The following is a 95100-nucleotide window of genomic DNA, read 5'->3' as shown; positions in this document are numbered from 1 at the left end:
ATGCCTTCACGAAGCCTTTAGATCCCAAAGTTACTCTATCTACCCGTTAGCTTAAATTCAGTGGTTTTGAAATCCTGTGAATAAGCGAGTATTCGCAAGAAAATCGTATTAAACTGAGGGAGTTGAAGGGGAGGCAGATGTAATGAGAATTTTAGCCATTTGCGGTTCAGGTTTAGGAAGCAGCTTTATTCTGGAAATGAACGTTCAGGAAATCATTAACGAGCTCGGTGTGACAGGCGTGGAGGTAAGCCATTCTGATTTAAGTTCGGCTACCCCTGATATGGCAGATCTATTTATAGCTGCCAGGGATATTGCGGAAAGTGCCACCCACTTAGGAGAGGTTGTTGTTATTGACAGCATTATTGATATGGATGGAATCCGGGAGAAATTAAGAGAAGAGTTTACCAAAAAAGGAATGCTCTAGAGAGCATAAAGGGGGAACTGGAAATGGGTGAAAGATTTCTTAAATTGATGATGGACATTCTGAGTCAGCCTGCTGTTCTTGTTGCGTTAATTTCTTTTATAGGTCTGCTTCTTCAGAAAAAACCAGCGAGTGAAGTTGTAAAAGGAACAACAAAGTCTTTCCTTGGCTTTCTTGTTATTGCTGCAGGGGCAAATATCCTGGTTGGGGCACTGGATCCATTCGGAAAAATGTTTCAGGAAGCCTTTCATGTAAATGGGGTTGTCCCTAATAATGAAGCCATTGTAGCGATGGCACTGACAAAGTACGGATCGGCAACGGCTTTAATCATGTTTTTTGGAATGATTGCCAACATTCTGGTGGCCAGATTTACTCCATTAAAATATATCTTTCTGACAGGACATCACACATTATACATGGCCTGTATGATTGCCATCATCTTAGTTGTTTCAGGATTAAAAGGAATAGGTCTGATTATTGTAGGTTCAATTGCCCTTGGTTTAACGATGGCAGTATTTCCGGCTATGACCCAGCCCTTTATGCGGAAAATAGTAGGGAACGATAATGTAGGCTTTGGGCACTTTTCATCTCTTGGCTATATTCTTTCAGGATTAGTAGGAAAAGTAGTTGGAAAGGGATCTCGTTCTACTGAAAAAATCAACTTCCCTAAAGGCCTTGCTTTTCTGCGTGACAGTTCAGTTACTATTGCTCTCACTATGACGATTCTCTACTTGGTTATTGCGCTGTTTGCGGGCCCTTCATATGTTGAAAAAGAATTAAGTAATGGAACACATTACCTTGTCTTCGCTGTTATCCAGGCGGTAACCTTTGCTGCTGGGGTATTCGTCATCCTTTCTGGGGTTCGACTGGTACTGGCTGAAATTGTACCGGCATTTAAAGGGATTTCTACTAAACTGGTACCCAATTCCAAACCTGCGCTTGATTGTCCAATTGTATTCCCCTATGCACCTAATGCGGTATTGATTGGTTTCTTCTGCAGCTTTTTAGGCGGAATTGTAGGCATGGCGATATTGGGCTGGGCTGGTGCGGTGATCATATTACCAGGAGTTGTACCTCATTTCTTCACAGGGGCTACAGCAGGTGTATTCGGTAATGCAACTGGCGGCATACGCGGTGCAACAATCGGCTCGTTTGCTAACGGCTTGCTAATTACATTTCTTCCTGTTTTCTTGCTTCCAGTCCTGGGAGATCTCGGTTTTGCCAATACCACCTTCTCAGACAGCGATTTTGGCGGAACAGGAATCATTCTAGGAAACGTGGCCGATTCATTTGGTGCGACAGGCGTTACGATCTTTGTGGCAGCAGTGTTAGTTATTGCAGTTCTCTTCGGTTTACGAAAAAAACCACAAAGTGAAAAGGAAGAGGTTTCTGCTTGAGGCTAGTACCAATATAGGAGGTTTTCAATGAGCAATACAATTTCCGAAATTGAACAGTTTAGAGACCAAATTCGGCTGAAAACGTTAAAGGAACTCTATCATCTGGGCTTTGGCCATTATGGAGGAAGCTTGTCGATAGTCGAAACCCTGGCTGTGTTGTATGGCGGCGTCTTGAAGATTGACCCTGCCAACCCCAGATGGGAGGAACGGGATTATTTTATCCTATCTAAAGGCCACGGAGGTCCAGCTTATTATGCGGCATTAGCATTAAAGGGATTTTTCCGGGAAGAGCTGCTATACACACTAAATCAGAACGGGACATCGCTGCCTTCTCATCCTGACCGAAACCTTACACCAGGAGTGGATATGACAACAGGCTCACTCGGCCAGGGAATTTCTGCAGCGGTTGGTGTGGCACTTTCCCATAAGCTGTCAGGGAATTCTAATAGCACGTATTGCATTGTGGGTGACGGTGAATTAAATGAGGGGCAGTGCTGGGAGGCGTTTCAGTTTGCTGCCCATCACAAATTGAACCATCTTTCTGTTTTTGTAGATGATAATAAAAAGCAGCTCGATGGATTAACAAAGGACATTATCGATCCTATCGATTTTGCTGAAAAGTTCAAGGCCTTTGGCTTCTATACTCTACAAGTAGACGGAAGCTCCATTCAGGAAATTTATGATGCTATTAAGCTTGGAAAGATACAAAATGAAAAACCGGTTGCCATTATATTAGATACGATAAAAGGTCAGGGTGTCCCATATCTTGAAACAAAGGCAGACAATCACCACATCCGTCCGAATCCTGAGGATGAAGCGGCCATACTTGAAGCTATAGCAGACCTTGAGAGAAGGATGGAAAGGACGGTAACAGGATGATTGAATCAGCAGCTGCATCCTATGAAGTGGAAGAAGTTGAAATGAGGCAGGCATATGCCAGCACTCTGCTTGAACTGGCAAAACAAAATCCAAACATCATTGCACTGGAAGCTGACCTCATGAGTTCCATTTCTACCAATAAAATTCAAGGGCAAATACCAAATCAGCTGATTAACTGTGGCATCATGGAAGCAAATATGATGGGGATAGCTGCCGGGCTGGCATTGACTGGGAAAATTCCTTTTCTTCATACATTTGCTCAGTTTGCTACCCGCCGTGCTTTTGATCAGTTGTTTGTATCAGGGGGATATGCCAGGTTAAATTTAAAAATTTTAGGATCGGATTCAGGAGTAACAGCGGAACATAATGGTGGAACACATATGGCTTTCGAAGATCTTGGTCTTCTTCGTCTCATACCGAATGCAGTTGTGTACGAAGCAAGCGACTCAACCATGCTGTCCTATTTACTCCGTAAAGTTTCCGGTGAATATGGTGTTCACTATATACGGACAATGCGGAAAGCAGCCGTGAAAATTTACACTTCTGGTGAAACATTTGAAGAGGGAAAAGGGAAGCTTCTTCGTGAAGGAGGAGATGTCACTATCATCGCTAGTGGAATTATGGTGGCTGAGGCTTTAAAGGCTGCTGATATCCTCCATAATAATGGAGTCCAGGCAACGGTTATCGATATGTATTCCATTAAGCCGATTGATAAAGAGTTAATTATAAAGTATGCAAAGAAAACAGGTGCAATCGTAACAGCAGAAAACCATAATGTAATAGGAGGGCTGGGGAGTGCCGTTGCTGAAGTATTAAGCGAGCATTGTCCTGTGCCTTTGAGAAGGATTGGCGTCAAGGAACAGTTTGGCCAGGTAGGTAAAACGGAATATTTGAAGGAAGTATACAACCTGACGGCCAGGAATATTGTAGAATGTGTAAATGAGGTTAAATCGTATTGAAAGCAAACCGAACAGGTTTGCTTTTTTTTCTGTTTGTTCATGTTGTTGTTTTGGTAGGGTGTGTATCACCCCTTATTTTTGGAGAAAAGACTTTAGGGCTTCTTTTAAGCATCAGTATGGGATGCCCAATAGGATTGGAAATCGATTTAAGGAATTCTTACCATGTATAATGAATAAAAAGAGTTAATATATCCCATTCAAACAAAAGGAATTTATGGAATAATATGACTTGTGTTTATTAACAAAGGGGGGAGAATTCTATGAAACTAGTTAAGTCAATTTTGGTTTCAGCTTTATTATTTTCAATGTTTCTTGCTTATGGACCGAGTTCGGCAGAAGCTGCAAAAGTTAAAGGTTTTGATTACAAGCCTGGCGATGTACTGATCACAAAATCGTATAGTTCCTACAAACTGGTAGGACATGCTGGAATTGTGCTGCCTGACGGAAAGAATGTACTTTTTACAAGTACTAGCAACAACAAAAAGCCTTACGTTTGGAGTATCAGCAAATGGCTGGATCACTATGATACAACCAAAGTAGTCCGGCATAAAAGTACTACTGTAGCAGGAAAAGCAGCGAAGAACGCTTATGATAATTACTGGAAAACAGGTGCCAAGTATAAAAACAGTACATACAAGGTTTCTACTGATCCTACAAATAGAAAATATCTTTATTGTTCTGAAATAGTTTGGCAGGCTTACTACTATGGAGCAGGTGTTGATTACCAAATGAAAATGTGGAATCAAGGGACTTCAAGGTACATTTATGTTAGGCCATCCATAGTAAAACCGTATTTTTATGTGGACACAGAATTACAAAAGCACAATGGATTTTCTACGGTGAAAAAAATCAACTGGAATTAAGAAAATAAGAAAAAGCAGACAACAAGTCTGCTTTTTCTTATTTTTATTTGCTGATTGTATTATAAGCAGGAATATCCAATATAAGTTTATAGGATGAAAGCAGCTTGTAAAGATTGTACATCTGGGTCGTCTGTTTAGAGGCCCACCCGATATCGCTTGCATATTGATGAGTGGCTTTGCCTGTTAGTGACGCAGCTAACGGATTCCATCTCATTTTATAGAGCGTATCCTGTCCAGCCTGGATATAGCCATTGGATATAAATTGTGCTCCGCCAATAATGGCAGCATTGGGGGTAAACCATCCCTTATCATAAGCGTATTTTGCCCCCATGTTAATAGGATCGCTGTCAACCGCTCCAATTCCATACATATTGTAAACCATCTGGCCATTATAGAGGATTCCGTTTGCCAGCTTGGATGTACCGTTGCCAGTTTCAAGAAGTGCATGGGAGATCAGGTAGATTTCATTTACTCCATATGCTTTTCCTGCCTCAATGAACGCATCTGCCTTTCCTGCAAGAATACCTTTGCCTGCAAGGATCCGATCATTGACTTCACTGTTAAGAACACTTGCACTTTGAGAGAGCTTTAAAAATTGTAAGGACTTTACCGCATCGCCCTTAAAATTGTTAACGTCCAAATAATATTTTACGTCATCAGGGCTCGCATTGACCCACTTGTTATTGTAGATCACTTGATACCAGTTGTAGCCGTCAGCGCCTTTCACGGTGTTAACGATCTGAAGGATGTCCCCGTTGCTGACATTGCCTACTGCCCAGTACTGGTCCCCGGCACCGCCTCTGACGCGCCAGCCGGTTCCATCAACAATTCCGGATGTACTGCTTGTCAGATCAAGTGCATCTTCGCGGATAAACGTATTGTACTTTTTATCGGTCTGAGGGTTTACCTTCATCTGAATGGCTACCATCTCATCCAATGTCTTTCCGTAGGCAGTATTTGTGATACCAGGTGTTGCTTCTACCTGATCCACCAGGTAAGAGGAGCTGACATAGCCGGTTTTTCCGCTTGCGGATACTTTGGCCCAGCCTTTGGTCTCCGATTGTACGGTAACAGGTGTGTTGTGTTTAAGTACGGCCAGGACGGAATAGGTAGTGGCCGGACCGGAACGCATGTTGAGGTTGGAGTTTATTCCGACCTTCACAAACTTAATCACTGTCTTTGCCGGTTCTGCTGGCTTGCTGGCCACTGGCTTAGCAGCAGAGAGGTAGCTTGTATTGACATACCCATCTTTGTTATTGGCCTTGATCTTGGCCCATCCTTTTGATTCGGAGTAGACGGTAACTTCCAGGCCATTTACTAGTTTGGTGATGATGGCTGCATTTGCAGAAGGGCTTTTCCTAAGATTAAGTGTATCGGATGTTACCTTTACATATTTGGTTGTCGTCTTAGGGGCAGCAGGCTTGGGTGCACTAACCACCGGCTTTTTGGCAGAAAGGTACACGGAGCTGACATACCCGTTTTTGCCATTGGCTTTGATTTTGGCCCACCCTTTCGACTCGGTATATACCGTAACAGCCAAACCATTCTTTAGTTTTGTTACGGCCGTTGAACTTGCGGAGGCACTTTTTCTCAGAGTGAGAGTGTCTCCTGCTTTCACCATAACATATTTCGTAACGGTTTTCGGTTTAGGTGCTGCAGTGGCGGCTGCTGGTTTAGAAGTGGACAAATAAGCCGAGCTGACGTAGCCGATTTTTCCGCTTGCTGCAATTTTAGACCAGCCTTTTGATTGGGAATAAAACGTAACCTTTGTTCCTTTTGCTAATTTGACGATGACCGTTGCACTGGATGAAGCGCTTTTGCGCATATTCAACGTGCCCTGGGTCACTTTTACATACTTAATGGCAGTTGTAGGTTTGGCGGCACTTATCGTGGTTTTGGTGGTTGAAGGCTTGGAAACCAGATATTTTGAACTGACATAGCCATACTTCCCGTTATATTTGAGCCTAGCCCATCCTTTGCTTTCAGAATAGACGATTACTTTGTTGCCTTTTACGAGCTTGCCGATGACGGCTGACTTTGTCGTTGAGCTTTTACGCAAGTTCAGGCTTGAGCTTGCACTGACATTCACATACTTTGTTTTTAACTCCTGAGCGGACACGGGATTGGCATGTATACCCTGGTATAAAGCGGCTGTGGTTAGTACGGCAAAACAAAACCCCGGAATTGCTAGCTTTTTCATCTCAATCTCCTCTGCACATCATTCTAAAATCAAAACGTTTCACAATTGTTTGATTCATAGATGTGTATCGGCAAATGGTCTGAATTGTTTTATTACATTTAGTTAACAATTCGATAAAATAGTTCTATTTTAGTAGTTAAATAACAAGGGATTCTAATAGTTCTGGGGAAATAGTACCTAACAGGAAATAGGGGCTCTTACAACTTTTGTGATGGCATTGCTCGATTCTACTCTAAAAATAATGGGAGGAAGAATGAATGTATCCGACGATTGGAAGGTTATTTGAGCAGACGGTAAGAAAGTATCCAGGTAAAGAGGCGCTGGTCGATCTATCCCGGAGCCAAAGGTGGACGTACGGAGAATGGGATCAGTATGTCAACCGCACGGCACAGGCGTTTCTGGCAGCCGGGGTAAGGAAGGGGGATGTTGTTTCTGTTTTTATGTACAACTCAAGTGAATTTGCGACGGTTTACTTCGCTTGTGCAAAAATAGGCGCGGTCATCAATCCCATCAACTTTCGGTTAAAGTCAGGTGAAGTCTTGTACATACTCAACGATTCCAAGCCTGTTCTTTTTATTTATGAAAAAGATCTGGAGCAGCAGGTGAAGGTTCTGTTTGATGAATTTCCGCTTGTCTCCTTCTGGTCTGTCAGCGAGAAGGTTCCGGATCAGGCAGTCCGTTTTCACGATCGGGTTCAAGAAGCTCAAGCCCAGGCGCCGAATGTTGAGTTGGATGAAAACGACTTGTACGCCATCATGTATACGAGCGGGACGACCGGACAGCCGAAGGGCGTGATGCACCGCCACAGAGACATGATCGAGCAAAGTTTGACCTGCATGCAGGCGCTGCAGCTGAGACCATCTGACAGAGGGCTGACAGCAGCCCCGATGTTCCACTGTGCTGAACTGCACTGCGCTTTTTTGCCGCGTGTTCATAATGGATGTACGACAGTGATCATGCACCATTTTGATGCAAAAGAAGTTCTCCAAACGATTCAGGACGAGAAAATTTCCGTCATGTTTGCAGCGCCTACCATGTGGAATATGATGCTGCAGGAAGATCTGTCGCAATACGAGACCTCTTCCATGAGATTTGGGCTTTATGGCGGGGCATCGATGGCACCGGTTCTCGTGCGGGAACTTGGTGAAAAGTTGGGCATTAAGCTTGTACAAGCGTATGGCATGACGGAGATGGGACCGGCTATCGCCTTTTTGTTTGAAGACGAACAGGAGGCTAAAGCAGGTTCGGCGGGTAAAGCCTGCTTTAACCATGAAATTCGTGTCGTGCGTCCGGGAACTCAAGGGCCGTCTGATCCGGAAGACATTCTTCCGCCGGGAGAGGCTGGAGAGATCATCGTCAAGGGGCCGAGTATGATGAAAGGGTACTACAACCGGGAAGAGGCGACAGATCAAGCTGTACATAAAGGCTGGTACCATAGCGGGGATATCGGCTATATGGATGAGGAAGGATACCTTTTCGTTTCTGACCGGATGGACGATATGATCATCAGTGGTGGAGAAAACATCTACCCGCGTGAGGTGGAAGACCTTTTATACGAGCATGAAGGGGTTCTTGATGTCGCTGTGCTGGGAGAGCCGGATGAAAAGTGGGGAGAGCGGGTGACGGCCGTCATCGTGAAAAAAGCAGGAGAGCTGACCGAAGATGCGCTTGATGAATTCTGCAGAAACAGCCATAAGCTGGCAGACTACAAGCGGCCGAGGAAATTTATCTTTGTCGATGAAATGCCAAGAAACGCGAGCGGCAAGATCCAAAAATTCCTGCTGCGTGAAAAGTATACGAACATCTCTGCAAAATAAAAAGAAGCCGTTAGAGCTGCGGTAGAAGGGCCTGCTGGATTTTTTGGCTGACATCACCGCGGCTTATGACACCGATTTGCCGTTTTTCTTTGTCTACAGCGGGAAGTTTTTTAAAATAGTGCTTTGCGAGCAGACGCAGTACTTCAAATTTGGCTTGACCACGTATACGGAAGGAAAGAAGAAAAAAGTAAAACCTGTATCGCCTTATGGCGGCACAGGTTTTCTATTTTTGTATGGTGAAATGAGGCAGTGGGCTGACTTTTTTATGAAAATGAGGTGTTTTGCAAGTATATGGTAGATTCTCGCAAGTAAAGTCGGCCTTCTCGCAAGTAAATGGTGGATTATTGCAAGTAAAGTCAGTATTTTTGCAAGTAACTCTTGTCGAACTGCAAGTAAAATTCTTTTCTTAAAGTTTACGTTCAAACTCTTCCTGCTTTTTCACCCGTTAATAGCCAGTATCTTTTAAAACTGATGCGCTCCGTTGCCTGAGCGCAGGCAGCGGATCAGCTGGCAGGCGCGCTCCCTCGCCCACGTTTCATATCGTATCATGATCCATCTCATCGTGAGGAGAAACAATATTAGATGAACACTTACACTTTCATAAAAAGTACCTCTTATCGTATAAACTATAAAAATGGATTAAAGAAAAGCCATAGAAGTCATCATTCTATGGCTTTTACCTTGTTAGTTATCGCGTTTTTTATTCATTGATTTTAAAGCATTGCGGTAATCGTTATCTTTCATTGAATGTTTTTCTGTTGTTTCAGCCGGAGGAGCGGCAGGCTTAGCAGGTGTTTTTAACCGCCGCAGAGCATGACGGTACTCCGTGTCACTCATAGCATTCGGGTCTTTCTCTGGTACGTTCTCTTCTATTGCTGGCGATGGTGGAGCCATATTCTCGTGATTTTCCTGGGCAGCGGCAGCTGTTTCTTCTTGTACAGGCTTCTGTATCGGTTCTTCCGCAACCGGAGACTTGTTTTCATCTGCTGTATTCGCCTTGCCTTTAGCGGCAAAAGCCCTCGTATTAATAACAATTAAGACTGCAATTAAAATCACGGCGACTACAATAAGTAATATGCCGATCATTTTTCCATCACCTACCGTTCTGTAAATTGCTGTGCAACAAGAGCTACACGCTCTCCCAATGCGCGTCCAAGAGCCTGGTCGTCCTCGGTAATGAGTTCATTCCCTTCAATCGGACAAGTTATTCCCACTCCGTAGTAAGATCCATACAGGGCGTTTTCCGGGACATTACCTGGAAGTCCTGCGATGATCATACCTTGGTGAAGCATTGGAGTAATGAGGTTAAGAAGAGTCGCTTCTAAACCGCCGTGAGTTGTAGCTGTTGTACAGAACACAGCCCCCACTTTGTTGATTAGTTTTCCTTCTGCCCATAGATAGCCAAGCTTGTCGATCCAGCTTTTTAGCCCTGAGCTGATGGTGCCGAAATGTCCTGGGCATCCCCAGATGATCGCATCCATCTTAGGAAGGGAGTAAACATCTGCTTCATCTACATGCTGCAGATAGACATTTGCGCCGTTCACTTGCTGTGCTCCAGCTGCGATGGATTCGGCAAGTGCCTTTGTATGGCCGCCTTCACTATCGTAGACAATACATATATTCATGAAACATTCCTCCAGATTTTAATAGAGTAGGGTGTTAAGATACATTCTTTGGCGCTGGCAACAGCAGTACTTCCTCTTTCTGAGGTACTGGTGCAGCCGCTTCTCTAACCTTGTCTTTTCGGACATCACGGAGAAATAAGCTCAATACGAGACCAATGGCGGAAATAACGGTTGCTATGATGAAGGCATCGTTAATGCCGTTGATGCTGGACTGCTGGCTCGCTTTACCGAAAAGGATTTGAACTGCTTGCTGCTGGGCCTGTGATACAGGAAGATGAAGACTGACCGCTACCTTTTGAACAAAGTCATGGAATGAAGTCATAAAGAATGGATCGGCCGTATTCATGGCTCCTTCCATCTCATTCATATGGAACGTTGTTCGGTTCGTAAAGATGGTCGTGATCAAGCTGATACCGATCGAGCCTGATACTTGGCGAAGCGTGTTGGACATGGACGTGCCATGGCTGCTCAAGTGCTTCGGCAGCTGGTTAAGGCCGGCTGTCATGATCGGCATCATCAAGAAGGACATCCCAAACATACGGAACATATAGAGAACCACGATGAATGTGTAGGGGGTATCCATTGTCAGCCTTGTAAAGAAATACGTCGTTATCGTTGTGAGCGCCATACCGAAAATGGCAAGTGGACGAGGCCCCAATTTATCAAACAGTGTACCTGAAACAGGTGACATGACCAGCATGATCAAAGCTCCTGGCAGCAACAGCAGTCCGGAATCAAGCGGTGAATATCCCCGGATCGTCTGCAGATAGATCGGAAGCAAGAACATCCCGGAAAACAGACTGATCGTCAAAACGACGTTAATAACACTTGCTAATGAAAAGATTCCATAGTTGAAAATCCGCATGTCGAGCAGCGGCTTTTCAATACGAAGCTGTCTGATGGTAAAAATCATGAGCAGGACAGCACCTGCAATCATGGTTGAAAGAACAACCGCATCATCCCAGCCGTCATTTCCTGCTTCACTGAACCCATATAGAAGCAGCGACATACCGGCAAGAGACGTAAAGACGGAAAGGCCATCAACCTTAACCTTTTTCGGCGGCTGAATGTCTTTCAGGCTGAAAAAGGCAAAGATTAATACGATGACGCCCAGCGGCACCATTCCGGTAAAGAGAAGATGCCAGTCATAGTTTTGCACGACAAAGCCAGAAAGCGTAGGACCGACCGCCGGAGCAAACATCATGGCGAGACCAAAGATCCCCATCCCCTTACCCCGGATTTCCGGAGGGAATATAAAGATGATGATGGTCATGACAAGAGGTGCTAATACACCGCCGCCAACGGCCTGGATCAAACGCCCGACTAGCATGACAGGAAATCCCGTTGAAAGCCCGCAGATCAATGAACCTAACGTAAAGCAGAACATGGCAAACAAAAAGAGGCGGCGGACCGCGAACCGTTCAATCAGAAAAGGCGATAGCGGAATGAGCGCACCATTGACCAGCATGTAGCCTGTCAATAACCATTGAGCTGTATTGGCAGAAACTCCGAATTCTGTGATCAAGTGGGGAATAGCCACGTTCAGCAGTGTCTGGTTTAGGATGGCAAGGAATAATCCGATCATGAGTATGACTAATAAAGGAATGTATCTTTTGATATCGTGTGAGCCTTGAGGCTGTTGAAATTCGCTTGACATTTTTTCTTCCTCCTTTCTTAGGAAGTGCAGTTCTAATGATGGATTAGTTTTTAGAAATTTTTACTTCTGCGTTCATACCTGGCAATACTTTATCAGATGAGTTCGTGATTGAAATTTTAACAGGTACAGTTTGCGTTACTTTTGTGTAGTTGCCGTCATCGTTGGATTTAGGCATTAAAGAGAATAAAGAGTTAGTAGCAAAACCGATTTTTTCTACGTTTCCATCAAGAGTGGTTTCATCGTCACCATCTACAGTAACGTCAACTTGGTCACCCTCTTCGATATCTTTCAATTCATCTTCTTTAATGTTGGCGATCACGTATAGTTCATCCATGTTGACTTCACTTGCCAGTGTTTGGCCAGCTTGCACCATTTGGTCATTGTTGGCTTGTTTTTTAATGATGGTTCCATCGGCAGGAGTTGTGATTGACATGGATTTTTCAGCACCGGAAATTTTTCCGATTTTATCATCCTTTGTTACCTTCTTGCCTTCTTCCAAGTTCCAATCTGAAAGTTTTCCATCCGTTGGAGCAGTGATGTTGTGAAGTTCACCTGTTACCTTTGCATTGTCCGTCGAAACGTAGTTGTTGTTTTGGAAATAGTAATACGCTCCTCCTGCAATTAAAACGATTACTACTAGAAATGCGATGATGTTGGTCATGAGTAGACGACCTCTAGACATTTAGTTGCCCTCCTTAATTATTAATATTATTAACTTTAGGCCATAGCTAACTGTTAATGTTTGATACCTTTGTGAAAGATTTACTTTTTAGAAAAGATACTTTATGATAAAGGTATTGTATAAATAAACACTTTACCACAAAAAGGTTGAAAGGCACAATAAAAATGAATTTTAAATTTTATTGGGTTAATGATACTATCATGATGCAATGCAATAACCCAGAGGGGATCAGTCATGGACCGACAATTACAAGCTCAGATCGAGCAGCTGGATCACATTAAGGATACGTTCTTTCAATTGCGAAGAGCGTTTATTGAAAATCAAATAAAGGAATTTCCGTATAGTTTAACGGCTACCAAGTATGCGGTATTAAAGATGCTGTTTCAGAAACGCAGATGCATGGTTGTGGATATTTCGAACACGATGGGAATGACTTCCGGAGCCACAACAACACTCTTAAACCAGCTGGAGGAAGAACAGCTGATCTCTCGTACGCGGGATGAGAAGGATCGGAGAGTGGTCTGGATCGTATTATCGGAAACGGGTGAATCGCTGATTTCTGCTATTGTAGAAAAGCGAAATCACTTCTGGGCAGAGATGCTTGCAACACTGTCAAAGGAAGAGCAAGATGAATACATTCGATTGTTAAAAAAAATAGAAGCTGGAATTAAAGCCAAAGTTTGATGTGTGCCAATCTATTGCATCATCATTTCCTGCGCTGCAAGCAAGGAGAATCGTTATGAAAAATAGAGAAACTCTCGTTAAGGATCTCGTGACAAACTATAGAAACCAAACAAAGAAAATCCGGGCATGTTTTCATCCTTTGCTAAAGGATTTTATTCCGCTGAACGAATATGCGGCACTAAAGGTTCTTCGCTGCCAAGGTGACCAGATGGTATCGGAAATCGCTGATCAGCTGCAAGTGACGAACAGCCATATTTCCGTAACGAGCGATAAGTTGATCAATCGCGGTCTGGTCACACGTAAGCATAGTGAACAGGACCGCAGAATCGTTTATTTGTCGATCACGCCAAAAGGAGAGCAGCTGGCGGATAAAATGGATGATGTGCTGCAGGATTTCTATGAAGAAACGTTCAGTGAACTTTCAGAAGAAGAAATAGAAATGTTTATCAAGTTATTGAATAAAATAAAAATGTGAAGAAACACTGGGAAAAAACCCCTATAAATAGGGAAAGCAATTGTAAATTTCCTAAAATGCATTAGTATTAAAGTGTATAGTTTACATACAAAGGACGTGCTCAATGAAAAAGCATATACCCAATCTGCTTACACTTGGAAATTTATATTGCGGCTTTTTTTCCATCGGCTATATTATAGATGGCGACAGCAAGAACGCCACGATCCTGATCTTTATTGCAATCATGCTTGATGCGGTTGACGGCAGGGTGGCAAGAATTCTTGGCGTAACCAATGAGATGGGGAAGGAACTGGATTCCCTTGCCGATGTCGTTTCTTTCGGTGTCGCACCTGCCTTTTTGGCCGCTCACACTTTCTTTGCAGACTTTCATTATATATACGGTGTGGCGATGTCCGGCATTTTTCCTGTGTTCGGTGCCTACCGTTTGGCCCGTTTCAACGTGACCGCTCAGGAAGAGTCGCTGAAACACTTTACAGGGATCCCAATCACACTGGCTGGAGCGATCGTTACCTTTCTTGTGCTGTTTGTAAAAGTAATTCCGTTGGGGGTCTTCATCATCGCCTTTTACGGGCTGGCCGTTCTCATGGTCAGCACGATTAAAATACCAAGCTTCAAAAACATCAAACTGCCTAAAAACGGTGTGATCGTCACTCTGTTTTTGTTCTACATGTTCTACCTCTTAGCAAAAGCAAGGTTTGAAAAAGTGCCGGTGTTCTTCTACGTTGCACTGGCCATCTATATCCTGTTCATCATCATCCGGTTCATCCGTGTCAAAGAACCGAAGCTTCCGAGGTGGAAACGCGGGAGATGATGTTGAGAGCGCCCATCCTTTTTAGTGAAGGATGGGTGTTTTTTGTTGTGTGCTGCGTGCTTGCTGGCTGGTGTGCGTGCTGTGTGTATCGGCTTTGGTGGGTGGTGGGAAATGAATGTGTCAAAACATGTCGAACAGAGTCGTGTATAAACGGTTCGATAATAAAAACTCGGATTTCGATAATAAAATCAGTTTTTCGATAATAAATTGAGCTTTTCGATAATAAATCAGGATTATCGATAATAAGAAAGTTGACTGGGCTTTCATGCTCCATAATATCTCAGGATTTTAGCCCCAGATCTGTAAATAAACCAAAATTACTCCGATCAAACCCCTCAGACAAGCCAGAAAACCATTATTTACTCAACATCATTTATTTTCTGCCAAAAAAGAACCCCAAAACAGGCAAAACTCATACCAATCCTTAAAAACACTTCACCGCTTGCTAACCATAAGGTTCAAACAGCTAAATTTTGTCGAAAAGTTGTGGTTGACCACACAGGTCAATGCGCATATACTGTGATTGACCGAATTGGTCAACGCGACTATATAACGTTATAAATTACGAAAGAAGTGCTGCCTGTGTTTTCGAAATTTTACAATCTTGAAGATGAGAAACAAATTAAAATTTTAAATGCTGCCATCAAGGTTTACGTGCAAAAGGGCTATGACAATGCATCCACCAATGAAATTGTGAAGGAGGCCGGCATATCCAAAGGACTGCTGTTTCACTATTTCAAGAACAAAAAGACCTTGTATCTTTTCTTATTTGATCACTGTATCGAGGTGGTCATGGAAGACTTTTATAAAAAGGTAGTCATGGAGGAAACGGATTTTTTCAAAAGGCTTCACGACATGACGCTTATTAAGATGGAGCTGCTTCATACCTATCCTGACATCTTTCGTTTCTTTGAGAAAGCGATGCTGGAAGAGTCAGACCAAATTCGAAGCGAATTTCAAAGCAGGATTAAAACCTTTACGGCCAGCAGTTCCACTTGGCTTTTTGATGGAATTGACACCTCGAAGTTCCGTGATGACTTGGATCTCTCAAGGGTCATAAAAAGTATGCTGTGGGCATTTGAAGGGCTCAGTGAAGAAATTCTGGCCAAAGCGAAACTCCAAGATCTTGAGGTTGATTATGACGAGGTGTTTGCTGAAGCAACTGCTTACATTGAAATGTTTAAGAAAGCTTTTTATAAATGAACAGGAGGCTGCAGCCATGAATGTGATTGAGATCAAAAATTTAACGAAAAGATATGGCAATGCCAGGGGAATCGAAGACATCAGCTTTCATGTGGAAGAAGGGGAGATCTTTGGCTTCATCGGTCCGAACGGTGCCGGTAAATCCACAACGCTCCGCACGCTGCTGTCCATCATTTATCCAACGAGTGGAAGCGCTGCGATTTTCGGAAAAGACGTCATTAAGTACGGGCCGGAGATCAAAAAGCAGATCGGGTATCTGCCTTCAGAGGTGTTCTACTACGACAAAATGAAAGTGAAGGACCTGCTGAACTATTCAGCCAGCTTCTATAAAAAAGACTGCAAGAAACGGATTCGTGAACTCGCAGAAATCATGGATTTGGATCTTAATAAACGAATCGATGACTTGTCCTACGGAAACCGGAAAAAGGTTGGTATTGTTCAAGGCTTACTTCATGAACCGAAGCTGATCATTCTGGACGAACCGACCGGGGGACTGGATCCATTAATGCAGCAAAAGTTCTTTGATCTCTTGAAAGAGGAGAACAAAAAGGGAGCGACCATTCTGTTTTCCTCGCACATCCTGAGCGAAGTGCAGAAGATGTGTGACCGGGTTGCCATCATTAAAGAAGGAAAGCTCATTACGGTTGAGAAGATCAGTACCCTTCAAGAAAACAACCATAAGAAGATTAGAATTGAGACAAAACACCCGGTGGATGCTGGATGGTTTGCAGTGGATGGTGTGACGAACATGCAAAGTGAGGACAATAAGATCAGCTTCTTATACAGTGGCAACATTAACTTGATCATGAAAAAGCTTGCGGAAATTGAACTTTCGAACGTTTGGGTGGATGAGCCAGACCTTGAGGAAATCTTTCTTCATTATTATGAGAAGGAGGATGGTTCCAAGTGAATATCTTCTTGCATGAGCTTAAGGTGAACCGTAAGTCCATGCTGATCTGGGCATTTGCTCTAGCGGCAGTCACGGTACTGTTTTTCTCGATCTACCCATCGGTTGAAAAAGATGGAGATCAGTTTATTAAGGTCCTTCAAAATTATCCGGAAGGTGTGTTGAAGGCATTAGGCGTTCAGATCAACACGGTCACGTCACTCCTTGGATTTTACTCGTATTTCTTTTTATATGTGATGCTGTGCGGTGCCATTCAGGCGATGAATCTTGGAACCGGGATTTTATCCAAGGAAGTCAGCGGGAAGACAGCAGAGTTTATTCTCGCGAAGCCAGTGACGAGAGCGCAGATCATCACCGCTAAGCTGCTGGCTGTACTTTGTACGTTAATTTTCACGAATGTCATTTTTATTGCCGTTTCATACGGTATGGCGTTTGCAGTGGCAACAGCAGATTTTAACGAAGAAGCTTTCTTCTTCATGTCAGCGACAAACTTTTTTGTACAGCTCGTGTTTGCGTCGCTTGGTTTCCTTGTATCAGCAGCTTTTTCAAGGATCAGATCGGTACTGCCGCTCTCGCTAGGTACGGTCTTTGCTTTCTTTATCCTCAGCATGTTCGGCTCTGTCATAGGGGATAAAGCGATTCGCTATATTACACCGTTTAAATATTTTGATCTGTCATATATTATGAAGCATTCCTCTTATGAGCCGGTTTATATCAGTATTGAAGCTGCCGTCGTCATAGTGGCGATCGCGGCCAGTTATGTGCTGTTTACGAAAAAAGACATCCATGCGGCCTAGCAGGATAAGGAAGAGGTGATAAACGATGAACATCTTTTGGAGAGAGTTGAAATACAGCCGTAAATCCATGATTTGGTGGTGCGTCGGCATTCTCTTTATGGTGGTTTCAGGAATGAGCAAGTATGGGACCATGAAAAGTTCCGGTCAGTCTGTGAACGAGATCTTTGCTGCGATGCCTAAATCGCTTCAGGCCATATTTGGGTTAAGCTCACTGGATTTATCAACCGCCATGGGATTTTACGGCATGCTGTTTTCATATCTTGTCTTGATGGCAACTATCCATGCCGTCATGCTCGGCGCCAATATGATCGCAAAAGAAGAGCGTGACAAGACGTCAGAGTTTCTGATGGTCAAACCAGTATCCCGAACAAAAATTATTTCATCGAAGCTTGCAGCATCCATTGTACTGCTTGTGATCTTCAATCTCGTAACCTATGCTTTTTCGATTGCGATGGTGATGCACTATGACGCCGCAGCAGATACAAGTGAGATTGGGAAATTGATGGCTGGATTGTTTTTGCTGCAGCTCTTATTCCTGGCGATCGGAATGGCCATCGTATCGGTCAGCAAACGGCCGAAGTTGGCTACGTCCATTGCTACAGGCATCCTTCTCGTCACGTATATTCTGTCCATCGTCATTGAACTGAACGACAAGCTGGAAGCTCTTAAATACATTACGCCGTTTAAATACTTTGAGGCGAACCTGATAGAGAATAACGGATTTGATGGTGTGTTTGTCGTACTGTCGGCTGTGATTATTGTGACAGGAATTATGCTCACGTATGTTTCTTATCGAAAGAGAGATTTAAGGATTTAAATAAAATGCGTATTAAGAGACTCCTGAAAATGGGGCCTCTTTTTTGGTGGTAAAAAATCTTTTATTCTAGCAAACGCTTGTTCATTCCAAACAACTCTAGCAATCATATACTATTATACTTCGCCTCATGGTCAGCTCGAGCCTTTCGTTTGCGATCAACTTACCGGTACAATCAGGAAATCTGCTGGAAGTATTAGAAAAGATTTTGGACAAAGGGGTTGTCATCGCTGGTGATATTAAAATATCGGTGGCAGATGTAGATCTGTTGACCATAAAAATCCGTCTGCTCGTCGCCTCTGTCGATAAAGCCAAAGAGATATTGGCATGGATTGGTGGGAGAAGGACCCTTACTATTCCTCCAAAGGACTGATGGCAGAACAGAAGAAAGTTTTATTAGAGGAGAGAATTAACCGCCTGGAGAAGCTGATTGAGGAGAAGCCGCTGTTTCGCTGCCAGTGGATAGCGGGAAAAATGATAAGGATCTGGATCAGGGATGAATCTGTTCCCGAAACATAGACCAAATCTATGTTTCAGTTTTTTTATTTGGCTGTTTTTGTAACCTTTGTTGCTCTTGGGAGTGGTTGATTTCCGTTTCAGGATGCTCGCTTTCCGCGGGGCGTGCTCTGAACCCCTCGGCGCTTGCGCCTGCGGGTTTCACCTGTCCCGCTCGTCCCGCAGGACAAGGAAGGCTTCGGCAGCGTTATATCGCACGAAGAAAATGTGAAATTCATTTTCGAGGAGTCTCGCACCTTGCACTCCAATCAACTATAATGAAGGGTTCTTTACAAAATGTTCCCAAAGCAACAATCTTTTAGATTTTTATGAAAAAACGCTAACAGTAAAATAAAGAATAACTCCCAGTTAGCATCGTTCTTTCTTGGTTTGAACAAAAAGCGGTTGCATTCTACTCGGATTGTTCAGTCTTGGCATCGAAGACATTCGTATCGGACCCAAACCTCCTGAGTTTATCTCACAGGGAGTAATGCAAGTATTACAAGACATCTTTAATCTAAAGCTCATTGGGGATGTCGAGGAAGATACGAATGCCATGCTTTCTTAATGTCAGTGTATAGGAATCCTAAACATTTGTTTAGAAGGAGTCAGGCTCCAAGAAATCACAATTTAACAAACCTAAGCCCGAGGAGATCCCTCGGGCTTAGGTTTGTGCAAAAACTCAATATATTTACGCTTCCTTTTTTTAGATGTGATGAACTTCACAGTAATCACAATTGCTGGATATTACAATATGAAATTAGCAAGAGAGAAGCACCATGTAGATTCAACCACGTACTTATATGCAGTTGGTTCCAGCCCTTCCTGTCACTTTTGGTTCTTACGGCGGCAGTTTTGGAGATTACCCATGGGGCGTTTATTTTACTGGATACTTTACCGCGTTCTTCTCCATCTTGTTACGTACAATCTCGTTTACATCCACATCAAGCCTGTCCGCCAGCTGAAGGGAGTAGATGATTACGTCAGCCAATTCATCTTTAATGTCTTCCAGGTTCTCATCAACCGCTTCCTGGCTTTCTTTCCACTGAAAGTTTTCCAGCAGTTCAGCCGCCTCCAGTGAAATGGAAAGGGAAAGGTCTTTTGGATTATGATGAGGGCCCCAATTTCGTTCGTCCCGGAATTTTCGGATTTCATCTATTAAATGCTGCATGATATCGTTGGCTCCTTTATAGGTATTAATGATTTCTTTTACGATAAGTATTATAATGACAGAACGTGAAGAAGAAATATAATGATTTGATAAAATTTGATCAATGAATTGGGTGGAATGATGAGTACAGCTCGTGTAAAAATAAAATCTTCCGATAAGAGCATCAAAGGGGGATCGCCTCTGATCGTAAGCGATGCCGTCTCTTACGTGGACAAAGGTCTGGCAGAAGGGACAATCATTGAGGTTATTGATGAAAGCGGCAAATTTATCGGCAAAGGCTATTATGGCAAGCAGAATAAAGGACTGGGATGGATTTTAACCCGCAAGCCGCAGGAAAACATCGACCAGGATTTTTTCGAAAAGAAAATAAAGGCGGCCATCGAAAGCCGGCAGAGGTTGTTTGATAATCCGCTGACCACAGCATTCAGGGTGTTTAACGGTGAAGGTGACGGCATCGGCGGTGTGACGATGGATTATTTTGACGGCTACTACGTCATCAACTGGTACAGCGAGGGCATTTATCAATTTAAAGAATTTGTTCTGCAGTCGCTTAGAAATCTGACTGATTTTAAAGGAATCTATGAGAAGAAGCGGTTTGCTGAAAAAGGAACGTACATTGAGGACGATGACTTCATCGAAGGAAAACGGGCTCAGTTTCCGCTCATCGTTCAGGAAAACGGCATTCATTTTGCTACATACTTAAATGAAAGTGCGATGGTCGGTGTTTTCCTGGATCAACGAGAAGTCCGGAAAGCCATCCGGGACAAGTATTCAGAAGGCAAAAGAGTATTGAACACATTTTCGTATACCGGTGCTTTTTCTGTGGCAGCCGCATTAGGAGGAGCCGTGAAAACGACGAGCGTGGATCTGGCCAACCGAAGCCGAAGCAAGACGCAGGAACAGTTCAGCATCAACGGAATCGATTACGAGTCACAAGACATCATCGTCGAGGACGTATTTAACTATTTCAAATATGCGGTTAGAAAAAAGCTGCTGTTTGATCTGGTGATCCTTGATCCGCCGAGCTTTGCGCGATCCAAGAAACATACGTTCAGCGCAGGGAAAGATTATCCGGCTCTGCTAGAACAGGCCATTGCCATCACCGAAAAGAATGGTGTGATCGTCGCTTCGTCCAATTGCAGCACGTTTGGCATGAGCAAGTTCAAAGGCTTTATTGAAAAAGCGTTCCGCCAGACCGGAGGCAAGTATAAAATCCTTGAAGAACACAGTCTGCCTGAAGACTTTAAGACGATTAAAGAGTTTAAAGAAGGAGATTATCTTAAAGTCGTTATTCTAAAAAAACTGGCATAATATAAAAGGGGCTGTCCTGAAAGTCAAAAATTGACCTTCAGGCAGCTCCTTTTTCGCGCAAACCAATGAAAAGTTGATTATAGTGGAAGGTGCGAGACTCCTGCGGGACTAGCGTGACAGGTGAGACTCCCGCAGGCGCTTGCGCCAAGAGGCTCACCGCACGCCCCGCGGAAAGCGAGCGGACTGAAACGGAAATCAACGGCTTCCAGACTTCTTGGACAGCTCCTTTTTTAGATTACGGTGTTTTTTCAGGGTAAACGGAACAGCCAAAGTTCTGTTTTCCTATTCGAATCTTCCATTCCAAAGTCGTTGTCATTAATGACAGCCAATTTTTTGCCCTGAACTAACGAAATACCCTCAGCTTTTTCATAAGGATAATCGTAATTTAAAAGATTCAATACTTCCTCCTTAGCAACAGTTTTAATTCCCACAGCTTTTATACCTTTTGCGTTCATTTGTTCGAGCGTTTTTCCTTTATCGTTGTCCTTTCCTAAGATATTTGTTGCACCTTGAAAATTTATTTTATATATTTTCTTCAATTTCGCTTTTTTTCCTTTTTCTGAATCTCTTTCGTCGACAAGCAGATTATGTTCATTAATAGCATAAAGATCAGAGACTCCAATATCTTTTTGCTCAAATCCCAACCTTTGTCCATTAGCAGTAATGTATGCATATCCTGCTATTACCTTTGAATTTTTTAAATTTATTTTTAGAATCCGAACTACTCTCGAATTTTCACCAGGGTTTGACAGTGCACTTTGTGTCATCGTGAAAAGATAACGTCCATCTGGAGTAATCGTCACGCTTTCGAATCCTTTATTTTCCATGCGCTTTGTTAGAACACTTGGCAAACTCGCTTTTATAGGAATCAGAGGTGCGTTTTTAAATTTAGACTCCATCCCAGACGGTATTAACCGTTTTACAAGGGTACCATCTTTTTTTATCTGGACCAGACTTGGCCGGTATTCATCACTTAACCAAAACGTTTTATCTGTAGGATTGTAAGCAAGCCCTTCAGTATCTAAACCATAGGGATCATATGACAAAACACTTTTTCCTTTCGCATCATATGGTGCTTCATCAGATTTTTTGAAATTAGGCAAACCTGTAATAAAGGAGTTTCCCGTTACTGGATCTGATCCTTTTGGTAACTTTAATTTAATTTGTTCTAATATTTTCATTTTCCCTTTAGAAATTTCAATTTTATACACTGCAGGAGTATACATTGGTATTGGGAAGGTTCTCCGTTCTTCACTATTTACGGTCAATTTTCCATTGGGGCCCCGGTCGGACGAAGAATAAAAAATGTTATCAGGATCACCTGGCAAATGCAGGAGAGAAGATCCCATAGCCGCATGGATACCTTTAGATAACTTTGGCGGATTTTCTAAAGGATATTTTCCAATAAGTTTAACAGAAGGGGTCGAAGTACTCTTCTTTTCTTTATTGCCCTCTTGCTGCTTATTGGTAGATGGTCTGGAGCATGCGAATATTGCTATGCATATGATCGAGATTACAACAACTTTAAGAAACATAAATTTTTTCATCCTGGACACCTTTTTCTTTTGTTAATTTTCTTTCTTATAATGGGCAATTAAAACTGTATTATAAGTTGATTTGATAAATTTTTTTCACTTGAGATTGACTTCCGGTTATAGATGAAGCACCGTCTGGATATAAGGACTTGACAAAGGGGCAGCAAAAAAAGTTTGTCATTGATCCTCAGGGCGTGGTAAAAAACTGACATAATTTTTATATGGACACTTGACTGACCCATTTAATTCCATTACTATTAAGATTGAAAAATTTGAATATTCCGCTAACGTAAAGTTAGGGAATCATTTGGCAAGGAACAGCGAACCTGTCTCCTGTTAAAAGGATTCTTCTGTAAGCGCTTTGAAAAACCGGATAGGTTATACCACAGCGAACCTGTGATTTGCTGCCGCCGCAATCTTTTTTCTTATAGTTGCTATGTAACTATGGGTTGAGTTTGTGGCGGTTTTTTATTTACATAAAAGAGGAGAGGGTTATGATGAGCAAGGTCAAAAATCGATGGTTGATCGCACTGTCGGGAGTGGGAATTCATATTTCCATCGGCTCGGTTTATGCGTGGAGCAATTTTACGACTCCATTAAGTGAGAAGTTTAAGTGGACGGCAAGTGAGGTGCAGTTGACGTTCAGTCTGGCAATCTTGTTTTTGGGGCTGTCTGCGGCCTTTTTGGGCCATTTTGTTGAAAAGCACGGGCCAAGAAAGGCTGGTATACTGGCTGCTGTCTTTTTTGGAGTCGGTGTGGCTGGCTCTGGCCTCGCCGTACAGCTGGGATCATTGCCGCTATTGTATGTTTTTTATGGAGCACTTGGCGGAATCGGCCTAGGAGTCGGTTACATTGCACCTGTCTCCACTTTAGTAAAATGGTTTCCTGACCGCAGGGGGCTGGCAACGGGGCTTGCCATCATGGGGTTTGGCTTCGCGGCTGCGATCAGCTCTCCGATCATGGACAGTCTGATTAAATCAGTTGGGATCGCCAACACGTTTTATATTCTCGGGATCTCTTATTTTATCGTGATGCTGGTCTCGTCCCTTTACCTGGAAAAACCGAAGGAAGGCTGGACTCCAGAAGGCTATCAGGAGAAGGTGGACAGCGGGAAAGCTACTGTAGCACATGACTTATCACAGCTGACGGCCAATGAGGCGATTAAAACAAAACGTTTCTACTATCTCTGGCTAATGCTGTTCATTAACGTGACCTGCGGCATCGCCATTCTGTCAGCAGCTAAACCGCTCGCTCAGGAAAGTATAGGGATGACCACCGCAGAAGCGGCAGCGCTGGTTGGTGTTTTAGGCTTATTTAACGGATTTGGCCGAATTGGCTGGGCATCTGTTTCTGACTATATCGGCAGGACCAATACATACACCACGTTCTTCGTGCTGCAGATCGTCCTGTTCTTTTTGCTTCCGAACGTTACAACCACAATCGTCTTTGAAATCATGCTTGCTATCGTATATACCTGCTATGGAGGAGGCTTTGCTTCCATTCCAGCGTATATCGGTGATTTATTTGGAACGAAACAGCTCGGTGCCATCCATGGCTACATTCTAACAGCATGGGCAGCCGCGGGATTGGCGGGTCCGCTGTTTGCCGCCTGGGTGAAGGATACGACAGGCAGTTACGCAGAAAGCCTTACCTTCTTCGCTGCCCTGTTTATTGTGGCGCTTATCGTTTCTTTCCTTGCACGGCTGGATATTCGCAGGCTTAAAAGGGAGAAGGGAACGGACGAACAGTTGCGCGTTGAGCATTTCTGATTTATAATTTTATAAGCAAAATGCAAAAATAAAGGTTGTCGTTTATGAATAATTATGAAGCAGAATTCAGTAACCTGGTAAGAGCTTTTCGTAAGCGCCATATGGGGAAAGGTCCCCGGCAGATCAAAACGACCTTTTGTAAAAACTGGGCCATTTGTGAAATGGAAGGCAATCTATCACCGGTCGAGAAGTTTATCTCAGGCTCTAATGAGGGCAAGCAGATGCTTCGTTCGGCCCGCACCGAGATGGTGAAGGACATGTACAAAAAGAACCATCCGGTGGAAATGGAAGAATTGCTGGGCGCAACGTTTCTGGAGCTTTTCGTAGATATTGATATCGAAAAAGACTTCGGGATGTCCATCTTTGTTTTTGACGAAAATATTCAAGAGAAATTTAAAAAATAAGAACCATCTGTGTTGGCACTTGGCAGCGTTCCTGTTAAAGACTACCACCGCGGTTCCCGGTTTCGCGTAATCGGGTCCCCGGTGGTTTTTGTTTTTTTCAGGGTTGTGAGGGTATTTCGATCATGCAGACGATTGAGGGGAAATGGTTGCGTCTAATCTTGTCGATGAGTGTCGAGTGCGAACTGTTCGATAATAAAATTGGCCATTTCGATAAAAAATTGGTTTTTTCAATAATAAAATTTCATTTTCGATAATAAAGGCTGCGTTTTCGATAATAAAAAATTTGGCAGGGAGATTTGCAGGCGAAATCCCTTTTTTCAGAAAATATATCCCTGCAGAAGGGCTGTTATAAGCTCAGTTCAACGGGCGCCGAGCAAATTTACTCAAAATCATTGGTTTTTTGTAAGAAATAACACTGGAAAACCATAAAAATCAACTCAAAATTCCATAAAGAGGAAAAGGAGTGCATGAGCATGGGAAAAACAAAGCATCAAGGACCGATTAAACTCCCTAAGAGCCCTGCTCCCAAACATTGGGTCAGCCCGGTTCCTTTCGGGCTGGGAAAAATTAAACCGGGACATATCCGCGATACGATGAAGGTAGCATGGGAAAACCGCGATAATCTTTCTTATGCCGGACGCATTCTGACACAGGGTGTGTGTGACGGCTGTGCGCTTGGCGTTTCAGGGCTGTACGACCAAACCCTTGCCGGACCGCATGTTTGTACAACACGGCTGAACGTTCTCCGCTTAAATACGATGCCGGCTATGAAAGAGGAGCTCGTCCATGCTGACATTGATGAGCTGCGCAAATACTCAAGCGCCGAACTGAGAAAGCTCGGCCGAATTCCTTATCCGCTCATCCGCCGAAAAGGTGAGCGGAAATTTTCCCGTATCACATGGGATAATGCCATGAATTTAATTGCGGACAAGATGAAGAAACTGAATCCAAAACAGGTGTCGTTCTTCCTCACCTCAAGGGGAATCACAAACGAATCGTATTATGTAGCGGCAAAGGTTGCTCGCTATTTAGGCGTGAATAACATTGATAACGCTTCCCGCATCTGCCACTCCCCTTCCAAAACGGCGCTGAAGCGTTCTGTCGGAATCGGGGCTTCCAGCTGCAATTACCAGGACTGGATCGGCTCGGATGTTATCGTCTTTTGGGGCTCGGTCGCAGCAAACAACCAGCCCGTCTCTACAAAGTACATGTATGCAGCAAAGCGCAAAGGAACCAAGATCATCTGCATCAATCCGTACCGTGAACCGTCGATGGAGAAATACTGGATTCCGTCGATTGGAGAGTCGGCTTTGTTCGGCACAAAGCTTGCCGATGATTTTTATCAGGTAAACATTGGCGGAGATATTGCCTTCATGCACGGTATCATGAAGCATTGGTTTGAGATGGAGGAGAAAGAACACGGTTCTGCCATCGACCATCGGTTTGTAAAAGAACATGTAAATGGCTACGAGGAATTAAAGGCAAAGGTTCAGGAGCAAAGCTGGGAAGCCATTGAGGAATCATCAGGCGTCAGCAAGGATCGTATTTATGAACTCGCAGAGCTTCTCGCCAAAAGCAAATCCGGTGTTTTTGTCTGGTCACTTGGCTTAACGATGCATACATTCGCTTCTGACAACATCTCGCAGGTTGCTAATCTTGCGCTGTTAAGAGGGTTTCTGGGGCGTAAACATTGCGGACTCATGCCGATCCGAGGACACTCAAGTGTTCAAGGTTCTGGGGAGATGGGAGCTGATCCATTCGTTCTTCCCGGCGGTGATTTTGAACCAAAAAATATCGAGCGTATCCAAAAGCTGTGGGGCTTTGACATTCCGAAATGGCAAGGAGACGTTCTAGGTGTTTCTCTTGAGAATATCCTTCTGCCTGAAGATCATGAACGGAAAATTAAAATGTATTACCTGTCAGGCGGCAATTTCCTTGAAACGATGCCGGATCCCGATTTTGTAGAGCGGGCCCTGTCATCGCTTGAACTTCGTGTGCATCAGGATATCATCTTTAACACGTCTACAATGGTGGATGCAGAAGAAGCGGTCATCGTACTTCCTGCAAAAACACGCTACGAGCAGGAGGATGGAGGCACATCGACCTCAACAGAACGCATGGTGTATTTTTCGCCTGAAATTCAAGGAAACAGCCAGCAGGTGGAGGAAGCCCGTACGGAGTGGAAAATCTATATCGACCTCGCCAAGCGTGTAAAACCTGAGAATGCCCATTTGGTAAATTTTAAGAATGGCCAGGAGATCCGCAGCGAGATTGCCATCGCCAACCCGAATTATGAAGGCATACAGCATTTAAAAGAACGAGGTGATGTTTTCCAATGGGGAGGGGCATGGCTCTGCGAAGACGGCATCTGCCCGACACCGGATGGAAGAGGGAATTTAATCCCGATTGATATTCCAGACCTGCAGAAGGGTAAAGGTATGTATTATGTGACGACGAGAAGAGGGAAGCAGTTCAACTCGATGGTCTACAACGAATCCGATCCGTTTAACGGCGCAGAGCGTTATGATGTGCTGATAAACGGGGAGGATGCGAAGGAACTATCCATTGAAGAGGGAGAAACCATCGTCGTTTACAACCAGCACGGTGTTTTCCAGGGCCGGGCAAAATTTATCGACATTACCAAAGGAAACCTTGAAGTGCATTTCCCAGAAGGAAACTTCCTTTTGCCCAAAGGCGTTTACGAGGAATTCTCTAAGATCCCGAGCTATAATGTAGCGGTTAAAGTGGAAAAAGCGGATCGGTTCAACGCCCGCAAGGATATAAAGTATCTGGAGAAGCAGATTCCTGATCTGGAAACAGAGATCAGCTAAAAAGGAGCAGTTATGAAACACAAGGTCATGAAAAGTATCAGCATTGTTAAATATGATGGCGAATCATTTCAGGAAATACAGGATCATGTCGCGACGGAATACGCCTTAACCATCTTTGTAAACGATGATGAGTTCGCCACCATGGTCTGCACCCCGACCTATATGGAGGATCTGGTCACAGGCTTCCTGGCGTCAGAAGGAGTGATCCGCCTGCCGCGTGAAATCGAATCGCTATCGATTGATGAAGACCGGGGCTTTGCGTATGTACAGCTACTGGATAAGAAGCCTGTCACGAATCAGCTTCAATCCAAACGGTTTATCGGTTCCTGCTGCGGAAAAAGCAGACAGTTCTATTTTCAGAGCGATGTAAAAAACGCCAAAACGATCATGTCCAAAGCAACCATCCAGGCGGAGCAATGCATCTCGCTCATGAAGGCCATGCAGGACAGCTCGGATGACTTTCACTCTACTGGCGGCCTTCACAATGCTGCACTTTGCACAAATGATGAGTTATTAATTTCGCGTTCTGATATCGGGCGCCATAATGCACTTGATAAAATATACGGACATTGTTTGAAGAATAACATCGCACTGGGGGATAAAGTGATTGCCTTCAGCGGAAGGATTTCATCGGAAGTGCTGCTGAAGGTGTCCAAGATTGGCGCGGGGATCATTTTATCCAAGTCAGCTCCAACCACGCTGGCGCTTGAACTCGCGAATGACCTAGGCATTACTGCAGTTGGATTCATCCGCGGCAGCCGGTTGAACGTGTACACGCACCCCGAGAGGATTATTTTGTAATGCAGGAAGCCGATTCATTTATAGAATCGGCTTTTTTGCTAAAGGGGAGAGTAAACAGCAAAGTATGCCCTCATGGGGTATAGGGCCGTTTTATGTTCAAAAACCCCAGATTTATTTTCAAATTGTCGAATTGGGACGGAATTCAACCCGAGAAACGCACTCAAGAGCACTCCAAATCCAAATTTTTTCTTTTGGACAAGCGTTTTGCTACGATAGAACCAACAAAAGATAAGGAGTTGAGCAGCACATGGCGAAACAAACAAGACTCGGAAAGACAGATCTATTCGTAAACCCGATTGGACTTGGTACGAATGCGGTAGGGGGACATAATCTGTATCCCAATCTGGATGAGGAAGCTGGAAAAGAATTGGTGCGACGGGCGTTGGATATCGGCATTAACTTTTTGGATACAGCTTATATTTATGGACCTGAGCGCTCAGAGGAACTGATCGGACAGGTGTTAAAAGAAACGGGAAGCCGTGATAAAGCGGTACTGGCCACAAAAGGAGCTCATAAATTTGTCGGAAAGGAAGTCGTTTTCGATAACTCGCCTGCATTCTTAAAAGAAACGGTAGAAGGAAGCTTGAAGCGCCTGCAGACCGACTTTATCGACTTGTTTTATATACATTTTCCGGATGAAGACACTCCGAAGGAAGAAGCGGTGGGAGCCTTAAAGGAGCTGAAGGATCAAGGAAAGATTAAGGCGATTGGTGTTTCTAATTTTTCCATCGAACAATTGAAGCAAGCAAACGTTGACGGCTATGTGGATGTTTTTCAGGGAGAGTATAACCTGTTGCAGCGTGACGCTGAAAATGAACTGCTTCCTTATACAGCGGATAAAGGTATTTCGTTCGTTCCTTATTTCCCGCTTGCCTCCGGTTTGTTGGCTGGCAAGTATGACAAGGATACAAAGTTTGATGATCTTCGTGCGAAAATGCCTCACTTCCAAGGTGAAAATTTTGTTAGCAATTTAAAGAAGGTCGACCAAATCCGTAAAATAGCGGATGCAAAGAATGCGGAGGTTGCTCATGTTGTCTTGGCATGGTATTTAACGCAGCCTTCAATCGACACCATCATTCCGGGAGCCAAACGTGCCGATCAAGTAAGCAACAACTTAAAGACGCTCGATGTGCAGCTTTCAGAAGAGGAAATTCAAGAGATCGGAAGGATTTTCTCTTAATAACAGCCCTTGAAGAAAAACCGCAATGGGTGGATAATAGGGGAGATATGGTGCTGTAAGGCTTGTGAAAATGGCAGCACGGAAAAGGTGAACCCATGTATCTCTCGCTAAAAGAAACGGCAGAATTTCTTGATCTGCCGGAATCCTATATTGAAAGTTTGATTCAGCAAAAAAAGATTCGTGCCTTTTATGACGGCAGCGAGTATCTGATTAATAAAGAGCAGTTTAACTCCCACCTCGAACAGATGGAAAAATACAAGAAACTGGTGGAAGAGTATATGAACGAGCCGATCCCTGAAGACTGGGATGCGAAAGACGAAGACTGATGAAAAACCTTGAACGCATCCATGGATGCGTTCAAGGTTTTTTGTTATAAACTAGTGCAAAGTTCCTAGAAAAAACCGATATAACTAGTAATAAATGTAAACCGGTTCAATAAAAATGAGAGGAACTAAGATCATGAGTTTGATGCACTATATTTTTCGTACTTTGATTATTGTTCTGCCTGCAACCTGCCTGGCCGGGGCTGCTGTCAGCTACGGAAACGGTCTTCAGGGACAGGCTTTCTTTTACACTACCCTGTTCACATCCTTAATGGGACTGGCTGTAGGGATTCTATCCGCGTGTTTGAACCATAAGCGGTTTCTTGCACCAATGAATCCGATCAACAACTACCTTCATGACTTGGCAAAGGGCAGTATGGGAAGCCGATTGAAGGAGGAGGAACTGGGTCAGCTGAAGTCCATTGCAGTGAGCATTAATCATACGGTGGATTCCTGGGCACATGTGTTAACAGTCATTCAGAAGGCATCTAAATCGATCAATGAGTACTCCAATCATCTATCACATGGTGTCAGGCAAACAACGGGGGCAGCTGAACAGATCTCCGGAACGATGGAAGAGGCGGCCAAGGGAGCAGAGCATCAGGTGTACAGCGTTTCAGAAGCAGCTGGCCTCATCCAGCAGATGACAGAGAGCCTTCAGCATGTTGACCAAAGTGCGCAGCGTGTTTCCAGCAGCATTCATGACACACTTGATAAAGCGAATATGGGAACTCAGTCCATCGGATCGGCAGAACAGCAGATGAACGCGATCTTCACGAATGTAAGTGACTTGTCCAACACGGTAAAAGGGCTCGGAGACCGCTCCAGTGAGATCGGAAATATCGTGGAAGTGATCAAAGGAATTGCTGAACAGACAAACCTGCTGGCATTAAATGCGGCTATTGAAGCGGCAAGGGCAGGAGAGCACGGAAAAGGCTTCGCCGTCGTAGCAAGCGAAGTAAGAAAGCTTGCCGAACAGTCCGGAGAAGCAACTCAGCAGATCAGTGACATCATTTTTCATATTCAAAATGAAACCGCTCAGGTGGTACAGACGATGGATCTTGTCAATGCTGAGGTCAGCGAAGGAATTGGTGTTATGAATGACGCAGGATCCTCCTTCAAACAGATTCAGAACTCCATTCAGTCTGTAACTGAACATATCAGCCAAGTATCAGGTGCAGTACACGGAGTTTCTGCCGGAAATGAACAGGCGGTTTCGTCTATGGACACGATTTCAGCCATTGCTGCTGAAACAGCCAAGTCTTCTCAGCAAGTGCTGGCTGCTACACAAGAACAGTTAGCTTCGATTGAAGAGATGTCAGCCTATACGGCTTCACTCGATGAACTTGCGAAAGAAATGGAAGAACTCACTCATACCTTTACTATGTAGTGAAAAAAGAAGCAGAGAGTCTGCTTCTTTTTTATGATTAGCTGATGATCGCGGATGTCCCTACTAATGATTCCGGAGTTCTTCCGAGTGCCAGAAGGCTGATCTTGGCATAGCCGGCATTGGGGCAGCTGGAGATGGTTTTTCGCAGTGCCTCGATGTCTTTATCTGATAAAAGTTTTTCAATCTCACTTTTATAGAGGCGGATGACGGACCCTTGAACAAACTCAGGGGAATAGCGTCTGCAATCTTCATTCATAATAAGACAGCCCATGTATTGATATTTAAACTGAAGTGCACGAGTCAGATTGATGATGTGCACCCATTTTTCATAAAGAGAAGGGTACGTGCGTTCAAGGTTTTCTAAGGACTCTTTTGCTTCTTTCAATTCGCTGTGGCTGCATAACGTAATCATACTAATGCTCCTTCCTGCTGCCAAGGTTTTCTTAGTGTAATAACCTCAGCCAACTCCTTGCTTCGTGCTCTGCGGATCTTGCGCATTTCTGCACGGTCTTTCGCAGTATCAAAAAGGAATTTTTCTTCTTCTGTTTCAGGGATGACTGCCGGTACTTCAACCGGACGTTTGTCTTCACCTAAAGCAACGAAGGTTAAAAAGGCTGTAGCTGCGATTCTTCGTTCCCCAGTGATAATATCTTCAGCGATAACTTTACAGAAAATCTCCATAGAGCTTTTTCCTGTATAGGATACGAAAGACTCAATGCATACTGAATCGGTCTGGTGAATCGGATGCAAGAAATCAATCGAATCGGTTGATGCGGTTACACATGTTTTTACACGTGCATGACGTCGCGCCGATAATGAGGCGGCACTGTCGAGTTTTTTCATCAAAACTCCGCCAAACAATGTGTTGTAGTTATTCAAGTCACAAGATAAGACCTGATCTGTATTTATAATGCGGCTTTCGCTCGTTTTTTTAGCTTCCAAAACAATCTCCCTTTCTCATCGTTACATCTTTTTATATTGGGACGCATTATCGTTTTTGCGTTTCCCTCTTACAGTTTCCTAGTGTACGCCTCCAAGAAAAGGAAGTAAAATTGTTATTTTTCATCATTTACATAGACGAAATCTATGTAAATGCTTTCAGATATACAGAAAAGGCATAGATGATTAAATGCAAAAGGCGGCTCTCCAAAGAGAACCGCCCCGTTATTTACTCTTCTGATAATTGTTCTTTTGCGTAGCTGAGCCACTCTTTCGCGGCAAAAGATAAATACTGATCTTTGTTCCAAATCAGGGCGAGATGCCAGCTGATGGAAGGATTGACGACTTTAATCGCACGCACTTCATCCGTCAGATGCCGGCAGATGCTCTCGGGCAGCAGGGAGACCCCTAATTTACACACGACCATCTCCTCGATAAAGGACCATTGTGAGCTTTCTGACGTAATGTGCGGACTGAAGCCAGCCTGATTGCAGGAGGAGATGATGCGGTCATGGAGGACGAAATCTTTGTTAAAAAGGATAAATGATTCCTCTCTTAGCTCAGCTAAATTTATTTCGTCCCGGACAGCAAGCGGATGGTCAGGATGGATGATGAGCCGCAAGTCCTCTTCCATAAAAGCAAAATACTGAAACATATCGGTGTTTGTCGGGAGCACGACAACCCCGATATCCAGTTGAAGGCTGGCCACTTCTTCTTCGATTTTTTTTGATCCGTCTTCCATAAGCTCGAAGGTAATGTGGGGATATCTGTCATGAAAACTGCCGATCAATTTTGGAAAAAGACGGGGATCAAAAATCGGAGGAAGCCCAATCCGAATATGCCCTTTTTTTAATCCGAGCAGGTTGTCCAGCTCCATCTCCAGGTTGTTGAATGCTTTATCGACCAGCTTGGCCTGGTCAAATATGGTCTGTCCGGCATCCGTAAGTGTCAGTCCCTTTCGTGAGCGGTCAAAAAGGACAACCCCAAGCTCATCCTCCAGATTCTTGATCATTTTGCTGATGGTTGGCTGGGTGATGAAAAGGGCATCAGCCGCCCGTGTAAAGCTGTTATATTTTGCCACTTCAATAAAATACTGTAATTGTTTAATATCCACGAATGCACCTGCTTGTCCGGTCTTTTTTTGTAGTGTATCACGAGATCTGAATAAAAACCAAAACAGGGCTTAGGTGCATATACTGTTTTATTGAAACTGGGGAAGGCAGGGATGCGACATGTACAGACAGCGGCAGGTAGTCGATATGAAAAGAGGGAATGTCATCGGAGACGGTTCGCTGGATACGGTGTATCTTACTGCTGAAAAAACAGCGGATAGTCCATACTGGGTGAACATTGCGGCCGTCGTTCAGGACGGCAGGACCAACCAGTACACGCAGATCCCTATTAAAGAAAATTCAGGATACAATCCAACCCTTTTTCTCGGTGATTTTACAGGTGACAAGGTAGAAGACATCATGGTGGTCATGGATACAGGAGGCAGCGGAGGCATGATCACCGCCTATGTATTTTCCTACAGAGGAGGGCAGTTCGGGCCGCTTTTTGACTCTGGTGTATTCAGTGACCAATGGAAGTACAGGGTTTTTTATCTGGACCAATATAAAGCACAGGTGAACAGCTACAACCTGAAGCAAAAATTTATCATCGATTTGAGTACGAAGGACAAGGAATACTTGTCTGAGATTTACTACCCGAATGGAAAATTAAAGGCTCCCATACAAGGATTTGTCTCATCTTTAAGCGGTCTTTACCCGGTGGACTTTGACCGAAATGGCGTGTATGAACTGCTGGCTTACCAAAACATCGCCGGCCGATATAACGCTGACCGCCTTGGCTATGTCCAGACTACCCTGAAGTGGAATGGCCGGGAGTTTGGTGCGGAGGTGCAGAACGTTGTGATCTTTGGCGGGGATATCCGAGGATAAGCCTGGTGGATTAACCTCTCGTTGTGGAGAGGTTTTTTATATGATAAAAAAACCATTGACTTTCTCCCTTTCGCAGATTAAAGTAATAACTATATTTTCTAAAAATTAAATATTCATTCTCTTATCAAGAGTGGCAGAGGGACTGGCCCTATGACGCCCAGCAACCGTTCCGTAATGGAATTGGTGCTAATTCCAGCAAAACAGCATGTCTGTTTTGAGAGATAAGAGAGGACGAATCCGTTATACATATGCGATGAAACCTCTCTTTTTCCAGAGAGGTTTTTTTACGTGGTGGGGCTTATTTCGCTGGTTCCGTGCCCCCTTGAGAAGAGAGATATACAAAAAAGGGAGTTGGGGAAATGAAACGATTCATTAAAAGCGCGGCAATCTCCGCGGTGGCTTTATCACTTTTATTAACGGGCTGTTCATCCGAAAGCAATACCGCTTCATCAGCTGGCAAACATGAAAAGGTTTCGTTCGATAACGTACCGAAGCGGTTTGCCAAAGGGCAGGGAGCCCGAATCAAGGTTATCCGTAAAATCGGCGGTGATGATCATACAGCCCAATTTTTAGCAGGTGCTAAAGCGGAAGGAGAGGCACTTGGTTTTACCGTTGATACCTACACAGCAAACGGTGATACCGCCAAGTTCCATGATGCGATTGCCCAGGCGGCTGATGAGAATTACGACGGTTTTATCATCTCTCACGGTGATGATGCGGCTACCATAAACGATATTAAGAAGCTTCGGGAAAAAGGAAAGAACGTGGTGACGTTTGATTCCAATCCGAACCTCGCGAAAGTAGGCGGTGTCACACTTACGTCTCAGGACGATGAAGCCCTTGCCAAGCTGGCTCTCGATCAGCTCGTTAAAGAGAACAAAGGGAAGGCCAACATCGTTTATCTTTGGGTAGACGGGTTCCCGCCGATGGTGCGACGCAACGCCGTCTATAAAGAAACATTGAAGAATAACCCGGGAATCAAGGAAGTAGAACGCTTTGGCGTTGCTTCTGCAGATACGTCGGTCCAGACGCAAAATGCGGTGACGGCCATGCTGAACAAACATAAAAAAGGCGAGATTGATGCCATTTTTGCCACATGGGATGCCTTTGCGATCGGGGCTGCACGTGCGATTAAAGAAGCGGGACGCAACGAAATCAAAATTTACGGAATTGACGTCTCCAATGCAGACCTTCAAGAAATCCAGCAAAAAGAAAGTCCTTGGAAGTACACGGCTGCTGTTGATCCTAAGCTAATTGGGGCAGTGGATATGAGAATTCTTGCTAAAAAGCTTGCGGGTGAAAAAACACCACAAAAATATGATTTGAAAGCTTCTCTCGTTTCACAAAAGGATCTTCAAAAATCAAACGAGGGTGTGAACATGGTCAACCTGTCCAAGGAAATTAAAGGCTGGGGCCAGTCTGATGCGTTTGAGGAAGATTGGATGAAGACACTTAAGGATCATTACCAAAAATAACTGAAACTCTCAGGAAGAAGAATGGGACTTGAATAGCCTAATAAATTGAACCGCACAAGAAAAAGTGAGCTCTTTCTTGAGTTCAATTTTCGGCTATTCAATTTTACAATTGCTGGCTCATACTACACCAGCAGTCCCATTCCATGAATGTAAAGTAAAAGATTTGAGGGTCTCTTGCACACATCAGTATGTGATGTATGTAAGAAAGCTAATCAAAATGCAGTTTTATTTATGCAAAATGAAAACGCACACTCTCTTTTTAAAGTTAGGCTCTTTTCTAAAAGATTGTTGCTTTGTGATGGTTTTTGTATTGATTCTTCATCGACAGGTTGATTGGAGTGTAAGGTGCGAGACTCCTGTGGGACTAGCGTGACAGGTGAAACCCGAAGGTGCTTGAGCCGAGGGGTTCAGCGCACGCCCCACGGAAAGCGAGCAGCCTGGAACGGAAATCAACTCCTCCCAAGAGCAATAAAGATTGCGAAAACAGCCTAAAGTTAAGAGAGTGTTTGCTTTGAGGGAAGGGGAGAAGCAGATGGCTCTGTTGGAGATGAAGGATATAAGTATTGAGTTTCCGGGTGTAAAAGCGTTGAATCGTGTGAGCTTTGCCAGTGAAACCAGCCGGGTTCATGCGCTGATCGGAGCGAACGGGGCTGGGAAATCGACCCTTATGAAGATTCTGTCGGGAGCCTACAATCATTACACGGGCGAGATTCATTTGGACGGAAAAAAAGCGGCCATCACTTCGCCGAGAGATGCCCTGGACGAAGGAATTCAAATCGTCCATCAAGAGGTTGACACCGCGCTGATCCCGTATTTAACCGTTGGTGAAAATATTCTGCTGCATGATCTGGTCAACGAGATGAGTAAAAAGCAGCTTGTAAGATGGAAACAGCTGCATAAGAAGGCATCGCAAATTTTAGAAGAGATGAACATCAACGTCTCTTCCAAAAAGCTGGTCAGTGAGCTTACACTTGCTCAAAAGCAGATGGTTCTCATCGCCCGAGCGGTTTCAGCACAGTGCCGTTTTCTAATTTTGGATGAACCGACTGCGCCGTTAAGCCATTCAGAAACAAACGAACTGTTCCGGATTGTCAGAAACCTGAAGTCTAAAAATGTAGGCATCATATTCATTTCTCACCGGCTGCCGGAAATCTTTGAAATCTGTGATGACATTACGGTGATGAGGAACGGTGAGTTAGTCATAAAAGAATCTATTTCGGAAACTTCAATCAACCGGATCATCGAGCAGATGCTCGGCAAGGCGCTGGATGAGCAGTTTCCTGCCTTGAACGGAAAAGTGGGAGAAACTGTTCTTGAGGTAAAAGGGCTTTCTGACGCCGAGAAGATCAAGGATTTGAACTTAACGGTCCGTGCTGGTGAAATTATCGGAATCGCGGGACTTGTAGGAGCAGGAAAAACAGAGCTGTGCAAAATCCTGTTCGGCTGTACAAAAATTACAGCAGGCGCTGTTCTTCTCAAGGGGAAGAAACTGAAGCTGAAAAACCCGCATCAGGCGGTAAAGCATGGCCTGGCTCTCGTTCCGGAAGAACGGAGAAAAGAGGGGATTCTGGTCGCGGAATCGGTTGCTGCTAATCTAACAGCCGCCAATCTTGGACAGTTCTCCAAGGTACTAAGTTTTCTGGATCGCCGGGCGGAAAAACAAAAGGCTGTTGAAATCATTCAAACCTTAGGCATTAAGACGCCATCTGAGAAAACGAAGGTTCAAAATCTTTCCGGGGGAAATCAGCAAAAGATTGCGATCGGCAAATGGCTCATCGCAGATGCCGATGTTTATATTTTTGATGAGCCGACGAAGGGTGTAGATGTAGGTGCTAAGAAGGACATTTTTGAACTGATCTCCGCGCTGGCAAAACGGGGCAAAGCCATCCTTTATGCGTCCTCAGAGTTTACAGAGATCTTAGGTATCACGAACCGTCTTTACGTGCTGTATGACGGACGCAGTGTGAAAGAGCTCGAAACCTCAGCAGCGACGGAAGAAGAGCTATTATTCTATTCAACAGGAGGAAGGTAGATGGAGCTTTCAAAACCAATACCGGCCCAAGTTTCTCCAAAAAAGAAATTTGAGCTGTTCGACTTTTTTTATAAATATGGAACGATCTTAACCATTCTGGTCTTAATTGGTGTGTTCACTGCGGCCAATCCATCCTTTGTGCAGGGACATAACCTGATGAACATTTTACGGTCGATCTCCATCGTTACCATCATTGCGATCGGCATTACGATATCACTGTCCGTCAACGGATTTGACCTTTCTGTCGGATCTGTGGCCTCTCTTTCGAATGCCATTGCGATCTCAATGTTTGTCTGGTTCTCCCAGAACACGGTAGTAGCGATTCTTTCCGCCCTCGCTGCCGCTCTGATTGTAGGCATCATTAACTCCGTGATGATTGTTAAAGTGAAAATACCGGATATGCTCCTGACGCTTGCCACCATGTTTATCATCCAGGGGATTGCACTCACGTACACGAAAGGGGCGACCATCTCGCAAAACATGGTCATGCCTGATGGAACGTTTGCGACGGGCAAGATCAGTGCAGCGTTCGAGAAAATAGGACAAGTCCCTTGGATCATCGTGATCATGGCAGCGGCAGTCGTTCTCGTCCATGTTCTTCTCAATTACACAAAGCACGGCCGGTACATGTATGTCATCGGCGGGAATGAAGAAGCAGCAAGGCTTTCAGGCATCCCGGTAAACAAATATAAGGTAGCGGCCTATCTGCTGTCCGCTCTTTTTGCTTCGATCGGCGGCATTGTTTTGGCATCAAGAGTGATGACTGCTGAAATCAATGCAGGCACTCCATATTTAATGGATGCTGTGGCTGCGGCTTTTATTGGTTTTTCGGTGTTTGGTGCAGGCAAACCCAATGCTTTTGGAACCCTGATCGGCGCTGTATTGATCGGTATTCTGCAGAACGGCCTCGTCATGATGTCTGTTCCTTATTATTCCATGGACATTGTGAAGGGAGCGGTTCTCGCATTTGCACTGGCGTTAACCTATTATAAACAAAAAAAATAAACAGGAAAGGGGCTGTCCAAGAAGTCTGTAAGCTGTTGATTTCCGTTCCAGGCTGCTCGCTTTCCGCGGGGCGTGCGGTGAGCCTCTTGGTGCAAGCACCGGCGGGAGTCTCACCTGTCACGCTAGTCCCGCAGGAGTCTCGCATCTTCCACTTCAATTAACTTTTCATTGAAGATTTTTCAAGCCAAAAAGGGGCTGCCTGAAGGTCAATTTTCGACTTTCTGGGCAGCCCCGTTTTTATAAATTTATAAAAAAAATGACTGTTTGTCCTTTCTCAACATACGTTATGATAGGGAGTTTTTTTCTCCACTATGTATGGATAGAGGATAGTCAAATGAAAAGACTCAATCTTAAAGGGCTGACGGGCGAAGTCGTTACCCGTTTTAGCCCTTTATACGAAGAAGCACGGCAGTTTTTCCAGCCGGTATTTTGGGCTTGGGTGTGACAGCATGATTGAACTCGAACTTGTGGATTATACAGGAAGAATATTGAAAGCAAATCAATACGTCAATGGAGATTTGTTCTGGGCTTGCCGGGGTGCCGGAGGAGGAAACTTTGGTATCGTTGTTTCCATGACATTTTCCCTTCCTGAAAAAGTAGATAAAGTTTCTTTCGTCGAAATCTATGCGCCAAAAGCGGATGCAAAAATGCAGGAAACCTTTCTGAACGCCTGGCAATATTGGCTGGAGGATTTGGACGAGAGAATGACCGTTAATGCAAGCATTTATAACTCTTTGGAGGAAGGGATGGCGATCTACGGATGCGGCTTTTTCTACGGTCCCCCTGAGGAAGCAGCTGAGGTAATGGAACCGCTGCTAAACAATGGGGAGATCCAGCTGTTCGTTACACAATTGTCCTTTTTAGAGGCGGTAAGAGCGGTAGAAGCGACCTATCCAGAGTATGAGCGTTTTAAATCTACGGGAAGATTTGTGTACAGGAAATACAGTGAAAAAGAGATCCGAAATATTGTCGGGCTGATCAGCAAACGGGCTGAGGGGTCAATTTACGCAGCTATTACGGTATATGCTTTAGGAGGAAGGGCCAGCCAGATCAATCCTTTTGAAACGGCATTCTTTTATCGGCAAGCTGATTATATTATGGGAATTCAAACAGTCTGGACCGATCCGGCATTTGCCGAAGAGAACACACAGTGGCTGAAGAAAAGATTTCCTTATGTAAAATCCCTGACAAAAGGTTCTTTTGTCAACTTTCTATACAGCCACTTAAGGCATTATGAAAAAGAGTATTTCGGATGGAAAGCACCGCGATTAAGAAAAGTAAATAAAAAATATGATCCCTATAATGTCTTCACCTTTCCTCAGGGAATCAACGGATCACCCCGGCCATAATCCAGCAGAAAAGTGCTGGATTTTTTTGTGTTCTTTAATAAAGGGTAAAGACGAGGAACATCGAATTAGTTTATATTGGAAATTTGAGATAGGAGCGATAAAAAATGGTGGAAGAATACTATCAAAATTGGCTCAAACACAGGACTGTACTGCACGATCTGCTGGATCAGATAGGGCCGGAGCATGTGTTTTTTAAACCGTGGAAAGATGGTTTTTCAATGGGAGAGCTGGCGGTTCATATCGCAGGTTCCACAGAAATGTTTTTGGAAACGATTAAAAACGGGCAGTTTGTATCGCCTGCCACACCGCGTGAGTTTCAAACGATGGATGAGGTGCGGGAGATCGTTCAGGAGTTCACTCAGAAATCAAAAAGGGATTTTTCTGTTCTGGAAAGTGTTCATTTGAGCAAGAAAATTGATATTTTCGGGTATGAGGCGCCAGGGAAGTATTGGATTGAAAGTTTAATTGATCATGAGATTCACCATAAAGGACAGCTGTTTGTGTATGCTCGTATGACAGGTGCAGAGAAGGTTCCTTTTTTCAAGCAGCTCCCTTCAAGAGCAGTAAATGATGCTGCAGCCGATTGACAGGGGCTGCAAGTTATACGTACAATACGAGTACGTACTCGTACACATATGAAAGAATGGAATGATGAATGTGCTTTTTGTAACAGAAATGCCGACAGAAGCCAGAGACAAAATGCTGTATGCCGCGCTCCAGTTCTATACTGTTAAGGGATATAAGGAAACGTCAGTCCTTGAGATTGTTGAGCTGGCGAGGGTGTCAAAAACAACATTCTATCAATCGTTTGGCAGCAAAGAGGAGCTGCTTGCCGCCCTTTGCACACAGCTGGCTGAAGAGATCATTGCAGATGTGGAAGCTGCTGTTCAAAGGGAAGAGAAAATTAGCGAAAAAGCCTACGCCGGCATCCGCCGTTATATTGAAATATGCGAAATGAAGTCTAACGCTGCCAAACTATTATTAATTGATTCAGTGGGTGTAAGCCTTACGGTAGAGAATGTTCGCCGGGAAGCCTATCGCCGTTTTGCCAGCCTGCTCTATAATACGGTTCAGGGGACCATGCCAGCATCCGTTCCTGATCAGGAAGTATTGGTCGTCTCACAGGCCATGGTCGGTGCGGTCAATGAGGTCGTCATCCAAACCCTGTTTGAATCAGACATTGAGCTGGATTTGGACCGGCTGGCCCGTTTGCTTAACCGGATTGTTGTCGGAGCTTATGTCAATCTATCTTTATAAAATCGGCTGTTTGCTGGTTTTATACGGAAGTAGTACCAGTACGTATTCGTATTTACTGCTAAAGGAGGCGAATGGTTCATGAAAGGATGTTTATTGACAGGTTATCCTGGTTTTCTTGCCTCAAAGCTTCTGAAAGAAATGCAGCAGCGAAATGAAGAGACGCAATTCGCGCTTATTGTCCACCCCAGCCAGCTGGATAAAGCAGAGCGCTTGGCAGCTAACAAGCAAAATGTGCGTCTTTTTGCAGGAGATATTACGAAGGATGGACTTGATTTGGATGCTGAACAAACAGAATGGCTGAAGGAACATATGACACATGTCTTTCATCTGGCTGCGGTTTATGATCTTGCCGTACCAAAAAAGATTGCAGAAGACGTCAACATAACGGGCACTCGCAATGTGAACACCTTCGCTCAATCACTTCCACTCTTAGAGCGCTACATCTACTTCAGCACAGCCTATGTTTCAGGAAAAAGGGTTGGCGTTATTAAAGAAGATGAGCTTGATCAAGGACAGACCTTTAAGAACCATTACGAATCTACAAAGTTTGAAGCAGAAAAGCTCGTGGCAGAGCTTAAAAATGTACCTTACACCATTATTCGGCCTGGGGTAGTGGTGGGACATTCCGTGACCGGGGAGACGGTTAAGTTTGATGGTCCCTACTTTATTATGCGCTTTTTAGATCGTCTTCGATATATACCCATTCCTTATTTGGGCAAGTCGGAGGCCCTGTTTAACGTTGTGCCTGCTGACTATATCGTTGATGCCACATTGTGTCTGGCGCAATCAGAAGACGCCGTAAATCGGACGTTTCACCTCACAGATCCTTCCCCTTATGAAAGCCGGGAGCTTTACCGCATGGTTTGCAACGAGCTGCTCGGCAAAACACCTTCGTGGACCATTTCACCAGCTCTTGTTGAATTTGCTCTTTCTATTTCTATATTCCGGCGTTTTTTTAAAGTAGAAAAGGAAGCGCTGGAGTATTTCCGATGTACCTCACAATATGATGCTTCAGGAGCCAAGGATGTGCTGGCAAAAGGCGGCGTTCAATGTCCTGATTTTAAAAATTATGTGTCCAGCATGGTGAAATATTATAAAATGCACAGGAGAGATCCTGATAAATTAATTCAAGTGAAGTAGGAGGACAGTAAAATTTCGAAAACACTCATAGTGAAGAAAGGGGTGTTCAAGATGAAAGAATCCTGGAAGACGAGGATTGTCCGCTGCGGCTTTAACTTGTTTCCTGCCTTTAGAGGGACAGGAGCAAGAGTCATCTATATTGCTGGAGATTATTCGGAGATCCGCATCAAGCTGCCGCTTAACTGGCGTACCCGAAATTATGTCGGCACGATCTTTGGCGGCAGCATGTATGGTGCGGTGGATCCCATCTATATGTACATGTTCTTAAAAATGCTCGGCAATGATTATATCGTATGGGATAAAGCCGCCTCCATCCGGTTTAAGAAGCCGGGCAAAAGCACATTGTACGCTACGTTTAAGATAACGTATGAAGAGCTGGATGAAGTTAAGAGAGCTCTTGAGGGAAAACGGAGTCTTGACCGGGTGTATGACGTAGAGCTTGTTGATGAGAGCGGCACGGTCCATGCCGTAGTGGAGAAAACCATTTATATCCGAAAAAAAGACCGGGAAAGCAATCCATCATCAGGGAACGTTGTCTCACTGCCGAAATCAGAATCCAAATAAGGAGGAAGGGAAATGCCAAAAACGATCGAAGAATTGACTGTACAGGAAACGGTAAAAAAAATTGAACATGTGCTGAATGAAAATCCGGGGCCGATTCAAGGAGTTCAGGCTGCGTATCAATATGACATCACAGACGAGGAATACTCGTTTCAGCTTCACTTGAATGACGGAAGTGCAAAAGTAGTGGAAAATTTTAAAGAGCGGGCAGATTGTGTCATCCTCATTTCTTATCCCAACTTCAAGAAAATGCTTTTAGGCAAACTGAACGGTACCGCGGCCTTCATGATGGGGAAATTGAAAGTCAAAGGCGATGTCGGCAAGGCGTTGAAGGTGGAAGCCCTATTGCGTGAATACAATATGGCCGATCATTTTTAAATAATGTGTATAAGAAGAAGCAAAAACTCAGCCTGTTACGGCTGAGTTTTTGCATGATGAAGCCTCATGATCTCGTCTTCAGCTTCGTAGTCCAATCCGTGAGTTTCTGGAGGGTTTTTTAATTCCCAATCAATCGTACGTTTCAAGCCATCTTCCAATGAAACCGTTTCTGTAAATCCTAATTCGCTCCGTATTTTATCAGAAGTGAAGATGACATCTTGTTCAGCATTAATTCCCCAGGAGTAGGTTTCGGTAAGTTTGCTGTCTGGCAAAACAACAATTTTTCCTTTCCATTGGAGAGAGGTGGCCAGCTTCTTTACCCATTCCTTCATGGTGAATGCTTCGTTCTCACCGAGATTGTAGATCTTGCCTTTTGCCTGATCATTTAATACAGCCTGCAAAATACCCTCCGCCATATTTTCTACATAGCCACGGGTCCAGCGCCAGCCGGCAAGGCTTTCTGAAAGCAGAATGTAAGGCCGTTGATCACTCATTGGCTTTAAAAAAGAATACCACCGATGCTGTTTATCGTTCGGTCCATATACCGCAGGGAGCCTAATGATTGTACCCTCAATCCCGGGGGCATTCATCACCACACGCTCCACCAAAATTTTATCGTAGTTGCGCCTTTCCTCTGTTTTTGCAAACTCTCTATGTGGATACAGATTGTGGCGTAAAACACCATTTTCATCAATAGGTACCGGTTCAATCGCACCCTTTTCGGTCCCGTTAACAAGTCCGAAGGCACGATACACATCCTGTGAGCTGGCCACAATCACCCGATTGACAATGCCATCAAGAGTTTGGACTAATGTTTTCGCCTGTCGTTCAGTGAGACAAATCATATCCAATACTGCGTCAGGTTTCAGTTCTTGAATTTTTGAACGAAAAGAAGAGAGATCATTTCTGTCGCCAAGCATTTCATGCACCCCGGCAGGCAATTCTGTTCTGGTTTGCCCTCTGTGAAAAACCGTGACCTCGTGTCCAAGGTTAAACAATCGTTTAATGACCTCTGGACCCATAAAGCTTGTGCCGCCTATCACCAATACACGCATCCTCATCGCTCCTTTTTACATAAAAATTTAATTGTACGTAAAGTCATTTTATTACGAAAATTCAGAAAATGTCAATCTTTATGTGGTAGTGTAAGCTTGTGGTACGATGGAAGAAGAGTAACGTGTATCCAGACAAGGGAGGAGAAATTCAACAGGTGAGTGCTGCAAAATCAACTTCCAGACTGGGAAGCTGGCTGATCTTTGTTGTTATTCTTGGGCTTTTATTCTACTTGTACATTGATCGTGAGAAAGCCAAGAGCGAGGTTCCGCTGCCGGCCAAACTTCATCCGGCCGTGGAAGAAAATAAAGAGAAACTGATTCAAAGAGCGAAAGAGAAAGGGATTTCCATCGTCATCACGGATGGTTTCCGTTCCATAAAAAAACAGGATGAGCTGTACGAAAAAGGCCGTACGAAAGAAGGCGAAATCGTCACTACTGTTAAAGGCGGAGAATCCTACCATAATTACGGACTGGCGATTGATTTTGCGCTTCAGACCAAGGAGGGGGATGTCGTGTGGGACACAGAGCGCGACAGCAACCGTAATAACAAACCTGATTGGATGGAGGTCGTCTCCATTGCCAAAACGTTAGGCTTTACATGGGGCGGTGATTGGGAGTTCAAAGATTATCCCCATCTGCAAATGGATTTCGGTCTAAGCATGAGAGATTTGAAAAATGGTGAACGGCCGCCAAAACAAGGATAGAGAAAGGGAAGCAGAATGAAAGAATTATTGACTGAATACCTTCTGCCTTACCCGATGGAAGCAGTATGGAAGGTTATAGCTGACACAGGAACACATTCGTTCTGGAATCCGCAGATTGTTTCTATCAAAGGTGAGTGCAGGAAAGGAAGCAGATTATCTGTTCGAGTAAAATCACCGATCGGCAAGGGCATCCCTTTTCGTTTTCAAGCGAAGGTACTGGATTTTGAACCGAACAGAAAGCTGGCATGGACGGGCGGAGTACCAGGCATCTTGACCGGCTATCATTACTGGGAGCTGACTGATCTCGGAGACAGGACCAAAGTGGTTCAAGGGGAGCGGTTTAATGGTTTATTTACCGCTTTTTTGTCAACAAAGAGAATGGAAGCGATGCGTCCAACCTATGAATTAGCCAACAGCGGGCTCGAAAGCTATCTGAAAGGGCGCTGAGCGCGGGCTTTCTGGAAGCTGATGGGTAAATACTGGCGTCAAACTTTTCAGCCAATCCACTGTTTTATGGTATAGTTTTAAGCAAATGAATGTCAGAGGGAAGTTACCATGGATAAAAAGGAAAAGAAATCAAAATACTTTGCGAAAATTTCATTGGGAGTAATGGGAGCAGGGTTTCTCGGAACCATTCCATTTCAAGATTCTTTTGTTGGAGAATTGCTTCAAGGGGGATTTGAGGCAGGACTCGTAGGGGGGCTGGCCGATTGGTTTGCGGTCACCGCGCTCTTTCGCCATCCTCTTGGCATACCGATTCCTCACACGGCTCTACTTCCAAAAAACCGTGATAGGATGATGAAAGCCATCGTATCCATGCTTGAAAATGATTGGCTGACAAAAGAAAGTATCCAGGGGAAAATTCAGCAAATCAAAATTACAGAGAAGCTAATAAAAATTGCTGAGAAAGAATTTGATTCAGATACCTTTCATAAGGGAGTCGGAACATTTCTTCAGCAGGCGATACGCCATATAAATCCGGAAAATATCGCTCCATATATTGAAAAAGAGCTGAAGAACTATCTGCGCTCCCTGGATGCTGCAGGCTTTCTTCAGACCATGATTAATAAGGCTCTAGACAGAAATCTGCATGATCAAGCCTTCGATTATATTTTGGTTGAGACACAAAAGTGGATGGCAAAGGAAGATACAAAAAGAAAAATCGGCAAAATGGCGAAACAACTGCTGGACAATACAGAGGCCGATGGCTTTATTAAAATGGCCCTTCAATCGTTTAGCAATTTTATTAATGAAGAAAAGCTGGGGAATATCCTTCAGCCATTTTTTCTTAAAAGAATTATTCTGCTGCAAGACGGAGATAATCCATACCGGCAGTTAATCCTCAATCGAATCCGCAAAGAGTTAGAAAGTGTACAAGACCGAGAAAATTTGGCGGCTGAACTTAATGAGTGGAAAGATAACCTGGTCAATACATGGAGTCCTGCGGATCAAATTACAAACATTCTGAGACAGGTTCAAAATAAATTGCTGCTGCTGACTCAAGATGAAGCGTTTATCGATCGGTATGTGATTTCATTTATTAGAGACCTCGTCGATCGAACGAAAAATGACCCGGAAAAAATCGACAGCATTGAAAGATGGCTGCAAAACCAAATTTCCACTTTGATTGAAAGCAACCATTCCAAAATAGGCAATCTTGTGAAAGAGAATCTAGATAAGCTGGATAATGAAACATTGATCGATATGATGGAAAACAATGTAGGCAAAGAATTACAGTGGATCAGGGTGAACGGAGCGATTTGCGGGTTTTTAATAGGACTTATCTTAACGACATTTAAGGCACTCGTCTAAAAATAAAGAAGGCTGGCTTCAAAAGATCACAACTTTTGGGCCAGCCTTTTTTTTATAGGTTCTTCAAAGCGTCTGGAATCGGGTGATCTCCTGAAATCAAATCAAACGAGCGTTTAAATGTATTTTCTTCGGTTAGAGCAGCCAACACAGTTTGCGCGACATCTTCACGTGGGATGGAGGCTCTTCCGAGGTTTTTGCTTGCTTCGACCTTTCCTGTGCCAGGCTCGTTCAATAGTCCGCCTGGCCGTACGATCGTGTAGTTCAAGCTGCTGCTTTCAAGAATTTTATCTGCATAGTGTTTGGCCGCGTAATAGGGCCGAAGCTTTTCGTTCCATTTTTCCCGGTTGTGCGCCTGTAAAGCACTGACCATCACAAAACGGTCGACGCCGGCCTGTTCAGCAGCTTCTACCATTTTAGCCGCTCCGTCCAAATCCACGAGCAGGGTTTTGTCAGATCCGGTGCTGCCTCCGGATCCGGCCGAGAAAATAATCGCATCGCTTTCCTTAACGGCTTCTGCCAATTCAGAAACACTGTCCTCCAAGTTCGCCACTACGGTTTGAGCTCCTAGCTTCTCCAGTTCATTCGCTTGTTCCGGGTTTCGAATCATCGCCCGGACGGAATGCACCGAACTGCTTCCCAAGAGCTCAACCAGTTTACGTCCAATTTGTCCATTTGCTCCTACTAAAAAGACTTTCATCTCGACACTCTCCTTTTTTTATAGGATTGACAACTCACCTCAAAGTATTTCAAACGACGGTTAATCGTACAAATTTCCTGCTCACATGGTGAAATAAATAAGGTGAAATATGGATTGTATTACAAATTTATAGGGGCTGGATATTTGGTTGCGTTGGACTGGAGCAACAAGAGAGTATGCCGATACTGCATTATTGCAGGATTAAAATCTTTCGGGGTGGAATTATACAAGTTAGAAAAAATAGTAAATAAAAAAGAGAGGATGTCCTCTCTTTTTTACTGCCAGCAATCTTTCATTCAACTGCTAAAACCTTCCCATACTTCCTTAACAGCAGCAAAAACATAACCTCCACCAGAAGGGAAAGCAGCAAGAACGCAACAGTGTAAGCCGTCACCAAATCCCCAACTATATTCATGGTGAAAGGTAGAGTTATGTTAAAAATAAGCATGACAGCCATATAGGAAATAAAACGGTATCTGGCCGTAGCATACAGCTGTTGATCTCCTTTTTTCATCGCGATATCCAGCAGGATCTGAAACACATAGAAAACGAGAATCAGCTTTATAATTCCAATGACTTGTGTATAGATCGGCCAAAGGCTCAAATCAAAGATGGGTCCGGAAGTACTGCCGTTGACGGAATTTTGCTGGATAAAGACAGTAGGGATAGATATAAACACCAGGCCTAATGCCAAATACTTTGCTTTTAATATGGCCGGGCTTTTTAGTTTCAGTAAACTAAGACCGGAGAAGACCATATAGTAGCCGATCGGGTCTGGAAGGATATCGATCGCTATAATATGAATCTCAATCAAGATCAATAGAAATCCCCAGAACAGCTTGTGAAAACTTTCTCTCATTTCACCCCGCCCCCGTTCTTGGAAATGATGCGATCGACATCGTTCTGGCTGAGGACCGGCTGAAAGTTCACCAATGCTGTGGAAACAAAGGGCTTTCCTTTACTTGTTCCGTGAAGCTTTACAGAAAAATCGCAGTACGCGAGAGTACTAGCTTTAAACCTTGTGGCTAGTTCAATCCAATCCTTCTGTTTTAGTTTTATGCTAAAGTTCTTATGCGGATTTAAAGTCTGGTACCTGCTATGACTCTTTTTCTCATGATCCGTCCAGCCGAAAGGGTCATCGCTTTCGGCTTCCTTACTCAAAGCTTCCTGATCGGTATTTGCTTTCACCGAAACTAGTCTTTCCGTTTCTTTTTCAAAAGGCAGACTGACACTTGTCAGCGTAATTGGTTTCAATGCCTGAAATAGTCCTATATCACCAAAATTGCTTCCGCTTGCAATCTGTTCCTCCAGAATTTTATCATCCTTATATATTTTATGGATCGTCACATGCCCGATGTAGGCCGTAAAGCTCTGGCCGTTGTTCATGACAACCCTCATTTTATTAAAAGAAAAAGCTTCTTTATTCTTCATCTGTGAAAGCATATCCTTCAGTGAAACGGTAAACACTTTTAAATCCTGATGAGTGTATTCCTGTTCAACGGAAGGATTATTTTCACCCGCCATAAAATCATCTTGGGAGTAGGGAAACACTACAGCGTCCTTAATACGGACACTTTGTAAATCTTGCTTGTCTTCACGATTTGCCAAGTAATAAAATTTTAAATATTGATCTCCGTCATCTGCTGCCTCGTAATAGTGCTTTAAAAAGATCGGATGCTCAATCTGCTTTGACTGATAATAGAGGGAGTTGCCGATCCAACTCAACACAGCCAGAATAATGCCTGCCCAAAACCACTTTTCTCTCACATACGTTCCCCTTTAAAAATCTCCTTATTTTACCATATTATGAAACAAACGAGTAATCCTTCTCAATCCCTTTTACAAAACTTTTACACCCATATAGGTAATTTTTCCTGTTTTAACTATTTCCTCCTTTTTCCTGCAGGGAATAGAAAAAGGTATTCGGTGCAGGGTGGAAGGGTTTGGTTACTATGAGAGATCATGAAGTTGTTTCGTAACATCTGGTCAACAAAAGGGGCGATCCTTCACTCTGACCGAAAGCTGTCTGTTCAGCTGCTTCTGATGACGAGCCATTTATCCGCTTTGCATAAAAAGGAACGCCATTTAAAAGCTGTGCCATCCTCAGCCTCTTAAAGGTGAGCTGTCTTTAGGGGGCTTTGTTATGAGCCTGCGTTGTACCGCATAGACTATAATGTAACGGTACAATGGGGAGGGGCTTATATGTATTACAACCGGCCGGAATTTACAGCTGAACATATGAGGAACATCATCAAGGTAACCGGTGAGGGTTCCGTATTTGCCGTACCCGATCAAGCCAAGCTTTCCTTAGGCGTAATCACGGAAAATAAAGATGTGAACACTGCGCAAAAGCAGAACAATGAGATCATGGCAAACGTCATTCATGGATTGTTAACGATGGGGATCAAGAACAAAGACATCCAGACCTCACTCTATCGCATTGAACCGCAATATGTTTATGAGAACGGACAGCAGAATCTTAAAGGCTATCAGGTAAACCATCAGCTTCAGGTAACGGTGGATGATGTGGGCAGGACGGGAGCCGTGATTGAGACAGCGGTCAGCCAGGGAGCAAATTCCGTATCATCGATTCAGTTCACTGTGTCTTCTCCAGATGCTTTTTATAACCGAGCTCTGTCGCTTGCCGTAAACAGTGCACAGCAAAAAGCGATGGCTATATCCCGTGATCTTGGTGTCACGCTCAATCGGGTTCCGGCAAAAGTAACAGAGCTGTCAAAGGGCATCCATCCAGGGCCTGTTCCGTTTCAGGGAGCGATGCTGTCACAGGGAAGTTCCGTGCCGATCCAAACTGGAGAGAATGAGATTACGGCACGTATCGAGGCAGAATTTTTTTATACGCCATAAAAAAACATAAATTTCAAAAGAAATGAGTTAGAATCTCATAGAAGGGATCTAGCTCTTTTTTTTATGAATGAAAGTTTTTTATAGGATGGAGGATGGCAATGAGTTCACAGGAGCCCATTATTAAAGTAGAGCATCTCGTGAAACGCTATGGTGATTTTATCGCCGTAAAGGGAGTTGACTTTGAAGTACATAAAGGTGAAGTATTCGGGCTGCTCGGTCCGAACGGAGCCGGAAAAACGACAACGCTGGAAATGCTTGTCGGCCTGAGAAAACCGGATGAAGGAACAGCCTGGATCGGTGAATTTGATATTAAGAAGCACCTGGAACACGTCAAGGAAGTGATTGGAGTACAGCTTCAATCTACGACGCTGTTTGAACTGCTGACCGTTGAAGAGATTTTGAAAATGTATGCCAGCTTCTATCCCAAGCATATATCCATTCCGGATCTGATCGAAGACATGATTTTAACCGATAAGCGTAAAAGCCGGATCAAAAGCTTATCAGGCGGCCAAAAGCAGAGGCTGGCGATTGCGCTGGCACTCGTGCACGATCCCTGGATCATTTTCCTGGATGAACCGACAACAGGACTTGATCCGCAGGCTCGGCGTACCTTGTGGGATATCATTCTGAATTTGAAGGAAAGAGGAAAGACGGTCATGCTGACAACGCACTATATGGATGAAGCTCATGTGCTCTGTGACCGGATTGCCATTATGGATCAGGGACAGCTGATTGCACTGGATACACCTGAGAATCTGGTGAAAAATCTTCAGTCGGACAGCGCCGTTGAGTTCCGTTTAACAGAAGATGCAGCCGTCCTGGATTTAAAAGAAATTGAAGGGGTCAAGCAGACAGGCAGCCATAAGGATGTTCAAGTGCTTTATACCGATAATCTACAGCAGACGCTGACCAGCCTGATTCAGACCGCATCTGAAAAAGATCTGAAACTGACCGATCTGCAGACACGCACCGCCACTTTGGAGGATGTGTTCATCCATATGACAGGAAGGAGCTTGAGAGAAGGATGAAAGCATACTGGCAATTAACGTTAGCTCAATTACGCATTTTCCTGCGCAACCGCCAGGTCTTGTTCTGGACGCTTGCGTTTCCGATCTTCCTCATGGTCATGCTCGGCTCTTTTCTCGGCAATGGAAACGGCGTGTCGGTCACGATCGGATATGTGGACCAGGATCAATCTGCCCAATCTAAACAACTTGCAAGTCTTTTGAAGAAAAACGAAGCGGTATCACTCGAAAAATCATCGAGTAAAAAAGAGGCGCTCTCCAAGCTGAAAAAAGGAGACGTCCAGCTTGTACTGCAGGTCCCGAAAGGCTATGAAACAAGGATGAAGAGTGCGGCTCAGGGTGAAAAGCCGTTCAGGCTTCCTGTTTTTTATAATGAAACGAACATGGCTGTCTCGCAGGTTGGACAGCAGCTCGTGAATAATGCGGTCGATTCCATCAGTAAACAGAAGGCGGATTATAAGCCATCGGTGGTCATCAACCCAAAAGGGATAGAGACGCTGAATCTCCGCTATATCGACTTTCTTGTCCCGGGGATCGTGGCGATGATGATCATGAGCAACAACATGAACGGGGTAGCAGGACAGATCGCATCATGGCGTGAACGCGGAATCTTGCGGAGGATGCAGGGAACGACATTGAAAGCCCACACTTTTATCGCGGCACAGATTACCGCCCGGCTGATGCTGAACGGCTTGCAGGCACTCATTGTTCTTGGCGTCGCCCGTCTTGTCTTTGATGTGGAAATCCGGGGATCGTGGATGACCCTCGTCAGCTTTGTCATCTTGGGTACACTCGCGTTCATGGCGATTGGCTTTATCATTGCAGGGATTGCCAAAACACCGGAAAGTGCAGGACCGATCGCAGGCTTCCTATCTTTTCCGATGCTGTTTTTGGGCGGAGTGTTCTTTCCAATTAAAAATATGCCGGAATTTCTTCAGCCGATCGTGCATATCCTTCCCATAGCTCACTTAACAACTGCGATGAGGGAGACGATGAATGTTGGCGCTTCGTTTATGAGCCTGGGAACAGAGGCCCTGATTCTCGGCTGCTGGCTGATTGGTGCCTTTATCGTAGCGAGCCTCACGTTTAAGTGGGAATAAGAAGTTCGAAAATTAGGAGGAAAATAACATGGAAAATCAAAACTATCAAAACCATACACGGATGCATCCGTTGTTTCATTATGTCCTGTCCCTTTTCGTGCTGGGAACACTCGTAACAGCACTGGTTTACTTTGTCCGTTCGCTGAGTAATGGAGAGAATGTACTCCTTGCCTGTGTGGTGCTTTTAGCGGCAGGGTCACTGGTTATTCTATTTTTACTCGTAAGAAGTTACCCGCTGAAGGCGCAAGACCGGGCCATCCGTGCCGAAGAGAATCTGCGGCACTTTGTACTGACCGGCAAGCTCATGGATTCCAGGCTGACAACCGGACAGATTGTCGCCTTGCGCTTTGCCAGTGATCAAGAACTGCCAGCGTTGAGCCAAAGAGCAGCTGAAGAAAGTTTGCGTTCTAAAGAAATTAAGCAGGCGATCAATGAATGGCGCGGGGATTACTATCGGGTATAGGAAAAAACAGCCGTTTTGGCTGTTTTTTCTATGGGTATGGCCCTGTAAATAGATTTACCCTCCGAAATGAAACATTTACCCGCCAAAACAGAGGATTTACCTGCCAAAATCCAAAAATACCCTCCGAAACAGAAGAAATACCCGCCAAAACGATATTATGGAAACTAGCACACTATCATAAGCAAAAAAAAGAAAGGAAAGACACGCTGCCTTCCTTTCTTTTTAAACTCAAAACGGAATGATCGTTAAGACGAGAGCTACGAGAATCATTACCGCGGTTGCACCACAGGCCCATTTCAGGAAGCCTCGCTGCAAGTCTCCGAAGTCTTCGCCTACCATGCCGACTAATAGATAAGTAGAAGGGACCAATGGACTTAATAGATGGACCGGCAATCCTAAAAGGGAAGCGCGTCCGATCATGGCTGGATCAATGCCGTATCCAGCAGCTGCTTTGGCAAGCAAAGGCAGGACGCCGTAATAAAAGGCATCATTGGACATGAAAAAGGTAAACGGTGCAGAGATGATGGCTGTAATGAGCGCAAAGTGTGAACCCAATGCATCAGGGACATGTGTGATCATTGTGTTGGCCATAGCATCTACCATTTTTGTACCTGAAAGAATTCCTGTGAAAATACCTGCGGCAAAAACCATCGTGACGACAGATAAGGCATTATCAGCATAGTTGGCGATTCTTTCTTTCTGGTCACGCAGTTTTGGATAATTCATCGTAATGGCAATAGCAAAGCCAATCATAAATAAAACAGTTGTTGGCAAAAGTTCTTTGATCAATGCAACAAGAAGCAGGATTGTTAGCAGATAGTTCACTACGATGAGCTTTGGACGCTTTAAACCGACAGCATCAGCATCAACAGCAGCGGCCTGCATCGCCATTGTTTTATAATCAATCTCAAGAACACCTACACGGCTGCGTTCTTTTTTTCCGAGAATAAAGGCCATGAACAGGACGAACACTACGCCGCCGATCATGGATGGAATAACAGGCGTAAAGATATCAGACATCTCGAGGTGCAGCGCTGTCATCGCTCTGGCAGTAGGACCGCCCCATGGAAGGAGGTTCATCACACCGGACGCAGATACGGCAATACCGGCCAAAACAAGAGGCCTCATGCCAATTCTTTTGTACAATGGAAGCATTGCTGAGATGGTGATCATGTAGGTCGTCGTGCCGTCACCATCTAACGAAATTAACAAAGCCAGTACTGCTGTTCCGATGGCGATCTTTACAGGATCTCCTTTTACAACTTTCAGAATGCTTGAGATAATGGGATCAAACACACCGGCATCAATCATAATGCCGAAGAAGAGAATGGCGAACAGGATCATGATTCCTGTAGGCGCTACACTTTTTATGCCCTCAAGCGCCATCGGTCCGATATCTTTGCCGAATCCGCTAATCAAGGCGAAAGCTACAGGGACAACCATCAAGGCGATCATGGCGGTCAGGCGTTTTGTCATAATTAAAACCATGAATGTAAGTATCATTAAAAAACCTAATAATGCGAGCATCGTCTTCACCCCTTTTGTAAGTAAGTTGAGTGTAAACAAAATATTCTGAAATGAAAACGTTTTCAAAATAAAGTTATTAAAGTACTTTAAATTAATTTTGTACATAAAGTTCATGAGAAAACTAAAAGAGGACGGCGATTTCGCCATCCTCTTACAGGGGATAATATTTCTTTTCGGGGCGGCCGACAATGCCGTAGACAACTTCGGCTTTGGATTCGTTTATGGAGGAGAGGTACTCGAGATACCGGCGCGCAGTAATTCTTGAAGCTCCAATCTCGTTTCCGACTTCCTCTGCAGAAAGCCCGTCCCTTTTTGCCTGAAGGACGGCCTTCACTTTGCCCAGTGTGATCTCATCGATTCCTTTTGGGAAGCTGGTTCCTTTTTTGGATTGCTCAAGTTTCCTCTTATCAAAAATCAAATCAATCAGGTTTTGATTAACTTGTTCATTGGATGAAAGGAGAGCGTGCTTTTTAATAAATGACTGGATGATCTCATCAAATCGTTCTCGGCTCACAGGTTTGATTAAATAATTCTCCGCGCCATATCCCAGGGCTTTCTCAATGAACTCCTTTTCCGTCGCGGCTGTAATCATGATAATACTCAGTTTAGGAAAGTGCTCACGGATGAGAGGGAGGAGCTCAGAGCCCAGCATATCAGGCAGATACACATCAAGAAGAAGCAGGTCGGGTTCCGTTGTTTTCAGCAATTGCAGCGTCTGTTCTCCGGTCAATGCCTTTCCGACCACCTCAATCTCATTGAATTTCTTCAAAAACTTTTCATGTATATCGGCTATTCGAAAATCATCTTCGGCTATCGCTGCTTTGATCATATGAATCAGCTCCCTTATCATTCTTAGGAAGATACACCGTAAATACAGTACCAGTGCCTGGATTACTTTGCACTTCAATTATTCCATTCATATCCCGTACCGCTTCGTCCGCATTTGATAAGCCATATCCTCTTGGTTCATCTCCGTCTTTAGAAGTGTAGCCCCGATTGAAGAGAAGCGGTATTTCTTTAACGTTTATTCCTTTGCCATTATCCTCAATTTCAAAAATAATTTCACTGCCGATATCGGTAACAAAAAGCGTGACTTTCGGACTCTTCACATGATAAACCGCTTCGAAAGCGTTATCAATTAAATTTCCAAGAATAACAATTAAGCTGGAGAGCTTGAAGTGTGCCGGCAGTTCTTCCAGAAAACTATCACAAGCGATCTCAAACTGTATTTTTTTTTCAGAAGCTTTTCCCAGCTTGCCTAATAGAACCGCTTGTACTTTTGTATCTTTAATTTGGTTAAAGACGACGGAATTTTGAAATTGCAGGACCTGTGTTTCGCTTTTGATCATACTGATGGCCTGCTCATATTCACCAAGCTGCAAGAGACCATACAGAACATATAATTTATTGGTAAACTCATGGGTTTGCGAACGAAGGTCTTCAGAATACTGTTTGACTTCAGAAAGGGTATTGATCATCTGCTCCACCTCTGTTTTGTCCCGGAAGGAAGCAACCACACCGCTGATCTTGTTTTGATGAAAGAGAGGGGTACAGTTAACGATCACTGTTTTATCTTTCCAAAACATCTCTTTATCACTTTGGGGGTTACCGTGCTTTAACACCTCATAAAGATAAGCGGAGGGAAAGAGGCCGTCCACTTTCATATGCCGGACAGATCCATCAATATCGAGCAGCTTCTTGGCCGATTGGTTCATATTCGTTATCCGTCCTTCTTTATCAATGGCCAATATGCCCTCTTTAACGGAATGATACACAGCGTTCTTTTCTTTATACAGTGCGGCGATCTCATACGGTTCAAGCCCCATCGTATCTCGCCGGATATCTCTAGAAAGGATATAGCTCCCAATCACAGAAACCAGCAGTGCGATGAGAGAAACAAAAAGGACTTTTAATAAGTTGTTCATGATCTGTTCATGAATGTCTTCCAACAAAAATCCTACGGAAACGAGGCCGATGATCTTTCCTTGCTGGTTATAGATCGGGGATTTTCCTCTGAGAGAGGGACCGAGAGAACCTTTTGCCTGTGAAACGTAATACTCCCCTTTAAGAGCTCTGTCATTATCGCCCCCAGTCATTTTTCTTCCGATTTCTGAAGGGATGGGATGTGAATAGCGGATGCCGGATGTGTTGCCGACCACAATGAATTCAGCACCAGTATGTTTACGTATCTTTTCAACGAGAGGCTGTATCGTTTTGGATGGATCGCTCAATTTGAAAGCATCAATAACCGGAGGCATGAAGGATATGGATTTTGATAACTCGAGGGCCAGCCGTCCTTTATTTTCTTCAATTTGTTTACTCTCTTTATAACTGAAATACCCTGTCAGCAACAAGATCAGCAATGCACCCAATAGCAGGACGAGCCCGAGTATTTTAATCTGCAGCGAAACTTTTATGGCTTTCAGGCGGCATTCCTCCTTGTTTCCTTGTTTCTACTATACGCCAAAGCGTCTGTTTCCTTCAAATGGATATTGTTTGGATGGCCTGCCTGGGCGATTATGCGGTTTACCTGCCGAAATGAGTGACTTACCCGCGGAAGCAGATAATTTACCCGCCAAAATTTGAAAATACCCGCGGAAACAGCAGAAATACCCGCCAAAACGGCATTATGGAAACTAGTAACGCTCCCATCAGTATTTATTCAATCACAAAAAACCGGCCTGAGAGGCAGTTGCCCCTAAAGAACCGGTTTTTACTTTAAACTTAGAGCTTAAATGAACTTTTCAATGATACGATGCGGTTGAACACGATCTTGTCCTCGACCGCATGCTTTGGATCGACGTTAAAATAGCCGTGACGGAAGAACTGGAACTTGTCCTGCGGCTTCGCGTCCTTCATGTTTGGCTCGATGAACCCTTCTTGGATGGTCAATGAGTCTTCGTTGACGAAATCGATAAACGTTTTGTCTTCACTCTCATCAGCAGCCTTCAGATCTTCATCGCGGATCAACGGCTCGTATAATCGGAACTCAGCTGGAATGGCCTGTGACGCATCCACCCAGTGAAGGGTCCCTTTTACTTTACGGCCTGTAAAACCGCTGCCGCTCTTCGTTTCCACATCATACGTACAGTGAAGCTCGATGACATTTCCATCCTCGTCTTTGATGACATCCTCACATTTAATGAAGTACGCATGCTTTAAGCGGACTTCGTTGCCAGGGAAGAGGCGGAAGTATTTCTTTGGAGGGTTCTCCATGAAGTCATCCTGTTCCACATAGATCTCACGTGAAAAAGGAATTTGGCGTGTGCCCATTTCAGGGTTCTCAGGGTTGATTTCCGCATCCAGCATTTCAACTTGTCCTTCAGGATAGTTCGTAATGACGACTTTTAACGGATTCAGGATACCCATCGTACGAGGAGCCTTCATCTTTAGGTCTTCACGCACAAAGTGCTCAAGCATCGATTCGTCTACAGCACCGGACCCTTTGGAAACACCGGTCGCCTGTACGAATTCGCGGATCGCTTCAGGGGTATATCCTTTGCGGCGAAGTCCTGAAATGGTCGGCATGCGCGGATCATCCCAGCCGTCAACATAGCCTTCGTCAACAAGCTGTTTTAATTTACGTTTGCTCATGACTGTATTTTCGATATTCAGACGGCCGAACTCGATTTGCTGAGGTTGGCTTTCCATCTCGCACTCTTCTACCACCCAGTTATAAAGAGGACGCTGTTCTTCAAACTCAGTCGTACAAAGAGAGTGTGTTACACCCTCAATGGCATCCTCAAGCGGATGAGCGAACGCGTACATTGGGTAGATGCACCAAGCGTCTCCTGTATTATGGTGGGTCGCGTGGGATACACGGTAGATCACCGGATCACGCATGTTAATGTTCCCGGACGCCATGTCGATTTTGGCGCGGAGCACTTTTTCACCATTCTGGAATTCGCCTTTGCGCATGCGGTCAAAGAGGTCAAGGTTTTCTTCAACAGAACGGTCACGGTACGGGCTGTCTTTTCCGGGTTCAGTTAACGTTCCGCGGTATTCGCGGATCTCATCCGGTGACAAATCATCGACGTATGCTTTTCCTTTTTTGATAAGCAGGACAGCGCGGCTGTACATTTCCTCAAAATAGTCGGAGGCGAAGCGAAGGTTTTCCCATTCATAGCCCAGCCATGCGACATCGTTTTTGATCGAATCGACATACTCACGGTCTTCTTTAAGTGGATTGGTATCGTCGAAGCGAAGGTTGGTCTGCCCGTTAAACTCGTCGGCGAGCCCAAAATTTATAACAATGGATTTGGCGTGCCCGATGTGCAGGTAACCGTTCGGTTCTGGCGGGAAACGAGTGATGACGGTGTCCCGTTTGCCGGATTCCAAATCCTCTTTAATGATGCTTCTAATAAAATTCGAATTTTCTTCCATCCCGTATCAGCCTTTCTGTTAACATTCTATCTCACCATTATATCATTCACAGCAAGGAAACAAAATTGCCTTTAGCTACCTTAGCTATTATAAACAAAAAAAACTGTAAATCGCGCATCAATCTCCCGCCTTTTTTCGTTTTTTGTCTTTTTTTATAAAATTTTAGAAAACAAGCAGGAATTTTGTGCTAGATAAAATACGGTAGACGAGTTTAGAAATCTCGTGTAAAATATTTTCAGAATATTGATTTTATTTACAATATTTAAATATTGTAGGTAGTTTTCATTTTCACAAAAAATAGGGGGATGAGAAAATGAAGAAGAGAAAACTTGCTGGGATCTTTCTTTCCTTGTCATTATCAGCAGGAGTCATGGCGGGCTGCGGTGCAGCATCGACAGGGGGATCAGGAGGAAAAGAAACAATTAAAGTCGGGGCCAACCTTGAGCTCTCAGGAGGCGTAGCTTCCTACGGACAATCCATCGCAGAAGGACTTCAGCTTGGATTGGATGAAATCAATAAAAAAGGGATTAAAGGCAAGAAAATCAAGCTTGTGAAAGTAGACAATAAATCGGAAGCGGCAGAAGCGACGAACGGAGCAGTGAAGCTCGTCAGCCAGGATAAAGTAGCGGCTGTAATCGGTGCTGCAACGAGTACGAATACACTGGCTCAGGTACAGATCGCTCAAAGCAACAAAGTTCCGCTCGTCACACCGACAGGAACAAACCCTGATATTACAAATAAAGACGGCAAAGTGAATGATTATGTGTTCCGTACATGTTTCATCGATCCGTTCCAGGGAACAGTGGCTGCGAACTTTGCGACAGATAAATTGAAAACGAGTAAAGCGGCTGTGTTCATCGACAGTGCGAGCGATTATTCCAAAGGGCTGGCTTCAGCGTTTAAATCTGCTTATAAGAAAAACGGCGGCAGCATCGTGGCCGAAGAAGCCTATGTCGCTAAAGATACCGACTTCCGTGCTACACTTACCCGCTTAAAAGCAGCAAAACCGGACTTCATTTTCCTTCCTGGCTATTATGAGGAAGTCGGCTTGATCATCAAGCAAGCGCGTGAAATCGGCATTACAGCACCATTCATGGGCGGAGACGGCTGGGATTCTCCTAAACTTGTAGAGATCGCCGGACCGGAAGCGCTCAATAACACGTACATCACGAACCACTATTCTTCTGGAGACCCTGATAAGAAAATTCAGGACTTTGTAAATGCATTCAAGAAGAAATATAAAGGGAAATCTCCAGATGCCTTTAGTGCACTTGGCTATGATACAGCGTACTACCTTGCTGATGCCATCAAGCGTTCAGGCGATGCCAGCCCTGAAAAAATTGCAAAAGCATTAGCGAAGACAAAAGATCTTTCCCTTGTTTCCGGTAAATTGACATTGGATAAGAAACATGACCCGATCAAATCAGCATCTATTCTTGAGTACAAAGACGGCAAACAAGAGTTTAATACAAAAATCAATCCATAAGAGCAGTTTAACGAATAGGGGGCTCTGTCCCCCTATTCTGTGTTTTCAGGAATTGGACATATTAAGGAGTGTCGGAGATGGAACTCATACAACAGCTGGTCAATGGTATATCACTCGGCAGTATCTATGCCCTCATTGCTCTTGGCTACACGATGGTATATGGAATTGTTAAATTGATCAACTTCGCGCATGGCGATGTTTTTATGGTAGGCGCCTTTGTAGGCTTCTATTCCATTACAGTTTTGCACATCCCATTTGTCTTATCATTGATTCTTGCCATGGCGGTCTGTGCGATTTTCGGGGTGCTGATCGAACGCATCGCGTATAAACCGCTAAGGAACGCTACTCGGATCGCGGCATTGATTACAGCGATCGGTGTCTCTCTTTTAATTGAGTACGGCTTTATCTATGTAAGGGGTGCACAGCCTGAAGCGTACCCTGGCGATGTATTGCCGGAACATGCTATCCACATTTTTGGCGCGAAAATTAACAGCCAGTCGCTGCTGATCCTCGGTGTTTCGGTAGCGCTCATGATCATTTTACAGTTCATCGTACATAAAACGAAAATCGGTAAAGCAATGCGTGCTGTATCCTTTGATGCTGAAGCAGCACAGCTGATGGGGATTAACGTTGACCGCACAATTTCTGCTACTTTCGCGATCGGCTCTGCGCTTGCAGGGGCAGCGGGTGTTATTTTCGGAGTTTACTATATTAAGATTGAACCTTTAATGGGTGTCATTCCCGGACTAAAAGCCTTTGTTGCCGCTGTTCTTGGGGGAATCGGAATCCTTCCCGGGGCGATGGTGGGAGGATTGCTGCTGGGTGTCATCGAATCGCTCGTCAGTGCGTTTGGTTACTCTTTGTGGCGCGATGGGGCAGCGTTTGTTGTCCTTATCTTGATTCTCATCTTTCTTCCTTCAGGATTGTTCGGCAAATATAAAAGAGAAAAGGTATAAGGGGGAACGAATATGGCGATTTTTAAACAAGCTAAGCTCTTTTGGACATCCATCGTTTTGTCTCTCGTTATCTTTGGTGTTATCCAGTTCATGATCACGGGCCAAATGCTGAACCTCTTTTATGTAAATACACTGATCTTTATTGCTATTAATATCATATTGGCCGTCTCGCTTCACTTGATCATCGGCATTACAGGGCAGTTTTCTATTGGACATGCAGGTTTCCTTGCCGTAGGCGCGTATGCGTCGGGGATCATCACTATGAAACTGGAGCTTCCTTTTGCAGCAGCTCTTCTCGTTGGAGGATTGGTTGCCGCATTGGCGGGCTTTATTATCGGGTTTCCAAGTCTTCGGCTAAAAGGCGATTATCTTGCCATCGCAACTCTTGGATTTGGTGAGATCGTCCGTATTGTGTTTCTGAACCTGGATTATGTAGGCGGAGCGAGCGGCATGCAGGTCAACCACTTGACGACATGGCCGTGGGTCTTCGGCTGTATGCTCATTGCTATCCTTGTTATTGTAAACTTTACAAATTCCACACATGGCCGGGCCTGTATTTCCATTCGGGAAGATGAAACCGCGGCTGACGCGATGGGAATCAATACGACCTATTATAAGGTTACTGCCTTTGTCATCGGCGCCTTCTTTGCTGGAATTGCGGGTGGGTTGTATGCTCATAACTTCTACATTATCCAGCCTTCGAACTTTGGATTCCTGAAATCATTTGATATTTTGATTTTCGTGGTACTCGGAGGGCTTGGCTCCTTATCGGGTTCTGTTATTGCAGCGATCCTTCTAACTGTCGTTTCCACGTTCCTGCAGGACTATCCTGAAACGAGGATGATCATCTATAGCATCGTCCTCATTGTTGTCATGCTGTACCGCCCTCAAGGATTGATGGGGACGAAAGAGATTACGTCAATCTTCAGCAAAGGAAAGAAGACGAAGGGAGGAGCGAAGGATGGAAACAAGCAAACCGTTGCTTAAAGTAGACAACATCGGTATTCGCTTTGGGGGGCTGAGAGCGGTTTCGGATGTGAACATTGAATTGTTTCCTGGCGAGATGGCAGGACTGATCGGACCTAACGGTGCTGGGAAAACGACCTTCTTTAATATGCTGACCGGGGTTTATGTTCCAACCGAAGGGGAAATCTCGCTGAACGGGAAAAGGCTGAACAACCTTCCTCCTTACAAGATTACGAGAAATGGAATCAGCCGGACGTTCCAGAATATACGGCTGTTTGGGGAACTGTCCGTTATTGATAATGTAAAAGTGGCTTACCATTCGCAGGCTAAGCATACTCTTTTAAGCTCGATTTTCAGGCTTCCGGGACATTTTTCCGGAGAAAAGGAAATGGACGTGAAAGCGACAGAGTTCTTGAAGATTTTTAATTTGGACAGATTTAAAGATGAAAAGGCGAAGAACCTTCCATATGGCCAGCAGCGCCGTCTCGAGATCGCGCGTGCCCTGGCCGCCAACCCGAAGCTCTTGCTGCTCGACGAACCGGCAGCCGGGATGAATCCTCATGAGACAAAAGAATTAATGAATCTGATCGCCTTCATCCGGGAGCAATTCAATCTGACCGTTCTTCTCATTGAACATGATATGCCGCTCGTCATGGGTGTCTGTGAACGGATTTACGTTCTTGACCATGGCCAGCTCATTGCTGAAGGGACACCATCAGAAATTAAGAACAACCCAAAAGTCATCGAAGCGTATCTGGGCGAGGAGGTTTCATAATGCTGAAGGTAGAGGATATTAACGTTTATTACGGCAACATTCAGGCGCTTGAGGGCATATCGCTTGAAATCAATCAAGGCGAGATCGTTACGCTGATCGGTGCGAACGGAGCCGGCAAAAGTACTCTGCTTAAAACCGTTTCCGGACTGTTGAAACCGAAGCAGGGGAAAATCCTTTATGAGGGCAAATCGATCAATGGGAAAGCCGCACAAATGATTGTAAAACAGGGAATCTCTCATGTTCCTGAAGGCCGCCGTGTGTTTGCGAATATGACCGTAGAGGAAAATCTTCAGCTCGGCGCGTTCTTAAGGAAAGATAAAGACGGGATTAAGCAGGACCTGGAAAAGGTGTATGAGCTTTTTCCAAGACTGCTTGAGCGGCTGAAACAGCAGGCCGGAACACTGTCCGGAGGGGAGCAGCAGATGCTTGCCATGGGGCGGGCATTGATGGCCAGGCCGAGATTGCTGCTGCTTGATGAGCCTTCCATGGGACTGGCGCCGCTGTTGGTTAAGACAATTTTTCGAATAATCGAAGAGATCAACAAAGCGGGAACGACTATTTTACTCGTGGAGCAAAATGCGAATCTGGCGCTTTCCATCGCTAACCGTGCCTATGTCGTAGAGACAGGGCGAATCGTGCTGTCAGGTGATGCGGCGGAGCTCACTTCAAGCGAGCAGGTGAAAATGGCCTATCTTGGCGGACATTAATAAAAGATGCAAAAAAAATCGGTTCCTTTTGGAGCCGGTTTTTTTGCATGTACGGTTTATGGGACAGCAAATTATGGATATAAAATAAAGAGTCATTTTACAAGTTACATTCATTGTGTGAAGCTCACGTAAAACGATATAATGCACAGAAAAGCTAATTCAGCAGAAGGGGGGATCAAATGAGGTACTGGATGTATCGGCTGCTTGCGTCAGATCCAGGCAGGAAACGGTTGAGGACAGCGAGTAAAGTGACGCTGAGTGTCATTAGTTCAGTAGTAGTCATGCTGATTATCGTACTGAATGCCGGAGGTCAGATCACAGCAGCTATTTTTGCTGGTGTGGTAGGGATGATGGGGATTCTTGTAGTAAACGATGATACAGAAAAAGAACAGAAACTGACGACCGTTCTGCTTGCCGCCTCGAGTGCATGTTCTCTCGCCACCGGATCATGGCTATCCAAATGGGGGATTACAGCGGATCTGTTTTTACTTCTTGTTGTATTTTTAGCGCTTTATCTTCAACGTTTTGGAAGCCGCTACTTTTCTATCTGCATGATTGCATTCATGTCCTTTTATTTTGCTATGCTCCTTAAAGTTACTTTCGCTCAGGTTCCCTGGCTGTTTGCTTCCATAGCAACAGGTATTTTATTTGCTTACTTTTATAATTTTATCCTCATTAAGGACAAGCCTGAAGAAGTATTAAAACGTTCCATGGGTTCTTTTCATATACAGGCAAATCTTACGCTGAATATTGTCATTGATATCGTAAGGGATATTAAATTAGATAAGCAGAGGCTGGCAAATCTCGACCGGAATGTCAAAAAGCTCGGAGATTATGCACGTGTAGTCTCAAATGAGCTTGGTTCTACAGATCCAGGAGGTATATGGCCCGGTCTCAGCACCAGCCAGCTTCGCCTGTACATTTTTGATACAGCGATGCTGATGGAAACCTTGTCACCCTCCATACGACGTCTAAAAGAACACCGGGCGCTCGAAAACCATTCAATACGTTCCTCGCTGCTGCTTGTTATTCAATCCATTCGTGAGGCCGAAGTGCTCAACAGGGAACAGGTGCATTACTTGGAGAACGCAGCAGCCAGTTTACAATCGCTCCGGCAGCTGCTTCGTACTTTGAAGCTGGATAAAAGAAATGAAGAATGGCTTTACCTGATCCGGAGGATAGAGTCGATTGCCAATCATATTATTGATGGGGCGTTCGGACTTCAACAGTCCCTGCAGAGAGCAAGCAGTGATGGCGGAACTTCGGATCCGCTTGAAAAAGAAGACACTGAAGAAGATGCAAAGAATGAAGAAGAGGAAGGGATGCGTCCTACGACCAAAAAAGCCATCCAGGCATTGATCGCAGGAGGCTTATCGATTGTGCTCGGCCACATATATTCCCCTGCTCATCAATATTGGATTTTACTGTCCTGTTTTGTTGTCCTTCTCGGAACGGAAACAGTCGGCCGTACGCTCGTCAAAGCTGTACAGCGGAGCGTAGGGACCTTTTTAGGTGCAATAGCCGGCTTCATTATCGCCCTGTATTTAACCGGTATTCAGGATATTATCTTGCTCTTCATTTGTGTTTTCCTGGCTTTTTACTTACTGCCGATTTCTTATACACTGATGATGTTCTGGATCACGATGCTGCTTGCATTGATGTATGATATCCTCCTTGGCGGCATCAACGAGCAATTAATGGCAGCGCGTGTCATTGATACCGTTGCAGGGGTCGGGTTGGGGTTTGCGGTATCTGCTCTCGTCTATCCGCAGAGAACACGGGATAAAGTCACAACCTCTACTGTAGAGTACCTGAATTCACTTAAGGAGTACGTGGACAATTATATTGACCGTTTCAGAGAGAAGCACTCTGCTTTCAACCTGGCGGATCATGCGCTGGAGCTCGATCAGCTGCTGCAGACACTGATAGACGACGCAAGCCCGTTATACAGAGGCTGGTTTGGCCGATCCGGCATTCAGCAGCAGCTCACCGTTCTGACGGCCATCAACTTTTACGCCAAGCATCTGGTTGCTTCTTCAACACGAAAAAGCCAGCTGAACACTGACGAAAAGTTTGAAGAGCTGATAAACCATGTTCAGCTCTCACTGACGGATAATATTGAAGCACTGAGTGCGGTGATCAGAGGAGAAGGGCAGGCACAAATTGTCAATTTGGAAGAGGAACGTAGACAATTGGAACGCCTGCCGGAAGAGTCTGAATCAAGCGAACATGAAATGCTTAACCATCTCCGCCTGTTACACAACGTTCATTATATTTGGCGGATCAATGAGTCCATTGTTTATCTGGCCAGGCAGCTCGGTGCCGAACCGAAAAGCAAAGGTTAGTGAACGGCGTGAGAACGGGATGGTGCACAGTTTTGGCAGGTTTTTTGGTTGAAGCGCTGTTCCGGGGGGAATTTAATGCTGCAGTATTGGCACGTCCGATACTGCTTTTTTCGTGAACGGATGGTTGAAACCAATGTATTTAATATTTTCTCTTGCCGTTCTTCTCTGCTTCCTGACTCCAGCATCTCCCATTCAATCAGATGCCGTTTTACCTTAGAGGGAGCAGGCCGGGAAGGATCTATCTCCTTAAAAGAGTGGTAGCCGAACTGCAAGCCGTCTTCATCTCGGCAAATAAAAAAGACCGGTTTTTGTTCACAAAACCCTTCAACTGTAAACAAGAAGGTTTCGTCACGGATTTTTTCATCTTTCATATCGATTTTTTCTTTATGGATGAGGCGGGACAGCCAGCGGGCCGCCTGCGCCTTAGTAGATTTCATACGCATTATCCTTTCTTTTATATTCTGTATCAAAACTATGAATCTAAAGAACTAGTCAGTTATTAGACAATTTCGACATATTGTGTCAAAACTCCTCTTGCAATGAAAAAAATTAGCAGGATTCTTTATTTTATGTGAAATGGCTGGGGATATTGACCTAAGTCATCCAATAAAAATAGAGGAAAAGCAGGAGGAGAGCGGTCTTTCAAGAAGTAAATACATACGTGAGTAAACAATAAGGAGTAAAACATGAATATCATTGATTTTCATTGTGACGCATTATTAAAACTGTATGAAGAAAAAGGGAAGCTAAGTTTTGCATCTGCCCCTGAGCTCGAGACGAATAAGGAGCGGCTGAAAAAGGGGCATGTAAAAGTGCAGTGTTTTGCTATTTTCATTGAACCTGAGATTCCGTCAGATCAGAAGTTTCAGGCTGCGCTTGGCCAGGTGGATCTATTTTATAAAGAAGTGCTTGGCAAAAATCCAGAGATGAAGCATATACGCTGCTGGGAAGATTTTGACAGGATTCAGGATGGCGATATTGGTGCGATGCTGACACTGGAAGGGGTAGATGCCATTGGAAATGATCTCTCCAAATTGCACATCCTCCATCAATTAGGCGTTCTTTCTGTCGGGTTAACGTGGAACACGGCGAACCTGGCTGCCGACGGGGCAGGAGAACCGCGGGGCGGGGGATTGACCGTGTTTGGAAAAGAGGTTGTTGACTTCCATAATAAGCATCAGATTCTAACAGATGTTTCCCATTTAAGTGAAATGGCCTTCTGGGATGTACTCGAGATCGCTGATTATCCGTTTGCCAGCCATTCCAATTCCAAAGAACTTTGTGACCATCCGCGAAATTTAACCGATGAACAGGCGAGTGCGATGTTTGAAAAGGGCGGTACGATTCATGTGGTATATAATCCCCCCTTTATCAATCAAGATCAGGTCAAAGCATCTATTCCTGACTTAATAAAGCACATTGATCATTTTTGTGGACTGGGTGGAGTGAAACAGATCGGCTTAGGTTCTGATTTCGACGGCATCGCCAACTTTATAACGGATTTGGAGAATGCGGCTAAAAGCCAGAATTTAATTAATGAACTGCTCAAGCACTATTCCGAAGAACAGGTGAGAGGGTTTGCTTTTGATAACTTCATGAATTACCGGCCGAATGTTAGAAAAGTAAAGTAATAGGTTCAAGTCTGAATCGAAGCTGCATATATAGCCGATAAGGCCCATTTAAGGAAGGGAGCGATAACACATGCCTTTTGCACAGGTTGAAGACCATGTAGAGCTTTTTTATGAAGAACGGGGAACAGGAACACCTGTTATATTTATCCATGGAGTCTGGATGAGCAGTAAATTTTTTCATAAACAGCTTTCGGCTCCTTCTAAAAGCTACCGAACGATCACACTGGACTTGAGAGGACACGGACAATCCTCCATGGTTCATCACGGACACACAATTGCTCAATATGCGCGCGATGTCCATGCGTTTATTCAGAAGCTGGATTTAAAGAATGTCGTTTTGGCCGGCTGGTCCATGGGAGCTTTTGTGATTTGGGACTATCTGCAGCAATTTGGGGAAGACCACGTAAAAGGGACAGTGATTGTAGATGAACTTGCTTCCGACTTTAAATGGCCGGATTTTCCGATCGGTGCTTTTGATCTGCCGGCACTGACTCAATTTATGAGAGACATTCAAAGTAATCGGAGGGCAGTACTCGAAGGCTTTGTCCCTCTTATGTTTAAAGAGGAGCTGTCTGAGGACGATTTTTCCTGGATGATGGCCGAAGTTACTAAAATGCCGGAGTCGATTGCGAGTGCGGTATTGTTCGACCAATCGATTGTGGATTACCGAGGTTTTTTAAGCAAAATTAAAAAACCGACCTTACTCTGTTTCGGAAGAGAAGAAAAGCTCATACCTGTAGCAGCAGGTGAACATCTGCGGGAAAACATTTCTGATTCCCGGCTGGAAATCTTTGAGCAAAGCTGCCATTGCCCGTTTCTTGAAGAAAGTGAGAAATTCAATGAGGTCATAGAACAGTTTATTCAAACACTGAATGACTAGAGAAAAGAACCCGCTTTTTCGAGCGGGTTTTGTTATGCACTTGAAATCCTTGGAGACAGAAGCGAATGGCAAGCAGGACTCTCATCCCTTTAAACGAAGTGTTAGGTGTACAAATCCTTTAAATGGAAGGTGATATCCATGGAAGACAGGGCACTAAAGTATCCGGTTTTAAAAGATGCAGAGGCGTTTTATTATGAAGGCAGCCAGGTGGGGATTTTGGTCTCGCACGGTTTTACTGGTTCAACACAAAGCATGCTGCCTTTGGGCAAGGCTTATGCAGAAGCAGGCTATACCGTTTGCGGTCCCAGGCTTAAAGGGCACGGTACCCATTATGAGGACATGGAACAAAGCAATCATCAGGATTGGATTGCATCTGTGGAGGAAGGATACCAATGGCTGAAGGAACGCTGCGATACGATCTTTGTTACGGGACTTTCCATGGGGGGGACGTTAACCCTTTATCTGGCTGAAAAATATCCGGAAATCAAAGGAATCATACCCATTAATGCGGCTATAGATATCCCGGAGATGGAACCGTTAAAAAATGCTGCAGAGCCCCGTTTTCTGGACGCCATCGGTTCGGATATAAAAAAAGAGGGTATATTAGAACTTGCCTATGAAAAAACACCGGTCCAATCTGTGAAGGAAATTTTAAAGCTTATGGAAGAAGTTAAGAATCATCTTGACCAAGTAACGTGCCCTGCGTTCATTTTCGTTTCGGAGGAAGACCATGTCGTACCATCGCTGAATTCTCAATTCATCTATGAACAGATCTCTTCAGAGGATAAAGAATTGTATTACATGAGTGACAGCTACCATGTAGCCACCCTCGATCATGATCAGGAAGCTATTATTGAACATACGCTGACCTTCATCCAGAGGCAGCTTGCTAAATGAAATAAGAGGAATCCGGCATAAAAGCCGGCTTCTTTTTATAATCTCGACAAATAATTTATGCCCTCTGAAGTAATCGATGTGTAAAATCACCGCACGCTCCTGCTATCCGAGTACACAATAGACAGCTGGGGCAATTGACAAAATTGGAGGGAACAAAGCAGTGCTTACTTTAATAAAAAATGGAGATGTATACAGCCCGAATCATCTGGGGCAGAAAGATATATTGCTTGCAGGCGGAAAGATCGGCTATATCAGAAAACAGATTGATATTCCGGACAGCTTTGTGCCGATCACTGTTATCGATGCAACAGATAAGCTCGTTGTACCGGGCTTTATCGACTCCCATGTCCACATCACTGGCGGTGGAGGAGAGGGAGGCTTCAAAACACGTACGCCTGAATTGATGCTGACTGATGCTACAACTGCCGGCATTACAACGATGGTCGGGCTGCTTGGGACGGATGGAACGACGAGGAAAATGGAGAGTCTTCTAGCGAAAGCTCATGCCCTTGATGAAGAAGGAATCACCACCTATATCCATTCCGGATCATATCAGCTGCCTGTACGCACCATCACAGGCAAGGTTGAAGAAGATATTATTTTTATCGAGAAGGTCATTGGAGTGGGGGAGATCGCTATCTCAGACCATCGTTCTTCAGAACCGACTTTTGAGGAATTAACGAAGATAGCAGCAGCTGCCCGCAACGGAGGCTTGCTTACAGGGAAAGCCGGTATTCTAGAAGTCCATATTGGGGCCGGTGAATCGAGGGTTCAACCGATAGAGGAACTGATCGAACGAACGAATATACCGTTAATGCATTTTCATCCGACTCATATTAACCGTACCGAAGAACTTTTTCATGACGGTATCCGCTTTGCCAAGCGGGGCGGTTTTGTTGATTTGACGACGAGCACCATACCGAAATTCTTAGAAGAGGGCGAAGTGAAATGCAGTAAGGGACTTAAGATGATGCTCGATCAGGGCGTTCCGATCTGGAACATCACGTTCTCATCTGATGGCCAGGCAAGTCTTCCAATTTTTAATGAAGATGGGGAATTTAAAGGGCTGCAGGTAGGAAAAGTTTCTTCGCTGTTTAAAGAAGTCAGAGATGCTGTCCTGCAGGAAGGGGTTTCGCTTGAAGACGCGTTAAAGGTTATCACCTCCAACCCCGCCCAAGTATTGAAGCTTAAGAACAAAGGCTTTGTGCATGAGAAGAAGGATGCCGATCTTGTGCTTTTAACTAAAGATACATTGGCTATTGATACGGTTATTGCTAAAGGGCAGGTCATGGTTCAGGACGGTATACCAGTTGTGAAAGGAACATTTGAGTAGAAAACGAAGGAATCAAAGCCATTTGACCCAGTAAGAGTAAAAGTAAAATAGATTTCAAAGGTTCTGTCGGGTAATCCTGACAGGACCTTTCATTATTTCCCTGTTTCATGAATATTCCCTCGGAAATAATCGAAAAACCGCAAATATTGCCCGGGAGTGTTAAGTAATACTTAATCATTAGTTCTTTTAGAGAGGACATTTGTTTTCTATGTATGGAAAATACCCTTGCATCTTATACTGAAACGCGTAATAATAGTAACTAAAATTTACCGGACAAATACTAACAGTAGGGGATGTTAAAAATGAAAGTCGTGAAATTCGGTGGTTCATCTTTATCGTGTTCAGAGCAGGTGGAAAAAGTGTTTCATATTGTCGTTTCAGATCCGGAACGTAAAGTAGTCGTGGTGTCAGCCCCGGGAAAACGGTTTGCAGAAGACACAAAGGTTACGGATCTTTTAATAGAATGTGCTGCAGCGTATCTTCAAGGAAGAGAAGAACAAAACGCGTTTCAAGGCATTATTGACCGTTATGAAAGCATTGCTGAAGGGCTTCAGCTTCCAAGGGAACCGGTCACGGAAATTAAAGCGAACCTCTTGGAATTATTGAACAGAGACCGCAGTAATCCGCAGAAATATATGGATGCAGTAAAGGCGAGCGGGGAGGACAGCCATGCGAGGCTGATTGCGGCTTATTTTCGGCACAAAGGTATAGATGCTCATTATGTTAATCCCGAGGAAGCAGGTCTTCTTGTTACTGACGAGCCGGGAAACGCCCAGCCACTGCCGGAAACCTATGACTCTCTATATAGACTTAGAGACCGGAAAGGTATCATTATTTTTCCGGGTTTTTTTGGCTTTAATCGAGAAGGTGAGATTGTGACCTTTTCCCGGAGCGGCTCAGATATTACCGGTTCTATTCTGGCAAGCGGCATAAAGGCCGATGTTTATGAAAACTTCACGGATGTGGATGCCGTCTATTCAGTAAACCCTACAATTATTAACCGTCCAAAAGAAATAAGTGAAATTACGTACCGTGAAATGCGTGAACTCTCCTATGCTGGTTTTTCTGTATTTCATGATGAAGCGCTCATGCCGGCCTTTAAAGCAGGCATACCGGTCAACGTGAAGAACACGAATCAGCCGAAAAAACCTGGAACCATGATTGTAAAAGAAAGAGAGCTGGCTAATGGCCCTGTTATCGGTATTGCCAGTGATGATGGCTTTTGCAGTATCTATGTCAGCAAATATCTTTTGAACCGCGAGATTGGATTTGGCCGCAGGCTTCTTAGCATTCTGGAGGACTTTCACCTATCGTTTGAGCACATGCCATCAGGAATTGATGACATCTCCATCATTCTCAGGCAGGATCGATTCACTAAATCTGTGGAGGAACAGATTGTTAAACGGATTAAAGAGGAGCTTCAGGCAGATGATGTAAAAGTAGAACGTGATTTGGCTCTTATCATGATGGTGGGCGAAGGGATGAGAGAAAGTGTAGGAACGGCGGCCCGTGCATCAACGGCTTTGGCCAAAGCGGAAGTTAACATCGAAATGATCAATCAGGGTTCTTCTGAGGTAAGTATGATGTTCGGTGTAAGAGTGAGCGATGAAAGAAAAGCAGTTCAGGCATTGTATGAGGAGTTTTTCGCCGGGGTAGCGGTATAGACATATTTTCATGGATAAAAGAAAAAAGGAGCTGATCCAAAAATGGGATCGCTCCTTTTTCTCTACCATATTACAGGCTTGGCAACCATGAACCATAGCATGGCCATCATGAGGGCCATGTAGATCCAAATTGCTTTTTTTAGTTTGGTTACAAGAGGATTCCTTTGTTCTTCAAGGTCTTTAAACCTTCGTATGGTTGGCGAAAAGGCTCTTGCGAGAAAATAAAGCGAGCAGATTAAGATGATGATCGTGGTCAACAGCCATGGCGTTGTCCACGATCGGTTCGTAATCAGTACGAGCAATACCCCGCTGACAACAAGGACATGACCCGCATGCTTGGCAAGACGGACAGCTGCCTTAAAGGAGTCCAAGTAAGCCTCTTCATTGCCAGGACCTGCTGTTCTTAGCTTCTTTAATAAAGGAAGCAAAATAAAGAAGGGCCCGACTGATAAGATGACGCTAAGAATATGAATATAAAGCACAACACGATAGGCCATGTTCATTGAGAGCTGCTATTACTCTTCCAGCGCGCGGAATTCATGAACCCATACTTTCATGTGAGGCAGCCAAGGCATACCAGGGTGGATCGAGAGAATGGAATTTTTATAGCCTTCCACATCTTCAAAGCCTTCCTGTTTTGCATGCTCGTCTGTTAATTCGCCAAGCGCCTGGGAATACACGTTTTCAACAATAAACTTTGAGCCTTTAAGCTCCATGATTTCCCCGATGTCAGCATATCTGCCGTTGCGGCGAGTGGCTGTTTTTTCTCCTGCAAGTACTTTTTCCACGTCCTCAGGAAGGGTGACTAAACGTTCAATCGTACATGTTTTTGGCGGTAGTTCGCTGTTTTTTATTTCATTGCTCATTTTGGTTCCTCCTTGTTTTGAAGCGCTAGCTCTAATTGCTGATTATTTCCTTCACTCTGCCTACTTGTCCATTTTGGAGCCGTACTTTAATTCCGTGCGGATGGAAAGCAGCGTTCGTCAGGATATCCTTCACAATACCATTTGTGAGTTTGCCGCTTCTTTGATCTTGTTTTAAAACAATATTAACCTCGAGTCCTGGAGAGATGTCTTTCCGGTTCTGTCCATTCACTGTAAACACCTCCTGCAGTCCATTTTCTTTTGAATTATATCATTCTTTCCATAAATGAAGGAAATCGAGATGCTTCGAAAAGTTCAAATTATTTAATAAATTATCCAGAAAAGGTATGATTAAGTAAGTAAACAATACATATTATTATAATTTTTTTACAGATGGCTCTGGAGGATGATGCAGTCTTGAAAGTCCTGTCGATTTTAAAACCTTACCGATTGCAGGTTGCTGTTGCTTTGTTTTTGATGCTTGTTGAGCTGGCTGTCGAGCTTTTGCAGCCCTTATTGATCGCCAAAATTATTGATAATGGGATATTGAAAAAAGATCTTGAGGTGGTCATGGTGTGGGGAGGAGTCATGGTTGGCATATCGCTTTGCGCGTTTGCAGCCGGTGTAATCAATTCCTTCTATGCTTCGCATGTCAGTCAAAACTACGGATATGATCTCAGGAAGCATTTGTTTACGAAAATTCAAGCGTTCTCATTTGCGAATTTCAACCGGTTTCCTACTACGTCTCTGATCACAAGAATGACCAATGATGTGACCCAGATGCAAAACACGGTGTTTATGAGTTTGCGGGTCATGCTGAGAGCTCCCTTAATGATCATAGGCGGACTCGTCATGTCATTTGTCGTAGACGCGAAATTGGCCATTTTCATAGCAGTGGCTATTCCAATTTTATTTGTATTTTTAATGTGGGTCTTGAAAAAAGGAGGCGTATTGTTCAAGTCTGTTCAAGAAAACCTGGATAAAGTGAATGGCGTCATACGGGAAAACCTTTCAGGTATCCGCATCATTAAAGCTTTCTTAAGAAGCAGGCATGAAGTCAAACGGTTTACCGAAGCCAACAGCAAGCTTAAGAATAATACAGCATTCGCATTGAGGCTGATGGAGTCTACGAATCCGATCCTGCTTCTCGTTATGAATATCGCCATCTTATGTATCCTTTGGTTTGGCAGTGTTCAAGTCAATACGGGAGATGCAAAGGTCGGTGATCTAGTAGCCATCATCAACTACAGCACACGAATCACGTCAACTTTTTCTATTTTTTCGTGGATCATCATGGCTTTTTCAAGAGCAAAGGCATCAGGAAACAGGATTTCTGATGTGCTCAATACCGAGGTGGATCTCGTTAACCATGAAGATTCAGAAATAATCCGTCCTGATTTCAAAGGTGAAATTGAGTTTCAGAAAGTATCCTTTCATTATCCTGGGACGGAAAAACAAGTCCTGGAGCACATTTCATTTAAAGCTGAACCAGGACAGACTGTAGCAGTCATGGGAGCGACAGGGTCCGGAAAGTCGTCGCTGTTTCAGCTGATTCCCCGACTTTATGATGTAGATGAGGGAAAGATTCTGATTGATGGAATGGATATATCACGCATAAAGCTCGAGCATCTAAGAAGTGCGATCGGCCTTGTTCCTCAGGAAGCCCTTCTTTTCACAGGAACCGTAAAGGAGAATATAGCGTGGGGAAAAGAAAACGCCACCGAGGAAGAGATTAGGGCAGCTGCTGAGAATTCCCAGATTGCTGAAACCATAGCGTCTCTGCCAAAACAATATGAAACCAAACTCGGGCAAAAAGGGGTCAATTTATCTGGGGGACAAAAACAGCGTCTTTCCATTGCACGGGCTTTAGTCAGAAAGCCGAAGATTCTGCTGCTTGATGACTGTACAAGTGCTCTTGATTTGAAAACAGAAGGAAAACTCCTCGGTGCACTGAGGAGTTTTCCTTCTACGATCCTGATTATCACCCAAAAGATTGCTACAGCAATGGAAGCGGATAAAATCCTGCTGATTGAAAACGGCAAGCTGCTGATGGAAGGAAAACATGAGGACCTGCTGCTGCGCTCCAGCCTGTATCAGCAAATCTTCGAATCTCAGTTTGGAGAGGAGTCGTTAAAGCATGCTCAAGGGTTTGAATGAACCGTTCCGGCATAAAAGGGCTGTCGTTCAAGAGGTGATGGCGAAGGAAGCCGTACCGAGAAGAAAAAAAGAGAAAGCAAAGGATTGGCGAAGAACACTTCAGCAGATCTGGAGATATCTGGCACGTGAGAAGGGTCGCTTATGGCTCGTCCTCTTCATGGTTGTCCTAAGTTCAATTCTCGGTCTACTTGGCCCTTTTTTGATCGGAAAGGCCATTGACCATTATATTATTACAAAAGAAAACAGCGGCCTTTTAAGGCTTCTTGCCGGTTTACTGGCTATTTATATCCTGAACTCCGGAGCGCTATGGCTTCAGAACTACTGGATGATCGGAATTGCACAGAATACGGTCTTCTCGATGAGGACTCAGCTGTTTCGCCATCTTCACAAATTGCCGATCCCATTCTTCGATCAGCGCCAGTATGGAGAAATCATGAGCCGGGTCATCAATGATATTGAGAATGTAAGCTCCACACTTAACTCTTCGGTCATCCAGATTTTCTCCAGTGTACTGACTCTGTTAGGAACAATTGGATTCATGCTTTGGCTGAGCCCGCTCCTAACTGCGATCACCCTTGTGATTGTGCCGGTTATGTTCCTTGGTATGCGGTGGATCACAAGCCGTACAGGCCGATTATTTAAGGAACAGCAGAGAAACCTTGGGGAACTGAACGGTTATATCGAGGAAACCGTTTCAGGACAGCGGATCGTAAAAGCTTTCTCTCAGGAAGATCGTGTGATTGCTGAGCTTTTGGCGAAAAATGATAAGTTAAAGGAATCAGGGTTTTGGGCACAAACGTATTCAGGTTTCATTCCCAAACTGATGAATGTTTTGAATAACGTCAGCTTTGCTTTAATTGCCGGGGCAGGTGGCGTTTTAGCTTTAAAAGGGATGGTCACGATCGGGACCATCGTAATCTTTGCCGAATACTCGAGGCAGTTTACCCGCCCGCTGAATGATCTTTCCAACCAGTTTAATACGCTCTTATCAGCTGTTGCAGGAGCGGAGCGGGTGTTTGAAGTGCTGGATGAGGAAGAAGAGACGAAAGATGAAGAAGGAAACGAAGATCTGGATGGTGTTCATGGAGAGATTGAATTTAAGGATGTCTCCTTCTCCTATGAAGAAGGAGGCAATACCGTCAATGATATTTCATTTCATGCCTCACCAGGTGAAACGGTCGCCTTGGTCGGTCCGACGGGAGCGGGGAAAACGACGATCATCAATCTTTTGTCCCGTTTTTATGATGCGAACAGCGGAAGCATTCTCGTGGACGGGCGCGAAATCACGGGGATTAAGCGCAAGGCACTTCGGGAGCATATGGGATTTGTGCTGCAGGATCCGTTCCTCTTTGAAGGGACCATTATGGAAAACATCCGTTACGGAAGGTTGGATGCTTCAGATGAGGAAGTCAGGGAAGCAGCAAAGGAGGCGAATGCCCACTCCTTTATTACAAAACTTGCTAATGGGTACGAGACCATGGTTGAACAGGATGGCAGCGGCATCAGCCAGGGGCAGAAGCAGCTGTTAAGCATCGCAAGAGCCATCCTGTCCAATCCTGTCATCCTCGTTTTGGATGAAGCGACGAGCAGCATTGATACCATCACAGAGATGAAAATTCAGGAAGCCTTGCAGCGGCTGATGGAATGCAAGACGAGCTTTATTATCGCCCACAGGCTGAACACCATTCAAAAGGCCGATCAGATCCTCGTGTTAAAAGAAGGAGGAATACTTGAAAGAGGCTCTCACGATGAACTTCTGAAGCAAGAAGGCTTTTACTCCGAGCTTTACCACAGCCAGCTCCAAAGGGAGATCGGCTAGGAAGTTACCATTCAGGTGCCTGGCACTGTAATCCAGTGCCAGGCACCTGTTTATAGTTGTTCGATGCAGGGAATAGAATCGTACTGTTATAAAGTACGGCCAAGGCTGATGGAGTCATTTAGGAGGACACGATATGGAGGCTGATATTGCTGCTTTGGTAAAGACGGAAATGTTCATAGACGGAGAATGGTTAGAGGCGGCAAAGGGAGAACGTCATCCTGTGAGAAACCCAGCGACCGGGGAGCTCATCGCAAGTGTCGCTTTTGGCGGTGAAAGAGACGCAGAGCGTGCGGTTAATGCCGCTGAAAGAGCTTTTCCTCATTGGGCAGCAGAAACAGCGGAAATACGTGCTGACTACTTGAGAACCACCTATAACTTAATTATAGAAGATGCGGACCGGCTGGCAAAAATCCTAACGATGGAAGAAGGGAAGCCGCTTGCCGAGGCGAAACGGGAAGTCCTCTGGGGTGCTGAGTATGTCCTCTGGTATGCTGGGGAAGCAAAGCGAATTTATGGTGAGATCCTTCCTTCTTCTGAACAAAACCAGCGACTTCTTGTTCAGCGGCATCCGGTCGGCATTGTGGCGGCCATTACACCATGGAATTTTCCCTTCTCCATGATTACAAGGAAACTGGCTCCTGCCCTGGCAGCAGGGTGCACGGTGGTTATTAAGCCGTCCCCTGAAACACCGCTGTCGGCCATTGCTCTTTTTGAAATCTTTGAAAAGGCTGGTCTGCCGCATGGTGCAGCCAATCTGGTCATCGGAAATGCAAAGGAAATCAGTGGAGTCTTTGTGAACCATGATAAGGTCAGAAAGATCAGTTTTACAGGATCCGCTCAGATCGGAAAGCAATTCATGGAACAAGCTGCAAAAAAACTGAAGAAGGTTTCTCTCGAGCTTGGGGGACATGCCCCTTTTATCGTATTTGATGATGCAGACATTGATCTTGCGGTTGATGGTTTAATACGAAATAAGTTTCAAAACAATGGTCAGACCTGCACGTGTGCTAACCGTGTATTTGTCCAAAAAACTGTGCTTGACCGATTTACGGTTGTGTTAACTGAAAAAATAAAAGAACTGAAAATCGGAAATGGATTAGAGCAGGGTGTAGAGATCGGGCCGCTCATCCATAGAGCGGCGCTCTCACAGGTACAGATCCAAGTCGAAGATGCCGTACATAAAGGAGCCGAAATTATAGCAGGAGGCAACCCACTTAGGAACGGCGTATACAAAAAAGGGAATTTCTTTGAACCGACAATCCTGTGTGATGTCACACAAGAGATGAAAATCTTCCAGGAAGAAACATTCGGGCCTGTTATTCCCCTCATCCCCTTTGAGACAGAAGACGAAGCTGTCGAACAGGCGAACGAGACGGTCTACGGTTTGGCTGCTTATGTATATACGAAAAATCTTGGAAGGACTATCAGGGTTTCAGATCGACTGGAATTTGGGATGATCGGCATTAACGGAACAAAAGTCGGGTATGTGCAGGCACCGTTTGGCGGTATGAAAGAAAGCGGGATGGGCCGCGAGGGCGGGAAGTACGGTATGGATGAATTTCTGGAGTATAAACTGCTCAATTTTAATTATTAGAAGGTGCCAGGCACGGCAGTGTCAGGCACCTTTTTGGTGTTGACTTTTATTTGGAAAGAAACTATAGTAACCTTGTAGGTTCATATGTTTAAGTTTTTAAACATATGATCATGACAATGGAAAAGGGGTATGTATCATGAAAGAAGCATCAGCAGCAGAAGTTAATCAAATTCTGCAGAATCAAAAATTTTATTTTGCATCCCAGGAAACAAAAAGCATAGAATTCCGTTTGGAACAGCTGAAAAAGCTGAAAGCCGGAGTAAAGATGCATGAACAGAAGATTGTCATGGCTCTTGCACTTGACTTAAATAAATCGGAACTTGAATCATATTCCACAGAAATTGGAATTTTATATAAAGAAATTAATTTTACGATGAAGCGCCTAAGAAAATGGGCGAAGCCGAAAAAAGTACGGACCGCTTTAACACATGCAGGATCAAAAGGTTATATCCTGCCGGAGCCTTATGGTGCGGTGCTGATCATTGCTCCTTGGAACTATCCGTTTCAGCTTGCATTATCTCCGCTTGTCGGTGCGATTGCTGCAGGAAATACGGCTGTTATCAAGCCTTCAGAGCTGACACCGAATGTGTCTGCGCTGATTGCAGATATTTTGCAGGAGCTATATCCATCGTCTTATATCGCAGTGGCAGAAGGTGGAGTATCAACGAGTCAAGCTCTTCTAGATCAGCCATTTGATTACATTTTTTTCACGGGCAGTGTACGGGTTGGAAAAGTTGTCATGGAGGCTGCTTCCAAAAAATTAACTCCCGTCACGCTTGAACTTGGCGGGAAAAGTCCTACGATCGTACATGAAGATGCCAACATCAGGCTTGCGGCGAAACGAATCGTTTTCGGTAAATTTATGAACGCCGGGCAAACGTGTATTGCTCCAGACTATTTGCTTGTCCATACGAATGTAAAAGCTGCACTTATTGAGGCAATGAAGGTGACGATTAAAGAATTTTACGGAGAGCAGCCGATTGAAAACAGCTCTTACTCAAAAATAGTAAATGGTCACCACTATAACAGACTAACGGGTTACTTGAACGACGGAACGATAATTTTCGGCGGAGAAAAATCGGATGACAAAAACAGAATTGCGCCCACCTTGCTTGATGAGGTAAGCCCTGATTCTCCTGTTATGACAGAGGAAATCTTTGGCCCGATTTTTCCGGTTATGGAATATACTTCATTGAATGAGGCGATTACGTTCATCAACTCACGCCCGAAGCCGCTTGCTCTCTATTTGTTTACACAAGACAAGGAAACGGAGCACCAGATTACGGGGCGTGTTTCTTTCGGTGGAGGCTGCATAAATGATGCTCTCATGCATATCGCCACGCCTTACCTTCCGTTCGGCGGTGTTGGAGAAAGCGGGATGGGGAACTACCACGGAAAATACAGCTTTGAAACGTTCTCTCATTCTAAAAGCGTGCTGAAGCAAACAAACCGGTTTGATTTCTCCTTCCGATATCCTTCTGCAAAGAACGGGTTAAAGTTAGTTAAGAAGCTATTAAAATAAGTGGAAGCCGGCATTCTTGAATGCCGGCTTTTTTCGTATAAATCAAAAGAACGTTTTCACTTCTGTTTCTGTATGTTTGCAGTTGGTGCACGTATATTCGAGTTCGAGAGCATCTTCACGAACAATGTGCATCGTTTCCTGATTGCAATGGCTGCAGTGCCTCTTCATTTTTGTTTCTTCCATCCTGAACACATCCTTCCGTTGATATCGTTAAAAATAGTATTCCTCTAACCTTAATTTGTAAAACAAACATAAAACATTGACTTCGGCATCTAAAGACCTAGACTAAGAAGGGAAGTAAATCTTAGGGAATAGGCCATCTTAAGACATAAGACAGAGAATGGCAGGAGCAGGTGATGAAGTGATTGATAGACAAAACAGACTGCTTTCTTTTTTATTAAAAAGCGGGGGAAGCGTGTCAGTAGATGATATTGCCTCCGAACTGGATTGTTCTGAAAAAACAATCCGGAATGACTGTAAGGTTATTGACCAATGGCTGAAGCAGGCATCAGACGTCCGCTTGATAAGAAGACGCGGAGTAGGTGTTTATCTCGAGGGTACAGCCTCTGCAATCTCAAATTTAATGGATATCTCTAAAAAAGAGCAGGCAGCAGACACCGTAATGGCTGACAGAATTAGAAGAATGAGCATCGTGCGCCAGCTCCTTTTAAAAAATAAAGATACGACGCTTCAGGAGCTGGCTGAAAAGTATTACGTCAGCAAAACGGTTGTGAGGCATGATATCAAGCAGATGGAGGATTGGCTTAAGTCGTTCAATCTGGAAATTCAGCTTAAACAAAAGGTTGGTTTGAGGGTGGACGGCAACGAAAAAAACAGGCGTGATGCTTTATCCAGATTGACCGGTATGCTGATTCATGCGGCAGAAGAAGAAAAAAACTTCGTGAACCGGATCTTTGCTCCTCATGAGATTGATTTCGTTAGAAGCAGCCTTAAGAAATTAGAACAGCAGCTTTGCTATTCGTTCACAGATAGTGCGCTTGAAAACTTGATTACTCATATTCTGATTTCAATTAAAAGGGTGAAGACGGGCAGTAAAATTACGATTTCTCCGGATGAGGAGGAGCGGATTAAACAAACGAAAGAATACCCGGCTGTTGGAGCTTTTTTAAAGGATATTGAAAAGGTCATGGCCGTTAAACTCCCTCAGGAGGAAGCCGTCTATATCACGATCCGGGTTCTTGGCACAAAAGTTTATTATCACGCGAAGGACAGGGGAAAACTGGAGAAAGAACTGGCTGGATTTGATGCTGCTGTACTGGAGTTTTCAAAGAAGCTGATCGAGGCCGTTTCTGAGATTACGGATATTGATTTTACGAATGATGAGCTTTTGCTTGCCGGATTGGCAGGCCATCTGCAGACCACGTTCCATCGACTGGATTACGCCTTGCCGTTTTCCAATCCTATGGCAGATGAGATCAAGAAAATGTACATGACGATGTTTGAGATGATTTATTATGCGTTGCCGGTTGTTGAACAAAAGCTGAAAAAATCGCTCCCTGAGGAAGAGATCGCTTATTTGACGCTTCATTTTCAAGCCTCAGTAGAACGGTTCAAGAAAAAAAGCGCTCGTCATCTGAAGGTGCTCGTCATATGTACGATGGGAATCGGCATGTCCCAGCTCATCGTGACCAAACTTGAGCGGAAGCTCCATTCCATTGAGATCGCAGGAACAGCGTCGGTCAGTGAAGCACCTGTTGAAATTAAAGAGAAGAAGCCGGATTTAGTGATCAGCACGGTCCCTTTCTCTTATCAGGATGTGCCAGTGATAGTCGTGTCTCCTCTTATGACCGAAGAGGAGGAGAAAGAAATTGAACATTGGATTCAAAACGGCTCGCAAATCGATACGCATAGCCGCTATCCGATCTTTAAAAAGCTGCTGCATTCAGAGCTGATATCGGTTCATTCCGGTGAGGCAGCCCCTGCAGATATTTTAAAATCAATGGTTCATCAAATGGAGGACCTCGGATTCGTAAGAGACAGCTACAATGAAAGCGTCCTGAAACGAGAAGAACAATCGTCAACGGCTGTGGGAGGCGGTGTGGCGATCCCTCATGGAAACCCGAATCTAGTGAAAGAAGCAGTCATTGGGATGTCGGTTTTTAGAAATCCCGTTAAGTGGGGAAAAGAAAGAGTATCAATCGTATTTTTGCTGGCCATGAGCAATGAAAAAAGATACCTCTTGAAAGACCTTTTCAAGGAGATATCTCATTTGACGGAGAACCCTGCGTTTATTCAAGAAGTGGCCGCGCAAGAATCAGCAGAAGGAATATACGATTTGTTTTAATAGGCAGCTTTCTAGCTGTCTTTTTTTATCAAAATGATCGGTCTCGCATGTAATAGTCGATGACAAGCGGGTCAGGGCCGCCCATCGCTTCGGGAAGATGGTTCAAATCAAAGAAGCGAACATCCTGTACTTCAATCCCGTCAATTACGGTACTACCTTCATAGTCTGTACAGATATAAGCAGCGACAACGTTATATACCTCGTCTCCATGAGGATATTGATAATAAAACTCTTCACCGGAAAACACGTGAAGCAGTTCAAGGCTGCAGGCCGAATATCCTGTTTCTTCAAAGAGCTCTCTTTTCGCCGCATCCTCAAGGGTCTCTCCAGGTTCTAATGAGCCGCCCGGCAAGCCCCATAAACCGTTATCTTTCCGATGCTGAAGCAGCAGCTGTCCCTCAGCATTCAATAAAAGTACACAAGCACCTGTCATAACTATCGGCCGGCTTCCAATCAATTTCCGCAAGTCCATAATATATCCCATGATTTCAGTCCTTTAAAAAGTATTGAGAAAATTTACCGATTCATTACATTCGGCTAAATCATTCGAATTCCTGCAGCAATCATAATTGAAAACGCTTTTATATAATTCGTTTTTGCCGGAACTTACGGTAAATAAAAAATATATTTCCCGTATTTACTGAGCTACAATTGGTTCATAGATATGACAGACTAATGAACAGCGGAGGTACGGAAAATGAAGTTATTAGGAATTACTTCGTGTCCTAATGGGATTGCTCATACGTATATGGCGGCCGAAAGTTTGCGTAAGGGAGCCGAAGCGTTAGGAGTTGAAATAAAGGTAGAAACCCAAGGGTCCATCGGGGTGGAAAATGAATTCACTCCAGAAGAGATCCAGCAGGCGGACGGTATTATTATTGCTGCAGATAAAGCGGTGGATAAGAGCCGGTTTGTTGGAAAAAAAGTACTCGTCACAGGTGTACAGGATGGAATTCATAAAGCACAGGAACTTATCAAACGTTTTGAAACTGGAGATGTGCCGGAGTATAAGGGTGACATGAAGTCCATCAATGAAGTGAAGCAGGAACGTAAAGATAAGCAGAATCCATTTTACCGCCACTTGATGAACGGTGTTTCCTATATGATTCCGTTTGTTGCGGTCGGCGGGCTGCTGATCGCTTTGTCCTTGGCAATCGGAGGACATCCGACGGACAGCGGACTCCAGATTCCGAAAGATTCGGTCTGGAAGCAGATCATGGATGTCGGTTCCGCGGGCTTTACGTTTATGGTGCCGATTCTCGCTGGTTTCATCGCCATGAGTATTGCGGACCGCCCGGGGCTTGCTCCAGGGATGATCGGCGGTTATATCGCAGCTAACGGAAGCTTTTATGGAAGTGAAGCAGGTGCAGGATTCCTTGGAGGCATCTTGGCTGGTTTTGTTGCCGGTTATGTTGCGAAGTGGATCAAGTCCTGGAAGGTTCCGAGGGTCATCCAGCCAATTATGCCAATTCTGGTTATTCCTTTACTTGCTTCACTTGTTGTTGCCAGCTTGTTTATTTTTATAGTAGGTGCACCGATTGCCAGCCTGATGGATTGGCTCACCGCCTTCCTTAATGGCATGCAGGGCGCTTCAAGCATTATCCTCGCACTGATTCTAGGTGCCATGATTTCCTTTGATATGGGCGGCCCGGTGAATAAAGTAGCGTTCCTTTTTGGAGCGAGTATGATCGGACAAGGAAATGTTCATATCATGGGTTCAATTGCGGCAGCGATTTGTGTTCCGCCGCTTGGAATGGGTCTTGCTACATTGCTCAATAAGAAAAAATACGAAAAAGCGGAACAGGAAGCCGGGAAAGCAGCATTGGCAATGGGTCTCGTCGGAATTACAGAAGGTGCTATCCCGTTTGCGGCAAAAGATCCGCTGCGTGTTATTCCAAGTATTATGGCAGGGTCGATGGTCGCTTCTACGATCGCTATGCTCGGCCATGTCGGAAACAACGTACCTCATGGAGGACCGATTGTTGCGGTGCTAGGTGCGATCAGCCATCCGCTCATGTACCTTATCGGCATTATAGCGGGCGTTGCCGTAACAGCGTTCTTGGTTAATACATTAAAGAAAAACGTAGCTTAACAGGGAGTGACAAGCATGAAACTGACAGAGTTGATGAACAAAGACCTGGTTGATGTTGACTTGAAGGGTTCAACAAAAAATGAAGTGATCGACCATATGATTGAGAAGCTGGAACAGTCCGATGCTTTGAAATCCAAGCGTAAGTTTAAAAAAGCGATTGAAAAGCGGGAGAAGGAAGGAAGCACAGGCATTGGTTTTAAGGTGGCGATCCCTCATGGGAAATCAAATGCTGTCACCTCTCCAAGAGTTGCGTTTGGCCTGAGCCGGACTGGTGTAGACTGGAACAGCGTTGATGGAGAAAACGCCCAGTTGGTGTTCATGATTGCCGTGCCGGAAGAAAGTGCAGGAAACGAACATTTAAAAATTTTGCAGATGCTTTCTATCAAACTCATGGATGAAGTATTCAGAAACGAGTTATTGAATGTGCAATCTGTAGATGAAGCGTATCAATTATTAGAGCAGATCGGATAATCAAAAAGCCTGCAGATGTAATTTCGTCTGCAGGCTTTTTTCTTTTTATTAGGCTGTTTTCGTAAACTTTGTTGCTCTTAGGAGTGGTTGATTTCCGTTTCAGGATGCTCGCTTTCCGCGAGGGGTAATGTGAGCACTTTACGCCTGTGGGTCTCACCTGTCCCGCTGCTCCCGCAGGAGTCTCGCACCTTACACTCCATTCAACTTGTCAATGAAGGCTCTTTACAAATATGACCCAAAAACAACAATCTTTTAGAAAACAGCCTTTTATTAAAATAGTTATTGCATAATTCTGTCATCGCGGCTACACTTTTAGTAAAGGTTTATGAAAGCGTTTGCACAAAATTGCACAAACTGCTCAAAAGGAGGAGTCTATTTGAAAAAGGGATTTGGCATATTGATGTCATTGGTGCTGCTTTTAGGGACCGTATTGGTTCAGCTGCCTAAAACGGCTGATGCGAGCAGCTATCAAAAAGTGGTAGTAAGGGGAAGTTTGTCTCCATTGGATTGGGGTTCTGACAATAATCCGCTGACAATGCAGCAGGATGGGACATGGAAGAGCAATCCGATTCCGCTTACCGGAGGCAGCAAGCTTGAGTTTAAGTACGTAAGAGACGATCAGTGGATGGATGGCAGCAATCTGGAGTTTACGCCACCACAGACAGGAAGCTATGTTTTCGTCTTTCATCCGGACGATGAAAGAAAAGTAGATATAAATCTCTTAGAAGGCAAAGGGAAAGTAACACTGAACGTGACGGTTCCAAAATCCACACCCGACTGGGCGAATGTAACCGTTGGGACAAGCTTGAACGGTTATAACTATTCAGTAACCAGCCTGAAAAAGGCGGGAGATCAGAAATATAGCATCCAGCTAACAGGTGAACCCGGCCAATCCTTCTCCTATTATTACGCGCTCGGTGATGAAAAGTATAAAGAGGTAAAAAGTGAACCGCGTAAAGCAGTATTCACCGAAGCGGGCGAGCCGGTGAATGATGAAGTAGAGAAATGGAGCGGTGTGCCGGTTGCGAAGAGCGTAACGCATAACTTTAACTATAAGCCTTTCATTCCGAACCATAAAGAAAATGTAATGGTCAAGACGACAGTAGAGCATTACGGGCAGGTGAATAAAGGCGGAATCTACTTTACAACAGACGGTTCCACCCCTGAAGGGAAAAGGGGCATTGCAAAGAACGGAACTTTTGTCCCAATGTATGCTGTCTCGAAAACAAGTCTTGGAGATGGATTATATAAGTCTGTGCTTAGTGGAACCATTCCAAAACAAAAAGACAGCACAAGGATTAAATACAAGATCGATGTTTGGAATACAGACGGCGAAGGTTCGCAGTTTGCAGACACGAACAGCATTCTGTCTGCTGACGCTACCGAATTCGCCTATTATGTAGATGACTATAAATCTCCTGAATGGGCAAAAAATGCTTCCATCTATCATATTTTTGTAGACCGTTTTATGGATGGAAATCCGATGAACAATGAGCCTGTTGATCCTAACCTTTCCTATGATGAGCGGTTAAAAGGATGGATGGGCGGCGACCTTCAAGGTGTTAAGGATAAAATTGATTACATTAAGGATCTTGGTGTCAACACCATCTGGATTTCGCCGATCTACAAAGGGCCGTATTCACACGGCTATCATCCGGCAGACTTTATGAAGATTGATCCGCGTTTTGGAAACAACAAACTCATGAAGGAAATTATTAAAGAAGCACACAAAAAGGGTATGAAAGTGGTTTATGACCTTGTTACGAACCATACGTCCAACCAGCATCCGTTCTTCCAGGACGCCTTGAAAAATGGAACAAACAGCCCGTATTACAACTGGTACACCTTTACGAAATGGCCGACAGACTATAAAACGTTCTACGGTGTAACAGAACTTCCAGAACTGAACAACGACAATCCTGCAACTCGGAGCTATATGATGAATAAAGTCGTTCCTTTCTGGCTGAACGATCTTGGCTTCGACGGTTTCAGGCTCGATTATGCCAAGGGCCCAAGCTATAGCTTCTGGGTGGATTTCAGGCATACTGTGAAAAAACTTAAGCCGAACGCTTTTATTTATGGAGAAGTTTGGGACAGCCGTGAAAAGATCAACACTTACTCCGGCAAGCTTGACGGCGCTCTGGATTTCCCGATGCAGGGCGCATTGCTTGATGTGTTCGCAAAAGGGCAGTCGATGAATGAACTGAGTGATGCGATCCGCTTGAACCAAAAAACATACAACTCAGAATATGTGATGGGAACGTTCTTGGACAACCATGACATGCCGCGCTTTTTATTCGAGTCCGGCGGTGATGTGAACAAACTGAAACAGGCAGCTGCGGCGCAGTTTACACTTCCAGGAGCACCAATCATCTACTACGGAACTGAGGTTGGCTTATCACAAAGCAAGGATCATAACAAAGTTGACGAGTGGAAGGACCGCTATTTCCGAGAGATGATGCCATGGGATAAAGCGCATCAAAATGCTTCCTTAAAGCAGTATTATAAGAAACTAATTAAACTGAGAAACGATGAACCTGCGCTCCGTACAGGAGAGTATAAAGAGTGGTATTCTGATGATCAAGTCATCATTTATGAAAGAAGCAATAAGCATGACCGCTTCCTTGTTGTTCTGAACAACGGAAGTGAAGAAAAAGTAACACTGAAGAAATCATTTGATGATAAGAATGATCTCGTACTAAAGAATGTATGGAACAAAAAGGATGTTATCCGGCCTGGAAAGAAAGACGATTTGACCATTGTCTCTAAAGCAGGATCTGTTCAGATTTTTGAAGTAGTAAAAGATAAAAAGAGCACAAAGAAAAAGGCATCGTAACTAAGAGACCGTCTCCCTCATTGGGAGCGGTCTTTTTTTAATTTCAGAATAGGACAATTATCTCATTTTTTGGCAGGGTAAAGTAATTTTTTGTCGTAATTAATAGGTAACTAAACTTGTTGGGAGATAAACTGATGCTGATAGAAAAACTCCTTCTACATGTGCTGATTGTTTTGGCTCCAATCTTAAGCTACAGTTTCTTTTTTGAGAAAAAGCAGGTTTCAACATCCCCTTACCTCTTCGGAACCTTGCAAAGTATCTCTGCAACACTTTGTATTCTGTTTGCTTTTTACGAAGGAGACCTCTATTGGGATTTACGGTACGCCCCTCTGGTGCTTGCCTTTCTTTATGGAGGTAGAATAGCAGGCGGAATGGTTTTGGGTACAATTCTAATCGTCAGAGCTGCAATGGGCGGGGATGCAGTGGTGTTTGCATTGGCCGGAGTTGTATTAGCCACGGTTATCCCATTTTTGTTCAGCAAAAAATTCAGTGTCTATCATGCAGGTAAACGGGTGAAGGCAGCAATGTTAATGGGCGTCTGGCCTTCTTTTGTCCAAATTGCGATCCTCATTTCCTATACCTTTTTTTATGGAACAGCAGATGGGGATTTCATGACAACGATATCTCATGTTCTTTCGTTCGGCATCCTTCAGGTGATAGGAGTAGGAACAGCCTCTAAGCTGAATGAGCTGGTCATTGAACGTTCCTTGATGAAGCAGGAGATTGAGAAGGCAGAAAAGCTGAACACGATGGGAGAGCTTGCTGCCTCGATTGCTCATGAAGTGAGAAATCCTCTTACCGTTGTAAAGGGGTTCCTTCAGCTTATGCAACAGGATGATAAAGACAATAACCACCCGTATATTCCGCTCGTGTTAAGCGAATTAGGGCGTGCTGAAGTAATCATCAGCGACTATTTAAATTTTGCCAAACCAGAATTTAAAAAGCTGGAAGATTTCTCCTTGTCACAAGTCCTGTCCGATGTTGTTATGCTTCTCAATGCGCTGGCTCTCAAGCAAGGCGTAGAGCTGAAAAGCGATTTAAAGCCGTCACTTTTTTTGTTCACAGACCGAAATCAGCTGAAGCAGGCGTTCGTTAACATTATTAAAAATGCGATTGAAGCGACACCTTCCGGGGGGACAGTCACTGTCAGTCTTGCACTATCGGGAAATCAGGCATTGATTACCGTAGCGGATACAGGCAAAGGGATGACGGAAGAACAGCTTTCGAGAATCGGTACGCTGTTCTATACGACAAAAGATAAGGGAACAGGGCTGGGAACGACGGTGTCTGTTAGAATCATAGAATCTATGCAAGGCAAAGTTTCTTTCAAAAGCGAAGTCGGAAAGGGCACGGAAGTTACATTGCGGCTGCCGGCTGTGCAAAACGTTCAAATCAGCCTATAGCTCCCTATTTCTGTTACACTTCTCTTAAGAGAACTTATGGAATGGTGATAACATGTTGGACATTGTAAAAGTTTCGGTTCGAGGCCTTGTCGAATACGTATACAGAAGCGGAAGCATCGATTCGCGTTTCCGTACCGCCAGCACGCTGGCGGAAGGTACGAGAGCTCATCAAAAAATACAGCAGACATACGCAGAATCTGATCAGAAAGAAGTGTTTGTTCAGATCGAAATGGTCCAGGACAATCTTTCTTTTCTTATTGAAGGAAGATGCGACGGTCTGCTTTTTTCTGATGATGAGGTAACGATTGATGAAATAAAATCAACGTCTCGTGACTTGAATACCATTGAAGAGGATACCTATCCTGTCCATTGGGCACAGGCGAAGGTTTATGCCTGTATATATGCCTCGGACCACGGACTCAATGCCATACATGTCCAGCTGACATACGTGCAGGTGGAGACCCAGGAAAAGAAGCGGTTTAAAAAAGTATTTTTCCTTGATGAGCTCAAACTTTTTCTTGAGGAAACAGTAAAAGTATACGCACCTTATGCCCAGCTGCTGGTAAGCCACCGGAAAGAACGGGATTACAGTATCAAAGAGCTGCCGTTTCCATTTGACCGGTACCGTGAAGGGCAGAGGAAACTGGCAGGGGCGGTCTACACGACAATCGCCGAAGGTAAAAATCTGTTCGCCCAGGCACCGACAGGAATCGGTAAAACGATGTCGACCACATTTCCTGCAGTTAAAGCCATCGGTGAAGGCCTGATGCAGCGCTTCTTTTATTTGACGGCAAAGACGATCACAAGAGAGGCGGCTGAGGAAGCTTTTTTGCTCATGCAGGAAAAAGGCCTTCGCCTGCACACGGTCACCCTGACTGCCAAGGACAAAATGTGCCTGAAGGATAAGGCAGTCTGCCAAAAAGAGTACTGCGAGTTTGCTGATGGATATTATGATCGTGTAAACGGCGCCGTGCTGGAAATTTTGGCAAACGAAACGGTCATTCACCGCAGAACAATCCAGGAGTATGCGATCAAACACCGGCTTTGCCCGTTCGAGTTTTCCATTGACTTGGCGTATGGTGCCGATGCGGTCATTTGTGATTACAATTATGTATTTGATCCAAGGGTATCTTTAAAGCGTTTCTTTGAAGAGCAGAAAAAGCAAACCGCCTTGCTCGTGGATGAAGCCCACAATCTTGTCGACCGGGGCCGGGAAATGTATTCTGCTGAAATTTACAAGTCGGCTTTTCTGAACGTTTCGCGTGAATATAAAGGCAGCAATGCAGAGCTCCAAAGGGCGGCCAAAACCGTCAATGACTTCGGTCTTTCTATGAAAAAAAGATGCGGTGATGCGAGAAGCCTTGTGATGACCGACAAGCCGGAAGAACTGATAGAGCTTTTGGAAACCTTTATTGTTTCTGCAGAAAAAGAACTGCTGACCCAAAAAGAGGGAGAGGGTCAGCAGCTATTGCTCGATACGTACTTTGCCGCACAAAGCTTTATCCGTATCTCAAAGCTCTATGACCAGCGGTATGTCACATATGCGGAATATGAAAGAAGTGAAGTGAAGATTAAAATGTTTTGCCTCGATCCTTCTGTTCTGCTTCAACAAATGGGCAAAGGTTATCGTTCGAGTATCTTTTTTTCGGCCACCTTTACACCGATCGATTACTACAAGGATATGATCGGCTTTCGTGATGAAGATTACGCACTGGCCATTCCATCGCCATTTGAACGAGAACAGCTTCAAATCTATATCCAGCCGTTATCCACAAGATACCGTGACAGAGAAAAAACAAGAGAGCCGATCGCAGACATGATTTATCAGGTTGTGAGAGAAAATAAAGGAAACTTTCTTGTGTTTTTCCCTTCCTATCAATACATGAACGATGTGTACGAACAGTTTTTGAATGAGGATTTCCCTCTAAAATCAATGGTTCAGTCGACTGGAATGTCAGAAGAGGAGCGGGAACAGTTTTTAAACTCATTTCAGGCAGATACGCAGGAAACACTGATCGGTTTTGCGGTGATGGGCGGCATTTTTTCAGAAGGTGTGGACCTTGTCGGTGACAGGCTTAACGGTGTGATTGTAGTTGGGGTCGGGCTTCCTCAGCTCGGGCTGGAACGAAATATCATTAAGGATTATTTTTCATCCCGAGGGAAAAATGGCTATAATTACTCGTATGTATATCCTGGCATTAATAAGGTGCTGCAGGCTGGGGGCAGACTGATCCGCTCAGAAACCGACCGTGGGACGATCGTTCTTGTTGATGACCGGTTTTTAACCCGGCAGTATCAGGCGCTCCTTCCGTATGAATGGCAGGACTTTACGATTCTAAAACCAGAGAGGACGAACTGACGATGGGTCTTTTGAAAAAATTACAGATTAAAAAAGGCTATTCGGTGGCTGTACTGAACGCGCCAGAAGGTTTTAGCCTCCCGAAAGAAGAGTTTCCTGAAGGGGCAAGGCTTATTGACCGGCCTGAAGGAGAGCTGGATACGATTTTGCTTTTTGCAAAGGATTCAGGAGACCTTAAGCAATTTGCTGCTGATGCGACAAATCACTTGAAGGATGACGGCTTACTCTGGGTAGCCTATCCGAAGAAAAGTTCCAAAATTAAAAGCGATATCAGCCGTGATCAAGGCTGGGATGTGCTAAAGGAAAAAGGTTATGAAGGTGTATCACTTGTCTCTGTTGATGAGAAGTGGTCCGTATTCAGGTTCAGGGAACGAAAATACATTAAGAGCTTAAATAAATAAAAGCTTCAGCATAGCGGATATTCCGCCGTGCTGAAGCTTTTTTGTTATTTCGCATTCAGTTTCCTTTCGCTCAGGTAGCGGTAAATCGGCAGCTCGTCGCCAACATCTGTCGGGATGAAGTTAAAGGTGACATAGCTGTCGACGGATTCAGGTTCCAGTGCAAGCGCAATAAAGTTTGCGTTTGGCTGTCCCATGCTGAAGACATAGCTTCCGGCAGGGAAGGAGCGGACGGTTTCCTTCACATCTGTCGTTACTTCATTCGTATAATGCCCGTTTTCTAAAGTGGTGGAAACTTTTTTACCGGTTACTTTGTATCGTTCCACAGATTTGGAGACAGGTCCTTGCAGCTTCTGAACGTTAACTCCGAGTGTTTCCAGCTTGCGTGCAATGCTGTGGTAAGCCGGAGGCATGATGTAAGCCGTCGGCCTTTCTCTTTCAAGTGTAGGATAAGCATCCGTAGAATCTTCCCATACGATCGGAATGTTTGCTTTTTTTGCTTGAGCAAGATCTACCACTTCAAGCTGCTGATCAGGAACCCTTTTGTTCTCACTTTTTATTACGATCGTATCTTTATCATTGGCTTCCTTGCCCTTGTTGATCACATCCTGGCGTGCGTTCTTGACCGCGGTTTTTATTTTATTGGCATCGGCAGCGGTGGTTTTTATAAAGTTCTCCTGTGCGGTTGCCTGTGCATAGACCCGACGGTTAAAATCAGCACGGCCAATATTGATGCCACGGGTCTCAATCAGATAGGTGAGCGTGTTCTTTAAACCAAGAGCGTTTCTGCCGATGCGGGTTTCTGTGCTTCCTTCGGTTGCTACAAGCTGGCCGTCATCATCCGTATCAAGGGTGTAATAGTCATGATGAGACAATTTCCTTTGATCGAGCACCTGTTTGACCTTGTTAAGAACTAAGTTGTCGGATGTTTTTCTCAGCTGCTTCGGTATATTCAAGTTTTTTGCTGAGGATATCAGCAGGTCATAAGACGAAACAGAGCCCTGCTCTCCAAATTTTTTGAACAGAGGTGAGTTTACTGTATACTCATGGGCATCCAGGACAACATCAGGCTTATATTCGTTGACCGCTTTATGTACCGCTTGTACTTCTGGATATTCTACTTTCATATAATCACGGTTTGCGTCAAGATTAGTGGCAATCTGCCGTTTGAAATAGTAGGAGCCATCCGGGTTAACACGAGGTACGATTGCTACATTTACTTTGTCCAGAACATTCCCCATCTTGCCTTGGGCAAGCTTCTGAGCGGTGACGAGAACTGATTCACCGGCTGCGGGTTCGTTTCCGTGAATTTGTCCTTGAATCCAGATTAGCGGTTTCTTTTTGTTGTTTTTTATTTTGTCAGGATTTTCTTTGCTGAAGAGCAGGATAGGCAGATCACGCCCCTCCAGGGATTTGCCGATGCTTTTTAACGTCACAAGCTTATTTTTGTGGTCGAGCTTCTTAATAAAGGCGAGCATTTCTTCCTGGGAAGTAAAGGGGAGTCGTCCCTTTTCAAAGGCAGGAGTTGAGAAGTGTTCAGCTGGCTTTGGAAAGAGATACGAGATGCTGCTGGGCTGAACATAGCTTGGGCCGTATCCGTAATAAGGCGTGAATTTCTCTGTTTCATCAGCAGCTGCCGCTTTTGGCAGAGCGTCTGAAGAGGAATAGAGCCCAGCTGCAAGCGTCATAGCCAGGAAAAAAGAGGTGGAACGAAGAACATTTTTCATAATAACCTCCTGTAATTAATTATTTGATTATTCAATAAATAACATACATAAAAGCGTGAATGATAATGATTCGTGCTTCTGAAATGGAAAACAGGAGATATCTACCAATTCAGCAGATGGAAATTGCGCATAGCTGAGTGGTTGGACCTATGACTTGTCACATGCAACGGTGCCAGGCACCGCAATTACACAAGTATGTAACGGCGGTGCCTGGCACCAACAAAAAAACTATTGTAAATATTTTTGAATTCTTTCTTGGAGGCGCTGTTTGTCATATGTGCTGTATTGGACAGCGATGTTGCGGATCGGGTCACCTGCGTAGAAGCGTTCATACAGCTCATGTCTTGAACCGAGCGGGCTACCAACGAGATCCCATGCCAGCTTGAAGAGTTTCGTTTTCTTCTCAGCATCCACAGTGGCTCCTACTAAATATTTTTGCAGCAGGGAAGAGAGGGGACCCTGAAAATCCTGAAGGCTCGAAGGCAACTGGATGAATCCTCCGGCTCCGATGAGCTGCAGAATCTCAAGGGCACGGGGATAGTATATGGGCCCGAGGTTTCTGGCGGTTTGGATATAGGTGAAGTTAGGGACGAACGTATTGTATGGATTTAAGCTTCCTTCTCTTTCTGAAGCGATAACTAATGCCCGAATGGTTTCTACCTGCATGATGAGCCCTCCGAGTTTCTCTTGGACATGCAGATAGCCGTCCGCTCCGATTGCCTCCGCGATTTCAAAACCTATAGCAGTAACAAACTCCAGCTTGTTTAATAGACGGACGATCGCCTGATGATAGGCCAGGCTGTTTG

General features: G+C 44.5%; 84 protein-coding genes, 4 pseudogenes and 1 riboswitch (1 of these 89 cut by a window edge). Of the genes and pseudogenes, 62 read left to right on the top strand and 26 right to left on the bottom strand.

The window, feature by feature from the left end; translation table 11 throughout:
• The first annotated feature begins 142 nt into the window (after positions 1-142).
• The 5 genes from M1K46_RS18415 to M1K46_RS18395 all read left to right on the top strand — a co-directional run bounded on the left by M1K46_RS18415 (position 143) and on the right by M1K46_RS18395 (position 4519).
• Positions 143-424 (top strand): PTS sugar transporter subunit IIB, encoded by a 282-nt coding sequence (locus M1K46_RS18415; protein ID WP_053355830.1) that lies wholly within the window; start codon positions 143-145, stop codon positions 422-424.
• Positions 425-447: 23 nt separating this feature from the next.
• Entirely contained in the window at positions 448-1818 is a 1371-nt protein-coding gene (locus M1K46_RS18410) for a PTS ascorbate transporter subunit IIC (RefSeq protein ID WP_256227168.1), read from the top strand.
• A 27-nt stretch (positions 1819-1845) separates the two neighbouring features.
• Positions 1846-2697, top strand: coding sequence for a transketolase (locus tag M1K46_RS18405; RefSeq protein ID WP_256227167.1), 852 nt, complete (start codon positions 1846-1848; stop codon positions 2695-2697).
• Positions 2694-3656 (top strand): transketolase family protein, encoded by a 963-nt coding sequence (locus tag M1K46_RS18400; protein ID WP_256227166.1) that lies wholly within the window; start codon positions 2694-2696, stop codon positions 3654-3656. The genes M1K46_RS18405 and M1K46_RS18400 overlap by 4 nt, the downstream gene beginning before the upstream one ends.
• 260 nt (positions 3657-3916) lie before the next feature.
• Positions 3917-4519: a YiiX/YebB-like N1pC/P60 family cysteine hydrolase gene (locus M1K46_RS18395; protein ID WP_053355826.1), complete on the top strand. Its 603-nt coding sequence runs from the start codon at positions 3917-3919 to the stop codon at positions 4517-4519.
• A 43-nt stretch (positions 4520-4562) separates the two neighbouring features.
• Here M1K46_RS18395 and M1K46_RS18390 read toward each other — a convergent pair whose 3' ends face one another.
• Positions 4563-6719 (bottom strand): SH3 domain-containing protein, encoded by a 2157-nt coding sequence (locus M1K46_RS18390; protein ID WP_256227165.1) that lies wholly within the window; start codon positions 6717-6719, stop codon positions 4563-4565.
• Between the two features lie 257 nt (positions 6720-6976).
• Between M1K46_RS18390 and menE the strand changes: the two genes are divergently transcribed.
• Entirely contained in the window at positions 6977-8536 is a 1560-nt protein-coding gene (gene menE, locus M1K46_RS18385; RefSeq protein WP_256227164.1) for an o-succinylbenzoate--CoA ligase, read from the top strand.
• A 684-nt stretch (positions 8537-9220) separates the two neighbouring features.
• Here menE and M1K46_RS18380 read toward each other — a convergent pair.
• From M1K46_RS18380 to M1K46_RS18365, 4 genes are read right to left on the bottom strand one after another with little or no spacing between them, the layout of a single operon-like run.
• Positions 9221-9622, bottom strand: a complete 402-nt coding sequence (locus tag M1K46_RS18380; protein ID WP_256227163.1) for a hypothetical protein — start codon at positions 9620-9622, stop codon at positions 9221-9223.
• Positions 9623-9633: 11 nt separating this feature from the next.
• Positions 9634-10161 (bottom strand): NAD(P)H-dependent oxidoreductase, encoded by a 528-nt coding sequence (locus tag M1K46_RS18375; RefSeq protein ID WP_062238815.1) that lies wholly within the window; start codon positions 10159-10161, stop codon positions 9634-9636.
• Positions 10162-10195: 34 nt separating this feature from the next.
• Positions 10196-11818 carry a DHA2 family efflux MFS transporter permease subunit gene (locus M1K46_RS18370; protein WP_256227162.1) on the bottom strand — a complete coding sequence of 541 codons (1623 nt, stop codon included), beginning with the start codon at positions 11816-11818 and terminating at the stop codon, positions 10196-10198.
• A gap of 43 nt (positions 11819-11861) precedes the next feature.
• Complete coding sequence (locus tag M1K46_RS18365; RefSeq protein WP_053355820.1) at positions 11862-12500, bottom strand: HlyD family efflux transporter periplasmic adaptor subunit; 639 nt, start codon at positions 12498-12500, stop codon at positions 11862-11864.
• Positions 12501-12734: 234 nt separating this feature from the next.
• Between M1K46_RS18365 and M1K46_RS18360 the strand changes: the two genes are divergently transcribed.
• The 9 genes and pseudogenes from M1K46_RS18360 to M1K46_RS18320 all read left to right on the top strand — a co-directional run.
• Positions 12735-13184: a MarR family winged helix-turn-helix transcriptional regulator gene (locus tag M1K46_RS18360; RefSeq protein WP_248251395.1), complete on the top strand. Its 450-nt coding sequence runs from the start codon at positions 12735-12737 to the stop codon at positions 13182-13184.
• Between the two features lie 55 nt (positions 13185-13239).
• On the top strand, positions 13240-13659 hold the full coding sequence (locus M1K46_RS18355; RefSeq protein WP_053355818.1) for a MarR family winged helix-turn-helix transcriptional regulator: 420 nt from the start codon (positions 13240-13242) through the stop codon (positions 13657-13659).
• A gap of 103 nt (positions 13660-13762) precedes the next feature.
• Positions 13763-14470 carry a CDP-diacylglycerol--serine O-phosphatidyltransferase gene (gene pssA, locus M1K46_RS18350; RefSeq protein ID WP_256227161.1) on the top strand — a complete coding sequence of 236 codons (708 nt, stop codon included), beginning with the start codon at positions 13763-13765 and terminating at the stop codon, positions 14468-14470.
• A gap of 582 nt (positions 14471-15052) precedes the next feature.
• Positions 15053-15673, top strand: a complete 621-nt coding sequence (locus tag M1K46_RS18345) for a TetR/AcrR family transcriptional regulator (protein WP_256227160.1) — start codon at positions 15053-15055, stop codon at positions 15671-15673.
• Between the two features lie 16 nt (positions 15674-15689).
• The gene (locus M1K46_RS18340; RefSeq protein WP_256227159.1) at positions 15690-16583 is read left to right on the top strand and encodes an ABC transporter ATP-binding protein; all 894 of its coding nucleotides are present in this window, start codon (positions 15690-15692) and stop codon (positions 16581-16583) included.
• Positions 16580-17377, top strand: a complete 798-nt coding sequence (locus M1K46_RS18335) for an ABC transporter permease subunit (protein ID WP_256227158.1) — start codon at positions 16580-16582, stop codon at positions 17375-17377. Before M1K46_RS18340 ends, M1K46_RS18335 begins: the two co-directional genes overlap by 4 nt.
• A 25-nt stretch (positions 17378-17402) precedes the next feature.
• Positions 17403-18194, top strand: coding sequence for an ABC transporter permease subunit (locus M1K46_RS18330; RefSeq protein ID WP_256227157.1), 792 nt, complete (start codon positions 17403-17405; stop codon positions 18192-18194).
• Positions 18195-18321: 127 nt separating this feature from the next.
• Positions 18322-18710, top strand: a pseudogene (locus M1K46_RS18325) (gas vesicle protein).
• Between the two features lie 338 nt (positions 18711-19048).
• Positions 19049-19254 (top strand): annotated as a pseudogene (locus tag M1K46_RS18320) (hydroxylamine reductase); the annotation flags it as partial.
• A 309-nt stretch (positions 19255-19563) separates the two neighbouring features.
• Here M1K46_RS18320 and M1K46_RS18315 read toward each other — a convergent pair.
• On the bottom strand, positions 19564-19857 hold the full coding sequence (locus M1K46_RS18315; protein ID WP_305585968.1) for a nucleotide pyrophosphohydrolase: 294 nt from the start codon (positions 19855-19857) through the stop codon (positions 19564-19566).
• 117 nt (positions 19858-19974) lie between these two features.
• Between M1K46_RS18315 and M1K46_RS18310 the strand changes: the two genes are divergently transcribed.
• Positions 19975-21168, top strand: coding sequence for a class I SAM-dependent rRNA methyltransferase (locus M1K46_RS18310; protein WP_256227156.1), 1194 nt, complete (start codon positions 19975-19977; stop codon positions 21166-21168).
• Positions 21169-21416: 248 nt separating this feature from the next.
• Here the strand turns inward: M1K46_RS18310 and M1K46_RS18305 are convergent, their stop codons facing one another.
• On the bottom strand, positions 21417-22715 hold the full coding sequence (locus tag M1K46_RS18305) for an esterase-like activity of phytase family protein (RefSeq protein ID WP_256227155.1): 1299 nt from the start codon (positions 22713-22715) through the stop codon (positions 21417-21419).
• Between the two features lie 485 nt (positions 22716-23200).
• On the opposite strand from M1K46_RS18305, the gene M1K46_RS18300 reads away from it, so the two are divergent.
• From M1K46_RS18300 to M1K46_RS18270, 7 genes are all read left to right on the top strand, one after another.
• Positions 23201-24472 (top strand): L-lactate MFS transporter, encoded by a 1272-nt coding sequence (locus tag M1K46_RS18300; protein ID WP_256227154.1) that lies wholly within the window; start codon positions 23201-23203, stop codon positions 24470-24472.
• Positions 24473-24516: 44 nt separating this feature from the next.
• The gene (locus M1K46_RS18295) at positions 24517-24876 is read left to right on the top strand and encodes a DUF2294 domain-containing protein (RefSeq protein ID WP_053355810.1); all 360 of its coding nucleotides are present in this window, start codon (positions 24517-24519) and stop codon (positions 24874-24876) included.
• A 473-nt stretch (positions 24877-25349) separates the two neighbouring features.
• Positions 25350-27707: an FdhF/YdeP family oxidoreductase gene (locus tag M1K46_RS18290; protein ID WP_256227153.1), complete on the top strand. Its 2358-nt coding sequence runs from the start codon at positions 25350-25352 to the stop codon at positions 27705-27707.
• Between the two features lie 12 nt (positions 27708-27719).
• Positions 27720-28508: a formate dehydrogenase accessory sulfurtransferase FdhD gene (fdhD, locus tag M1K46_RS18285; protein WP_256227152.1), complete on the top strand. Its 789-nt coding sequence runs from the start codon at positions 27720-27722 to the stop codon at positions 28506-28508.
• Positions 28509-28755: 247 nt separating this feature from the next.
• Positions 28756-29688: an aldo/keto reductase gene (locus M1K46_RS18280; RefSeq protein WP_256227151.1), complete on the top strand. Its 933-nt coding sequence runs from the start codon at positions 28756-28758 to the stop codon at positions 29686-29688.
• A 95-nt stretch (positions 29689-29783) separates the two neighbouring features.
• Positions 29784-30014 (top strand): excisionase family DNA-binding protein, encoded by a 231-nt coding sequence (locus tag M1K46_RS18275; RefSeq protein ID WP_062238785.1) that lies wholly within the window; start codon positions 29784-29786, stop codon positions 30012-30014.
• A gap of 133 nt (positions 30015-30147) precedes the next feature.
• Positions 30148-31401, top strand: coding sequence for a methyl-accepting chemotaxis protein (locus M1K46_RS18270; protein ID WP_256227150.1), 1254 nt, complete (start codon positions 30148-30150; stop codon positions 31399-31401).
• A 37-nt stretch (positions 31402-31438) separates the two neighbouring features.
• Here M1K46_RS18270 and M1K46_RS18265 read toward each other — a convergent pair whose 3' ends face one another.
• The 3 genes from M1K46_RS18265 to cidR form a co-directional block, all read right to left on the bottom strand.
• The gene (locus tag M1K46_RS18265; RefSeq protein ID WP_091007647.1) at positions 31439-31813 is read right to left on the bottom strand and encodes a hypothetical protein; all 375 of its coding nucleotides are present in this window, start codon (positions 31811-31813) and stop codon (positions 31439-31441) included.
• Complete coding sequence (locus M1K46_RS18260) at positions 31810-32343, bottom strand: acyl-CoA thioesterase (RefSeq protein ID WP_062238780.1); 534 nt, start codon at positions 32341-32343, stop codon at positions 31810-31812. The genes M1K46_RS18265 and M1K46_RS18260 overlap by 4 nt, the downstream gene beginning before the upstream one ends.
• A gap of 226 nt (positions 32344-32569) precedes the next feature.
• Positions 32570-33454 (bottom strand): cidABC operon transcriptional activator CidR, encoded by an 885-nt coding sequence (cidR, locus tag M1K46_RS18255; protein WP_091007650.1) that lies wholly within the window; start codon positions 33452-33454, stop codon positions 32570-32572.
• A gap of 118 nt (positions 33455-33572) precedes the next feature.
• Between cidR and M1K46_RS18250 the strand changes: the two genes are divergently transcribed.
• The 10 genes from M1K46_RS18250 to M1K46_RS18205 all read left to right on the top strand — a co-directional run bounded on the left by M1K46_RS18250 (position 33573) and on the right by M1K46_RS18205 (position 43477).
• On the top strand, positions 33573-34280 hold the full coding sequence (locus M1K46_RS18250; protein ID WP_256227149.1) for a hypothetical protein: 708 nt from the start codon (positions 33573-33575) through the stop codon (positions 34278-34280).
• Between the two features lie 118 nt (positions 34281-34398).
• Positions 34399-34508, top strand: a riboswitch (SAM riboswitch).
• A 131-nt stretch (positions 34509-34639) separates the two neighbouring features.
• Positions 34640-35755: a sugar ABC transporter substrate-binding protein gene (locus M1K46_RS18245; protein ID WP_256227148.1), complete on the top strand. Its 1116-nt coding sequence runs from the start codon at positions 34640-34642 to the stop codon at positions 35753-35755.
• 532 nt (positions 35756-36287) lie between these two features.
• Complete coding sequence (locus M1K46_RS18240; protein WP_256227147.1) at positions 36288-37787, top strand: sugar ABC transporter ATP-binding protein; 1500 nt, start codon at positions 36288-36290, stop codon at positions 37785-37787.
• Positions 37788-38792, top strand: coding sequence for an ABC transporter permease (locus M1K46_RS18235; RefSeq protein ID WP_062238769.1), 1005 nt, complete (start codon positions 37788-37790; stop codon positions 38790-38792).
• Between the two features lie 449 nt (positions 38793-39241).
• A complete protein-coding gene (locus M1K46_RS18230; protein WP_256227146.1) occupies positions 39242-40141 on the top strand; it encodes a BBE domain-containing protein in 900 nt (299 codons plus the stop codon).
• 104 nt (positions 40142-40245) lie between these two features.
• Positions 40246-40728, top strand: coding sequence for a DinB family protein (locus M1K46_RS18225; protein WP_256227145.1), 483 nt, complete (start codon positions 40246-40248; stop codon positions 40726-40728).
• A 61-nt stretch (positions 40729-40789) separates the two neighbouring features.
• Complete coding sequence (locus M1K46_RS18220; protein WP_256227144.1) at positions 40790-41398, top strand: TetR/AcrR family transcriptional regulator; 609 nt, start codon at positions 40790-40792, stop codon at positions 41396-41398.
• Between the two features lie 78 nt (positions 41399-41476).
• Complete coding sequence (locus M1K46_RS18215) at positions 41477-42538, top strand: SDR family oxidoreductase (protein ID WP_256227143.1); 1062 nt, start codon at positions 41477-41479, stop codon at positions 42536-42538.
• 51 nt (positions 42539-42589) lie between these two features.
• Positions 42590-43102, top strand: coding sequence for a DUF4442 domain-containing protein (locus M1K46_RS18210; protein WP_256227142.1), 513 nt, complete (start codon positions 42590-42592; stop codon positions 43100-43102).
• 12 nt (positions 43103-43114) lie between these two features.
• The gene (locus M1K46_RS18205; protein ID WP_256227141.1) at positions 43115-43477 is read left to right on the top strand and encodes an SCP2 sterol-binding domain-containing protein; all 363 of its coding nucleotides are present in this window, start codon (positions 43115-43117) and stop codon (positions 43475-43477) included.
• A gap of 35 nt (positions 43478-43512) precedes the next feature.
• Here the strand turns inward: M1K46_RS18205 and M1K46_RS18200 are convergent, their stop codons facing one another.
• Complete coding sequence (locus M1K46_RS18200) at positions 43513-44532, bottom strand: NAD-dependent epimerase/dehydratase family protein (protein WP_256227140.1); 1020 nt, start codon at positions 44530-44532, stop codon at positions 43513-43515.
• Positions 44533-44687: 155 nt separating this feature from the next.
• Here M1K46_RS18200 and M1K46_RS18195 point away from each other — a divergent pair, with 155 nt between their 5' ends.
• From M1K46_RS18195 to M1K46_RS18185, 3 genes are all read left to right on the top strand, one after another.
• Complete coding sequence (locus M1K46_RS18195) at positions 44688-45236, top strand: M15 family metallopeptidase (RefSeq protein ID WP_309144595.1); 549 nt, start codon at positions 44688-44690, stop codon at positions 45234-45236.
• 15 nt (positions 45237-45251) lie between these two features.
• On the top strand, positions 45252-45683 hold the full coding sequence (locus tag M1K46_RS18190; RefSeq protein ID WP_256227139.1) for an SRPBCC domain-containing protein: 432 nt from the start codon (positions 45252-45254) through the stop codon (positions 45681-45683).
• A 108-nt stretch (positions 45684-45791) separates the two neighbouring features.
• A complete protein-coding gene (locus tag M1K46_RS18185) occupies positions 45792-47048 on the top strand; it encodes a DUF445 domain-containing protein (protein WP_256227138.1) in 1257 nt (418 codons plus the stop codon).
• Positions 47049-47100: 52 nt separating this feature from the next.
• On the opposite strand, the gene M1K46_RS18180 is transcribed toward M1K46_RS18185, so the two are convergent.
• The 3 genes from M1K46_RS18180 to M1K46_RS18170 all read right to left on the bottom strand — a co-directional run bounded on the left by M1K46_RS18180 (position 47101) and on the right by M1K46_RS18170 (position 49512).
• Positions 47101-47745, bottom strand: a complete 645-nt coding sequence (locus M1K46_RS18180) for an SDR family oxidoreductase (protein ID WP_256227137.1) — start codon at positions 47743-47745, stop codon at positions 47101-47103.
• Between the two features lie 292 nt (positions 47746-48037).
• Entirely contained in the window at positions 48038-48604 is a 567-nt protein-coding gene (locus tag M1K46_RS18175) for a hypothetical protein (RefSeq protein WP_256227136.1), read from the bottom strand.
• Positions 48601-49512 carry a hypothetical protein gene (locus M1K46_RS18170; protein WP_256227135.1) on the bottom strand — a complete coding sequence of 304 codons (912 nt, stop codon included), beginning with the start codon at positions 49510-49512 and terminating at the stop codon, positions 48601-48603. Before M1K46_RS18170 ends, M1K46_RS18175 begins: the two co-directional genes overlap by 4 nt.
• Before the next feature lie 195 nt (positions 49513-49707).
• Here M1K46_RS18170 and M1K46_RS18165 point away from each other — a divergent pair, with 195 nt between their 5' ends.
• From M1K46_RS18165 to M1K46_RS18145, 5 genes are all read left to right on the top strand, one after another.
• Positions 49708-49860 (top strand): hypothetical protein, encoded by a 153-nt coding sequence (locus M1K46_RS18165; RefSeq protein ID WP_256227134.1) that lies wholly within the window; start codon positions 49708-49710, stop codon positions 49858-49860.
• Positions 49861-49947: 87 nt separating this feature from the next.
• Positions 49948-50610 carry an SIMPL domain-containing protein gene (locus M1K46_RS18160; RefSeq protein ID WP_256227133.1) on the top strand — a complete coding sequence of 221 codons (663 nt, stop codon included), beginning with the start codon at positions 49948-49950 and terminating at the stop codon, positions 50608-50610.
• Positions 50611-50708: 98 nt separating this feature from the next.
• Entirely contained in the window at positions 50709-51638 is a 930-nt protein-coding gene (locus M1K46_RS18155) for an ABC transporter ATP-binding protein (RefSeq protein ID WP_256227132.1), read from the top strand.
• Positions 51635-52735, top strand: a complete 1101-nt coding sequence (locus M1K46_RS18150) for an ABC transporter permease (protein ID WP_256227131.1) — start codon at positions 51635-51637, stop codon at positions 52733-52735. The genes M1K46_RS18155 and M1K46_RS18150 overlap by 4 nt, the downstream gene beginning before the upstream one ends.
• Before the next feature lie 28 nt (positions 52736-52763).
• Complete coding sequence (locus M1K46_RS18145; RefSeq protein WP_248251430.1) at positions 52764-53198, top strand: DUF6526 family protein; 435 nt, start codon at positions 52764-52766, stop codon at positions 53196-53198.
• A gap of 228 nt (positions 53199-53426) precedes the next feature.
• On the opposite strand, the gene M1K46_RS18140 is transcribed toward M1K46_RS18145, so the two are convergent.
• The 4 genes from M1K46_RS18140 to M1K46_RS18125 form a co-directional block, all read right to left on the bottom strand.
• A complete protein-coding gene (locus tag M1K46_RS18140) occupies positions 53427-54830 on the bottom strand; it encodes a CitMHS family transporter (RefSeq protein WP_256227175.1) in 1404 nt (467 codons plus the stop codon).
• A gap of 46 nt (positions 54831-54876) precedes the next feature.
• Positions 54877-55554 (bottom strand): response regulator, encoded by a 678-nt coding sequence (locus tag M1K46_RS18135; RefSeq protein WP_256227130.1) that lies wholly within the window; start codon positions 55552-55554, stop codon positions 54877-54879.
• On the bottom strand, positions 55526-57151 hold the full coding sequence (locus M1K46_RS18130) for an ATP-binding protein (protein ID WP_256227174.1): 1626 nt from the start codon (positions 57149-57151) through the stop codon (positions 55526-55528). Before M1K46_RS18130 ends, M1K46_RS18135 begins: the two co-directional genes overlap by 29 nt.
• Before the next feature lie 298 nt (positions 57152-57449).
• Positions 57450-59108 carry a glutamine--tRNA ligase/YqeY domain fusion protein gene (locus M1K46_RS18125; protein ID WP_256227129.1) on the bottom strand — a complete coding sequence of 553 codons (1659 nt, stop codon included), beginning with the start codon at positions 59106-59108 and terminating at the stop codon, positions 57450-57452.
• 313 nt (positions 59109-59421) lie between these two features.
• Here M1K46_RS18125 and M1K46_RS18120 point away from each other — a divergent pair, with 313 nt between their 5' ends.
• The 6 genes from M1K46_RS18120 (at position 59422) to M1K46_RS18095 (ending at position 66343) form a co-directional block, all read left to right on the top strand.
• On the top strand, positions 59422-60594 hold the full coding sequence (locus tag M1K46_RS18120) for an ABC transporter substrate-binding protein (RefSeq protein ID WP_062238730.1): 1173 nt from the start codon (positions 59422-59424) through the stop codon (positions 60592-60594).
• A gap of 77 nt (positions 60595-60671) precedes the next feature.
• Complete coding sequence (locus M1K46_RS18115; RefSeq protein ID WP_091007719.1) at positions 60672-61550, top strand: branched-chain amino acid ABC transporter permease; 879 nt, start codon at positions 60672-60674, stop codon at positions 61548-61550.
• Between the two features lie 12 nt (positions 61551-61562).
• Complete coding sequence (locus tag M1K46_RS18110; protein ID WP_053355774.1) at positions 61563-62537, top strand: branched-chain amino acid ABC transporter permease; 975 nt, start codon at positions 61563-61565, stop codon at positions 62535-62537.
• Entirely contained in the window at positions 62512-63291 is a 780-nt protein-coding gene (locus M1K46_RS18105; protein ID WP_256227128.1) for an ABC transporter ATP-binding protein, read from the top strand. The genes M1K46_RS18110 and M1K46_RS18105 overlap by 26 nt, the downstream gene beginning before the upstream one ends.
• Positions 63291-63998, top strand: coding sequence for an ABC transporter ATP-binding protein (locus M1K46_RS18100; protein WP_053355772.1), 708 nt, complete (start codon positions 63291-63293; stop codon positions 63996-63998). Before M1K46_RS18105 ends, M1K46_RS18100 begins: the two co-directional genes overlap by 1 nt.
• Positions 63999-64177: 179 nt before the next feature.
• On the top strand, positions 64178-66343 hold the full coding sequence (locus M1K46_RS18095) for an FUSC family protein (RefSeq protein WP_256227127.1): 2166 nt from the start codon (positions 64178-64180) through the stop codon (positions 66341-66343).
• On the opposite strand, the gene M1K46_RS18090 is transcribed toward M1K46_RS18095, so the two are convergent.
• Positions 66340-66780, bottom strand: coding sequence for a hypothetical protein (locus M1K46_RS18090; RefSeq protein WP_053355770.1), 441 nt, complete (start codon positions 66778-66780; stop codon positions 66340-66342). The genes M1K46_RS18095 and M1K46_RS18090 overlap by 4 nt on opposite strands.
• Before the next feature lie 249 nt (positions 66781-67029).
• Between M1K46_RS18090 and M1K46_RS18085 the strand changes: the two genes are divergently transcribed.
• The 5 genes from M1K46_RS18085 (at position 67030) to M1K46_RS18065 (ending at position 72748) form a co-directional block, all read left to right on the top strand.
• Positions 67030-67974 (top strand): dipeptidase, encoded by a 945-nt coding sequence (locus tag M1K46_RS18085; protein ID WP_091007731.1) that lies wholly within the window; start codon positions 67030-67032, stop codon positions 67972-67974.
• A 70-nt stretch (positions 67975-68044) separates the two neighbouring features.
• Complete coding sequence (locus M1K46_RS18080; protein ID WP_256227126.1) at positions 68045-68854, top strand: alpha/beta fold hydrolase; 810 nt, start codon at positions 68045-68047, stop codon at positions 68852-68854.
• Positions 68855-68992: 138 nt separating this feature from the next.
• Positions 68993-69751 carry an alpha/beta hydrolase gene (locus tag M1K46_RS18075; protein ID WP_256227125.1) on the top strand — a complete coding sequence of 253 codons (759 nt, stop codon included), beginning with the start codon at positions 68993-68995 and terminating at the stop codon, positions 69749-69751.
• 160 nt (positions 69752-69911) lie between these two features.
• A complete protein-coding gene (iadA, locus tag M1K46_RS18070; RefSeq protein ID WP_256227124.1) occupies positions 69912-71084 on the top strand; it encodes a beta-aspartyl-peptidase in 1173 nt (390 codons plus the stop codon).
• Between the two features lie 302 nt (positions 71085-71386).
• On the top strand, positions 71387-72748 hold the full coding sequence (locus M1K46_RS18065; protein WP_256227123.1) for an aspartate kinase: 1362 nt from the start codon (positions 71387-71389) through the stop codon (positions 72746-72748).
• A gap of 62 nt (positions 72749-72810) precedes the next feature.
• Here the strand turns inward: M1K46_RS18065 and M1K46_RS18060 are convergent, their stop codons facing one another.
• The 3 genes from M1K46_RS18060 to M1K46_RS18050 are packed head-to-tail and all read right to left on the bottom strand — an operon-like array spanning position 72811 to position 73843.
• Positions 72811-73245: a hypothetical protein gene (locus M1K46_RS18060; RefSeq protein WP_175501936.1), complete on the bottom strand. Its 435-nt coding sequence runs from the start codon at positions 73243-73245 to the stop codon at positions 72811-72813.
• A gap of 18 nt (positions 73246-73263) precedes the next feature.
• Complete coding sequence (locus M1K46_RS18055) at positions 73264-73614, bottom strand: ASCH domain-containing protein (protein WP_091007746.1); 351 nt, start codon at positions 73612-73614, stop codon at positions 73264-73266.
• 31 nt (positions 73615-73645) lie between these two features.
• Complete coding sequence (locus M1K46_RS18050; protein ID WP_091007749.1) at positions 73646-73843, bottom strand: YwbE family protein; 198 nt, start codon at positions 73841-73843, stop codon at positions 73646-73648.
• Between the two features lie 161 nt (positions 73844-74004).
• Here M1K46_RS18050 and M1K46_RS18045 point away from each other — a divergent pair, with 161 nt between their 5' ends.
• From M1K46_RS18045 to M1K46_RS18030, 4 genes and pseudogenes are all read left to right on the top strand, one after another.
• A complete protein-coding gene (locus tag M1K46_RS18045; RefSeq protein WP_256227122.1) occupies positions 74005-75768 on the top strand; it encodes an ABC transporter ATP-binding protein in 1764 nt (587 codons plus the stop codon).
• Positions 75749-77587, top strand: a complete 1839-nt coding sequence (locus tag M1K46_RS18040; RefSeq protein WP_256227121.1) for an ABC transporter ATP-binding protein — start codon at positions 75749-75751, stop codon at positions 77585-77587. Before M1K46_RS18045 ends, M1K46_RS18040 begins: the two co-directional genes overlap by 20 nt.
• Positions 77588-77720: 133 nt before the next feature.
• Positions 77721-79181, top strand: a complete 1461-nt coding sequence (locus M1K46_RS18035; protein WP_305585929.1) for an NAD-dependent succinate-semialdehyde dehydrogenase — start codon at positions 77721-77723, stop codon at positions 79179-79181.
• A 121-nt stretch (positions 79182-79302) separates the two neighbouring features.
• A pseudogene (locus M1K46_RS18030) lies at positions 79303-80703 on the top strand (aldehyde dehydrogenase); the annotation flags it as partial.
• 42 nt (positions 80704-80745) lie between these two features.
• On the opposite strand, the gene M1K46_RS18025 reads toward M1K46_RS18030, so the two are convergent.
• On the bottom strand, positions 80746-80886 hold the full coding sequence (locus M1K46_RS18025; protein ID WP_175501928.1) for a hypothetical protein: 141 nt from the start codon (positions 80884-80886) through the stop codon (positions 80746-80748).
• 178 nt (positions 80887-81064) lie between these two features.
• Here M1K46_RS18025 and M1K46_RS18020 point away from each other — a divergent pair, with 178 nt between their 5' ends.
• Positions 81065-83008, top strand: coding sequence for a BglG family transcription antiterminator (locus tag M1K46_RS18020; RefSeq protein WP_256227120.1), 1944 nt, complete (start codon positions 81065-81067; stop codon positions 83006-83008).
• A gap of 28 nt (positions 83009-83036) precedes the next feature.
• On the opposite strand, the gene M1K46_RS18015 is transcribed toward M1K46_RS18020, so the two are convergent.
• Positions 83037-83492, bottom strand: a complete 456-nt coding sequence (locus tag M1K46_RS18015; protein WP_091007764.1) for an NUDIX hydrolase — start codon at positions 83490-83492, stop codon at positions 83037-83039.
• A 213-nt stretch (positions 83493-83705) separates the two neighbouring features.
• Between M1K46_RS18015 and M1K46_RS18010 the strand changes: the two are divergent.
• The 5 genes and pseudogenes from M1K46_RS18010 to M1K46_RS17990 all read left to right on the top strand — a co-directional run bounded on the left by M1K46_RS18010 (position 83706) and on the right by M1K46_RS17990 (position 92570).
• Positions 83706-85571: pseudogene (locus tag M1K46_RS18010) on the top strand (fructose-specific PTS transporter subunit EIIC).
• 376 nt (positions 85572-85947) lie between these two features.
• The gene (locus M1K46_RS18005; RefSeq protein WP_256227119.1) at positions 85948-88407 is read left to right on the top strand and encodes an alpha-amylase family glycosyl hydrolase; all 2460 of its coding nucleotides are present in this window, start codon (positions 85948-85950) and stop codon (positions 88405-88407) included.
• 134 nt (positions 88408-88541) lie between these two features.
• Entirely contained in the window at positions 88542-89810 is a 1269-nt protein-coding gene (locus M1K46_RS18000) for a sensor histidine kinase (RefSeq protein ID WP_256227118.1), read from the top strand.
• Positions 89811-89862: 52 nt separating this feature from the next.
• Positions 89863-92169: an ATP-dependent DNA helicase gene (locus M1K46_RS17995; RefSeq protein ID WP_256227117.1), complete on the top strand. Its 2307-nt coding sequence runs from the start codon at positions 89863-89865 to the stop codon at positions 92167-92169.
• A 2-nt stretch (positions 92170-92171) separates the two neighbouring features.
• Positions 92172-92570, top strand: coding sequence for a DUF3052 family protein (locus M1K46_RS17990; protein ID WP_256227116.1), 399 nt, complete (start codon positions 92172-92174; stop codon positions 92568-92570).
• Between the two features lie 44 nt (positions 92571-92614).
• Here the strand turns inward: M1K46_RS17990 and M1K46_RS17985 are convergent, their stop codons facing one another.
• On the bottom strand, positions 92615-94294 hold the full coding sequence (locus tag M1K46_RS17985) for a M14 family metallopeptidase (RefSeq protein ID WP_256227115.1): 1680 nt from the start codon (positions 94292-94294) through the stop codon (positions 92615-92617).
• 228 nt (positions 94295-94522) lie between these two features.
• Positions 94523-95100, bottom strand: the end of a protein-coding gene (locus tag M1K46_RS17980; RefSeq protein ID WP_256227114.1) for a 4-hydroxyphenylacetate 3-hydroxylase family protein. It continues 850 nt past the right edge of the window; 578 of the gene's 1428 nt are visible here — the last part of the coding sequence; its start codon lies off the right edge, out of view — the gene reads right to left on this strand; it ends in the stop codon at positions 94523-94525.

Source organism: Fictibacillus sp. WQ 8-8, from assembly GCF_024494405.1.
Lineage (GTDB): Bacteria > Bacillota > Bacilli > Bacillales > Fictibacillaceae > Fictibacillus_C > Fictibacillus_C marinisediminis.
Note: the sequence above shows the minus strand (reverse complement) of the source record. Positions and strands in the feature narration are given on the sequence as shown.

Coding starts and splice junctions, on each gene's coding strand:
- M1K46_RS18415 (WP_053355830.1), top strand. CDS start 143: ATGAGAATTTTAGCCATTTGCGGTTCAGGTTTAGGAAGCAGCTTTATT.
- M1K46_RS18410 (WP_256227168.1), top strand. CDS start 448: ATGGGTGAAAGATTTCTTAAATTGATGATGGACATTCTGAGTCAGCCT.
- M1K46_RS18405 (WP_256227167.1), top strand. CDS start 1,846: ATGAGCAATACAATTTCCGAAATTGAACAGTTTAGAGACCAAATTCGG.
- M1K46_RS18400 (WP_256227166.1), top strand. CDS start 2,694: ATGATTGAATCAGCAGCTGCATCCTATGAAGTGGAAGAAGTTGAAATG.
- M1K46_RS18395 (WP_053355826.1), top strand. CDS start 3,917: ATGAAACTAGTTAAGTCAATTTTGGTTTCAGCTTTATTATTTTCAATG.
- M1K46_RS18390 (WP_256227165.1), bottom strand. CDS start 6,719: ATGAAAAAGCTAGCAATTCCGGGGTTTTGTTTTGCCGTACTAACCACA.
- menE (WP_256227164.1), top strand. CDS start 6,977: ATGTATCCGACGATTGGAAGGTTATTTGAGCAGACGGTAAGAAAGTAT.
- M1K46_RS18380 (WP_256227163.1), bottom strand. CDS start 9,622: ATGATCGGCATATTACTTATTGTAGTCGCCGTGATTTTAATTGCAGTC.
- M1K46_RS18375 (WP_062238815.1), bottom strand. CDS start 10,161: ATGAATATATGTATTGTCTACGATAGTGAAGGCGGCCATACAAAGGCA.
- M1K46_RS18370 (WP_256227162.1), bottom strand. CDS start 11,818: ATGTCAAGCGAATTTCAACAGCCTCAAGGCTCACACGATATCAAAAGA.
- M1K46_RS18365 (WP_053355820.1), bottom strand. CDS start 12,500: ATGTCTAGAGGTCGTCTACTCATGACCAACATCATCGCATTTCTAGTA.
- M1K46_RS18360 (WP_248251395.1), top strand. CDS start 12,735: ATGGACCGACAATTACAAGCTCAGATCGAGCAGCTGGATCACATTAAG.
- M1K46_RS18355 (WP_053355818.1), top strand. CDS start 13,240: ATGAAAAATAGAGAAACTCTCGTTAAGGATCTCGTGACAAACTATAGA.
- pssA (WP_256227161.1), top strand. CDS start 13,763: ATGAAAAAGCATATACCCAATCTGCTTACACTTGGAAATTTATATTGC.
- M1K46_RS18340 (WP_256227159.1), top strand. CDS start 15,690: ATGAATGTGATTGAGATCAAAAATTTAACGAAAAGATATGGCAATGCC.
- M1K46_RS18330 (WP_256227157.1), top strand. CDS start 17,403: ATGAACATCTTTTGGAGAGAGTTGAAATACAGCCGTAAATCCATGATT.
- M1K46_RS18315 (WP_305585968.1), bottom strand. CDS start 19,857: ATGCAGCATTTAATAGATGAAATCCGAAAATTCCGGGACGAACGAAAT.
- M1K46_RS18310 (WP_256227156.1), top strand. CDS start 19,975: ATGATGAGTACAGCTCGTGTAAAAATAAAATCTTCCGATAAGAGCATC.
- M1K46_RS18305 (WP_256227155.1), bottom strand. CDS start 22,715: ATGAAAAAATTTATGTTTCTTAAAGTTGTTGTAATCTCGATCATATGC.
- M1K46_RS18300 (WP_256227154.1), top strand. CDS start 23,201: ATGAGCAAGGTCAAAAATCGATGGTTGATCGCACTGTCGGGAGTGGGA.
- M1K46_RS18295 (WP_053355810.1), top strand. CDS start 24,517: ATGAATAATTATGAAGCAGAATTCAGTAACCTGGTAAGAGCTTTTCGT.
- M1K46_RS18290 (WP_256227153.1), top strand. CDS start 25,350: ATGGGAAAAACAAAGCATCAAGGACCGATTAAACTCCCTAAGAGCCCT.
- fdhD (WP_256227152.1), top strand. CDS start 27,720: ATGAAACACAAGGTCATGAAAAGTATCAGCATTGTTAAATATGATGGC.
- M1K46_RS18280 (WP_256227151.1), top strand. CDS start 28,756: ATGGCGAAACAAACAAGACTCGGAAAGACAGATCTATTCGTAAACCCG.
- M1K46_RS18275 (WP_062238785.1), top strand. CDS start 29,784: ATGTATCTCTCGCTAAAAGAAACGGCAGAATTTCTTGATCTGCCGGAA.
- M1K46_RS18270 (WP_256227150.1), top strand. CDS start 30,148: ATGAGTTTGATGCACTATATTTTTCGTACTTTGATTATTGTTCTGCCT.
- M1K46_RS18265 (WP_091007647.1), bottom strand. CDS start 31,813: ATGATTACGTTATGCAGCCACAGCGAATTGAAAGAAGCAAAAGAGTCC.
- M1K46_RS18250 (WP_256227149.1), top strand. CDS start 33,573: ATGTACAGACAGCGGCAGGTAGTCGATATGAAAAGAGGGAATGTCATC.
- M1K46_RS18245 (WP_256227148.1), top strand. CDS start 34,640: ATGAAACGATTCATTAAAAGCGCGGCAATCTCCGCGGTGGCTTTATCA.
- M1K46_RS18240 (WP_256227147.1), top strand. CDS start 36,288: ATGGCTCTGTTGGAGATGAAGGATATAAGTATTGAGTTTCCGGGTGTA.
- M1K46_RS18235 (WP_062238769.1), top strand. CDS start 37,788: ATGGAGCTTTCAAAACCAATACCGGCCCAAGTTTCTCCAAAAAAGAAA.
- M1K46_RS18230 (WP_256227146.1), top strand. CDS start 39,242: ATGATTGAACTCGAACTTGTGGATTATACAGGAAGAATATTGAAAGCA.
- M1K46_RS18225 (WP_256227145.1), top strand. CDS start 40,246: ATGGTGGAAGAATACTATCAAAATTGGCTCAAACACAGGACTGTACTG.
- M1K46_RS18220 (WP_256227144.1), top strand. CDS start 40,790: ATGATGAATGTGCTTTTTGTAACAGAAATGCCGACAGAAGCCAGAGAC.
- M1K46_RS18215 (WP_256227143.1), top strand. CDS start 41,477: ATGAAAGGATGTTTATTGACAGGTTATCCTGGTTTTCTTGCCTCAAAG.
- M1K46_RS18210 (WP_256227142.1), top strand. CDS start 42,590: ATGAAAGAATCCTGGAAGACGAGGATTGTCCGCTGCGGCTTTAACTTG.
- M1K46_RS18205 (WP_256227141.1), top strand. CDS start 43,115: ATGCCAAAAACGATCGAAGAATTGACTGTACAGGAAACGGTAAAAAAA.
- M1K46_RS18200 (WP_256227140.1), bottom strand. CDS start 44,532: ATGCGTGTATTGGTGATAGGCGGCACAAGCTTTATGGGTCCAGAGGTC.
- M1K46_RS18190 (WP_256227139.1), top strand. CDS start 45,252: ATGAAAGAATTATTGACTGAATACCTTCTGCCTTACCCGATGGAAGCA.
- M1K46_RS18185 (WP_256227138.1), top strand. CDS start 45,792: ATGGATAAAAAGGAAAAGAAATCAAAATACTTTGCGAAAATTTCATTG.
- M1K46_RS18180 (WP_256227137.1), bottom strand. CDS start 47,745: ATGAAAGTCTTTTTAGTAGGAGCAAATGGACAAATTGGACGTAAACTG.
- M1K46_RS18175 (WP_256227136.1), bottom strand. CDS start 48,604: ATGAGAGAAAGTTTTCACAAGCTGTTCTGGGGATTTCTATTGATCTTG.
- M1K46_RS18165 (WP_256227134.1), top strand. CDS start 49,708: ATGAAGTTGTTTCGTAACATCTGGTCAACAAAAGGGGCGATCCTTCAC.
- M1K46_RS18160 (WP_256227133.1), top strand. CDS start 49,948: ATGTATTACAACCGGCCGGAATTTACAGCTGAACATATGAGGAACATC.
- M1K46_RS18155 (WP_256227132.1), top strand. CDS start 50,709: ATGAGTTCACAGGAGCCCATTATTAAAGTAGAGCATCTCGTGAAACGC.
- M1K46_RS18150 (WP_256227131.1), top strand. CDS start 51,635: ATGAAAGCATACTGGCAATTAACGTTAGCTCAATTACGCATTTTCCTG.
- M1K46_RS18145 (WP_248251430.1), top strand. CDS start 52,764: ATGGAAAATCAAAACTATCAAAACCATACACGGATGCATCCGTTGTTT.
- M1K46_RS18140 (WP_256227175.1), bottom strand. CDS start 54,830: ATGTACAAAATTAATTTAAAGTACTTTAATAACTTTATTTTGAAAACG.
- M1K46_RS18135 (WP_256227130.1), bottom strand. CDS start 55,554: ATGATCAAAGCAGCGATAGCCGAAGATGATTTTCGAATAGCCGATATA.
- M1K46_RS18125 (WP_256227129.1), bottom strand. CDS start 59,108: ATGGAAGAAAATTCGAATTTTATTAGAAGCATCATTAAAGAGGATTTG.
- M1K46_RS18120 (WP_062238730.1), top strand. CDS start 59,422: ATGAAGAAGAGAAAACTTGCTGGGATCTTTCTTTCCTTGTCATTATCA.
- M1K46_RS18115 (WP_091007719.1), top strand. CDS start 60,672: ATGGAACTCATACAACAGCTGGTCAATGGTATATCACTCGGCAGTATC.
- M1K46_RS18110 (WP_053355774.1), top strand. CDS start 61,563: ATGGCGATTTTTAAACAAGCTAAGCTCTTTTGGACATCCATCGTTTTG.
- M1K46_RS18105 (WP_256227128.1), top strand. CDS start 62,512: ATGGAAACAAGCAAACCGTTGCTTAAAGTAGACAACATCGGTATTCGC.
- M1K46_RS18100 (WP_053355772.1), top strand. CDS start 63,291: ATGCTGAAGGTAGAGGATATTAACGTTTATTACGGCAACATTCAGGCG.
- M1K46_RS18095 (WP_256227127.1), top strand. CDS start 64,178: ATGAGGTACTGGATGTATCGGCTGCTTGCGTCAGATCCAGGCAGGAAA.
- M1K46_RS18090 (WP_053355770.1), bottom strand. CDS start 66,780: ATGAAATCTACTAAGGCGCAGGCGGCCCGCTGGCTGTCCCGCCTCATC.
- M1K46_RS18085 (WP_091007731.1), top strand. CDS start 67,030: ATGAATATCATTGATTTTCATTGTGACGCATTATTAAAACTGTATGAA.
- M1K46_RS18080 (WP_256227126.1), top strand. CDS start 68,045: ATGCCTTTTGCACAGGTTGAAGACCATGTAGAGCTTTTTTATGAAGAA.
- M1K46_RS18075 (WP_256227125.1), top strand. CDS start 68,993: ATGGAAGACAGGGCACTAAAGTATCCGGTTTTAAAAGATGCAGAGGCG.
- M1K46_RS18065 (WP_256227123.1), top strand. CDS start 71,387: ATGAAAGTCGTGAAATTCGGTGGTTCATCTTTATCGTGTTCAGAGCAG.
- M1K46_RS18060 (WP_175501936.1), bottom strand. CDS start 73,245: ATGGCCTATCGTGTTGTGCTTTATATTCATATTCTTAGCGTCATCTTA.
- M1K46_RS18055 (WP_091007746.1), bottom strand. CDS start 73,614: ATGAGCAATGAAATAAAAAACAGCGAACTACCGCCAAAAACATGTACG.
- M1K46_RS18045 (WP_256227122.1), top strand. CDS start 74,005: ATGGCTCTGGAGGATGATGCAGTCTTGAAAGTCCTGTCGATTTTAAAA.
- M1K46_RS18040 (WP_256227121.1), top strand. CDS start 75,749: ATGCTCAAGGGTTTGAATGAACCGTTCCGGCATAAAAGGGCTGTCGTT.
- M1K46_RS18035 (WP_305585929.1), top strand. CDS start 77,721: ATGGAGGCTGATATTGCTGCTTTGGTAAAGACGGAAATGTTCATAGAC.
- M1K46_RS18025 (WP_175501928.1), bottom strand. CDS start 80,886: ATGGAAGAAACAAAAATGAAGAGGCACTGCAGCCATTGCAATCAGGAA.
- M1K46_RS18015 (WP_091007764.1), bottom strand. CDS start 83,492: ATGGGATATATTATGGACTTGCGGAAATTGATTGGAAGCCGGCCGATA.
- M1K46_RS18000 (WP_256227118.1), top strand. CDS start 88,542: ATGCTGATAGAAAAACTCCTTCTACATGTGCTGATTGTTTTGGCTCCA.
- M1K46_RS17995 (WP_256227117.1), top strand. CDS start 89,863: ATGTTGGACATTGTAAAAGTTTCGGTTCGAGGCCTTGTCGAATACGTA.
- M1K46_RS17990 (WP_256227116.1), top strand. CDS start 92,172: ATGGGTCTTTTGAAAAAATTACAGATTAAAAAAGGCTATTCGGTGGCT.
- M1K46_RS17985 (WP_256227115.1), bottom strand. CDS start 94,294: ATGAAAAATGTTCTTCGTTCCACCTCTTTTTTCCTGGCTATGACGCTT.